At 71.2% G+C, this 111891-nt stretch carries 104 protein-coding genes and 8 pseudogenes; 56 read left to right on the plus strand and 56 right to left on the minus strand.

The window, feature by feature from the left end:
• Positions 1-132: 132 nt before the first annotated feature.
• From ACZ60Q_RS23755 to ACZ60Q_RS23770, 4 genes are all read right to left on the minus strand, one after another.
• Entirely contained in the window at positions 133-1056 is a 924-nt protein-coding gene (locus ACZ60Q_RS23755) for a sirohydrochlorin chelatase (protein WP_469638041.1), read from the minus strand.
• A 164-nt stretch (positions 1057-1220) separates the two neighbouring features.
• Positions 1221-2324 (minus strand): N-acetylglucosamine kinase, encoded by a 1104-nt coding sequence (locus ACZ60Q_RS23760; RefSeq protein ID WP_469638044.1) that lies wholly within the window; start codon positions 2322-2324, stop codon positions 1221-1223.
• Complete coding sequence (locus tag ACZ60Q_RS23765; protein WP_032792802.1) at positions 2321-2998, minus strand: uracil-DNA glycosylase; 678 nt, start codon at positions 2996-2998, stop codon at positions 2321-2323. Before ACZ60Q_RS23765 ends, ACZ60Q_RS23760 begins: the two co-directional genes overlap by 4 nt.
• 44 nt (positions 2999-3042) lie before the next feature.
• The gene (locus tag ACZ60Q_RS23770) at positions 3043-4128 is read right to left on the minus strand and encodes a WD40/YVTN/BNR-like repeat-containing protein (protein WP_469638048.1); all 1086 of its coding nucleotides are present in this window, start codon (positions 4126-4128) and stop codon (positions 3043-3045) included.
• Between the two features lie 217 nt (positions 4129-4345).
• Between ACZ60Q_RS23770 and ACZ60Q_RS23775 the strand changes: the two genes are divergently transcribed.
• The 3 genes from ACZ60Q_RS23775 (at position 4346) to ACZ60Q_RS23785 (ending at position 6433) form a co-directional block, all read left to right on the plus strand.
• Complete coding sequence (locus ACZ60Q_RS23775) at positions 4346-5062, plus strand: cupin domain-containing protein (RefSeq protein WP_469638051.1); 717 nt, start codon at positions 4346-4348, stop codon at positions 5060-5062.
• A gap of 161 nt (positions 5063-5223) precedes the next feature.
• Positions 5224-5622, plus strand: a complete 399-nt coding sequence (locus tag ACZ60Q_RS23780; RefSeq protein WP_469638053.1) for a hypothetical protein — start codon at positions 5224-5226, stop codon at positions 5620-5622.
• Between the two features lie 79 nt (positions 5623-5701).
• On the plus strand, positions 5702-6433 hold the full coding sequence (locus ACZ60Q_RS23785; protein ID WP_469638056.1) for a class I SAM-dependent methyltransferase: 732 nt from the start codon (positions 5702-5704) through the stop codon (positions 6431-6433).
• Positions 6434-6444: 11 nt separating this feature from the next.
• Here the strand turns inward: ACZ60Q_RS23785 and ACZ60Q_RS23790 are convergent, their stop codons facing one another.
• Together ACZ60Q_RS23790 and ACZ60Q_RS23795 are read right to left on the minus strand one after the other, a co-directional pair.
• On the minus strand, positions 6445-7821 hold the full coding sequence (locus tag ACZ60Q_RS23790) for an FAD-dependent oxidoreductase (RefSeq protein WP_469638059.1): 1377 nt from the start codon (positions 7819-7821) through the stop codon (positions 6445-6447).
• Positions 7822-7909: 88 nt separating this feature from the next.
• Positions 7910-8593 (minus strand): DUF305 domain-containing protein, encoded by a 684-nt coding sequence (locus ACZ60Q_RS23795; protein WP_469638062.1) that lies wholly within the window; start codon positions 8591-8593, stop codon positions 7910-7912.
• Positions 8594-8751: 158 nt separating this feature from the next.
• On the opposite strand from ACZ60Q_RS23795, the gene ACZ60Q_RS23800 reads away from it, so the two are divergent.
• Complete coding sequence (locus ACZ60Q_RS23800; RefSeq protein ID WP_469638065.1) at positions 8752-10245, plus strand: LVIVD repeat-containing protein; 1494 nt, start codon at positions 8752-8754, stop codon at positions 10243-10245.
• Between the two features lie 301 nt (positions 10246-10546).
• Here the strand turns inward: ACZ60Q_RS23800 and ACZ60Q_RS23805 are convergent, their stop codons facing one another.
• The 5 genes from ACZ60Q_RS23805 to ACZ60Q_RS23825 all read right to left on the minus strand — a co-directional run bounded on the left by ACZ60Q_RS23805 (position 10547) and on the right by ACZ60Q_RS23825 (position 13984).
• A complete protein-coding gene (locus ACZ60Q_RS23805) occupies positions 10547-10723 on the minus strand; it encodes a hypothetical protein (RefSeq protein WP_469638068.1) in 177 nt (58 codons plus the stop codon).
• Between the two features lie 96 nt (positions 10724-10819).
• Positions 10820-11515 carry an HAD family hydrolase gene (locus tag ACZ60Q_RS23810; protein ID WP_469638069.1) on the minus strand — a complete coding sequence of 232 codons (696 nt, stop codon included), beginning with the start codon at positions 11513-11515 and terminating at the stop codon, positions 10820-10822.
• Positions 11512-12240: a phosphatase PAP2 family protein gene (locus tag ACZ60Q_RS23815; protein ID WP_469638072.1), complete on the minus strand. Its 729-nt coding sequence runs from the start codon at positions 12238-12240 to the stop codon at positions 11512-11514. The genes ACZ60Q_RS23810 and ACZ60Q_RS23815 overlap by 4 nt, the downstream gene beginning before the upstream one ends.
• Before the next feature lie 101 nt (positions 12241-12341).
• Entirely contained in the window at positions 12342-13277 is a 936-nt protein-coding gene (locus ACZ60Q_RS23820; protein WP_215110772.1) for a M56 family metallopeptidase, read from the minus strand.
• 98 nt (positions 13278-13375) lie between these two features.
• Entirely contained in the window at positions 13376-13984 is a 609-nt protein-coding gene (locus ACZ60Q_RS23825) for a DUF5134 domain-containing protein (protein WP_469638076.1), read from the minus strand.
• A gap of 301 nt (positions 13985-14285) precedes the next feature.
• Here ACZ60Q_RS23825 and ACZ60Q_RS23830 point away from each other — a divergent pair, with 301 nt between their 5' ends.
• Complete coding sequence (locus tag ACZ60Q_RS23830; protein ID WP_469638079.1) at positions 14286-14861, plus strand: GNAT family N-acetyltransferase; 576 nt, start codon at positions 14286-14288, stop codon at positions 14859-14861.
• A gap of 12 nt (positions 14862-14873) precedes the next feature.
• Here ACZ60Q_RS23830 and ACZ60Q_RS23835 read toward each other — a convergent pair whose 3' ends face one another.
• Positions 14874-15524, minus strand: coding sequence for a glycerophosphodiester phosphodiesterase (locus tag ACZ60Q_RS23835; protein WP_469638325.1), 651 nt, complete (start codon positions 15522-15524; stop codon positions 14874-14876).
• 327 nt (positions 15525-15851) lie between these two features.
• On the opposite strand from ACZ60Q_RS23835, the gene ACZ60Q_RS23840 reads away from it, so the two are divergent.
• The 5 genes from ACZ60Q_RS23840 to ACZ60Q_RS23860 all read left to right on the plus strand — a co-directional run bounded on the left by ACZ60Q_RS23840 (position 15852) and on the right by ACZ60Q_RS23860 (position 20585).
• On the plus strand, positions 15852-17249 hold the full coding sequence (locus ACZ60Q_RS23840; RefSeq protein WP_469638082.1) for a DUF6421 family protein: 1398 nt from the start codon (positions 15852-15854) through the stop codon (positions 17247-17249).
• 26 nt (positions 17250-17275) lie between these two features.
• Complete coding sequence (locus ACZ60Q_RS23845) at positions 17276-18043, plus strand: SDR family NAD(P)-dependent oxidoreductase (protein ID WP_469638085.1); 768 nt, start codon at positions 17276-17278, stop codon at positions 18041-18043.
• Positions 18040-19101: a threonine aldolase family protein gene (locus ACZ60Q_RS23850; RefSeq protein ID WP_469638328.1), complete on the plus strand. Its 1062-nt coding sequence runs from the start codon at positions 18040-18042 to the stop codon at positions 19099-19101. The genes ACZ60Q_RS23845 and ACZ60Q_RS23850 overlap by 4 nt, the downstream gene beginning before the upstream one ends.
• Before the next feature lie 76 nt (positions 19102-19177).
• A complete protein-coding gene (locus ACZ60Q_RS23855) occupies positions 19178-19777 on the plus strand; it encodes a transglutaminase-like domain-containing protein (protein ID WP_469638088.1) in 600 nt (199 codons plus the stop codon).
• 115 nt (positions 19778-19892) lie between these two features.
• Positions 19893-20585 (plus strand): B3/B4 domain-containing protein, encoded by a 693-nt coding sequence (locus ACZ60Q_RS23860; RefSeq protein WP_469638091.1) that lies wholly within the window; start codon positions 19893-19895, stop codon positions 20583-20585.
• Between the two features lie 33 nt (positions 20586-20618).
• Here ACZ60Q_RS23860 and ACZ60Q_RS23865 read toward each other — a convergent pair whose 3' ends face one another.
• Complete coding sequence (locus ACZ60Q_RS23865; RefSeq protein WP_469638094.1) at positions 20619-21341, minus strand: lysophospholipid acyltransferase family protein; 723 nt, start codon at positions 21339-21341, stop codon at positions 20619-20621.
• Between the two features lie 231 nt (positions 21342-21572).
• Between ACZ60Q_RS23865 and ACZ60Q_RS23870 the strand changes: the two genes are divergently transcribed.
• From ACZ60Q_RS23870 to ACZ60Q_RS23890, 5 genes are all read left to right on the plus strand, one after another.
• A complete protein-coding gene (locus ACZ60Q_RS23870; RefSeq protein WP_469638096.1) occupies positions 21573-21899 on the plus strand; it encodes a TlpA family protein disulfide reductase in 327 nt (108 codons plus the stop codon).
• A gap of 196 nt (positions 21900-22095) precedes the next feature.
• Positions 22096-22605 carry a flavin reductase family protein gene (locus tag ACZ60Q_RS23875; RefSeq protein ID WP_469638098.1) on the plus strand — a complete coding sequence of 170 codons (510 nt, stop codon included), beginning with the start codon at positions 22096-22098 and terminating at the stop codon, positions 22603-22605.
• A 197-nt stretch (positions 22606-22802) separates the two neighbouring features.
• A complete protein-coding gene (locus ACZ60Q_RS23880) occupies positions 22803-23588 on the plus strand; it encodes an electron transfer flavoprotein subunit beta/FixA family protein (RefSeq protein WP_469638100.1) in 786 nt (261 codons plus the stop codon).
• A gap of 85 nt (positions 23589-23673) precedes the next feature.
• Positions 23674-24636: an electron transfer flavoprotein subunit alpha/FixB family protein gene (locus ACZ60Q_RS23885; RefSeq protein WP_469638102.1), complete on the plus strand. Its 963-nt coding sequence runs from the start codon at positions 23674-23676 to the stop codon at positions 24634-24636.
• Between the two features lie 163 nt (positions 24637-24799).
• Positions 24800-26098, plus strand: coding sequence for a DUF6986 family protein (locus ACZ60Q_RS23890; RefSeq protein ID WP_469638105.1), 1299 nt, complete (start codon positions 24800-24802; stop codon positions 26096-26098).
• Positions 26099-26240: 142 nt separating this feature from the next.
• Here the strand turns inward: ACZ60Q_RS23890 and ACZ60Q_RS23895 are convergent, their stop codons facing one another.
• Positions 26241-26789 (minus strand): CGNR zinc finger domain-containing protein, encoded by a 549-nt coding sequence (locus ACZ60Q_RS23895; protein WP_469638108.1) that lies wholly within the window; start codon positions 26787-26789, stop codon positions 26241-26243.
• 102 nt (positions 26790-26891) lie between these two features.
• Between ACZ60Q_RS23895 and ACZ60Q_RS23900 the strand changes: the two genes are divergently transcribed.
• On the plus strand, positions 26892-27719 hold the full coding sequence (locus tag ACZ60Q_RS23900; RefSeq protein ID WP_469638111.1) for an alpha/beta fold hydrolase: 828 nt from the start codon (positions 26892-26894) through the stop codon (positions 27717-27719).
• A gap of 103 nt (positions 27720-27822) precedes the next feature.
• Here ACZ60Q_RS23900 and ACZ60Q_RS23905 read toward each other — a convergent pair whose 3' ends face one another.
• Positions 27823-28851, minus strand: coding sequence for a LacI family DNA-binding transcriptional regulator (locus tag ACZ60Q_RS23905; RefSeq protein ID WP_469638113.1), 1029 nt, complete (start codon positions 28849-28851; stop codon positions 27823-27825).
• Positions 28852-29058: 207 nt separating this feature from the next.
• Here ACZ60Q_RS23905 and ACZ60Q_RS23910 point away from each other — a divergent pair, with 207 nt between their 5' ends.
• Complete coding sequence (locus ACZ60Q_RS23910) at positions 29059-29988, plus strand: ROK family protein (protein WP_469638116.1); 930 nt, start codon at positions 29059-29061, stop codon at positions 29986-29988.
• Between the two features lie 400 nt (positions 29989-30388).
• Here the strand turns inward: ACZ60Q_RS23910 and ACZ60Q_RS23915 are convergent, their stop codons facing one another.
• Entirely contained in the window at positions 30389-30775 is a 387-nt protein-coding gene (locus ACZ60Q_RS23915) for a transposase (RefSeq protein ID WP_469638118.1), read from the minus strand.
• 64 nt (positions 30776-30839) lie between these two features.
• Positions 30840-31047 (minus strand): annotated as a pseudogene (locus tag ACZ60Q_RS23920) (NF041680 family putative transposase); the annotation flags it as partial.
• Positions 31048-31446: 399 nt separating this feature from the next.
• On the opposite strand from ACZ60Q_RS23920, the gene ACZ60Q_RS23925 reads away from it, so the two are divergent.
• From ACZ60Q_RS23925 to ACZ60Q_RS23955, 7 genes and pseudogenes are all read left to right on the plus strand, one after another.
• Positions 31447-32946: an eCIS core domain-containing protein gene (locus tag ACZ60Q_RS23925; protein ID WP_469638121.1), complete on the plus strand. Its 1500-nt coding sequence runs from the start codon at positions 31447-31449 to the stop codon at positions 32944-32946.
• A gap of 350 nt (positions 32947-33296) precedes the next feature.
• Positions 33297-33590 (plus strand): annotated as a pseudogene (locus ACZ60Q_RS23930) (transposase); the annotation flags it as partial.
• A gap of 503 nt (positions 33591-34093) precedes the next feature.
• A complete protein-coding gene (locus tag ACZ60Q_RS23935) occupies positions 34094-34705 on the plus strand; it encodes a hypothetical protein (protein ID WP_469638124.1) in 612 nt (203 codons plus the stop codon).
• A 238-nt stretch (positions 34706-34943) separates the two neighbouring features.
• On the plus strand, positions 34944-35105 hold the full coding sequence (locus ACZ60Q_RS23940) for a hypothetical protein (protein ID WP_469638127.1): 162 nt from the start codon (positions 34944-34946) through the stop codon (positions 35103-35105).
• Positions 35106-35403: 298 nt separating this feature from the next.
• Positions 35404-35735, plus strand: a pseudogene (locus ACZ60Q_RS23945) (helix-turn-helix domain-containing protein); the annotation flags it as partial.
• A 38-nt stretch (positions 35736-35773) separates the two neighbouring features.
• Complete coding sequence (locus ACZ60Q_RS23950) at positions 35774-36031, plus strand: hypothetical protein (protein ID WP_469638339.1); 258 nt, start codon at positions 35774-35776, stop codon at positions 36029-36031.
• Positions 36031-37068 (plus strand): NUDIX hydrolase, encoded by a 1038-nt coding sequence (locus ACZ60Q_RS23955; protein ID WP_469638331.1) that lies wholly within the window; start codon positions 36031-36033, stop codon positions 37066-37068. The genes ACZ60Q_RS23950 and ACZ60Q_RS23955 overlap by 1 nt, the downstream gene beginning before the upstream one ends.
• A gap of 44 nt (positions 37069-37112) precedes the next feature.
• Here the strand turns inward: ACZ60Q_RS23955 and ACZ60Q_RS23960 are convergent, their stop codons facing one another.
• Both ACZ60Q_RS23960 and ACZ60Q_RS23965 read right to left on the minus strand, forming a co-directional pair.
• On the minus strand, positions 37113-37799 hold the full coding sequence (locus tag ACZ60Q_RS23960; RefSeq protein ID WP_469638130.1) for an MBL fold metallo-hydrolase: 687 nt from the start codon (positions 37797-37799) through the stop codon (positions 37113-37115).
• A 110-nt stretch (positions 37800-37909) separates the two neighbouring features.
• On the minus strand, positions 37910-39274 hold the full coding sequence (locus ACZ60Q_RS23965; RefSeq protein ID WP_469638133.1) for a M20/M25/M40 family metallo-hydrolase: 1365 nt from the start codon (positions 39272-39274) through the stop codon (positions 37910-37912).
• 195 nt (positions 39275-39469) lie between these two features.
• On the opposite strand from ACZ60Q_RS23965, the gene ACZ60Q_RS23970 reads away from it, so the two are divergent.
• The gene (locus tag ACZ60Q_RS23970) at positions 39470-40684 is read left to right on the plus strand and encodes a geranylgeranyl reductase family protein (protein ID WP_469638136.1); all 1215 of its coding nucleotides are present in this window, start codon (positions 39470-39472) and stop codon (positions 40682-40684) included.
• A gap of 25 nt (positions 40685-40709) precedes the next feature.
• On the opposite strand, the gene ACZ60Q_RS23975 is transcribed toward ACZ60Q_RS23970, so the two are convergent.
• The gene (locus ACZ60Q_RS23975; protein ID WP_469638342.1) at positions 40710-40919 is read right to left on the minus strand and encodes a hypothetical protein; all 210 of its coding nucleotides are present in this window, start codon (positions 40917-40919) and stop codon (positions 40710-40712) included.
• On the opposite strand from ACZ60Q_RS23975, the pseudogene ACZ60Q_RS23980 reads away from it, so the two are divergent.
• Positions 40873-41340, plus strand: a pseudogene (locus ACZ60Q_RS23980) (LuxR C-terminal-related transcriptional regulator); the annotation flags it as partial. The gene ACZ60Q_RS23975 and the pseudogene ACZ60Q_RS23980 overlap by 47 nt on opposite strands.
• Here ACZ60Q_RS23980 and ACZ60Q_RS23985 read toward each other — a convergent pair.
• The 4 genes from ACZ60Q_RS23985 to ACZ60Q_RS24000 form a co-directional block, all read right to left on the minus strand.
• Entirely contained in the window at positions 41301-41600 is a 300-nt protein-coding gene (locus ACZ60Q_RS23985; RefSeq protein WP_469638139.1) for a DUF6332 family protein, read from the minus strand. The pseudogene ACZ60Q_RS23980 and the gene ACZ60Q_RS23985 overlap by 40 nt on opposite strands.
• A gap of 181 nt (positions 41601-41781) precedes the next feature.
• Complete coding sequence (locus tag ACZ60Q_RS23990; RefSeq protein ID WP_469638142.1) at positions 41782-41958, minus strand: hypothetical protein; 177 nt, start codon at positions 41956-41958, stop codon at positions 41782-41784.
• Positions 41959-41987: 29 nt separating this feature from the next.
• Positions 41988-42353: an SCO4225 family membrane protein gene (locus ACZ60Q_RS23995; RefSeq protein WP_469638145.1), complete on the minus strand. Its 366-nt coding sequence runs from the start codon at positions 42351-42353 to the stop codon at positions 41988-41990.
• A gap of 95 nt (positions 42354-42448) precedes the next feature.
• A complete protein-coding gene (locus tag ACZ60Q_RS24000; protein WP_469638148.1) occupies positions 42449-43579 on the minus strand; it encodes an MFS transporter in 1131 nt (376 codons plus the stop codon).
• A gap of 239 nt (positions 43580-43818) precedes the next feature.
• On the opposite strand from ACZ60Q_RS24000, the gene ACZ60Q_RS24005 reads away from it, so the two are divergent.
• The gene (locus ACZ60Q_RS24005; RefSeq protein WP_469638151.1) at positions 43819-45033 is read left to right on the plus strand and encodes an ROK family protein; all 1215 of its coding nucleotides are present in this window, start codon (positions 43819-43821) and stop codon (positions 45031-45033) included.
• Positions 45034-45143: 110 nt separating this feature from the next.
• Here the strand turns inward: ACZ60Q_RS24005 and ACZ60Q_RS24010 are convergent, their stop codons facing one another.
• Together ACZ60Q_RS24010 and ACZ60Q_RS24015 are read right to left on the minus strand one after the other, a co-directional pair.
• Entirely contained in the window at positions 45144-45662 is a 519-nt protein-coding gene (locus tag ACZ60Q_RS24010; protein WP_469638152.1) for an ATP-binding protein, read from the minus strand.
• Positions 45663-45919: 257 nt separating this feature from the next.
• Positions 45920-46237 carry a hypothetical protein gene (locus ACZ60Q_RS24015; protein WP_469638155.1) on the minus strand — a complete coding sequence of 106 codons (318 nt, stop codon included), beginning with the start codon at positions 46235-46237 and terminating at the stop codon, positions 45920-45922.
• Between the two features lie 231 nt (positions 46238-46468).
• Here ACZ60Q_RS24015 and cds1 point away from each other — a divergent pair, with 231 nt between their 5' ends.
• Positions 46469-47602, plus strand: a complete 1134-nt coding sequence (gene cds1, locus ACZ60Q_RS24020) for an L-cysteine desulfhydrase Cds1 (RefSeq protein ID WP_469638158.1) — start codon at positions 46469-46471, stop codon at positions 47600-47602.
• A 22-nt stretch (positions 47603-47624) separates the two neighbouring features.
• Here the strand turns inward: cds1 and ACZ60Q_RS24025 are convergent, their stop codons facing one another.
• The 5 genes from ACZ60Q_RS24025 to ACZ60Q_RS24045 all read right to left on the minus strand — a co-directional run bounded on the left by ACZ60Q_RS24025 (position 47625) and on the right by ACZ60Q_RS24045 (position 53351).
• Positions 47625-48098: an SRPBCC family protein gene (locus tag ACZ60Q_RS24025; RefSeq protein WP_469638161.1), complete on the minus strand. Its 474-nt coding sequence runs from the start codon at positions 48096-48098 to the stop codon at positions 47625-47627.
• 61 nt (positions 48099-48159) lie between these two features.
• Positions 48160-49752, minus strand: a complete 1593-nt coding sequence (locus ACZ60Q_RS24030; RefSeq protein ID WP_469638163.1) for an SDR family oxidoreductase — start codon at positions 49750-49752, stop codon at positions 48160-48162.
• 104 nt (positions 49753-49856) lie between these two features.
• Complete coding sequence (locus tag ACZ60Q_RS24035) at positions 49857-51881, minus strand: hypothetical protein (RefSeq protein ID WP_469638166.1); 2025 nt, start codon at positions 51879-51881, stop codon at positions 49857-49859.
• Positions 51882-51978: 97 nt separating this feature from the next.
• Entirely contained in the window at positions 51979-52431 is a 453-nt protein-coding gene (locus ACZ60Q_RS24040) for an SRPBCC family protein (protein WP_469638169.1), read from the minus strand.
• A 62-nt stretch (positions 52432-52493) separates the two neighbouring features.
• Positions 52494-53351: a DeoR/GlpR family DNA-binding transcription regulator gene (locus ACZ60Q_RS24045; protein WP_469638172.1), complete on the minus strand. Its 858-nt coding sequence runs from the start codon at positions 53349-53351 to the stop codon at positions 52494-52496.
• Between the two features lie 263 nt (positions 53352-53614).
• Here ACZ60Q_RS24045 and ACZ60Q_RS24050 point away from each other — a divergent pair, with 263 nt between their 5' ends.
• A complete protein-coding gene (locus ACZ60Q_RS24050; RefSeq protein ID WP_469638334.1) occupies positions 53615-56080 on the plus strand; it encodes a hypothetical protein in 2466 nt (821 codons plus the stop codon).
• Here the strand turns inward: ACZ60Q_RS24050 and ACZ60Q_RS24055 are convergent.
• The 8 genes from ACZ60Q_RS24055 to ACZ60Q_RS24090 all read right to left on the minus strand — a co-directional run bounded on the left by ACZ60Q_RS24055 (position 56047) and on the right by ACZ60Q_RS24090 (position 64486).
• Positions 56047-58476: a right-handed parallel beta-helix repeat-containing protein gene (locus ACZ60Q_RS24055; protein WP_469638175.1), complete on the minus strand. Its 2430-nt coding sequence runs from the start codon at positions 58474-58476 to the stop codon at positions 56047-56049. The two genes, ACZ60Q_RS24050 and ACZ60Q_RS24055, sit on opposite strands and share 34 nt — an antisense overlap.
• A gap of 167 nt (positions 58477-58643) precedes the next feature.
• Positions 58644-59249: an Rv1733c family protein gene (locus tag ACZ60Q_RS24060; RefSeq protein WP_469638178.1), complete on the minus strand. Its 606-nt coding sequence runs from the start codon at positions 59247-59249 to the stop codon at positions 58644-58646.
• A 27-nt stretch (positions 59250-59276) separates the two neighbouring features.
• Positions 59277-60104 carry an MOSC domain-containing protein gene (locus ACZ60Q_RS24065; protein WP_469638181.1) on the minus strand — a complete coding sequence of 276 codons (828 nt, stop codon included), beginning with the start codon at positions 60102-60104 and terminating at the stop codon, positions 59277-59279.
• Positions 60105-60232: 128 nt separating this feature from the next.
• On the minus strand, positions 60233-60718 hold the full coding sequence (locus tag ACZ60Q_RS24070; protein WP_469638184.1) for a DUF6643 family protein: 486 nt from the start codon (positions 60716-60718) through the stop codon (positions 60233-60235).
• Positions 60719-61034: 316 nt separating this feature from the next.
• The gene (locus ACZ60Q_RS24075; protein WP_469638187.1) at positions 61035-62291 is read right to left on the minus strand and encodes an MFS transporter; all 1257 of its coding nucleotides are present in this window, start codon (positions 62289-62291) and stop codon (positions 61035-61037) included.
• A 107-nt stretch (positions 62292-62398) separates the two neighbouring features.
• On the minus strand, positions 62399-62914 hold the full coding sequence (locus tag ACZ60Q_RS24080; protein ID WP_469638190.1) for a glycine-rich domain-containing protein: 516 nt from the start codon (positions 62912-62914) through the stop codon (positions 62399-62401).
• A gap of 35 nt (positions 62915-62949) precedes the next feature.
• Positions 62950-64191 (minus strand): hypothetical protein, encoded by a 1242-nt coding sequence (locus ACZ60Q_RS24085; protein WP_469638193.1) that lies wholly within the window; start codon positions 64189-64191, stop codon positions 62950-62952.
• 139 nt (positions 64192-64330) lie between these two features.
• The gene (locus ACZ60Q_RS24090; protein ID WP_188115030.1) at positions 64331-64486 is read right to left on the minus strand and encodes a hypothetical protein; all 156 of its coding nucleotides are present in this window, start codon (positions 64484-64486) and stop codon (positions 64331-64333) included.
• 758 nt (positions 64487-65244) lie between these two features.
• On the opposite strand from ACZ60Q_RS24090, the gene ACZ60Q_RS24095 reads away from it, so the two are divergent.
• The 6 genes from ACZ60Q_RS24095 (at position 65245) to ACZ60Q_RS24120 (ending at position 71511) form a co-directional block, all read left to right on the plus strand.
• Positions 65245-65397 carry a hypothetical protein gene (locus ACZ60Q_RS24095; protein WP_469638196.1) on the plus strand — a complete coding sequence of 51 codons (153 nt, stop codon included), beginning with the start codon at positions 65245-65247 and terminating at the stop codon, positions 65395-65397.
• On the plus strand, positions 65397-66896 hold the full coding sequence (locus ACZ60Q_RS24100; protein ID WP_469638199.1) for a sensor histidine kinase: 1500 nt from the start codon (positions 65397-65399) through the stop codon (positions 66894-66896). The genes ACZ60Q_RS24095 and ACZ60Q_RS24100 overlap by 1 nt, the downstream gene beginning before the upstream one ends.
• Positions 66826-67485, plus strand: a complete 660-nt coding sequence (locus tag ACZ60Q_RS24105) for a response regulator transcription factor (protein ID WP_032791079.1) — start codon at positions 66826-66828, stop codon at positions 67483-67485. The genes ACZ60Q_RS24100 and ACZ60Q_RS24105 overlap by 71 nt, the downstream gene beginning before the upstream one ends.
• A 382-nt stretch (positions 67486-67867) precedes the next feature.
• Complete coding sequence (locus ACZ60Q_RS24110) at positions 67868-68467, plus strand: carbonic anhydrase (RefSeq protein ID WP_469638203.1); 600 nt, start codon at positions 67868-67870, stop codon at positions 68465-68467.
• A gap of 79 nt (positions 68468-68546) precedes the next feature.
• Positions 68547-70073, plus strand: a complete 1527-nt coding sequence (locus ACZ60Q_RS24115) for a SulP family inorganic anion transporter (protein WP_469638206.1) — start codon at positions 68547-68549, stop codon at positions 70071-70073.
• Between the two features lie 100 nt (positions 70074-70173).
• On the plus strand, positions 70174-71511 hold the full coding sequence (locus ACZ60Q_RS24120) for a TerD family protein (protein WP_469638209.1): 1338 nt from the start codon (positions 70174-70176) through the stop codon (positions 71509-71511).
• A gap of 43 nt (positions 71512-71554) precedes the next feature.
• On the opposite strand, the gene ACZ60Q_RS24125 is transcribed toward ACZ60Q_RS24120, so the two are convergent.
• Complete coding sequence (locus tag ACZ60Q_RS24125) at positions 71555-72736, minus strand: glycosyltransferase (RefSeq protein WP_469638212.1); 1182 nt, start codon at positions 72734-72736, stop codon at positions 71555-71557.
• A 58-nt stretch (positions 72737-72794) separates the two neighbouring features.
• On the opposite strand from ACZ60Q_RS24125, the gene ACZ60Q_RS24130 reads away from it, so the two are divergent.
• Both ACZ60Q_RS24130 and ACZ60Q_RS24135 read left to right on the plus strand, forming a co-directional pair.
• Positions 72795-73580, plus strand: coding sequence for a glutamate racemase (locus tag ACZ60Q_RS24130; protein WP_469638214.1), 786 nt, complete (start codon positions 72795-72797; stop codon positions 73578-73580).
• Positions 73581-73678: 98 nt separating this feature from the next.
• Positions 73679-74242 carry a hypothetical protein gene (locus tag ACZ60Q_RS24135; protein ID WP_469638216.1) on the plus strand — a complete coding sequence of 188 codons (564 nt, stop codon included), beginning with the start codon at positions 73679-73681 and terminating at the stop codon, positions 74240-74242.
• On the opposite strand, the gene ACZ60Q_RS24140 is transcribed toward ACZ60Q_RS24135, so the two are convergent.
• Positions 74239-74796, minus strand: coding sequence for an SMI1/KNR4 family protein (locus tag ACZ60Q_RS24140; protein WP_469638219.1), 558 nt, complete (start codon positions 74794-74796; stop codon positions 74239-74241). The two genes, ACZ60Q_RS24135 and ACZ60Q_RS24140, sit on opposite strands and share 4 nt — an antisense overlap.
• 401 nt (positions 74797-75197) lie before the next feature.
• Here ACZ60Q_RS24140 and lnt point away from each other — a divergent pair, with 401 nt between their 5' ends.
• The gene (gene lnt, locus ACZ60Q_RS24145; protein WP_469638337.1) at positions 75198-76790 is read left to right on the plus strand and encodes an apolipoprotein N-acyltransferase; all 1593 of its coding nucleotides are present in this window, start codon (positions 75198-75200) and stop codon (positions 76788-76790) included.
• Positions 76791-76820: 30 nt separating this feature from the next.
• The gene (locus ACZ60Q_RS24150) at positions 76821-77303 is read left to right on the plus strand and encodes an NUDIX hydrolase (RefSeq protein WP_469638222.1); all 483 of its coding nucleotides are present in this window, start codon (positions 76821-76823) and stop codon (positions 77301-77303) included.
• A gap of 4 nt (positions 77304-77307) precedes the next feature.
• Here the strand turns inward: ACZ60Q_RS24150 and ACZ60Q_RS24155 are convergent, their stop codons facing one another.
• Positions 77308-79368: a neutral/alkaline ceramidase gene (locus ACZ60Q_RS24155; RefSeq protein WP_469638225.1), complete on the minus strand. Its 2061-nt coding sequence runs from the start codon at positions 79366-79368 to the stop codon at positions 77308-77310.
• A 284-nt stretch (positions 79369-79652) separates the two neighbouring features.
• Between ACZ60Q_RS24155 and ACZ60Q_RS24160 the strand changes: the two genes are divergently transcribed.
• Positions 79653-80606, plus strand: coding sequence for a 5'-nucleotidase (locus ACZ60Q_RS24160; protein ID WP_469638228.1), 954 nt, complete (start codon positions 79653-79655; stop codon positions 80604-80606).
• Between the two features lie 40 nt (positions 80607-80646).
• Here the strand turns inward: ACZ60Q_RS24160 and ACZ60Q_RS24165 are convergent, their stop codons facing one another.
• Positions 80647-82092, minus strand: a complete 1446-nt coding sequence (locus ACZ60Q_RS24165; RefSeq protein ID WP_469638231.1) for an alpha/beta hydrolase family protein — start codon at positions 82090-82092, stop codon at positions 80647-80649.
• Positions 82093-82433: 341 nt separating this feature from the next.
• Between ACZ60Q_RS24165 and ACZ60Q_RS24170 the strand changes: the two genes are divergently transcribed.
• Complete coding sequence (locus tag ACZ60Q_RS24170) at positions 82434-83219, plus strand: SAM-dependent methyltransferase (protein WP_469638233.1); 786 nt, start codon at positions 82434-82436, stop codon at positions 83217-83219.
• A gap of 417 nt (positions 83220-83636) precedes the next feature.
• Here ACZ60Q_RS24170 and ACZ60Q_RS24175 read toward each other — a convergent pair whose 3' ends face one another.
• The 3 genes from ACZ60Q_RS24175 to ACZ60Q_RS24185 all read right to left on the minus strand — a co-directional run bounded on the left by ACZ60Q_RS24175 (position 83637) and on the right by ACZ60Q_RS24185 (position 86790).
• Positions 83637-85106, minus strand: coding sequence for a SulP family inorganic anion transporter (locus tag ACZ60Q_RS24175; RefSeq protein WP_469638236.1), 1470 nt, complete (start codon positions 85104-85106; stop codon positions 83637-83639).
• 75 nt (positions 85107-85181) lie between these two features.
• Positions 85182-85778 (minus strand): carbonic anhydrase, encoded by a 597-nt coding sequence (locus ACZ60Q_RS24180; protein WP_469638239.1) that lies wholly within the window; start codon positions 85776-85778, stop codon positions 85182-85184.
• Positions 85779-86094: 316 nt separating this feature from the next.
• Positions 86095-86790, minus strand: a complete 696-nt coding sequence (locus ACZ60Q_RS24185; protein ID WP_469638242.1) for a class I SAM-dependent methyltransferase — start codon at positions 86788-86790, stop codon at positions 86095-86097.
• A gap of 153 nt (positions 86791-86943) precedes the next feature.
• Here ACZ60Q_RS24185 and ACZ60Q_RS24190 point away from each other — a divergent pair, with 153 nt between their 5' ends.
• The gene (locus ACZ60Q_RS24190) at positions 86944-87213 is read left to right on the plus strand and encodes a hypothetical protein (RefSeq protein WP_469638245.1); all 270 of its coding nucleotides are present in this window, start codon (positions 86944-86946) and stop codon (positions 87211-87213) included.
• A 50-nt stretch (positions 87214-87263) separates the two neighbouring features.
• Here ACZ60Q_RS24190 and ACZ60Q_RS24195 read toward each other — a convergent pair whose 3' ends face one another.
• Positions 87264-89162 carry an ABC transporter ATP-binding protein gene (locus ACZ60Q_RS24195; RefSeq protein WP_469638248.1) on the minus strand — a complete coding sequence of 633 codons (1899 nt, stop codon included), beginning with the start codon at positions 89160-89162 and terminating at the stop codon, positions 87264-87266.
• Between the two features lie 204 nt (positions 89163-89366).
• Here ACZ60Q_RS24195 and ACZ60Q_RS24200 point away from each other — a divergent pair, with 204 nt between their 5' ends.
• On the plus strand, positions 89367-90080 hold the full coding sequence (locus ACZ60Q_RS24200; RefSeq protein WP_469638251.1) for a ribonuclease H family protein: 714 nt from the start codon (positions 89367-89369) through the stop codon (positions 90078-90080).
• Between the two features lie 80 nt (positions 90081-90160).
• Here ACZ60Q_RS24200 and ACZ60Q_RS24205 read toward each other — a convergent pair whose 3' ends face one another.
• A complete protein-coding gene (locus tag ACZ60Q_RS24205) occupies positions 90161-90571 on the minus strand; it encodes an ATP-binding protein (RefSeq protein WP_469638254.1) in 411 nt (136 codons plus the stop codon).
• 205 nt (positions 90572-90776) lie between these two features.
• On the opposite strand from ACZ60Q_RS24205, the gene ACZ60Q_RS24210 reads away from it, so the two are divergent.
• The 6 genes and pseudogenes from ACZ60Q_RS24210 to ACZ60Q_RS24235 all read left to right on the plus strand — a co-directional run bounded on the left by ACZ60Q_RS24210 (position 90777) and on the right by ACZ60Q_RS24235 (position 94993).
• Positions 90777-91610, plus strand: coding sequence for a Scr1 family TA system antitoxin-like transcriptional regulator (locus tag ACZ60Q_RS24210; protein ID WP_469638257.1), 834 nt, complete (start codon positions 90777-90779; stop codon positions 91608-91610).
• Positions 91611-91685: 75 nt separating this feature from the next.
• A complete protein-coding gene (locus ACZ60Q_RS24215) occupies positions 91686-92777 on the plus strand; it encodes a PP2C family protein-serine/threonine phosphatase (RefSeq protein ID WP_469638260.1) in 1092 nt (363 codons plus the stop codon).
• Between the two features lie 237 nt (positions 92778-93014).
• Positions 93015-93248: pseudogene (locus tag ACZ60Q_RS24220) on the plus strand (SRPBCC domain-containing protein); the annotation flags it as partial.
• 155 nt (positions 93249-93403) lie between these two features.
• Positions 93404-93922: a pyridoxamine 5'-phosphate oxidase family protein gene (locus ACZ60Q_RS24225; RefSeq protein ID WP_469638263.1), complete on the plus strand. Its 519-nt coding sequence runs from the start codon at positions 93404-93406 to the stop codon at positions 93920-93922.
• A gap of 352 nt (positions 93923-94274) precedes the next feature.
• Positions 94275-94391: pseudogene (locus tag ACZ60Q_RS24230) on the plus strand (WhiB family transcriptional regulator); the annotation flags it as partial.
• A 128-nt stretch (positions 94392-94519) separates the two neighbouring features.
• On the plus strand, positions 94520-94993 hold the full coding sequence (locus ACZ60Q_RS24235; RefSeq protein WP_469638266.1) for an HIT family protein: 474 nt from the start codon (positions 94520-94522) through the stop codon (positions 94991-94993).
• A gap of 133 nt (positions 94994-95126) precedes the next feature.
• On the opposite strand, the gene ACZ60Q_RS24240 is transcribed toward ACZ60Q_RS24235, so the two are convergent.
• From ACZ60Q_RS24240 to ACZ60Q_RS24255, 4 genes are all read right to left on the minus strand, one after another.
• Positions 95127-95900, minus strand: coding sequence for a DUF6193 family natural product biosynthesis protein (locus ACZ60Q_RS24240; RefSeq protein ID WP_469638269.1), 774 nt, complete (start codon positions 95898-95900; stop codon positions 95127-95129).
• Between the two features lie 104 nt (positions 95901-96004).
• Positions 96005-96529 (minus strand): DUF6262 family protein, encoded by a 525-nt coding sequence (locus ACZ60Q_RS24245; protein WP_469638272.1) that lies wholly within the window; start codon positions 96527-96529, stop codon positions 96005-96007.
• A gap of 768 nt (positions 96530-97297) precedes the next feature.
• On the minus strand, positions 97298-99019 hold the full coding sequence (locus tag ACZ60Q_RS24250) for a hypothetical protein (protein WP_469638275.1): 1722 nt from the start codon (positions 99017-99019) through the stop codon (positions 97298-97300).
• Entirely contained in the window at positions 99016-100149 is a 1134-nt protein-coding gene (locus tag ACZ60Q_RS24255; RefSeq protein WP_469638278.1) for a tyrosine-type recombinase/integrase, read from the minus strand. Before ACZ60Q_RS24255 ends, ACZ60Q_RS24250 begins: the two co-directional genes overlap by 4 nt.
• Positions 100150-100313: 164 nt before the next feature.
• Here ACZ60Q_RS24255 and ACZ60Q_RS24260 point away from each other — a divergent pair.
• Positions 100314-100466: pseudogene (locus tag ACZ60Q_RS24260) on the plus strand (WhiB family transcriptional regulator); the annotation flags it as partial.
• An 84-nt stretch (positions 100467-100550) separates the two neighbouring features.
• Positions 100551-100934 (plus strand): YkvA family protein, encoded by a 384-nt coding sequence (locus tag ACZ60Q_RS24265; protein ID WP_469638281.1) that lies wholly within the window; start codon positions 100551-100553, stop codon positions 100932-100934.
• A gap of 326 nt (positions 100935-101260) precedes the next feature.
• On the opposite strand, the gene ACZ60Q_RS24270 is transcribed toward ACZ60Q_RS24265, so the two are convergent.
• The 3 genes from ACZ60Q_RS24270 to ACZ60Q_RS24280 all read right to left on the minus strand — a co-directional run bounded on the left by ACZ60Q_RS24270 (position 101261) and on the right by ACZ60Q_RS24280 (position 102613).
• Complete coding sequence (locus tag ACZ60Q_RS24270) at positions 101261-101701, minus strand: GNAT family N-acetyltransferase (RefSeq protein WP_469638284.1); 441 nt, start codon at positions 101699-101701, stop codon at positions 101261-101263.
• A gap of 93 nt (positions 101702-101794) precedes the next feature.
• The gene (locus ACZ60Q_RS24275) at positions 101795-101884 is read right to left on the minus strand and encodes a hypothetical protein (RefSeq protein ID WP_469638287.1); all 90 of its coding nucleotides are present in this window, start codon (positions 101882-101884) and stop codon (positions 101795-101797) included.
• Between the two features lie 312 nt (positions 101885-102196).
• On the minus strand, positions 102197-102613 hold the full coding sequence (locus tag ACZ60Q_RS24280; RefSeq protein ID WP_469638290.1) for an ATP-binding protein: 417 nt from the start codon (positions 102611-102613) through the stop codon (positions 102197-102199).
• A gap of 281 nt (positions 102614-102894) precedes the next feature.
• On the opposite strand from ACZ60Q_RS24280, the gene ACZ60Q_RS24285 reads away from it, so the two are divergent.
• Complete coding sequence (locus ACZ60Q_RS24285) at positions 102895-106293, plus strand: LamG-like jellyroll fold domain-containing protein (RefSeq protein WP_469638293.1); 3399 nt, start codon at positions 102895-102897, stop codon at positions 106291-106293.
• Positions 106294-106457: 164 nt separating this feature from the next.
• Positions 106458-108113, plus strand: coding sequence for an alpha/beta hydrolase (locus tag ACZ60Q_RS24290; protein WP_469638295.1), 1656 nt, complete (start codon positions 106458-106460; stop codon positions 108111-108113).
• Positions 108114-108353: 240 nt separating this feature from the next.
• On the opposite strand, the gene ACZ60Q_RS24295 is transcribed toward ACZ60Q_RS24290, so the two are convergent.
• Entirely contained in the window at positions 108354-108623 is a 270-nt protein-coding gene (locus ACZ60Q_RS24295) for an AbfB domain-containing protein (RefSeq protein ID WP_469638298.1), read from the minus strand.
• 914 nt (positions 108624-109537) lie between these two features.
• On the opposite strand from ACZ60Q_RS24295, the gene ACZ60Q_RS24300 reads away from it, so the two are divergent.
• The 3 genes and pseudogenes from ACZ60Q_RS24300 to ACZ60Q_RS24310 all read left to right on the plus strand — a co-directional run.
• On the plus strand, positions 109538-110119 hold the full coding sequence (locus tag ACZ60Q_RS24300) for a YdeI/OmpD-associated family protein (protein WP_469638301.1): 582 nt from the start codon (positions 109538-109540) through the stop codon (positions 110117-110119).
• Positions 110120-110371: 252 nt separating this feature from the next.
• Complete coding sequence (locus tag ACZ60Q_RS24305; RefSeq protein WP_469638304.1) at positions 110372-111463, plus strand: transposase; 1092 nt, start codon at positions 110372-110374, stop codon at positions 111461-111463.
• Between the two features lie 19 nt (positions 111464-111482).
• Positions 111483-111635: pseudogene (locus ACZ60Q_RS24310) on the plus strand (NF041680 family putative transposase); the annotation flags it as partial.
• Positions 111636-111891 lie beyond the last annotated feature (256 nt).

The following is a 111891-nucleotide window of genomic DNA, read 5'->3' on the forward strand; positions in this document are numbered from 1 at the left end:
GGTCCGGGGGGCGGCCGAACCGTGGCAGACCCGGACAGCGCGGCGGGCCCGGACCGGAGGAGATCTCCTCCGGTCCGGGCCCGCCGCGCTGTCCGGCTTCCCGAGCCGCCGCCCCACGGCGACGGCGTCCGGTCAGTGAGTCTGAGCCCCCTGAGGCGTCGCCGGGGTGATGCCCAGCGTCGTGGCGTACAGGGACAGCACGAGCTTGCCGATCGCCGGGTAGGCACCCAGTGGCTCGGCCGTCGCGCAGCCCGCCTCCTTCGCGGCGGCGTCCAGCAGGCCGGGGTCGACCTCCGGGCCCACCAGGTACGGCGCCAGAGCCAGCTGCGCGGATCCGGAGCCCTGCAACTGCCCCGCGATCGAGGCGACCGAGCCCTCCACGTCCAGCGCGGCGGCCATCACCGGCACAGCGAGCCGGGCGGCCAGCAGCATGCCGGTGATCCCGGCGGCTCGCACGGCCTCCTCGCCGCCCACCGTGACCAGCACGATGCCGTCGGCGGCGGTGGCCACGGTGAACAGCCGGGCGCGGTCGGCGCGCGCCAGCCCGGCCTCCGACAGTCGTACGTGCAGGGCCTCGGCGAGCAGCGGGTGCGGGCCGAGCACATCGGTCAGCTCGGCCTGCGTACCGCTGTCCATCACGGCCTGCCGTATCCGCCGGATCAGCGCGCTGTCGGGACCCGCGAGCAGCGGGACCACGACGGCGGGCGGCCCCGCGGGCTCGGCGACCTCACGGCCGACGGCGACGGCCTGCTCGAAGCGTGCGACGCGCTCGGCGGCGGTGAGGGTGAGAGCGGTGGTAAGGGTCAGGTACTCGGCATCGTCGCCGTCGAGGTAGCCGATGCGGGCGTTGAGGCCGGGCAGCTCGGAGCGGGCGATGCTGATCACCTCTTCGGCCAGGCTGCGCGTGGCCGAAGAGGGGGTACCGGGAACGGCGAGAACGAGCGCGGCAGCGCCCTCGGGTGCGACCACGGGCTCCGGGCGGCGGTGCCGTCCGGACTGGCGAGGTCGCGGCATTCGTACAGGCAGGCCGGAAGCGGGCCCAGTGGGGGTGCTCATGGCGCCGCATGCTACTGGTTTTGCCTGCCTCCCTGTTCGGGGAGGGCCCGGTCGAGCGTTAACTATCCGCTTATGTCCGATGAGTGATGTAGTGCCGGAGTGTCCCTGTCTGTCGGGTCGTTGTTCCGCCGTCTCCGTCCGCCTCCCCTTCGTCCCGCCGGCCGTCACCCCTTCCGGGTCTCATCGCGCACCGCCGTTCCGTCACGCTGTCCGCTTCCGTGCTCCTGGGGCACGAACAGCATCGTCGGGTGGAGTGGCAGGCGCAGGTCCCCGGCTGCCGAGGCGCGCGCGATCAGGAGTGCGCCGGTCAGCGGATCGCCCGCCGCCGAGGTCACCCGGGCCCCCGGCAACAGCCGTGCCAGCTCCTCGCGCAGGGGTGCGATCAGCGGCTCGCCCATCTTGAACAGCCCACCGGTCAGAGCCACTTCGCCGTACTCGCCGCTCTCGCCTTTCGGCCCGGCGGACGGCGGGCACACGGCCGCCGCGGCCTCGGCGATATGACCCGCGGCCTGCCGCAGAATGCCGGCGGCCACCGGATCCGCTCCGGCGCACGCCGCCACCTCCGGGGCGAACGAGGCCAGCACGGCCGGCCGGTCGGAGCGTGGATAGAGCAGCCCGGGCAGCCCCCCGGCCGGTCCGAACACGGCCCGCAACCGGTCCAGCAGGGCGGGGGAACCACCACGCCGCCCGTCATGGGCGCGCATCGCCGCGTCCAGCCCGGCCCGGCCGATCCACGCACCGCCACCACTGTCACCCAGAAGATGACCCCACCCGTCGGCCCTGTGCCACTCCAACAGGTCCGTACCGAGGGCGATCATGCCCGTGCCGCCCGCGACGACCGCCCCCGGGCGCTGTCCCACCGCGCCCGCGTACGCCGTCACCGCGTCGGCGGCCAGCGCCAGCCGCCGCACCCCCAGCGCGTCCGCGAGGGCGCCGGGCAGCTCCGACCGCAACCGATCGCCGAGCGTGGCCATGCCGGCGGCCCCGATCGCCAGCGCCGCGACCTCACCCGTCGGGGCGCCGAAGGTCGCGGAGGCGGACGCCCGGTCCAGCAACTCCCCGGCGGCGGGCAGCAGCTGCTCCAGCAGATGCCCGGCGTCGATGCCGCCGGGCCCCGTGCGCACCGGCTCCGCGCAGAGCGTCGTCCAGAGAGGCCCGGCCGGCTCCACCCGACCGAGCGCCACCCGCAGCCCGGAGCCTCCGGAGTCCACCCCGAGGACGTACGCGCCGGGTCCGGCCGCGCCGGACGCCGCCGGAGGAAGGGTCACGGAAGCCGCCAGTCCACAGGCTGCGCCCCCTGGCGTTCCAGCAGTTCGTTGACGCGGCTGAACGGCCGCGAGCCGAAGAAGCCCCGGTCCGCGGACATGGGGGAGGGGTGCGAGGACTCGATCGCGGGGAAGTCGCCCAACTGCGGGCGTAGATTGCGGGCGTCGCGCCCCCACAGCACCGACACCAGCGGCGTGCCCCGGGCGACCAGTGCCTTGATCGCCTGCTCGGTCACCTCTTCCCATCCCTTGCCCCGGTGGGCGGCGGGCCGCCGCGGCGCGGTGGTCAGCGCCCTGTTGAGCAGCAGCACCCCCTGCCGGGTCCACGGCGTGAGATCGCCGTTGGACGGCCTGGGCAGCCCCAGGTCCGCGTGCAGCTCCCGGAAGATGTTCTCCAGACTGCCCGGCAGCGGCCGGACGTCGGGCGCCACCGCGAAGCTCAGCCCGATCGCGTGCCCCGGCGTGGGATACGGATCCTGGCCGACGACCAGCACTCTCACCTCCTCGAACGGTTGCTGGAACGCCCGCAGTACATGAGCCCCGGAGGGTAGGTACGTGCGCCCCGCGGCGATCTCCGCGCGGAGGAAGTCGCCCATAGCGGCGACGCGTTCGGCGACGGGTTCGAGGGCGTCCGCCCACCCCGGCTCGATGATCTCTTTCAACGGTCGTGCTGCCACGGCCCGCACTCTACTGCTGATACGACCACTCCGATCAACTGCCGTCAGCCGAGCGCCACCGCTCGGACACACAGGACGTCCGGCAGATGCGACGCGAGCTGCCGCCAGCTGTCCCCGTCGTCCGCGCTGGCGTACAACTCGCCGTTGCGGTTTCCGAAGTAGACCCCGGCGGGATCCGCGTCGTCGGTGCGCAGCGCGTCCCGCAGTACCGTGCCGTAGTGCGCCCCGTCCGGCAGGCCCTCCGTGAGCGGCTCCCAGGTGCGTCCCGCGTCGGTCGTACGGAACACCCGGCAGCGGTGCTCCGCCGGGACCCGGTCGGCGTCGGCGTTGATCGGGAAGACGTACGCCGTGTCACCGCGGTGCGGGTGCGCGGCGGCGGCGAACCCGAAGTCGGAGGGCAGGCCCGCGCCGATGTCGCTCCAGTGGTCGCCGGAGTCGTCGCTGCGGAACACGCCCCAGTGGTTCTGCAGGTAGAGCCGGTCCGGGTCGGCCGCGTCCCGGGTGACCTTGTGGACGCACTGGCCGAACTCCGGGTCCGGATTCGGGAGGAAGACCGCGGACACGCCCTTGTTCGACGGGGCCCAGCTCGCACCGCCGTCCTTGGTCCGGAACACGCCGGCCGTCGACACGGCGACGGTCACGGCCTTGGCGTCCCGGGGGTCGGTCAGGACGGTGTGCAGCCCCTCGCCGCCGCCGCCCGGCTCCCACCGCGAGCGGGTCGGGTGCTCCCAGAGCGGGCGGACCAGCTCGAACGATTCGCCCCGGTCCTCGGAACGGAACAGCGCGGCCGGCTCCGTGCCCGCGTAGACCACGTCCGGCGCCTCGGGGCCTGCCGGGTGCAGCTGCCAGACGCGCTCCAGAGACGCCCCGGTGGAGCTGGGGAACTTCACCGCGGGCTGTCGCGGCTCGGTCCAGGTCCCGCCCAGATCGTCGGAGTGGAAGACGGACGGGCCCCAGTGCGCGCTGTCCCCGCCCACCAGGATTCTCGGGGTGTCCCCCCGGGTGTCCACAGCGACCGAGTAGATCGCCTGCGCGTTGAAGTGCGGGCCCGTGATCTCCCAGGTCCCGCCGTGTCCGCGGCCGATGAAGAGGCCCTTGCGGGTACCTGCGGTGAGCAATACGTCGGTCATGGTCCTGGACCTCCCGGAAACGCCGTTGTGCCGGAACAGTGCCAGTCTGCACCCGGCCACTGACAACGGCCCGCGCACGTGCCCGCGGCCCCGGTCGCCGCGGAACCATTCACACACCCCCTAGCGTTCAGCTGCTGTGGAAAGCGCTTGCGGACAGTCGGCGCGGTGCGCCTGCGAGCGGCCGTGCGACCCATGCCGCCGATACCCAGGAGCCATCGTGGTGACCTTCGAAGGACTGCCCGGCGCCGTCGCCGTCTCGCACCTGAGCGTCTACGACTGGCCCGCCGCCGACGGGCTGCGCGGGGGCACCCCGCATCTGCACCTGACCTGCTCGGAGGGGTACGTCGTGGTCGGCGGCAGCGGTTCCGTACAGACCCTCACGGCCTCCGGCTTCCAGGAGACCCCGCTGACGCCCGGCGCGCTCGTGTGGTTCACCCCGGGCGCCGTGCACCGTCTCGTCAACGAGGACGGGCTGCGCGTCATCGTGCTCATGCAGAACAGCGGGCTGCCCGAGGCCGGCGACGCCGTGCTCACCCTGCCGCCCCGCTGCCTCGCGGACCCGGACGTCTACCGCGCGGCGGCGGCGCTGCCCGTGGCGGCGGAGGAGGCCGTGCAGGAGCGGGCGGCGCGGGCCCGGCGCGACCTCGCCGTGGAGGGGTTCCTCGTCCTGCGCGAAGCCGTGGAGGACGGTGATCCGGAGCCGCTGGCCGCGTTCCACCGTGCCGCCGCCGCGCTCGTCCGTCCCCGGGCGCCCGAGTGGCGCAGCCGCTGGGAGCAGGGAGCCGCCACGGCCGCCGCCGCCACCGCCGGCCAGCTCGACGCGCTGGACCGGGGCGAGGCCGGCCATCTCGCCGACGCCCGCGTCCACGCCGAACTGCCTCTCGCGCACGGCAGATTCGGCATGTGCGGCCGCCTGGACGTCTACCGGACGTGAGCGCCGTCCCGCAAGCCTTCCCGGTCGGCACACGGCACGCCCCCGCCCCGCTCGCGCGCCCCGCCGCCGGGTGCTGACATGCTGGCGGAGGCCGGACGACGGCCGGACGACGGCCCGGACCCAGTGCACCGGCCGGGGACAGGGACACCGAGGAGACGACGATGGCCAGCGGGATCACGGACGCCGAAGGCCACCCGGTGCCGGTCACGGTCACCGCGGGCGAGCCCGGCCTCCTCGTCGGCGTCCGGCTCTCGCCCCCGGCCGGCGACCTCCTCTGGTCCTGCACCCCCGAAGCGGCCCGCGAACTGGCCGCCGCACTCCTCCGCGCGGCCGAGGAGACCGAGAACGCGCCGGGGGAGCGTCCCGTCACGGTCGAGGCGGGCGAACTGCGCCGTGGCGACGTGCGCGAGGGCGATCGGGCCATGACCGTGGAGAGCGCCCGGACCGACGGCTCGACGGTCCACGTCACCTGGAAGTCCGGGGCCGGCCGCAGCTGGACCCAGGCGTACGCCGCCGATACCGCCATCACCCTCAAGCGGCGACTTTTCGGAGGACGTTGACACTCCCTCCCCGCCGGGCCTCCGCATGGCCGCCCTGGCCGGCCGCAACGGGTGCGCCGGGTCGGTAGGGTGGCCCGTGATGTTCACCAAACAGGGTCCCACCGTGCGCGAACTGGCCGTTCAGGCGTTGTCCTCGACCGAGCGCGGATACGACCTCCTCGCCCCGAAGTTCGACCGGACGCCCTACCGCACCCCTGACCGCGTGCTCGACGCCGTCACCCGGGCGGTGCGCGAGCTCGGGCCCTTCGACACCGGACTCGATGTCTGCTGCGGCACCGGCGCGGGGGTCGGCGTGCTCCGGCAGCTGTGCGGGGAGCGTGCGGTCGGCGTCGACTTCAGCGCGGGCATGCTCGCCGAGGCCCGTGCCGCCTTCCCGGCCGGGGGCGAGGGACCGGCGGTGCACTGGGTCCGGGCCGACGCCCGCTCGCTGCCCTTCGCGCCCGCCTTCGATCTCGCCCTGAGTCTCGGCGCGTTCGGTCACTTCCTGCCCGCCGAACGCTTCGGTCTCTTCGCCGAGGTGTACGGATCGCTTCGGCCGGGAGGGCGGTTCGTCTTCCCGATCGGCGCACCGCCCCCGGTGGGATCGCGCGCCTACTGGTCACTGTTCGCCTTCGACGCGGCGATGCGGGTGCGCAACGCCCTGTGGCGCCCGCGGTTCGTCATGTACTACCGCACGTTCCGGCTCGGTGACGTGCTGGAGGACCTGACACAGGCCGGATTCGTCGTGCGGCTGCTGCCGCTGACTGAACTGGGCCCGCGCCCCGACGGCAGCCCCCGCGCCCGGCTGGTGGTGGCGACCCGGGAGGGATAGCGGAGTGCTGTTCAGCGGTCCCCGTCCCGGGCCGCCGCCAGCAGCCCCGGCCAGTCGGGGATCTTCACCGGGCCGCGCCCCAGCGAACGGCCCAGCTCCGCCTCCGCACGCTCGATCGACAGCCAGCCGGACCATTCCACCGGCCGCAGCCCCCATGCCCGCAGCGCGGCCAGCGGATCGTCCGCCGCCGGGCGGCGCCTCAGCGTGGCCGCGTCCTCCAGGAGCGAGGTCACCGTCTCCTTGGCGCAGGAGCGGTTCGAACCGATCACACCGGTCGGCCCCCGCTTGATCCACCCCGCCACGTACTCGCCCGGCGCCGGCGCCCCGTCCCGCAGCACCCGGCCCGCCGCGTGCGGCACGGTGCCGCGCACCGGGTCGAAGGGCAGCCCCGGCAGCTCCACCCCGCGGTAGCCGACTGCCCGCAGGACCAGTTGCGCCTCGACGTCCTCGTACGCGCCGGTGTCCCGGACCCCGCCCCCGCTGTCCGGGGCCGTCCGGGCGAACCGCACGCCGGCGACCCGCCCTTCGTGCTCCAGCAGCTCCACCGGCCGCAGGAAGAACCGCAGCCGGATGCGGCGCCCGGCATCGGCCGCCGGCTCCCCGGCAGCCGACCAGCCGCGCAGGACCTCCAGGTTCCGCCGTACCACGGCGGGCAGCGGCAGCGCTCCGGGCATGCCGTCCGGAGCGGCGTACGCGGGATCGAGCGCGAGTTCCGCCGGGTCGACGACGACCCGTGCCCCGGGCAGTGCCCCCAGCTCCCGCAGCTCCTTGGTGGTGAACCGGGCCCGGGAGGGGCCCCGACGGCCCACGATGTGCACGTCGCGTACCCGGCTGTCCTCCAGCGCGCTGAGCGCCGCGCGGGGCACGTCGGTGGCCCGCAGTTCGTCGGCGCCGCGCGCCAGGATCCGGGCCACGTCGACCGCCACGTTGCCCACGCCGATCACGACGGCCGAGCGGGCGTCCAGGACGAACGGGTCGGCGCCGACGTCCGGATGGGCGCTGTACCAGGAGACGAAGCGGGTGGCGGAGTAGCTGCCGGGCAGACTCTCGCCCGGCACCGCGAGTGCCCGGTCGGCCGATGCGCCCACGCAGTAGACGACGGCGTGGTACAGCTCCGCGAGCCGGGCGGGGGAGACCCCTTCCGCCCCGCCGACGTCGACGTTGCCCACGAAGGTGACCCGGTCGTCCTCCAGCACCGCCCGCAGACCGTTCTGCAGTGACTTGATCTTCTCGTGGTCGGGAGCCACTCCGTACCGCACGAGCCCGTACGGGGTCGGCAGCCGGTCCAGGACGTGTACGCGCACATCGGGTGCGAGCGACTGCTGGAGCAGGGCCTGAGCGGTGTAGACCCCGCTGGGACCGGAACCGACTACGGCCACGGAGAGCACGGCGTACCTCTTCCCGGAGGTTCCCTCCAGGATGGCACCGCCGGGCCGATCCGCACTGTCGGGCGCACGGGGCGGTCGGCCGAGTGGCTCAGTCCATCAGCCCGCGCATCCGGTTGATCTCCACGGTCTGCTGGGCGACCACGTCGCTCGCCATCTCCTCGACGATGACGTCGTTCCCCTCGGTGAGCGCCTCCGTGGCCATGGTGATGGCCCCTTGGTGGTGGGTGATCATCAGCTCCAGGAAGAGCTTGTCGAAGGCCTTGCCCTCGGCGGCGCGCAACTTCTCGAGCTGGGCGTCGGTCGCCATGCCGGGCATCGTGGTGTGGTCGTGGTGTTCCTTGCGCCGGTCGTCGCCGTTCTTCTGGAGCCACCCTTCCATCGCGCCGATCTCCGGCTTCTGGCCTGCCGATATGCGATCCGCGAGGCGTTCGACGGTGTCGGCGGAGGCCCGTTCCGGGACGAGTGCGGTCATCACGAGCGCTTGGCCGTGATGTTCGATCATCATCTGCGCGTAGCGGAAGTCGGCGGAGTTGGCGGTGTCCTGACCCGCCTCCTTGACGGCCTCCTCGGCGGAGAGCGTCCGGGCGGGCTCGCCCGGCCTGCCGGGCGCTACCACTCCCGGACCCGCGTCATCCGCCTTGTCCGACGTTCCGTCACCGCCGCCCGCGTCACAGGCTCCCAGGACGAGCACGGCGGCAACCGCCGCCGCGAGAGCGATGGAGCGCGGAGTCGCGGACCGGTGATGGATCAACACGGTGACCTCCTGTGCCACATGGTTTGTTGCAGACCGTCCTAACACGCTTTCACCTGGCGAAGATCAAAATTTTTTATTACGTCTGTGTTGCCATCTATTGATGTGTACATGGAAGGGACGATACTGCCGGGGATTCATGAACCGTTCGACCCCGAACGGAGACAAGGGAGGACGCAGTGACCTCGTTGCACACCACCCGCGTGCGGCGCAGACGTCTGGGTGCGGTGGCAGCCGCAGCCGGGCTCCTAGCCACGCTGCTGACGGCCACCACAGCGGCCGCGACCCCCGATCCGGGCGATGTCCCGGCCGAGCGTGGTTCGCTCACCAGGAGCGAGCAGGCAGAGGCCAGGGCCGCGATAACCGGTGGTGACATACCCGGCGTGGACGAGATCGTCCACAGCTCCAACATCAAGCACCTGACGAACGTGCCGAAGGGTGCCCTCAAGGGCATGAACACCGACCTCGCGTTCCAGGGGAAGTACGCGTACGTCGGCAACTACGACGGCTTCGTCATCTACGACATCAGCAAGCCGAAGAAGCCCAGGACGGTCGCGCAGGTCCTCTGCCCCGGTTCGCAGAACGACATCTCGGTCTCCGGGAACCTGCTGTTCCTGTCGACGGACTCCTCGCGCAGCGACGACTCCTGCTCCAGCACCTCCCAGCCCGCCACGGAGAAGTCCTCCTGGGAGGGCATGAAGATCTTCGACATCAGCAACAAGCGGCAGCCGAAGTACATCGCCGCCGTGGAGACCGCCTGCGGTTCCCACACGCACACCCTGGTGCCGGACGGCAAGAAGAACGTGTACGTGTACGTCTCCTCGTACGCTCCCGACGAGACGTTCCCGGACTGCAAGCCGCCGCACGACGGGATCTCCATCATCAAGGTGCCGGTCAAGGCGCCACAGAAGGCCCGGATCGTCAACTTCCCGGTGCTCTTCCCGGACGGCGGCAACCCCGGATCGCCGCAGAACCCCGGTGTCTCCAGGACGACCGGCTGCCACGACGTCACGGTGCTGCCGTCCAAGGACCTCGCCGCCGGCGCCTGCATGGGTGACGGTCTGCTGTTCTCCATCGAGGACCCGGAGCACCCGAAGATCATCGACCGCGTCCAGGACAACGTGAACTTCGCGTTCTGGCACTCGGCGACCTTCAACCAGGGTGCGGACAAGGTCGTCTTCACCGACGAGCTCGGTGGCGGCGGCGCGGCCACCTGCAACGAGAAGATCGGGCCCGAGCGGGGCGCCGACGGCATCTACGACATCGTCGGCAAGGGCGACCAGCGCAAGCTGGTCTTCCGCAGCTACTTCAAGATCGACCGCCACCAGGCCGCCACCGAGGTCTGCGTCGCCCACAACGGCTCGATCATCCCGGTGAAGGGCCGCGACCTGATGGTCCAGGCCTGGTACCAGGGCGGCATCTCCGTATGGGACTTCACCAACTCGGCGAAGCCCGAGGAGATCGCCTTCTTCGAGCGCGGCCCGGTCACGCTCGACCGGGTCTCCACGGCCGGCCCCTGGTCCGCGTACTACTACAACGGTCACATCTACTCCAGCGACATCGCCAAGGGCTTCGATGTGCTGAAGCTGGACGACCGGCGCACCGACCCGGCGGAGCGGATCGAGCTGGACGAGCTCAACGCGCAGACGCAACCGGACTACTTCGACCGCTGATCCGTCAGGGGCCCGCAGTCCACTTGCTCCTGCGTCCGGTGCCGGTGTCTCGCGGGCGGCCACCCGCGAGACACCGGCACCGGTGCGTGTGCCGCCAGAAATTCATTGACCGATGAGCCGGGTGGGGACATGCTGGATCCCTGCGACGGCGGACTCCGCAACTCCGGTCCCCGGCGCGGTCCGCGGCCGTGTCCCACGAGGCACGCCGAGGGTGCGCCTGGATCCGGCGACGCGGGGGATCGCCGGATCGGGCGCGATCTCCGCACAGACTTTCGGTACCGACGAACCGCGGGTGCGGCGGTCAGGCGGCGGTGCGGGCGCCTTCACCGGTGGCGGCGGCCCACTCCACCAGCAGCCGCTGGTATTCCGCCTCGTCCTGCGGCGTCAGGCACCCGCCCGAACGCTGCCACAGGTCGCGGATCTCCGCGTTGACCTCGGCTGCGGAACGCGCGGATACGGACGACGACATCGGGGACATGCCCACCAGGCTACGGCCACGAGCGGACGCCGCTACCCCACCCGCGGCAGGATATGCCTCACACCCCGGTCCGATCTCCTCTGTTCGCTGTGGGCCTCATTCCGGCACCAGACCCAGCGAACGCAGGCCATCGGGCCGCTCCGCCACCGGCAGGTGGTCCACGAACCGGACCCCGCAGCCCAGGGCGGCCGCGCCGCCGTCCGCGACCCGGTCATCACCGACCATGACCACATCCGCCGGATCCAGGCCGATCAGCGAACAGGCGACGCGGAACATTCCCGCGTCGGGCTTCTGGAGTCCGTGCTCGAAGGACAGGGCATAGGCGTCGACCAGGGCATCGAGCCCGTGCGCGCGGAAGACCGGGCGCAGGTCCCACCCGATGTTGCTGACCACACACACCGCGATCCCCGCTCTGCGCAGCCCCGCCAGCACCTCCGCGGCGTCCGGATAGGGCCGCCAGGCCTCCGGCCGCATATGGCGGTCGTACAGCGCGTCGTACAGCCCCGGATCGGGCAGGGCGACGCTCCGGGCCAGACCGGTGTACGCCTCGCGGTGCAGAGCGGCGCTCAGGTCCCGGCGGGACATCGCCCCGGCCTGCCGAGCCGGGACCCGGACCGGGGGCGGGCCGCCCGGGAGAGCGCCCGCCTCCGTGAGCCCGCTCACGTACCGCTCGAAATCCTCCGGGGTGACGACGACGCCCTCCTCGCGCAGTGCGGCGGCGAGCCAGTCGCGGACCGGCTCGATACGGAACAGGGTTCCGGAGAAGTCGAACAGCACGCCATTGATCATCATGGACACGATCCCCTCCGGTCCGTCCCCGCGCCGACAAGAGCGCCCTCCCGGGCCGCCGTGTACCGGGCGTACGCCGCGGCGCTCAACGCCACCACGGCCACCCCCAACAGCGCACCGCCCACGACATCGGTAAGCCAGTGAACTCCCAGATACACCCGGGTCGCCGCCACACCGACCCCCGAGACCACCGCCACGGCAAGCCCCGCGGCCCGGGCGCCGGGGCCCGCGCCGTACAGCCGCAGCAGCCAGACGAGCAGCCCGCAGGTCACGACGGCCGTCATGGCGTGCCCGGAGGGGAAGGCGGAGTAATGCGCCGAGTCCACCGGGTCGGGCCATTGCGGGCGCTCCCGGTCCACCGCCGCCTTCAGCCCCTGTTGGAGGAGAGAGGAGATCAGGCTCGTCGCGGCCAACCAGAGGGCGAGCGGGCGCGCGCCCCGCCACCACAGGGCGACCACCGTCACCGCGATCAGGGCGCGCATGGTCCAGGGATCCCACACCCAGTCGGTCAGCACCCGGCTCACCTGGACCAGACCGGGGTCGGCCACCGCGTGCCGGTGCAGGGTGTCGGCGACCGTCCGGTCCAGGGATATCAGCGGCGGCCAGCCCACCGCGACCAGCACGAGCAGTACGAGAGCGGCCGTGCCGACGACGGCCCCGGTCCACAGGGCGGGTGCCTTGTGGGGAGAGCGGTCTGGCGAGCGGAAGCGGAAGAGGGGGGAGGCCATGGGGTGATCCTCGCGGAGGACACCGTCCGAAGGCCAACCCGGGGTACGACCCAGGGGGTGCCGGGCGTCGTGGCCCCGGCTCCTGATCCGAACGAAGGGCCCTAACCCAGAGCACGGAGCCCCGGGACGAAGGCCACGAACACCGGGACGACCGGGACCAGCGCGGCGGCGGCCGTCAGCCGGAGCCTGCGGCCCGCCGTCAGCCGTTCGACCGGGGCCAGCAACCGATTCACCCGGAGCGGCACTTGGGCCTGCGGGGTGGGGCAGGGGCCGAACACCCCGCGGTCCTCGTTGAGTCCGACCAGGGCGAGCGCGGTCGTCAGCCGGCCGAAGCGGCGTGACGCCACGTCGTCGGCGGCCAGTTCGACCAGCCGGTGCATCTCGTCGCGGAACGCGGCGAACACCGGGATCTGCGGGAAGCCGATCGCCAGCGCCGACGAGCAGTGCAGCAGCCAGTCGTGCCGGGCCTGCGCGTGCCCCTGCTCATGGGCGAGCACGGCATCGAGCTGACGGCCCTTCAGGCGGCCCAGCGCGGCGGTGGTGATGACGAGCTGCGGAGCCGTGCCGGGCAGCCACCAGGCGTCGGGGCGTTCGCCCTCCAGCACCACGAGACGGTCGGCGCCCGGCTCCTCGCCCGGCATCAGCGGGGAACGCACCAGCAGTTCCGCCCGACGCTGCTTGCGGCGACGCCGTGCCCGCCGGATCTCCCTCAGGAGCATCGCCCCGGTCCACAGTCCGCCCATCGCCAGCAGCACCGCGATGACCGCGGACCACGGCCCGTACGCCGCCAGGGCATATGCCTCGACGACGGCGTGCGGGGCGGGGGCGAAGACATGGCCGCGCACCGCCTGCCAGGCGGCGGCCGCGCTCAATGTCATGGACAGCGCGAAGGACAGGAGGACCCCGGCCACCACGCACTGCCAGACCCACAGGGCCACGACCGGCTCGCGCTCCGGCCACCGGGCGCGCGCCATCACGCGGGGAGTCACCAGGGCGGTCAATGCACCGAGCAGCAGCAGCGCGAGGGAGACCAGCATGACCTCAGTTTATGAGGGGCGGGCGGGCCGGGGGTACGGCCTCGACCGGCAAGTGACGTAGGCCACGGTTTGCCGGGGGTTCTGTCCCACTTCATGTCTCACAGGGTGAGCAGCATGGCGAACATGCCGAGGCCCATCGTCAGCCTGCAGGCCGTCGTGAGCTCGGGCCGGCCGTCCGTTCCGCCCCCGAATCCTCCCGGGTCCCCGGGGGCGAGGCCCGTGCCGCCGGCCGGGGCCATGACGGTCCCGGGCAGCAGACGGCCGGCGGAACCCAGCACGTAGAACGCGAAGTAGACGAGCAGCGCCCCGGTCAGCAGAGGTATGCCGCCGGCGCCTGCGGCCGCCCGGTGCCCGGCATGCCCGCCCCCGCCGCTCCCCGTGACCGAGGGAGCCATCGCCAGGGCCATGTAGACCATGGCCAGCGAGCCGACGAGATGGTGCAGATGGTGGCCGCCGCGCAGGGCGGGCCGCAGCGCTCGCAGCGCGGCCGCGCCGAACAGCACCGCGTACACCACCCAGGCCCGGTCCGGGGGCGACAGCACGGCCGCCGGAACGGCCATCACCGCCATGCCGAAACCCATGAGCGCCTCCGCGCGTGCGGTCCGGCGCTCCTGCGGTGTCCCCGTGCGGGTGCGCAGCAGGCAGTAGCCGCCGCTCACCGCGCACAACGCCACCAGCAGCCAGCCGGTCAGGGCCCCTCCGTGCACGGCGCGTCTCCCCCCGGTCGTACGTACGGCACTGTTGCGGGTCGTCCCATCGATGCCCGGGCGGCCGCCGCCGAATCCAGCGCACGGGGGTGTGAAGGAGGTGCGCCGGGGGCGCGCCGGGTCGCGTTACTCTCGACCGCACGTGCGGCGGCGGAGACCGTGACCGTACGTACGGCCGCAGGGAAACGTGTACCGCAGCACAGGAACGCGTTCGGCAGCACAAGAATGCGTTCGGCAGCAGGGAAACGCCTACCGCGGCACAAGAACGCGTACGGCAAGCAGAGAAACGGAGCACCCCACCATGGACACCGCCACGCCCCCCGACGCGGCCCGGCTGACCTTCCGCGACGCGACCGAGGACGACGTACCGGCGCTGGTGGCCCTCATCGAGTCCGCCTACCGCGGTGACTCCAGCCGCGCCGGCTGGACCACGGAGGCCGACCTCCTCCAGGGCCGACGGACCGATGAACAGGGGGTGCGCGAGGTTCTCGACGCTCCGGCAGGCCGGCTCCTCGCGGTCGAGCGCGGCGGCGAACTCGTCGCCTGCTGCCAACTCGAACACCGGGGCGAAGCCGCCTACTTCGGCATGTTCGCGGTGCGGCCGGGACTTCAGGGCGGCGGACTCGGCAAGCTGGTCATCGCCGAGGCGGAGCGCGCGGCCAGGGAGAGTTGGGGCGTCGGCGAAATGCACATGACGGTGATCTCGGTGCGCGAGGACCTGATCGCCTGGTACGAGCGCCGGGGCTACCGCCGTACGGGAGAGCTCACCCCGTTCCCGTACGGCGAGGAGCGCTTCGGGATCCCGCTCCGCGACGACCTGGTCTTTGAACTGCTCGTCAAGACCCTTGAGGAGAACGACGCGGGGGCGGGCGCCTGAGCATGCCCGCCCTCAGGCGGTGAAGCGTCCGGAGCGGCGGATCTCGGGGAAGTCGGTCGTCGCGCCGTCCAGGCCCAGCGCCCGCGCGAGACGCAGGTGGTCCTGGGTGTTCACCACCCAGCCGATCACCTTGACACCCTCCAAGTGCGCCTGCTCCACGACTTCCAGGGTGAGGCGGCGGATGTTCAGCGCGAGTGTCGCCGCGCCCGCCGCCTTCGCCCGGTCCACCACGTCCGCGCCCCAGCGGCTGGCGATCAGGACCGTGCGCACGCCAGGTACCAGCCGCGCGATCTCGGTGACGGCCTCGTCGTGGAACGAGGACACCTCCACCCGGCCGGCGAGATCACGCTCCCGCATCACGTCCGCGAGCGCGCGGGCCGCCGCCACGTCCTTGATCTCCGCCTGGAGCGGGGAGGAGACGGCCTCCAGCACCTCCTCGAAGACGGGGATCCGCTCGCCCTGACCGGCGTCGAGCTCGCGCAGCTCCGCCAGGGTCCTGGCCGCGATCGGTCCGGTCGCGTCCGTGGTGCGGTCCAGGTCCACGTCGTGCATCACGACGAGTGCGCCGTCCTTGCTGAGATGGAGATCCAGCTCGATGGCGTCCATTCCGGAGGCCTCGGCGCGGACGAAGGAGCGCAGGGTGTTCTCGGGCTCGACGCCCATCACTCCGCGATGACCCAGGGTGATAAATGACAAGGCGACCTCGTTTCCGTCGGCGGCGGTCCGTCGACTGCTCCTGCCCGCGCGGAGGTACGGCAATACGGCACTGGGGAGGGTAGCGGCCGCGGCCCGCGATGTCCCCCGCCGTGCGGGCCCGGTCGCCCGCGCCGGGGAGTCGACGGGTGAACTATGCGTCTACCCGCGATGCGACAGGAAAAACAGCGGTGACCATGGGGGGTGTGCAGGATGATTTACAGGCCCCCACTTGTCGGGAGGAACGTCGCACGGATACGCTGACTACACGCGAGGTTCTCCCGTGAAGGAAGTGTTATGACGGAAATTCTTGTGCACGACGCCACCGAAGGCGCGATACTTACGGCCCAGCGAGTGGTCGAGCACCCGGCCTGGCCCGTGCTCAAGGATGCCGTCGAGGAGATCCGCCCCTGGCAGTCCAAGGACGGATCCATCGATTTCGAGGTCGAGGGCGCACCGTCCCCGGCCGTCGTCGAGCGGGTCCTCGACCGGGTGACAGGAGCGGTCGAGGAGCTCTCCCCGCTCCTCCCGCACGACGCCGCCTATCACCGTGCGCTCGTCACCGACCTGCGCCGCTGGGCCGCCGACGGCTTCCGCGTCCCCGACTTCCTGGACTCGCTGCTGGCCTTCCAGCCCGCGAAGGACCGGACCGACGGTCTCCAGCACCTCGTCGTCTTCGCGATGTACACGCAGAACGGCAACCCCGACCGCAACCTCGAAGCGGTCGTGCTGAAGATGGTCTGGCCCGACTGGCTCGCCGACCTGGAGGCGAACCGCTACGACAACCCGCTCTTCTGCGGCATCACCTTCGAGGACTTCACCGCCGGCTACGACACCCACTCCGCGGTGCTCTTCCCGGAGACCATCGCCGTGCGCGAGGCCCCCGAGCGCTTCAGCTGGGGCGGCATCTTCTGCGACCGGGAGGCCGCCCGCTTCCGCCGCGTCACCGAGGCCTCCGTCGACCTGCTCGGCCTGGAGCTGCCCGACGACATTCGCGAGATGATCGGCGACCAGCAGCGCTGCGAGCAGGCGTTCGTCCTGTGGGACATGGTCCACGACCGCACCCACAGCCACGGTGACCTGCCGTTCGACCCGTTCATGATCAAGCAGCGCCAGCCGTTCTGGATGTACGGCCTGGAGGAGCTGCGCTGCGACCTCACCGCCTTCAAGGAGGCCGTGAAACTGGAGTCGGAGGGCAACGCCCACGGCCGTGACGTGCAGTACGCGGTGCTCTTCGACCGGCTGTTCCGCTTCCCGGTCTCCGGCGAGCGCGTCCGCAACTACGACGGCCTCGGCGGCCAGCTGCTCTTCGCGTACCTCCACAAGCACGACGTCGTCCGCTGGACCGACAACACTCTGAAAATCGACTGGGACCGCGCCCCGGAGGTCACCAACCAGCTCTGCGGCGAGATCGAGCAGCTCTACCGCGACGGCATCGACCGCCCCAAGCTGGTCCACTGGTTCGCCGCGTACGACCTCGTGTCCAGCTACCTCGCCCCGCACCCGGGATCCCGCTGGGCCAAGGGCCCCGACGCCTTGGACCTCACACTTCCTCCTCGCAGGCTCGTTGACGACGTGCTTCCGGACGAGTTTCCCCTGAGCATGTTCTATGAGGCGCTCGCCAAGAAGCTGAAGCACGTGATTGCCTCTGCCAAGGGAATCACCGCGGCGAACGACGAGCGGGCAGCCGCGTGAACCATTTTCCCGAGGAGGCGGTGGCCATGAACGCAAACGGCACGGGCGAGGGGACCGGTGTGCTCGAAGGGGCTGTGGTCGCGGTCGCCGGAGCGGCCGGCCCCGCCGGGCGGGCGACGCTGCTGCGGCTCGCCGAAGCCGGCGCGACGGTCGTCGGGTGCGACGCCCACCCCGAACGGCTCGCCGAGGCGGTGGACGCCGCCCGGTACGCCCACGGGGGCGCGACGGTCACCGGCGAGACCGTCGATCTGCTCGACCTCGACGCCACCCGGGACTGGGCCAACCGCACCGAGGCGGAGTTCGGCCGCATCGACGGCCTGGTCCACCTGGTCGGCGGCTGGCGCGGCAGCCCGTCGTTCCAGGAGACCGTGCTGTCCGACTGGGATGCCCTGGAGAAGCTGCTCATCCGCACCGTCCAGTCGACCTCGCTGGCCTTCCAGGAGGCCCTTGAGCGCAGCGACCGGGGCCGTTATCTCCTGATCAGCGCCGCGGGAGCCGGCAAGCCCACCGCGGGCAACGCCGCCTACTCCTCCGCCAAGGCCGCCGCCGAGGCGTGGACCCTCGCGCTCGGCGATGCCTTCCGCAAGGCGGGGGGCGAGGACGGGCCCGCGGCGGCTGCTGCGATCCTGGTGGTCAAGGCACTGGTGAACGACGCCATGCGCGCCGAGCGCCCGAATGCGAAGTTCGCGGGCTTCACCGACGTCACGGAGCTGGCCGAGGCCATCGCCGGCGTCTGGGACAGGCCCACCCCCGATGTGAACGGAAAGCGCCTGTGGCTGACCCCGCAAACGTGAGGACCGACGCGCGACGTCACCACGACCCGCAGGTACGCGGCTTCGCCAGTGACAACTACGCCGGCGCGCACCCGGAGGTCCTCGCGGCCATCGCCCTCGCCAACGGCGGCCACCAGGTCGCCTACGGCGAGGACGACTACACCGGCCACCTCCAGCGTGTGATGCACAGCCACTTCGGCTCCTCCGCCGAGGCCTTCCCGGTCTTCAACGGCACGGGCGCCAACGTGGTCGCCCTCCAGGCGCTCACCGACCGCTGGGGCGCCGTCATCTGCGCGGAGTCCGCGCACATCAACGTGGACGAGGGCGGCGCGCCCGAGCGGATGGGCGGGCTGAAGCTCCTCACCGTGCCCACCCCGGACGGCAAGCTCACCCCGGAGCTCATCGACCGGCAGGCGTACGGCTGGGACGACGAGCACCGGGCCATGCCGCAGGTCGTCTCGATCACCCAGAACACCGAGCTGGGCACCGTCTACACCCCCGACGAGATCCGCGCCATCTGCGACCACGCCCACGAGCGCGGCATGAAGGTGCACCTCGACGGGGCCCGGATAGCCAACGCCGCCGCCTCGCTGGACGTGCCGATGCGGACGTTCACCAACACGGTCGGCGTCGATGTGCTGTCCTTCGGCGGCACGAAGAACGGCGCGCTCTTCGGCGAGGCCGTCGTCGTGCTGAATCCGGACGCGGTCCGGGCGATGAAGCACCTGCGCAAGCTCTCCATGCAGCTCGCCTCCAAGATGCGCTTCGTCTCCGTCCAGCTGGAGGCGCTGCTCACCAGGGATCTGTGGCTGCGCAACGCCCGGCACGCCAACGCCATGGCCCAGCGGCTCGCCGAGGGCGTCCGGGCGATCGACGGGGTGGAGATCCTCTACCCGGTCCAGGCCAACGCCGTGTTCGCCCGGCTGCCGCACGCGGTCGGCGAGCGGCTCCAGCAGCGTTTCCGGTTCTATTTCTGGGACGAGGCGGCCGGGGACGTCCGCTGGATGTGCGCGTTCGACACGAGCGAGGACGACGTCGACGCCTTCCTCCAGGCGCTCAAGGAAGAAATGGTGCGATAGCGCGTATCCTGCATGATTATGCGGTCGACCGGAAAGTGATGGACTTCCGGTCGGCCGCTTCGTACGCTCTCCGGTCATGGAGCTGACGCAGCAGTCCCCTGATATCGGCGCGTACCTGGCCGCCGACGAGGTCATCGACCACGAGCATCCCCGGGTGAGAGAGGTGGCGACCCGCCTCGCGCTCGACGCCGACACCGCATACGCATACGCGCGGGCCGCCTTCGAGTTCGTCCGCGACGACATTCCGCACTCCGTCGACTCGGGGGATCTGCGCGTCACGTGGCGCGCCTCCGACGTGCTCGCCACCCGTACCGGCATCTGCTACGCCAAGTCGATCGCGCTCGCGGCGCTGCTGCGGGCCGGCGGCATTCCGGCCGGCCTCTGCTATCAACGCCTGGCGGGCCAGGACGGCGCGGCCCCTGTGATCCACGGCCTGGTCGCGTTGCGGCTCCCCGAGGCCGGGGGCTGGGTGCGGGTGGATCCGCGGGGCAACAAGCCGGGCGTCGACGCGCAGTTCTCGCTGGAGGAGGAGCGGCTTGCCTGGGCTGCGCGCGAAGAGTTCAATGAGATCGACTATCCAGTAGTCTATGTTGCACCATCCGGGGTGATCCTCCGGGCGCTGGAAGGTGCGCGGGACCTCTCGGAACTGCTGCGGAACCTTCCCACGGGCCTCTGAACGCGGCCCGGACCACCGCGCCCCGAGCCACCGAACCGGGCAAGGCGGCCCCGAGCCACCGAACCGGGCAAGGCGGCCCCGAGCCACCGAACCGGGCAAGGCAGTAAGGCAGACGATGACTCTCACACTCACCGTGTCCGACGAGGTGCGCGCCGTCGCACCGGGTTTCACCCATCTCGCCGTCGAGGCGCACGGCCTGGTCAACGGCCCCAGCGACGCCCGTAGCGCCGCCCTGCTGGACGACGCCACCCGCAGGCTCGCCGAGCGCCTGGAGGGTCGCGCCCCGCACGAGGACCCGCGCATCGCCGCCTGGCGCGAGGTCTACACGGCGTTCGGGGCCAAGCCCTCCCGCACCCGCAACTCGGCCGAGGCGCTCGCCCGGCGCGCCCTCGCCGACGGCGGCCTGCCCCGCATCAACCTGCTGGTCGACGCCTACAACGCGATCAGCGTCGCCCACCTCGTCCCGGTCGGCGGCGAGGACACCGACCACATCAAGGGCGGGATGCGGCTGATCCGGGCGACGGGCGACGAGCCGTTCCCCACTGTCGCCGGCGGCGAGGAGGTGGTGGAGCACCCCGAGCCCGGCGAAGTCGTCTGGTGCGACGACGCGGGCGTCACCTGCCGCCGCTGGAACTGGCGCCAGGGTGTGCGCACCCGGCTCACCGAGGAGTCGGTCAACGCCGTCTTCCTGCTGGAGGGCCTCGCACCCCTGGCGAACGGCGGACTGGACGCCGCGGGCGCCGAACTCGCCGCGATCCTGGAGCGGCTGAGCCCCGGGGTGCGGATCACCGTCCACGGACCGCGGTGAAATGACGACGCCGCGGTCGTCGTGGGGCGATCGTCAGCCGAGCTCGCGCACCTCGGCGGGCGTCGGGGCCGTACCGCCGAGATGGGCCGGTACCCACCAGGTGTCGCTCGCGTCCTTCGGGCGCACCGGGTAGGCCCGCTGCGCCGCCTCCAGCAGCTCCTGAACCCGCTCCCGCAGCCGCCGGGTGATGGCACCGGCGTACTGGTCGGAGGGCGCCTCCATGGGCTCGCCGACGCGGATGGTGATCGGGATGTGGCTGCGCTGGAAGTTGCGCGGCCGCCCCTTCGTCCAGATCCGCTGCGTGCCCCAGAGCGCCATCGGGATCAGCGGGACCCCGGCCTCCTGGGCGAGGCGCGCGGCACCCGACTTGAAGCTCTTCAGGGTGAAGGACTGCGAGATCGTGGCCTCGGGGAACACTCCGACGATCTCACCGGAACGCAGCGACCGGAGCGCGTGGGCGTACGCGTCCTCGCCCTGGTCGCGGTCGACCGGGATGTGCTTCATTCCCCGCATCAGCGGACCGGAGATCTTGTGCCGGAAGACCGATTCCTTCGCCATGAACCGCACCAGCCGTTTCTGCGGCAGGGCGCCCAGCCCGGTGAAGATGAAGTCGAGATAACTGATGTGGTTGCTGACCAGCACCGCACCACCGGTCTTCGGGATGTGCTCCGAACCCTGAGTGTCGATCTTCAGGTCGAGCGCCTTGAACAGGGTGCGAGCGGCGCCGACGACCGGTCGATAGACGAGTTCTGCCATCTGGGGAAGACCCTTCTTCAGCGCCTGGGGAGGATTCTCCCGGCGGAAGTTACGCAGCCGTAGGTTTTCGGCATTGTGGCGATGGTGCCCCATGCGGGAGCCGCTGGCCAGTCCCGGCGGATGCGGGGCGCGAGATTCTCGTCACGTGCGTGTGCCCCGGGAGCTGCGGGAATGTCCGGGCGGCGGCCGGTGCTGACCCTTGACGAAGAGCTCTGACACAGGAGGAACCAGGTGGATCGCCGGACACACGGACAGCGGCTCGACGCATCCCAACTCGGCGCGGAACTAGGGAAACGCGCGACGCTCGTCCAGTTCTCCAGCGCCTTCTGCCAGCCCTGCCGGGCGACCCGCCGCACCCTCGGCGAGGTAGCCGGGATGGTCGACGGGATCGCCCACATCGAGGTCGACGCGGAGGCCCATCTCGCGCTGGTGCGGCAGCTGGGCATCACGAAGACGCCTACCGTCCTGGTGCTCGACGCCGAGGGCGAGGTGGTCCGCCGGGCAACCGGCCGGCCCCGTACCGTCGACGTCGTCGCGGCGCTGGGGCAGGCCATATGACGGACCGTGACGCATCTCCCACATCCCGGAACGCCCTTGACTGCGCCCGCTCCGCATCGTCAGTCTGACGTTATGCTGCCAGAACTCCTTCTTTACGGCCGGGTCCATGTGGACCTCGCACGCAATGCGAGTGCGCGCTGTCCGGGTGTCTGAGCACCCACGGACCCGTACGCCACTTCCGCAGAAGGACACGTCCATGACGGCAACGCCCGATCTCGCCCCTGCCCTGACGGTCGCCACCCCCGAACTTTTCCGCTCGGTCTTCCGCCGCCATGCCGCGGGTGTGGCCGTGATCACCGCCGCGGGGGAGCACCCGGTCGGCTTCACCGCCACCTCGCTGACCTCCGTCGCCGCCGAACCCCCGCTGATCTCCTTCGGTATCGGTACGTCTTCCTCCAGTTGGCCCGTGGTTTCCGAGGCCGATCACATCGGCGTTCACATACTCGGCGAGCACCAGCGGGAACTGGCCGCGACCTTCGCCCGCAGCGGAGCCGACCGGTTCGGCCCGTCGACCGAGTGGAGCAGCGGCCTCGAGGGGGTTCCGCTGCTCGCCGACGTGTCCGCCTGGCTCGTCTGCCGCGTCGTGACCCGCGTCCCGGCCGGGGATCACCGCATCGTCATCGCCGAGGCCGTGGCGGGCGCGCCCTCAGGGGCGGGCCGCCCGCTGGTCTACCACCAGGGACGGTTCACGTCTCTGCGAGACTGAGGGCGCGCACGCACAGGCCCGCCGCGTTGGCAAGGTCACAGTGCGCAGCGCTTGCCCGGGGGTAAGAGGCTGGGTGTACTGGTGAGTAATATCGGGCTCGGGGCCTCGGCCGTCCTGACCGGGTTCGGCCCGGCAAGGCGCCTATGCTGCGTGCAACAAGGCAGCCCGGAAATAGACGATGCAGTAGGAGAGCCGGCGTGAGCTTGAGGATCGTTGTCTGTGTGAAGTACGTGCCCGACGCGACCGGTGACCGGCGTTTCGCCGATGACCTGACGTTGGATCGTGAGGATGTCGACGGTCTGCTGTCGGAGCTGGACGAGTACGCGGTCGAGCAGGCGTTGCGGATCGCTGACGGGGCGGACGATGCGGAGATCACCGTGGTGACGGTGGGTCCGGAGGATGCCAGGGACGCGTTGCGCAAGGCGTTGTCGATGGGTGCGGACAGGGCGGTTCACGTCGAGGACGACGGTCTGCACGGCAGTGATGTGATGGGGACGTCGCTGGTGCTGGCGAAGGCTGTGGAGAAGACCGGGTATGACCTGGTGATCTGTGGGATGGCTTCCACGGACGGTGTGATGGGTGTGCTGCCGGCGTTGCTGGCCGAGCGTCTCGGTGTTCCCCAGGTGACGCTGCTGTCCGAGGTCGCGGTGGCCGGTGGTGTGGTGACGGGGCGTCGTGACGGTGACACGGCCTCGGAGTTGCTGGAGGCGTCGCTGCCGGCGGTGGTGTCGGTGACCGATCAGTCGGGTGAGGCCCGTTACCCCTCCTTCAAGGGGATCATGGCGGCGAAGAAGAAGCCGGTTCGGTCGCTGGATCTGGATGATCTGGGGCTGGAGGCGGACGAGGTGGGTCTGGCGGGTGCGTGGACGGCGGTCGATTCGGCCACGGAGCGTCCGGCGCGGACGGCGGGCACGATCGTGAAGGACGAGGGTGAGGGCGGCAAGCGGCTCGCCGAGTTCCTCGTGGGCCAGAAGTTCATCTAGGCCCGCACGCCCGGCCTCCCTCCCGCCTTCCTCCCCTTCCTCCCGTTCCTTCCCCTTCTCTCTTCTCTTTCTGGAGTGCGTTGTCATGGCTGAAGTTCTTGTTCTGGTCGATCATGTGGACGGTGCGGTCCGTAAGCCGACGCTGGAGCTGCTGACGCTGGCGCGTCGGATCGGTGACCCGGTCGCGGTGGCGTTGGGTGCGGGTGCGGAGGCGACCGCGTCGGTGCTGGGTGAGCATGGTGCGGTGAGGGTGCTGGCCTCGGAGGCCCCGGAGTTCGGTGAGTATCTTGTGGTGCCGAAGGTCGACGCGCTGCGGGCGGCGTTCGAGGCGGTGTCGCCGGTGGCGGTGCTGGTGGTGTCCTCGGCGGAGGGCAAGGAGGTCGCGGCCCGTCTGGCGCTGCGGGTCGGCTCCGGGGTCATCACGGATGCCACTGATGTGGAGGCGGGTGAGCGGGGTGTGGTGGCGACGCAGGCCGCGTTCGCCGCTTCGTTCACGACGAGGTCCCGGGTTTCCAGGGGTGTTCCGGTGATCACGGTGAAGCCGAACTCGGCGCCGGTCGAGCCGGCCGCGGCCCCGGGTGCGGTCGAGGTCCTCGCGGTGTCGTTCAGCGATGCGGCGAGGGGCACGCGGGTGACCTCGCGGACGGCGCGTGAGTCGACGGGCCGTCCGGAGCTGACCGAGGCCGCGATCGTGGTCTCCGGTGGGCGTGGGGTCAACGGTGCGGAGAACTTCCCGCTGATCGAGGCGCTCGCGGACAGTCTGGGTGCCGCGGTGGGTGCCTCGCGTGCCGCGGTCGACGCGGGCTGGTATCCGCACACCTCCCAGGTCGGGCAGACCGGCAAGTCGGTCTCCCCGCAGCTGTACATCGCTTCGGGTATCTCCGGGGCGATCCAGCACCGGGCGGGGATGCAGACCTCGAAGACGATCGTCGCGATCAACAAGGACGCCGAGGCCCCGATCTTCGAACTCGTCGACTACGGCGTCGTCGGCGACCTCTTCGCCGTCGTGCCCCAGCTCACCGAGGAGATCAACACCCGCAAGGCCTGACCCCCCGCGAACAGACCCGCCCCCGGGCCGCACGGTGAACACCACCGCGCGGCCCGGAGCCGTTCCGGGCGACCATTGACGCAGGTCGAGCGGCCTTATAACTTCACTATACGGATTGTTGATTCCGGGAAGCGGAAACGGTGAGAGCGTGGAGGGTGCGGTCATGGGTCAGCAGGAGAAGGTGGAGACGAGCCTCGCCGGTGCGGTCAGCGAGGAGATCAGCGCCTCCCTCACGGCGGTCGACGCGGAACTCGCCCGCCGCTATCCAGGTGATCCCGGCACCCGCCAGCCCGTGCACACCGTCTATGTACCCGGTGACCTCTTCGAGCCCGGCACCCTGCGCTCCTGGGGCGACCAGGCGCTGGCCGCCCTCGACGAACACGCCCCCGACGCCTCTTCGTTCGCCGCCGTCCTCGGCATCCCCGAGGAACTCGCGGGGCCGGTCTACGAGCGCGTACGGGCCAAGCTGGAGCGCGAGCCCGTCGAGGACCTGCGCATCGACTTCGAGGACGGCTACGGCCCCCGCCCGGACGGCGAGGAGGACGAGGCCGCGGCCCGCGCCGCCCGGCTGGTCTCGAAGGCGTACGCGAACGGCACCGCGGCCCCGTACATGGGCATCCGGATGAAGTGCATGGAGGCAGGCGTCCGTGACCGGTCCATCCGCACCACGGACGTCTTCCTGAGCGGGCTGATGGCGGCCGGTGGCCTGCCCGAAGGGCTCGTGCTGACGCTCCCGAAGGTCACGTACCCCGAGCAGGTCACCGCCTTCGTGCGCCTTCTCGAAGCCTTCGAGAAGGCGCACGGCCTCGACGCCGGACGCATCGGCTTCGAGATCCAGATCGAGACCAGCCAGTCGATCCTCGCCGCCGACGGAACCGCCGCCGTGGCCCGCATGATCGACGCCGCGCGGGGCCGGGCCACCGGACTGCACTACGGCACCTTCGACTACAGCGCCTGCGTCGGGGTAAGCGCCGCCTACCAGGCCGGCGACCACCCGGCCGCGGACCACGCCAAGGCCGTCATGCAGGTCGCCGCCGCGGGCACCGGCGTACGTGTCTCCGACGGCTCGACCAATGTCCTGCCCGTGGGGCGGACCGCCCAGGTGCACGAGGCGTGGCGACTCCACTACGGCCTCACCCGCCGCGCTCTCGCCCGTGCGTACTACCAGGGCTGGGACATGCACCCCGGCCACCTGCCGACGCGCTACGCGGCCGTCTACGCCTTCTACCGGGAGGGCCTGGAACCGGCCGCCGCCCGGCTCGCCGCCTATGTGGCCAAGGCGGGCGGCGATGTCATGGACGAGCCCGCCACCGCCAAGGCCCTCGGTGGCTACCTGCTGCGCGGCATCGACTGCGGCGCACTGGACACCTCCGAGGTGGCCCGGCTGACCGGCCTGAACCGCGCGGACCTGGAGGCCTTCGCCTCTCCGCGCCGGGGCGATCCGACGGTCACGGCTCCGTAGGGGCGTCGGCGGATTCCGCGCCCCGGCGGGACGGTCGGTCCCGCCGGGGCGCTGTGGTGTGCCCGGCCGCCGTAGACGACCCGCCGCGGTTTGCCGCTCCGGCGGCGCATGCCTTCGAGGGGGGCCGGGCCCCGGCCGGTGCTCAGGTGTCCCGGCGTGCGGCCGCCCCGCCACGGGCGCGGTAGGCGCGCATCTTGTGCCGTGCGCCGCACACGTCCATATCGCACCAGAGGCCGTTCGACGACGGCGCCCGGTCGTAGAAGACCCAGCGGCACTCCGGGGCCGCGCAGGCCTTGAGGCGGGTGGCGTGACGCCCGGTCAGGCCGTGGACCAAGAGGGCTTCGAGTACCTGGCGTACCACCTCCGCCACCGCCCCGCCGGAGGCCGGCCGCAGGGTGAGCGTCCCGTCCGGGCGCACGGCCGGAGCGCCCGCGACCTCGGTGATGAGCCGGTTGAGAGCGCCGACCGCCTCCGGCGAGGCCCGCTCGACCAGGAAGGCTCGCACGATCTCCCGCGCCTCCGCGAGCGCCGCGAGCTCCCCGGGATCGGCCGGCGAGGGGAAACCGCGCGTGCCGAGCCACCGGGCCGCCGTCTCGGGCCGGGCGAGGTCGTCCTCGCCGTGGAGATGGGTGGCCGTGTTGCAGAAGTCCTCGACCAGTTCGAGCTCCGCGGGCGCAGGGTTCCGTCGCATGATCGCCACTCTATCAAGGTTACCGACAAATGGCCTTAGCTGGTAACGTCGATGGTCCGGCGGGATTCCGCCCCTCCCAACCGCACATTCAGGAGGCATGACATGAACGGGAAGCTGACCAGAACGTTCGAGACTCCGGACGGGGAAGTTCGCTGGGACGCGCTGGGGGAGGGGGAGCCGGTGGTCCTGCTGCACGGCACCCCGTTCTCCTCGCTCATCTGGCGCGACATCGCCCCGGCGCTCGCCCGCGACCGCCGTGTCTACCTCTGGGACCTGCTCGGGTTCGGACAGTCGGAGCAGCGCGACGGGCAGGACGTCGGCCCGGCGGCGCAGGCGAAGGTCTTCACCCGGCTCCTGGAGCACTGGGGGCTGGAGCGCCCGCGCGTGATCGCCCACGACATCGGCGGGGCCGTGGCCCTGCGGACCCTGCTCCTGGACGGGGCACAGTACGCGGACCTCACCCTGGTGGACGCGGTGGCCTGCGGGGAGTGGGGCACCGGGCTCTTCCGGCTCATCAGGGAGAACGCGCACCTCTTCGAGCAACTCCCCGGCTACGCCCACGAGGCGCTGGTCGAGAGTCATCTGCGCCACGCGACGCACACCGGCTACCGGCCGGACGTCCTGTCCGCCCATGTCGATCCGTGGCGCGGCGAGCGCGGCCGGGCCGCGTACTACCGCCAGTACCGGCACGCCGAACAGGCCGCGACCGACGAGTTCCAGCACCTGCTGGGGGACGTCCCGGTACCGACCCGGATCATCTGGGGGCGTGAGGACCGGTTCCTGCCGGCGCCCTTCGCCGATCAGTTGCACGCGCTGATCCCGCACTCCGAACTGCACTGGATCGAGGGCGCGGGCCACACGGTGCAGGAGGACGCCCCCGCGCAACTGCTGGCCCTGCTCACCCGGGACTTCCGGCAGGCCGGGGCCTGACCGCACCCGACGGGGCGCCCCCGAGGGGGAGTTGCCCGGCGTACGGTCCACACACCCTCGTGACGTGGCCCGGCACCCGCGTACGGGCCGCGCCCGACAGGCCTCAGGCGGGGGGCAGTTCGCCCGAACCGCGGGGGATCAGGGTCGTCGGCAGCTCCACCCGCGCCGTGGCGTGGTCCGCCCCGTCCAGGCGGCGGAAGAGGTGCTCGGCGGCGGTCCTGCCGACCGCCGCCGCGTCCTGCGAGATCACGGTGATGCCGAGCAGGTCGGCCAACTCGATGTCGTCGAACCCGACCAGCGCCACCGGCCGCTCCCGTTCCGCGATCACCCGGACCGCCGTCACCGTCACCCGGTTGTTGCCCGCGAACAGGGCGGTGACCGGCTCGGGCTCCGCGAGCATCTCCTCGGCGGCCGCCCGCACCCGCTCCGGCTCGGTGGAGCCGAGGGAGACCCAGCCGTCCTCGATGGTGATGCCCGCGTCCCGCATGGCGACGTGATAGCCGCGCAGTCGCTCGGTGGCCGTGTGGATGCGCGGCTGGTCGCCGATGAACCCGATCCTGCGGTGGCCGTGCGCGATGAGGTGCGCCACACCCTCCCTGGCCCCGCCGAAGCTGTCCGAGAGCACCATGTCGACGTCCACGTGGCCTGCCGGGCGGTCCACGAAGACCGTGGCGATGCCCGCCTTGATCTCCGGCTCCAGATAGCGGTGGTCGTCGCCCGCCGGGATCACGATCAGACCGTCCACGCGGCGGGCGCACAGCGCCAGCACCAACTCCTGCTCCCGCTCCGGGTCCTCGGCGCTGGAACCGTTGATCAGCAGCGCGCCGTGCGCGCGGGCGACCTCCTCCACCGCACGGCTCAGCGGACCGTAGAACGGGTCCGCCAGATCCTCCAGGACCAGTCCGATGGATGACGTACGGCCCTTGCGCAGCACACGGGCGCTGTCGTTGCGGCGGAAGCCGAGCGCTTCGATCGCCTCCTGCACGCGGCGCTCCGTGTCCGGTGTGACGCCGGGCTCGCTGTTCACCACCCGGGAGACCGTCTTCAGGCCGACTCCGGCGCGGGCCGCCACGTCCTTCATGGTCGGCCGGTTGCCGTAGCGGGTCTCGGAATGACGGGCGGTCCGGTCCACGTGCGCTGTCCTGTCGTCGGATTACGGGCGGGGCTGCGGTGCTCCGGCCGACGCCGAACAGGGCCGGGTGAGGCACTGCGGGGGTGATCGGAGGCTGTGGCGTCGAGCATAGGCCCTGGACAACGTTGTCAACAGTATGGAGACTGTGCAAACTATGGACGGAACCCGCAGGTCCCGCCCCTTCACTGATCCGGAGAGCCCACACCGATGCATACCGACCTCGTCGCCGCGCTCGACATCGGCGGCACCAAGATCGCCGGCGCGCTGGTGGACGGCGACGGATCCCTGTCCGTACGGGCGCAGCGGCCGACGCCCGCCCGGGAGGGCGCCGAGGCGGTCATGGACGCCGTGGATGAGGTGCTGGGTGAGCTGATGGCCTCGCGGCTGTGGGGTCGCGTCGGTTCCGTCGGCATCGGCAGCGCCGGTCCGGTCGATGCCGCCGTCGGCACCGTCAGTCCGGTCAACGTCCCCGGCTGGCGGGACTTCCCGCTGGTGGAGCGGGTGCACAAGAAGGCGGGTGGACTGTCGGTCGCGCTGGTCGGCGACGGGGTCGCGATGACGGCCGCCGAGCACTGGCTCGGTGCGGCCCGGGGTTACGACAACGCGCTGTGCCTCGTCGTGTCGACGGGCGTCGGTGGGGGCCTCGTCCTCGGCGGCACCCTGCGGACCGGCCCCTCGGGCAACGCCGGGCACATCGGCCACATCAGCGTCGACCTGGACGGCGCCCCGTGCCCCTGCGGTGCGCGCGGCTGCGTCGAAGGTCTCGCCAGCGGTCCCAACATCGCCCGCCGCGCCGTGGAGAACGGCTGGCGGCCCGGCCCGGACGGCGACGCGACGGCCGCCGCGGTGGCCGTCGCCGCCCGCGCCGGAGACCCGGTCGCCATCGCCTCCTACGAGCGTGCCGCCCAGGCACTGGCGGCCGGCATCGCCGCCACCGCCACTCTGGCGGACCTCGACATCGCGGTGGTCGGCGGGGGAGTGGCCGGGGCCGGTGACGTGCTCTTCGTGCCGCTGCGCCGCAGCCTGCGCGACTACGCCACGCTCTCCTACCTTCGCCGGCTGACCGTGGCGCCCGCCGTGATGGGCACCGACGCGGGTCTGGTCGGGGCCGCGGCCGCGGCCATCGCGCTGCGCTAGGCCGTGCCGCGGCGTGCCGGGCGCCGTGGCGGCGGCCGGCACGCCACGCTGGAGCCTGTCGTCAACAGCTGCCAGGGAGCGCCCGGTTCGTCAGGCCGGACGCCACCTGGGCCTTGCTCCGCGCGCTCGATGTCCCTATCCGGTCAACGCCGACCCCGCCGCGGGGTTTCCGCGGCAGGGTGTTGCGGGCAAGCCGCAGGGGGCTACGGAAGAGGGGGAACCGTGATCGTCTGGATCAACGGTCGGGTCGACAAAGAGCCTGCTCGGCGGCCTACCTGCTGAGATCCGCTCCGAAATCTGGCCCTACTCAAAGGACGTCTCACGTGGTTCGGTTGACGAGATTCTGGTAGCAGGTGAGGGCTGCGGCGAGGCCGAGTAAGGCGAGGAGGTGGTTGCCTTCTTACCGCGATCGGCCGGATTCGGCCCGGTCGGCGAGCCCCCTTTTCGCCCGCACCGACGCGGCATCGACGATCGCCGACGGCCGGTCCAGCTCACCCCTGGCGCCAAGTTCGTCCAGCACCGCCCGATGCGGCCTGCGCCACAACCCCGCCTCGGCCCACACGCTGAACCGATGGTGCGCGGTGGCCGGCGAGACACCGAACGACTCCGGCGGATACCGCCACGCACACCCGCTCGTCAGCACGTACACCACAGCCGTGAACACCGCCCGCTCGTCCACCGGAGCCGTACCACCTCCCTGCGGGCGGGACGCGAACCTCGGCAACGACAGAGCGGTCAGCTCCCACCGTTCGTCCGGCACCAGCCGACGCGACAGATCAGCACCCACGATCCGGCATCATGCCGCGTCAGCGGAGCAACCACGTGAGACATCCTCTTAGCTTGTTTTCTATCTACCAAGATCTTCCGGGCTTGCCGATGACTTTGAGGGTCTTGGGGCGTTTGGCGGTTTCGCCGACGTCGTAGTGGGGTGCCCGGTGTTTGTTCTTGGCCCCGGGTAGCCGTCCGGGGCCGGCGCCGCGGGGTTGGGGAACATGGGCCGGGCAGAGCAGGTGGGCTCGGACGTTTCCTGAACCCTCGGCGGACCCGGGCCGGCGAGCAGCAGGCCGGTGGTGGAGCCCGAGCCGGTGTCCGTCAAGGAACCCTCAGGGGCGGAGGCGGAGGCGGAGGTCGGTGGAGCGGGCGCTGTGGAGGTACCGCCGACGACTGCGGAGAGGGACGAGGACGGATTCGTGCTTCCGGACGGGGCGCTGATGGACGAAGAGCTGCCGGGTGTCGGCCACCGGTGGTCGTCGTGGTGGGCCTGCTGGTCCGCTTCCGGCCCGGTTGCGTGGTCGGCTTCTGGGTGAGAGGCGCAATCGCGGTGCTGACGAGGGAGGCGCTGACGTTCGCGCGAAGGGTCACCGGCCCCGCGTGAATCGCTCCTTCAGCGCACTGTCGCAGCCGTGATAATCCAGGGGCCCAGACCTGCCTTCCGCTCCCAGAGAGGTCCCCCTCCGTATGCGTAGCCACGATCCCGGCAAGGCCCCCGACCGCAAAGAGCCCGACCGGCTGGGACGACCGACCACCACAACCGCCGGGCCCGCCACGGCGGGCCCGCTCTCCCCCACGGCGCCTCTCGCCCTGCAGCGCGGCCCCGGCAACGCCGCAGTCGTCCAGATGCTCCGCCAGGCCGGACACCTCCCCGCGCAGGCCCCGCAGCGCCGCCAGCACAGTGCCGGCTGCGGCCATGAGCAACCCAGGTCGGCCCCGGTACAGCGCTCCGCCGTCAACGACGTCCTCACCGGCTCGGGCAAGCCCCTGGACGCACCGGTCCGTCAGGAGATGGAGGCGCGGCTGGGCGCGGACTTCTCCGGCGTCCGCCTGCACACCGGCACCGCCGCTCAACGCTCCGCCGCCGAGATCGGCGCCCGCGCCTACACCTCCGGCAACAACGTCGTCATCGGCCAGGACGGAAGCGGCAAACACACCCTCGCCCACGAACTCACCCACGTCATCCAACAACGCCAAGGCCCTGTCGCGGGCATCGACAACGGCACCGGACTAAAAGTCAGCGACCCGACGGACCGCTACGAACGCGCCGCGGAAGCGAACGCCAGGCAGGCGATGACCAGTGCTTATGACCCGTCGGTAGGTTCCCGTGCCGCTCAGCCGTCCGTTGGCCATGCCCCCATTGCGAGGCCGTCCGTACAACGCACTCACCGCACCGAGGGCAAGCCGGTCTACCCCGAGGTGAAAACGACCAGCGACCCCCGAACCATGACGGCGAATGTCCAGGCCCATGAGGAGTACCCCACCTACTGGAGCCTCATGAGCAAAGCGGGTTTCAAGAAAGATGTCATCAATGATTCCTGGCAGATACTTCTCGGCGGCCTCAGCGCACAACCGGCGCTCAACGGCCAGGCTGAAAAAATCGATGGAACGCTATCGGAGAAGAGAGCGGTACGGAATGAGAACTCGTGGTATATCGACTTCGCCAAGTATATGGAACCGCACCTCAAGATTGAAGCAGCGAACCTCGCCCTCTGGTCGGGCGGAATCGGCGCAAGCCTCTACGCGCGCACGCAGAACTGCACGCCGCTCGAGGACACAAAGATAGGAAGGATTGTCCATCAGCTGGTTCTCCATGAAGTATGGGCCAACAAAGGACCGTTCTGGAATAATATCTCCAAGATGTTCGTGGATCAGCTGAGAAAGAATACCTCTGCGGTCCATGTCTACATGAGGACGGATGACTCGCAAAGCGTGCTGCAATCACAGGAGCTCCCGCACATCGAGGCGATCAACACAGCCAGGGCGCTGAATAAGCAGACTCAGATAACGGTCGTCTGGCATGCTCTCTACACCGTCGGCCCGCAGGGAGACCCGAACTACGGAATCAGGGAGATCGCGCCGGACGGCAGCCTCGTGGACAGTCACGTTTACACCAGCCACACCGATTGCGCCAAAGCGCTCGAAAAAGGCCACGCACGAAACGGTGTGCCCCCCCGGCAGGGCTGATTCATTGTCAATGCCGACAAAAATGGGGCCGTGAGCTGGCTGTCAAGCTGCTGGGGGAAGTTGATGGAGGGCGGAGGATCTCGGCGCAGGACGGGAGTTGCCCAAGATGCCGTACCTGCGAGAGCTGTGTTACCCACTCAATCTGGCGTGCCCACCCGCTCTGGTTCCGGTCGAGGCGCGTTCGCGGCCGGGCGCCTCGGCGAGCTGAATCAGCTTGGTCTTTCTCTTCCGGCCTCGAACTGCGCCTCGAACTGGGTCGCTCACCTGGGGGTTCGCCGGACGTTGGGGGCGGCCTTCGTCTGATCATGCGCTCCGACCAAGGTGCACATGACCGAGACGAAGGCCGTGAGGTGAGTCAGCTGCCCCGAACTGTCCGGACGGAAGCGTTCGCGGAAGCGTCACGCTTCCGGGGCGAGTTCTACGAGTGTCTGACCGCCCGGCGCGATGAGTTGTTCGAGTTGGCGGACGCGGCGCTGTGTGCGGACGGTGCGGTGAAGTCCCTGGTGGGCCTGGCGCTGCTGCCCGAGCGCCGACGTGGACACGGAGCGATGTACGGCGGCTCGAACCACGGCCGGATCGACGTCGGCCGGCTGCGGACGGTGCTGGCCGGGCTTCCGCTGCCGCGCTTCGAGGGCGGGCGTCTGGCCTGGGTCCTGCGGGAGCTGCCGGTCGAGCTGGTCGGCAGGGTCCGCACTCCCGTCGGATCGCCGCACCAGAACACCGCAGCGGCACCCACCTCCGAGCGCACCCGAACCGTCGCGCGCCCGTCGGTGGCGACGGAGTGTGCCGCCGTGTCACATGTTCGGATTGCGTGCGGAACCACCTACGCTCAACTCCTGTCTGGCAGAAGGGTTTTCCGGCGTCGGCGGGGATGCTGCCGTACTGTTGGACCATGCGAATCGGACGGCAACTGTCGATGGTGACGGTCCTGGGTGGCTTGCTGGTAAGCGGGTGCACCTCGTCGGGCGGACCGGCGAGCCCTGCTCCCCCGGGTGCCTCCGGTGACGAATTCGCACCCTCCTCGGTGCAGCAGATCATGGACTCCCGGCTGAGCCAGGGGGCCTCCGGGCTGCGCGAGGGCGTCGTCCACCGCCCCAAACCGGATCGGCTCCTGCGGATCTCCCCCTGCCGTCTGGTGGAGCTGTCCATGGACACGCGCATCACCGACAAAGGGGCGAAAAAGCGCAAGGCGGTGCCCATACCGGCCCTGTACGAGCTGCGGTCGGAGCGCCTCAACCCCGGATTCAGCGTCAGCGTTTACCATCTGCCCCGGCAGACCGACACATCCGAACTGCTCTTCAAGGTGCTTACCGCGGCACGTGACTGCGGCACGCGCACCGCCAGCGCCCCGACATCCACCGTCTCCCTTTCCACGGCACCAGTCACTACCGCCGCGCAGATCACCACAGGCAAGGACGGCCCGGGGGTGGCTGTCCTCAGCGACGCCCGGCACAAGGCGGCGTCATCATCACCCGGGCCCGACTGGACCATCGGGCCGGACGGAAGGTTCGCCCCCGTCGGCGAGCCGCCCGCTATGTCGAGCCCGCCGCTCACACCGACCGACACGTCCGTGGAGTACGGCCAGGCGTTGGTCTACGGCACAAACGGCCGCTTCCTCGTCGAGGTGCTGCAGGTCGCCGAGAGCAGGCTGTCGGACCCGACCCCGGCGCCCGGCGCGCAGCCGAGCGGCCCGGCGTACACCAGGGCGCAGGAAATCCTCGGCACCTTTCTGGCTGGCTTCCAGGGCGTTCCCGAGTAGGCGCCGAGCCCGGCGAAGCTCATCGCGGCAAGTTCCGCTGCCACCGACCATGCAGCGGTCCAGGTTCAGTGTCGGAGGACAACCCGAAGCCATGCGAACTCGGTGTCCGCTGTGAGGCTGTGAGGCTGTGAGGTGGGAGCTCGAGCACCGAGCTCCCGTGTCCTCCGACAGGTGATCTTGACCGATTGCCAGGTGATATTGACCGGCGAGGTCGAACGTCCATCGGTACGGTCAGCCCATGAAGAACGTGCTGGAGAGCATGGATCTCGAGATCCTGAACGGCCGGATCATCCATACGATCAAGGCGTACCGGGACGCCTCAGGCTGCACCATCCACGAAGCGATCGACTTCGTCGAGGAACGTCGAGCGGAGCTCTGCCGCGACCGGCCGAGCACCTGAAAGAGCGTTCTGTCCTGGCAGGAGTGTTTGGTAACTCAGTGCTTCCGCTTCCGTGGATGATTGCGGGGTGCTGGTCCAAGTGGAAGCGGTGGGGCAGGCCGCCGTCGACCATCCCGCCGTCCGGCGCCATGCGGTCGCGGTCCTCCGGATCCAGACCGCCCGTCGCCCTCTCGGTCGCGGCGGGCAGCTCCCCGGCGAGCCAGCCACCGACCGGGACAGGAACCGGCGTGGCGGGCAGCGAGCGAACCCACGCCGCCGCGCGGCGGCCGGCCCGTGCTCTGTGCGGTATCACCGGGGCATGCGGTATCCACAAGGGGGCGGTCCGACCGCCGAACGGCAGCATTTTCGCGAGGAGTTACGGTTCAGGGCGGCCGAGCCGTTCGCCCAGGGCGAGGCGAGCTCGGTGATCGCCAGGGACCTACGGGTCAGCGTCCGCTCGGTCCAGCGATGGCGGCAGCTGTGGAACGAGGGCGGTCCGCGGGCTCCGCGGTCACCGGGCCGGCGTCGCTGCCGAGGCTGAGTCAGAAACAGTTCGCCCAGCTGGAGGCGGAGCTGGCCAAGGGGCCGGCCGCGCACGGCTGGGAAGACCAGCGCTGGACCCTGAACCGTGTGAAGACGGTGATCGGCCGGCCCACTGGGAGACTCCAAGATCCTCGACAGAGTCGCGCTTGGGCGAGCCCGGCGACATCCCGTGCGTGGCGGTGGAGGACCGCATGGGTCACGAGCTGCCCGGTGTGGAGGGAACGTACAGCGAGGTGACGATCGCGATGGAGGAGCGGATAGTTGGGTATCTCCAGGAGGTGTGGGAGATGGAGGTGGTGGGAGCCGGGCTGTGGACACCGCCGTTTCCCATCCGTCTCCCAGACAATCCCGCGAAATCCACTCCGCCGCTGTCCAGCGGCCTTCCCACCCCGGAGTACCAGTGATTGTCGTCTGGATCAACGGTGCGTTCAGTGCGGGCAAGACCAGCGCCGCGGGCGAACTGATCGATCTGATCCCGAACAGCACGCTGTACGACCCGGAGGTCACCGGCGCGGGGCTGCGCAGTCTGCTGCCGCAGAAGAGGCTTGCCGAGGTCACCGACTTCCAGGACCTGCCGATCTGGCGGCGGCTCGTGGTGGACACGGCGGCGGCGCTGCTCGCCGAGGTGCCCGGGGTGCTGGTGGTGCCGATGACCCTGCTGCGGCAGGAGTACCGCGACGAGATCTTCGGAGGCCTAGCCTCCCGGCGCATTCCCGTCCTGCATGTGGCGCTCTCACCTGAGGAAACGATCCTGCGAAGCCGGATCGCGGGCCGCGAGGAGTTTCCCGGAGACGACGAGCAGAGCGAGCGGGTGCGCCGGTGGGCATACGAGCACATCGGCCCGTACCGCGACGCCCTCGGCTGGATCACCGAGGACGCGCATGTGGTCGACAACAGCGCCCTCACACCCCGTGAGACCGCCGAGCGGATCGCGGACGCCGTGCGCACCGGTAACGCCGCCCCGTGCCCGATCGTCCAGAGCCCGGAGCCGACCGCCGAGACGGTGGCCGCCGGGGTGCTGCTCTTCGACGAGCAGGACCGGGTGCTGCTCGTCGACCCCACGTACAAACCGGGGTGGGAGTTTCCCGGCGGGGTGGTGGAAGCGGGCGAGGCTCCCGCGCAGGCCGGGATCCGTGAGGTCGCGGAGGAGATAGGACTCCGCCTCGGCCGGGTTCCCACGCTGCTGCTCGTCGACTGGGAATCCCCCTGCCCGCCCGGCTACGGCGGACTGCGTTTCCTCTTCGACGGCGGCCTGTTGCGCTCCGAGGACGCCGGCCGGCTGCTGCTGCCCGGCTCCGAGCTGCGCGGCTGGCGCTTCGTCACCGAGGAGGAGGCCGCGGGGCTGCTGCCGCCCACCCGGTACGAGCGGCTGCGCTGGGCCCTGCGGGCGCGCGAGCGGTCGACCGTGCTGAACCTGGAGGCGGGGGTGCCGGTGGACTGAGCGGCGCGTCCGGGCTGCACGGCGGACGTCCACGCGGGCGACGCTCAAGCGCCGTTCGCCGCCGCCTCCATCACCGCGGCGGCGTTCTCGGTGAGCGGGTCGCCGTGACCGAAGCAGACGGTACGGGGCGCGAGCGCGGCCAGTCGCCGGAACGTGGCCGCCGCCTCGGCGCGGTCCACGTTGAGCACGCCGAGCATCACCCGCTCCACGGAGGCGACGGTGTCCCCGGTGAAGAGCACGCCGTGGAGCGGCAGATGGAGGGCGATGGAGCCCGCTGTGTGACCGGGGGCGTGGACCACCCGCGCGCCGTCCCCGAACGGCAGCACCTCGCCGCCGGTCACCTCGCGGTCGACCCGGGTGGGCGGGGCGTCGGGGCACGTCAGCCCGTTCTCCCACAGGGGCAGTTCCCAGTCCAGCATGTCCGGCTCCGGTACGGGGCGCTCGCCCCGTACCGCCGGGGCGTCCAGCGCGTGGGCGAGGATCTCGGCGCCGTGCCGGTCCGCCAGCTCCTCCGCCGCCCCGTAGTGGTCGCGGTGGCCGTGGGTGATGACGATGCGCCGGATCCCGGCCGGATCGAGGCCGAGTGTGCGGATCGCGTCCTCGATCGCGGCGGCCGACTCGACGTCACCCGCGTCGATCAGGGTCAGATCCGTCCCGTCGCGCCAGAGGTAGGCCTGACCGATCCGGAAGCGGAACATGTGCAACTGGGGGAGTACCTCGACGAGATCCATGCGGCGAACGTAAGCGGCGGCGGACGTCCGCCGCACGGATCTACACTTCGGGCGACTTCGCCGAGCGCGTAGCGGCGCCCCGGGCCTCGCCGCGCGGCGGTCCCAGGAGGTCAGACCTTCTTCGACTCCGCGTAGTTCCGCAGGAACAGCGCCTCGGCGACCGACATCCGCTCCAGCTCCTCGGGCGACACGCTCTCGTTCACCGCGTGGATCTGCGCCTCGGGCTCGCTCAGCCCGATCAGCAGGATCTCCGCCTCCGGGTAGAGGCCCGCCAGCGTGTTGCAGAGCGGGATGGAGCCGCCCATCCCGGAGGACTGCATCTCCTGGCCCGGGTAGGCGTCCCGCATCGCGTCCGCCATCGCCGTGTACGCCGGGCTGGTCATGTCCGCGCGGAACGGCTGGCCCTGGCCCACCTGTTCCACCCGGACCCGCGCACCCCAGGGGGCGCGGGACTCCAGGTGGGCGGTGAGCAGCTTCGTCGCCTCGGCGGCGTCCTGGCCCGGCGGCACCCGCAGACTGATCTGCGCCCGCGCGCTCGCCTGCACGGACGGCGTCGCGCCGACGACCGGCGGGCAGTCGATGCCGATGACGGTGACGGCGGGACGGGCCCAGATCCGGTCCGCGACCGTGCCCGTGCCGATCAGTTCCACCCCGTCCAGTACCTTGGCGTCCTGCCGGAACTCCGCCTCCGGGTACTGGAGCCCGTCCCAGTCGGCGTCGCCCGTCAGCCCGTCGACCGTGGTCGTCCCGTCCTCGGCGCGCAGCGAGGCCAGCAGCTGGATCATCGCGGCCAGCGCGTCCGGGGCCGCACCACCGAACTGCCCCGAGTGCAGGTTCCCTTCGAGGGTGTCCAGCCGTACCCGGAGCATCGTCATCCCGCGCAGCGTCGCTGTGACCGTCGGCAGCCCGACCCGGAAGTTCCCGGTATCTCCGATGACGATCGTGTCGGCCGCCAGCAGCTCCGGGTGCGCCTCCGCGTACCGCTCCAGACCACCGGTGCCCTGCTCCTCGGAGCCCTCGGCGATCACCTTCACCGAGACCGGGACGCCGCCGTTCGCCTTGAGGGCGCGCAGCGCGAGCAGGTGCATGATGAACCCGCCCTTGCAGTCGGCCGCGCCCCGTCCGAACCAGCGGCCGTCGCGCTCGGTCAGCTCGAACGGCGGGGAGATCCACGCCGACTCCTCCAGCGGGGGCTGTACGTCGTAGTGCGCGTAGAGCAGCACGGTCGGCGCCCCGGCCGGACCGGGCAGGAACCCGTAGACGGACTGCGTGCCGTCGGGGGTGTCCAGCAGGGCGACGTCCGTGAACTCCTCGGCGCGCAGCGCGTCGGCGACCCAGTTCGCCGCGCCCTCGCACTCGCTCCTCGGGAACACCGCCGGGTCCGCCACCGACTGGAACGCCACCAGCTCGGCCAGTTCCTGCCGGGCGCGGGGCATCAGCGAAGCGACGGTCTCGGGAATCGGACGGGCGGTCATGGGCACGCTCCTCGTGGGTGCGACGTTATGGGTAGGGCGCGGTGTGTACGCGACCGTGTGCGACGCCGTCGGTGCGGCGACGCATGTACGACGAAATCATGGCCGATCCTCCCACAGGAGGGCTAGGCCGGAACGCGCCGTAGGATGCCGTGAACAGCTTGGGGCCACTGGTCGGATCAGGAGCAGAAGCACATCGTGAGCAGCGAGAACGCAGACGCCGGACGTGAGCCGGAAGAGTCGTCCGTGTGGGATGTCGTCGTGGTCGGCGCCGGACCGGCCGGCGCATCGGCGGCGTACGCGGCAGCCGTGGCGGGCCGGAGAGTCCTGCTGCTGGAGAAAGCGGAACTGCCGCGCTACAAGACCTGTGGCGGGGGAATCATCGGCTTCTCGCGGGACTCGCTGCCGCCGGGGTTCGAACTGCCCCTGAAGGACCGTATCCACGCGGTCACTTTCTCGCTCAACGGCAAGCTGTCGCGCACCCGCCGCTCCCGGCGCATGCTCTTCGGGCTCATCAACCGCCCGGAGTTCGACGCCGGTCTGGTCGAGGAGGCGCAGAAGGCCGGGGCCGAACTGCGTACCGGGGCATCGGTGGTGCGGGTCGAGCAGCACGGTCCCGCCGTGCCCGACCGGCGGACGGTCGCCGTGGTGCTGGCCGGCGGCGAGACGGTGCTCGCGCGGGCGGTCGTCGGCGCGGACGGCAGCGCGGGCCGGATAGGAGCCCATGTCGGGGTGAAGCTCGACCAGGTCGACCTCGGTCTGGAGGCGGAGATCCCGGTCCCGGCCACCGTCGCGGAGGACTGGGCGGGCCGGGCGCTCATCGACTGGGGCCCGATGCCGGGCAGCTACGGCTGGGTGTTCCCCAAGGGGGACACCCTCACCGTGGGCGTCATCTCGGCGCGTGGCGACGGCGCGGGCACCAAGCGGTATCTGGAGGACTTCATCGCCCGCCTCGGCCTCGCCGGGTTCGAGCCGGCCGTCTCCTCGGGTCATCTCACCCGTTGCCGCAGTGACGACTCACCGCTCTCCCGCGGTCGGGTCGTGGTCTGCGGGGACGCGGCCGGACTGCTGGAGCCGTGGACCCGCGAGGGCATCTCCTTCGCGCTGCGCTCGGGCCGGCTCGCGGGGGAGTGGGCGGTCAGGATCGCCGAGTCCCACGACGCGGTGGACGCCCGTCGGCAGGCCCTCAACTACGCCTTCGCCATCAAGGCCGGTCTCGGCGTGGAGATGGGCGTCGGCCGCCGTATGCTCAAGCTGTTCGAGCGCCACCCGGGGATGCTGCACGCGGCGCTGACCGGCTTCCGCCCGGCGTGGAAGGCGTTCGCCGGGATCACCCGGGGAACGACGTCGCTGGCCGAGCTGGTCCGTACGCACCCGCTGGCGCAGCGCGCGCTGTCCGCGATGGACCGCTAAGGGCTGTCACGTAGTCCCTGCTGGATCAGCGCCCGGCGTCAGGTGCGGTGCGTCGCGAGGCGGAGGGGCGTCCGCACACTGGACGCAGGAGGGCTTCATCACCACGTGGGTCGTGGCTGTCGTGGCCGCAGCCGAACTGCTGCGGGTGCGCCGCGAGCAGCGGGCCGCCGCCCGTGCCGAGCGGGAGGCGGCGGATCACCGGCGACCCGGAGCTGAACGAGGTGAAGGTGGTCATGCTCACCACCTTCGAACTCGACGAGTACGTCTTCGAGGCGCTGCGCAACGGAGCCTCGGGCTTCCTGGTCAAGGACACCGAGCCGGAGGAACCGCTGCGCGCGGTGCGGGCGGTGGTCGGCGGGGACGCGCTGCTCTCCCCGGGTGTGACGCGGCGGCTGATCGCGGAGTTCGCGGCCCGCTCCAAGGAGCCCACGGCCGCGGCCTCGCTCACCCGGCTCACCGAACGGGAGCGGGAGGTGATGGCGTTGGTCGGCATCGGCCTGTCGAACGAGGAGATCGCACGCAGACTGGTCGTCAGTCCGCTCACCGCGAAGACCCACGTCAGCCGCACGATGGTCAAGCCCGGGGCCCGCGACCGGGCGCAACTCGTCGTCCTCGCCTATGAATCGGGGCTGGTGCGCCCCGGCTGGCTCGGCTGACCCGGACCGGACAGCGCGGCGCCATCGCGCTGCGGAAAGCGCCGGAGCACATGGACGACCCGCGTGCCGAAGGCCAGCACGGCGGCCGCGACGGCGATCCAGAGGACCGCTCGGCGTACGGCCGGGCCGAGGTCGAAGAAGATCAGTGCGGGCATGAAGAGGCCCCCGAAGGTCAGGGCGGCCAGGAAGGCGGCGCTGACCAGGGCGTAGCCGATCTCGATCGTCATCGCGTCCCGCTCCGCCTGCGTCCGCCGCTTCATGTGCGCAGTGTCACAGGAGGCGAGTGCACCGGGCAAGCGCGACCGTGTCCGCCGGCCGGCTCACCAGGTGGCGGCGGAGTTGTCCGTCCCGGTGCCGGGCCACCGAGCGGCCGCTGGGCAGGGTGAGGGCGGTGAGTGGCAGCCGGTTCCGGAGGGCGGGGCAGAGCCCCTCGGGCCGTGCTCAGCTCGCGGTCGGCGTCGTCACCCGGGTCGGCCCCGGCCGTACGGCCCGCGGCTGATCCTGGCGGTCTGCCGAGCGCGCCGACTCCGCGTCCACGCGGTGCACGGTCGTCTCGTTCGGCCGAGGACGGGACCGGACGCCAGGGGCGAACGACGCGATGTGCTCGGCGATCTGCATGGCGGTGATCGTGCCAGGGCCCTCGGTCTTCAGACGCCCCGCGGGTGCGCGGATCCGGCCGGGCCGGGCCGGCGCACCAGACGGACGAACCAGCCCAGGGCCAGCGACTGGACGAGGACCGAGACCACCAGACCGAGTACCAGGAACCACGCGGGCCCGCCGGCCTCGGCACCCGCCAGGGAGCCGCCGAAGAAGAACAGGAAGATGGTCGGGGCCGCGAGGAGGAACAGCCAGACGCCGGAGAACGAGGCGTCCTCGTGGGCGACGAACAGGGTGTCCACGGTGACGAACAGCGTCGCCGCGAACACCAGCCCGAGATAGATCACGGAAGCGGGGTTGCGGAAGGTCAGGCGGACCAGGGTGTTCAGGTGCGGGTGGTCGGTCAGCCGCTTCATGAGGTGCTCCCTTGCTCGGTCGGGGCTTCCATCGTGCGCCGGGGGAACGGGTCCTGCCTGAGTACGGCTACTCAATCGACCGTGTGTGCGGGTGATCAGGTGTGTGCGTCCGTCGTCGCGTTGCGGGCCCCGAAGCCCAGGGCGGCCGCGGCGGCCGCCAGCAGGGCGACCGTCGTCAGGGCCAGCGGCAGGGAGAACCAGTCGGCGAGGAAGCCGATCGCGGGCGGGCCGAGCAGCATCCCGCCGTAGCCGAGCGTCGAGGCCGCGGCGACTCCGCTCGGTCCCGCGAGTTCGCCCGCGCGCCCCACGGCGACGGGGAAGATGTTGGCGAGTCCCAGGCCGGTGACCGCGAACCCTGCCAGCGCCAGCCAGGTGGTCGGCGCCAGCGAGCCCAGCAGCATGCCGGCCGAGGCCGTCGCGCCGCCGAGGACGAGGGTGCGGGTCTGGCCGAGCCGTTCCAGCAGCAAGGTCCCGCTCAGCCGGCCCGCCGTCATCGTCAGGGCGAACAGCGCGTATCCGGCGGCGGCGAGCCCGGGGTGCGCGCCCAGGTCCTGTTCGAGGTGCAGTGCGCCCCAGTCGGCGAGGGCCCCTTCCCCGTAGGCCGTACACAGGGCGATCACGCCGAAGAGCACGACGACACGGCGTGCCCGGGGTGACAGTCGCTGCTTCGGCGCCCGTCGGCCGACATCCTCCGGAGCGGCGGGGGCCGGGCGGTGGCGCAGCAGAGCGGGACCGGCGAAGGCGGTGACGAGCAGGCCGGCCCCGGCCAGCAGGAAGAGGTGCGTGGACGCGGAGAGACCCCCCGCGACCAGCCCGCCGAGCCCGGCGCCGACCATGCCGCCGAGGCTGAACGCCGCGTGGAAGCTCGGCATCACGGGCCGGCGCAGTTCGGCGACCAGATCGACGGCGGCGCTGTTCATCGCCACGTTCATTCCGCCGTAGGCCGCTCCGAACACCAGCAGCACGAGGCCGAGGGAGAGCGCCGAGTGGGTCTGGGCGGGCAGGGCGATGCTCAAGGGGAGCAGGACGCCGCAGACGACGGTGACGGCGTGGCTGCCGTAACGGCGGCACAGCCGGCCGGTGAGCATCATGGTGACGACCGCCCCGGCGGAGACGCCGAGCAGGGCGAGGCCGAGGGTGGAGGCGGAGGCTCCGGTCTGCTGCTTGATGGCCGGGATACGGACCACCCAGCCGGCGAAGAGGAACCCGTCGAGGGCGAAGAACACGGTCAGCGCGGTACGGAGGCGGGCCGACGAGGGTGGGGCGGTGTCTCCGCCAGGTCCCCCGGGTAGGGCCGTCCGCAGTTTGTTTAGTTGCGGCACAAACTCAGCATAGGGGCGCTCCGGCGACGGGCGCAACACCGCTGCACCCCGTGCGTTCCGGGGGCTCGGCCGTGGCCGGAACGGGATCCCCGGGCAGGCCCTGGGCGTCCGGGACGCCTCCGGATCATGGGAGACTCGCCCCCATGAACGGCAAGGCGACCACCACCCGGACGAAGTTGGAGAGGGGCCGCAGTGCGCTCGGGCCCGCACTGGAACTGGTCCACACCGGACGCGCCCCCACCCGGGCCGTGCTCACCTCCGAACTCGGCGTCACCCGCGCCACCGCCGGGGCGGTCGCCGCGGAACTGGAGGCACTCGGGCTGATCCGGGTCGACTCCAGCCCCGGGCCGGCGGCCGGATCCCAGGGCCGCCCCTCGCACCGGCTGTCCGTCCTGGAGACCGGCCCCGTCGTCCTCGCCGCCCAGGTGCACGCCGACGGCTTCCGGGCCGCGCTCGTCGGGCTCGGCGGCCGGATCGTCGCCACATCGCCGGGGTGCGTCGCGGTGATGGCCGATCCCGCGCAGGTGCTCGGCGAGGTCGTGGAAGCGGGGGCGGGGCTGCTGCGCGAGGGCGGGCTGCGCTGCGTCGGGGCCGGGCTCGCGGTGCCCTCCGCGGTCGCCGAACCGGAGGGCACCGCCCTCAATCCGCTCCACATCGCCTGGCCCGCGGGCTCCCCGGTCCGGGACATCTTCGCCGCCTGCGTACGCGAAGCGGGCATCACCGGACCCGCGTTCACCGGCAACGACGTCAACCTCACCGCGCTGGCCGAGCACCGGCACGGCGCGGGCCGCGGCGCCCAGCACCTCCTGTGCGTGGCCACCGGCCACCGGGGCGTCGGCGGGGCCCTCGTCCTGGACGGCCGCCTGCACAGCGGGAGTTCGGGTCTCGCGCTGGAGGTGGGGCATCTCACCGTGAACCCCGAGGGACGGCCCTGCCACTGCGGCGGGCGCGGCTGCCTCGACGTGGAGACCGACCCGCTGGCCTTCCTCACCACCGCCCGCCGTGAACCGGGTCCCGAGGAGTCCCTCCTCAAGCAGGCCGGGAACCTGCTCCGCGCGGAGTACGACGACCCCGCCGTACGTCACGCCGCCGAGGCGCTGATCGACCGCCTGGGCCTGGGGCTCGCCGGCCTGGTCAACATCCTCAACCCGGACCGGATCATCCTCGGTGGGCTCCACCGCGACTTGCTGGAGGCCGACCCGGAGCGGCTGCGCGCCGTCGTCGCCGACCGGAGCCTGTGGGGGCGCAGCGGCAGTGTGCCGATCCTGCCGTGCACCCTGGCCCACAACAGCCTGGTGGGCGCCGCCGAACTGGCCTGGCAGCCGGTCCTCGACGACCCGCTCGTGGCGCTGTCCTGACTCCCGGCCGGCAAGGCGTGACCCCGGGGCCGGCACGGTGTGGGTGCGGCGGGGCGGTACGAAGCCTCGCCGCCGCACACCATTGCCCCGGCCCGGCCCCGCCCGGCCCGTCAGCCGACGACGGCCGACCGGGCGGGCACGGCCACGAGGTCCTCGGGGGTGATGGTCACGGCCCCGAACGGCCCGTCGGTCATCGACCCGTAGACCGCGAGCGGTGGCAGGGTCGAGGCGCCGGTGGCCGCCGGCAGGGTGAACCAGACGGCCTTTCCGGCCGAGCCGATCGGCCGCACGCCCCAGCTCTCGCTGACGGCCGCGATCAGGGCCAGGCCCCGGCCGGACGTGGCGAACGAGTCCGCCTCGTTCACCGTGGGCAGGCGCGGGTCGTGGTCGTGGACGGAGACCGTCAGACGGTCGAGCAGCAGCTCGATGTCGACGGTGCACGACTTGTCCGGCTGTGCGTGCCGGTGAACGTTGGTGAGAAGCTCGGTGACGCCCAGGGCCGCCTGGTCGATCAGAGGATCGAGATGCCAGTAGCGCAGTTGCGCCGAAATGATTCTGCGGACCTGACCGATCCGCGACGGCAGGGCCTGGAGCTCCACCGTGCAGTGCCTGCTTGGCTCGCTGATCACGGCTGCGACTCCCCGAAATAGGTCCGGAAGAAGAGAAGAGAGACGAACGGAGCCCGGCGGACGACTGACTGCCGAATCCGCTGTGCTCTTGTCGTGTCTGCTCGTGTCGCGCGATCCGGTCCATGGAGCGAATCGCCCTGTCACCGAGGGTGCACCTTCAGTGACATGGATCCAGCGTGGCCCAGGGGATACGGCTCCGCAACTCGCGGCGGGGCCCGGTGGCCCGGGAATCGGCCCGCCGGGCCCGTACCGGCCGGTCAGTGCCGGCGGCCGCGCGCACTGCGCAGCGTCTCCAGGAAACGCCGCAACGGGGCCGCCCCGTCGCGTCTGTGGCTACGCTGCCCCATCGTCAACCGGTAGCGCACCCCGTTCACCCGGGCGATGACGGAATCCGCCGCGATGAACCACCACTTGCGTGCGCTGACCGTGCCCACCGGGGCGCTGTCGATCTCCCGCCCGTTGCTCGTGAGCAGCGACAGCCGTCCGTCCTTCACCACCACCTGACCAGCCCTGGTCAGCGATCTGGTGAACCGCTCGATCCTGACCCCCGACGCACTGAACTCGACGTCCACCATGCGGATTCGCCCCCCTTCGACACCACTGTCTGCTGTGCAGTGTGCCCCGCCGGGGGCCGGATCGCCAGAGGGCCCGGAAGCACGACGGGCGCCCGCCCGCGCCGCCCGCCGCCGCCTCCGCGGCCGGTGGTCAAAGGCAGTGCTATGGACCATCAAAGTGACCGTTTGTGCAGGTGGGGTGCCTATCGTGGAGGCGCGACCATCGGATCGACGACCCATAGGAGCAGGCCCATGGACACCAGTGAGCACGCAGCCGGGCGCGGGGCCAGGGCGACCGTGGACGTCGACCGCAGCGATCCGGAGTACCGGGCCTGGCTGAAGGAGGCCGTCCGCAAGGTCCAGGCCGACGCGAACCGTTCCGCCGACACCCACCTGCTGCGCTTCCCGCTGCCCGAGGCGTGGGGGATCGACCTCTACCTCAAGGACGAGTCGACGCACCCCACCGGCAGCCTCAAGCACCGCCTCGCCCGCTCGCTCTTCCTGTACGGGCTCTGCAACGGCTGGATCCGGCCCGGCAAGCCGGTCATCGATGCGTCCAGCGGCTCGACCGCCGTGTCGGAGGCGTACTTCGCCAAACTGATCGGCGTCCCGTTCATCGCCGTGATGCCGCGCACCACCAGCCCGGAGAAGTGCCGTCTCATCGAATTCCACGGCGGGCGGTGCCACTTCGTGGACGACTCGCGCACCATGTACGAACAGTCCGCCGACCTCGCCGCCGAGACCGGCGGGCACTACATGGACCAGTTCACCTATGCGGAGCGCGCCACCGACTGGCGCGGCAACAACAACATCGCGGAGTCCATCTACCAGCAGCTGCGCCTGGAGCGTTACCCGGAGCCCACCTGGATCGTCGCCACCGCCGGGACCGGCGGCACCTCGGCGACCATCGCCCGCTATGTGCACTACCTCCAGCACGACACCCGTATCTGCGTGCCCGACCCGGAGAACTCCTGTTTCTTCGACGGCTGGACCCACAACGACCCGCAGGCCACCAGTGACCGCGGCTCGCGCATCGAGGGCATCGGCCGCCCGCGCATGGAGCCCAGCTTCGTGCCCGGCGCCATCGACCGCATGATGAAGGTGCCCGACGCCGCCAGCGTCGCCGCTGTCCGCGCCCTGGAACGCTCCATCGGCCGCAAGGCGGGCGGGTCCACGGGCACCGGACTGTGGAGCGCGTTCAAGCTGATCGCCGAGATGGTGGAGCGGGGCGAGCAGGGCAGCGTCGTCACACTGCTGTGCGACCCGGGCGACCGTTACCTGGACAAGTACTACTCCGACTCGTGGCTGGAGGAACAAGGCCTGGACATCGCCCCGTACACCGTCGCCATCGATGACTTCCTCACCACCGGAGCCTGGCCCTGCTGAGGCAGGGCCCCGGCGTGTCGCCTCAGGGCGTCGCCGTCGCCAGCCGTGCGTCCAGGCGGCGCGCGGCGTCCCGGAAGGACCGGCCCACCCCCGCCCGCGCGAGGCTCAACACCAGGCGGAACAGCCCCGTCCCGTCGGCGGCGAAGGTCCACTGCACCCGGGTGCCGGACCCCTCAGGAGTGAGCCGCCACTCCTCCAACAGGGCCCGGAGGCCCGGGGCGTTGGACTCGTCGGCCCGGTAGGCGTAGTACGTGTCCGGTTCTGCGGCCACGATCGTCTCGCGGAACCGGATACCGCCCCGCAGCCGCACGTCTCGGCCCGCGTCGGTGGACGTGGCCCGGGTGACGGCGGTGAACCAGGACGGCCAGGACGCGACATCCTCGGCGAGCGCGCGGTACACCACGTCCACCGGTGCGGACACCTCGGCGGCGAACACCAGGCGTATCGGCGCGGAATCGGCGAACTCCCGTCCCACGGTGCGGAGTCGGCGTGCCATGGCGTGCCCCTCCCGGTAGTCTGCGGCGTGTGGAGCCGGGCACACGATAGCGGCAGGACCGTCAGCTGTCTGTACCACTGCCGGCCATCGGCGCACGGCGCTTCTCCTCGGCAGCGGCGGCCTCGGCGATATTGCGCGCCATCCCGCCGAACACCACCGAGTGGAAGGGCCACACGCTCCACCAGTACGTGTGACCGGGCAGCCCGCGCGGATGGAAGAGGGCGCGCTGCCCGTATACCGTCCGGCCCCTCCCGTCGCGGCGCACCGACAGCTCCAGCCAGGCCAGTCCCGGCAGCCGCATCTCGGCCCGCAGCCGCAGCAGTTCGCCCGGCAGGATCTCCTCCACCCGCCAGAAGTCCAGCGAGTCGCCCACCCGCAGCCGTTGGGCGTCCCGCCGGCCGCGCCGCAGCCCCACCCCGCCGACGAGCCGGTCGAGCCAGCCGCGTACCGCCCAGGCCAGCGGGAACGAGTACCAGCCGTGTTCCCCTCCGATGCCCTCGACCACCCGCCACAGCGCGTCCGGCCCGACCGGCACGGTCAGCTCCCGCTCGTCCCGGTAGAGGCTGCCGCCCGCCCAGTCCGGGTCGGTCGGCAGCGGGTCGCTCGGCGCGCCGGGCACCGAGGCATTGGACCAACGGGTGTCGACCCGCGCCTCCTGGATCCGCTCCAGGGCCAGGCGCAACGCCCGGTCGAAGCCGATGGGCCCGTCCGGCGGATCGGGTACGTACTCCTTGACGTCGTGCTCCCGGCACACCACCTCGTGGCGCAGCGATTCCGTGAGTGGCCGGGCGATGGAGCTGGGCACCGGTGTGACCAGACCGACCCAGCGGCTGGAGAGGGTCGGGGTGAGCACCGGCACCGGCAGGATCAGCCGTGGCCGCAGCCCCGCCACCCGGGCGTAGCGCTGCATCATGTCCCGGTACGTCATGACGTCCGGGCCCCCGATGTCGAAGGCCCGGTTCACGTCCTCGGGCAGTTTCGCGCTCCCCACCAGATACCGGACGACGTCCCGCACGGCCACCGGCTGGATCCGGGTCCGCACCCAGCTCGGGGTGATCATCAGCGGCAGCCGCTCCGTGAGGTACCGCAGCATCTCGAACGAGGCGGACCCCGAGCCGATCACGATCGCCGCGCGCAGCACCACCGTCGGCACCCCGGAGTCCAGCAGGATGTGCCCCACCTCGGCCCGCGAACGCAGATGCGGCGACAGGTTCCTCTCCGGCACCCCGGCCGGGGTCAGCCCGCCCAGGTACACGATCCGGCGCACCCCGGCCGCCCGCGCCTGTTCGCCGAAGGTCCGGGCCGCCCTGCGGTCGGTCTCCTCGAAGTCCGATCCGGAACCGAGCGCGTGCACCAGGTAGTACGCCACATCGACGTCCCGCATCGCCTCCGCCAGGGACGCGGCGTCGGTGACGTCGCCGCGCACCACCTCGACCCGGTCCGCCCAGGGATAGTCGCGCAGCTTCTGCGGCGTTCTGGCCAGGGCGCGCACCCGGTGCCCCGAACCGAGCAGGGCGGGCACCAGCCGGCCGCCGATGTAGCCGGTCGCCCCGGTCACCAGACAGCGCGGACGCCTGCTGTCGGGGCTGTCCGGGCCGTCGGGGGGATTCAGGTCGTCGGAGCCGCCATCGGAGGCGTCGTCAAGATCCGTCATCTGCCCGAGTCTGGCACCGGACGGCCGGTACGACCGGTCGGGGGCACCGTACGGCGGCATCGACGCCATCGGTACGGTGACGTCTCCCGGAGCCCGGCACCGGCTCAGCGCACCGCCGCGAGCGTTTCGCCCCCGCGCAGCGACGCCGTCAGCTCCACTTCGGCGTCACGGGACGCCCGCACCGCGAGCGTCGGCCCGCCCGCCGCTCCCCGCACCGCCCCGGCCGCCTCGATCCGGGTCACCGCCCGGCTTCCCGCCGCCAGGACGTACCACCGGCCGGAGGCCGCCTTCCAGCGGGTGCCCGCCAGGACGTGCTGTCCGAACCTGCCGCACAGGGCCGTGTCGTCGCGGTCGGCGACCACCGCGGCCGGGTCCGTGGGCGAGGCGGCGGGCCCGAGGAACTGCACCAGCACCCGACCGGGACCCCGCCACGTTTCGGCCCGGGTGCACAGCCAGCCGGCCGACGCACCGTCCTCGGGCAGCTTCTGCTCGGCGAAGGCCCAGTTGTTGACCGCCCGCACCCCGGAGCCCGACAGGACCCGCAGGGAACACGCCGTACGCGCCCAGGCGAGCAGCGCCTCGGCGCCCGTCGCCTCGCGCGGCTGCCGGGCCGGTGCGCCCCGGCCGGGCTTCGGGGTGTACGTCAGATGCGCGGGGGCCAGGTCGCCCAGATCCGTCACCAGGAAGGCGTGCTTCTCCACGATCCGCCCGGAGGACCGCAGTTGGAGCACCGGCCAGGAGTCGCACGCGCCGCCCGCGGCGGGCCGGGGCGCCGGAGCGGTGACCCCGTCCGGGCCCACCGCCAGCGGACGGGCCGGGGTGTCGGGCGCCAGCAGGTCCCGGGTGGTGGACTCGGCGATCCAGGGGGCGAGCAGGAACCGCGCGCCGCCGTCCGTACGGCTGACGACGACGGCCGCGCCCGTCGTCACGTCCGAGCCGTCGGTCCGGGCGAAGTCCAGCGCAGCCCCGCCGGACCCCGACAACGGCTCCGCGTAGCGCACCACCCGGACGCCGCCGTCGTGGAACAGCACCACGGCCGCCCCGTCCACCTCACCCGCGAACAGCAGCCGGGGCGGCTGCGCGGGCGGTGCTGTGACCGTGCCCGGGGTGATGGACACCCGGACCGTGCCCGGCGGATCTGACCAGGCCCGCAACGCCCGGCCCAGCAACTCGCCGTCGCCCGTGCGCCCGCCCCGGGCGGGCCAGGCGGTGAAGTCGACGCGCGAGGTGTCCGCCCACCGCTCCGCCGCTGTCCGCAGCAGCCCTGCCGGATCGAGCGCCGGGGCTGCGACGCCTGCCGGATTCCGGTCGTCGCCCGTGGGCCGCGTCCCCTCGTCGCCGGCGACCGCCAGGCCTCCCGCCACCACGCACAGCGCCGCGGCCACCGCCACCGCCCGGTGCCTGCGCCGCAGCAGGTCGCTCGGGCGGGTCTGGACCACGCACGGGTCGAACTCGCCGGACCTGAGCATCGCCTGCGACCCGGCTCGGTCCGGGCTCCCCAGCCGGGCCGCCCGGCGGACCGCGTCCGCCGGATCCGCCACCGCCGCCCGGGCCAGCAGCTCCCGCGCCGCGGACTCGTCGAGCCCCTCCAGCAACTGCAGGGCGAACGCCGCCCGGACCGCTCCGGGCACCGTGGACAGGGCCCGGTCCAGGGTCAGCTCGTCGACACCGCCCGCCCGGGGGAAGAGCCGCAGCCCCCATACCACCGGCAGGGCCGGACGCAGCGCGGCCGGAGCCGGGAGCCTTCCGGGCCACCAGCGAGGCCGCCGCTCGTAGGCCAGCGCCGCTCCCAGCACCCGCAGCCGCAGCCACCCGTACGCCGTGCCCGAGGGGCCCCGGTCCGGTCCGGCCCCCTTCGGCACGGGCTCCGCGGCCGCTGGAGCGCCGGACCGGCGGGGCCGGTCGGGAACGCGCGGGCTCCGCGCGCGGCTCCCGGCAGCGGGCAGGGACCGCTGGACGACGCCGTGCGCGGCCAGGACCCGGCGGTGCCGCCCGAGCGCCGGCGGCAGGACGACGTAGGCGAGCCGCACCAGGCGGGCGTAGTGCTCCACGAGGGCGGCCTCAGCCTGCCGCACACCCGTGTGGCCGGGGCGTACGTCGGTCCGCTGCTGCGGTTGATGGATCGGCATGAAATGGGTGCCTTCCGGGGCCGTGGCGGGGATGTCATACCGACAAACGAGCCAATCGTGTGACGGTCACATCACCCGTGCGGGCCGTCCGGGCGCCTCACCCGCGGGCGTCGCCGGGGGAGGCGAGCAGGGCGTCCAGGACCTTGCCGAACATCCGCCGCCCGGTGGAGGCGAGCAGCGGATCACCCCACCGGGGCACCAGCCGCACCCGCAGTTCCTCGACCCAGACCACATGGGAACCGGAATCCGTGGGAAGCACGTCGATCGAGGCCCGGCCCAGCACCACGGCCCCCCGCTTCTCCAGCCGGCAGACCCCGGCCCGGCCTCCGGCGGGCGGCGTCCACCGCACCACTTCCATCGGATCGTCGAACGCCAGCGGGCCCAGCCCCGTACGCGCCACGAAGACCGTCCCGAGCTGTGAGGGAAGTCCGGTCGGGACCGAGATCGCGGTCAACGGCACCTGCGCGGCGTGCCGTTCCCAGTCGGTCACCCGGCGCCAGGCCTCGGCTGCGGGGAGAGGGGAGAAGCGCTCGATCCGGAAGACGGCCACACCACGATCCTATGGGGTGCCCGGCGGACCCGCCGAGCCGAACGGAACCCGAAGGGCCCGGTTCAGTCCTCGGCGGGCGAAGCCGCGTCGGCCTCGGCAGGGGCGTCGCCCGCCACCAGCAGTCCCGGCAGATGCTCCCCGATCTCCGCGCGCGTCCGCGGAGCCAGGCCCGCGTCCGTGACGAACGTGTCGACCTCATCCAGCGCGGCGAAGGAACTCAGGCCCACCGTGCCCCACTTGGTGTGATCGGCCACGACCACGATCCGGCGCGCCGCCCGGACGAAACGGCGGTTGGTCTCCGCCTCCGCGAGGTTGGGCGTCGAGAGCCCGGCCTCGGCCGAGATCCCGTGCACGCCGAGGAACAGCACATCGAAGTGGAGTGAGTCGATGGCCCGGTCCGCCACCGGCCCGACCAGCGAGTCCGAGGGGGTGCGCACCCCGCCGGTCAGCACCACCGTCGCCGCCCCGGGCCGCGCGCCGCGCCCCCCGGCCGGACGCTGCGCGTCGTGGAACACGTCGGCCACCCGGACCGAGTTGGTCACCACCGTCAGATCCGGTACGTCCAGCAGATGCCGGGCCAACGCGAAGGTCGTCGTTCCGCCCGAGAGAGCGATCGCGCTGCCGGGCACCGCGAACGCAGCCGCCGCCCGGGCGATGTCCTCCTTGGCGCTCAGCTCCAACGCCGACTTCGCCTCGAACCCGGGCTCGTGCGTACTCGCCTCGACGACCGGGACCGCGCCGCCGTGGACCTTCTCGATCACTCCCTGACGGTCCAGCGCGTCCAGGTCCCGGCGGATCGTCATGTCGGAGACGTTCAGCTTCCGGGTCAGCTCGTTGACCCGGACCCCACCACGCCTGCGCACCTCGTCGAGGATCAGCGCGCGCCGCTGTTCCGCGAGCAGATTCTGATTCTCGCTCACGCCGGGTCCGGTCCTTCCCTCTGCCGTACGGTCCGCAGCCGTCTGCGCGACACGCTCATCCTGCCACGCAGGCATGTCCGGCGTATCAGCTGGGGAGATTCCGTGAGACCGCTTCACGCACCCGCCCCGCGCCCGGAATCCTGGGGACTTCGTGACCGGCTGGTCACCACGCCCGGAGCCCGCGGCGTCCCGGCCCCGCACCACCCGCTCCTGTGCACGTCTTCGTCGGCCGCGAGGCCGACGCGCCCGAGAGAGAGTCCCCCTTGGCCCCTGCCGCCCCGCTCCCGTCCCTGCCCTCCTCCCCGTCTCCGCAGTACACCGGGACCGCATTGGAACTGCTCGTCCACGGCGTCGGCGGCGCCACCCCGCAGGAGATGCTGGGCGACCCCCGTACCGTCCGGGTCACCGGGGACGAGACCGCGGCCGTGTACCGGCGCACCGAGGACGCCCACGGCGAGAAGCACCCCGAGCGCTACCGGGACGAGCCCGTCGCCGAGGCGTACTGCTGGTCCGGCCTCACCTCCGGCAACAGCTCCCGCGCCCTGTGGCTGCTGCTCCTGCCGTTCATGGTGGTCAACCTCGCCCACTGGATGCGCCCCACCGCCACCGGCCGCACCCGCGCGGTGCGGCTGTACGGCGTGCTGGTGCGACTCGTCGCGCTCAGCCTCACCGTGCTGCTCACGGCGGCCGCCTGCGAAGTCGCCCTGGACCTGCTGGCCTGGCAGTGCGCCGGCGCCGAGGCCTGCGCCGAACGCCGCTCCTGGCTAGGCTTCCTGTCGGCCCATCAGGGCGGCTGGTGGTCGCAGCCGGGCCGCCGCCTCGCCCTGGCCGCCGTCGTGCCGGCGGCCCTGGTGGGGCTCCTGTGGTACCTGTCCAACCGGACCTGGAGCGCGTACGAGTCCCAACGCCCCCTGGACGAAGGAGACATCGACGTGTCCGGCCCGGACACCGGCGGATCGCGGGATGTCCACGGCCCCGACGCGCCCGGCCCGGACACCGGCGGAGCCCCGCGCCCGCCCGCCCCGGTCCGCCCCGCGCTCGGCAGACCCGGCTTCTGGTACGGCCGCCGGATCGTCGCCCGGCTCCGCGCCGCCCACACGGCGGCCGGGTTCCTGACTGTCGCCGTCGCCGTCGCCGGCGCCGCCGCCCGACACGACCGGAGCGCTGAGGGCCCGGTGCCCCAGTTCCTCGGGGCGGCCGTCGAGGGCGGCATCGCCCTGTGCGCGCTCGTCGTCGTCAAGGTCGTCTGCGGCCGGGGCCGCAGCGAACGGACCCGCGACACCAGGCTGGACGCCGCCCTCACCACCTATCTGCCCGGCTCCGCGATCGCCCTGCTCGCCCTCGCCGTCGTGTACGCCTCCTGGTCGCGCCCCCACTGGCAGTCCTCGGGCAGCCTGCCCGGCGAGACCGCCTTCCGGCTCCTCGCCCTCGGCCAGGGCGTCCTCGTCGTCGCCCTGGCCCTGGTCGCCCGGAGTCTCTACCGGCGCACCTGCGAACCGCGCACCGTCCTGCACGGACTCGGCGGCCCCGCGGTGGCGATGCTCGCCTGCGCCCTGGGCGGTGTGATGACCGGCGGGGTGGCCCAGCGTGTCGCCGACTGGCTCGACGGGCCCGGCAGCCCGGGCATGGGCCACGGCACCGACATCGCCGGGCCGCCGGTCCTGCTGAGCTGGCAGGCCTCCGTCATCCCGGTGCTCCTGCTGCTCCTGCTCGTCCCGGTCCTGGTGCTGATCGTCCGCACCACGCGCACCGCCCGTCGCCTGGGCCCGCTCATCGAGGCGGAGTACGCCCCCGAACCGCCGGACGAGGGCCGTACCCGCCGCATCGCCCGGATCCGCGCGACCGCCGCCCTCACCGACTCGGCGCCCTGGATCGTCGGCGTGGTCTCCGGGGCCACCCTGCTGCTCGGGGCGGGCGCGATCGTCGGCTCCTGGCGCAGTGACGAGGTGCCGGGCCGGGCCGCCGACGGGAGCTGGCCGCTCCTCGAATCGTTCGCCGAGGCCGCGCAGTCGACCGGCTCCTGGCTGATCGGCTTCGGCTTCGTACTGTTCGTCGCCGGCGGCCGACGCGCCTACAAGGACGCCTCGGCCCGCCGCACCATCGGCATCCTCTGGGACGTGGGCACCTTCTGGCCGCGCGCCGCCCACCCCTTCGCACCCCCGTGCTACGCGGAGCGCGCCGTCCCCGACCTCGCCTCCCGGATGTCCGCCTGGACGGCGACCACACCCCGGGGCCGACTCGTCATCTCGGGCCACTCGCAGGGCAGCGTGCTCGCCGCGTCCGCCGTCTGGCAACTGCCCGACGCGACCCGTCGCCGGGTCGCGCTGCTCACCTACGGCTCCCCCCTGGAGCGGCTGTACGGGCGGTGGTTCCCGGCATACTTCGGCCCCGGGCCGCTGCTCGGGCTGCACCGCTCGGTGCACTGCTGGCGCAATCTGTGGCGGGACACCGACCCGATCGGCGGCCCCGTCCGCATCTGCGCCGATCCCGACCCGGGCGTCGACCGGGGCCCCTTGAAGGACCCGCTGGCCTACGGGCGCACCACGAAGCTCCCGCTGCCCGAACCGATCCTCGGACACTCCGACTACCGGGCCGACCCGGTCTTCGCCGAGGAGCGGGCCGCCCTCCTGGCCGAACTGGGACCGCAGGTGCCCCGGCAGTCCGGGGGCGGCCGGCCGGGGCCCGGGGGAGACGTTCAGAAGGGCAGTTCGGGGAGATCCTCCGGGTAGAGCAGGGTCAGGTCGTCCGTGCTCGTCTCGGCGAGCTGGGCGACCCGGCCCGCGTGCCGCTCCACCATCGACTCGAAGGTCTGGCGGGCGGTGCGGCCGTTGCCGAAGGCCGGGCCCTTGGGGAGCTCCGTGAAGTACTTCAGGAGCGCCTCCCCGGTGCCCTCCGCCAGGCTGTACTCGTGCTCCTCGGCCTGCTGCTCGACGATCCGCAGCAGCTCCTCGGGGAGGTAGTCGTGGAAGGTGATGGTCCGGGAGAACCGCGAGGCCACTCCTGGGTTGACGGTGAGGAACCGTTCCATCTCGTGGGTGTAGCCCGCCACGATCACGACCACCGCGTCCCGGTGGTCCTCCATCAGCTTCACCAGTGTGTCGATGGCCTCCCGCCCGAAGTCCCGCCCGGAGTCCTCGGGGGAGAGGGCGTACGCCTCGTCGACGAACAGCACCCCGCCGCGCGCCCGGTCGAACGCCTCCTGGGTCCGGATCGCCGTGGACCCGATGTGCTCCCCGACCAGGTCCACCCGGGACACCTCGACCAGATGACCGCGCTCCAGCACTCCGAGCGAGGCCAGGATCTCCCCGTACAGCCGGGCGACCGTGGTCTTGCCCGTACCGGGGGAGCCGGTGAAGACGAGGTGCCGGCGGACGGACGCGGCCTTGAGCCCGGCCTCCTGCCGGCGGCGGCCCACCTCGATCATGTCGGTGAGCGCCCGCACCTCGCGCTTGACGCTGTCCAGGCCCACCAGCGCGTCCAGCTCGCCGAGGACCGCCGAGGAGTCCCGGGCCGGCTCCGCCGGGGTGACCGGCTCCGGAGCGGGCCCGACCGCGCGCTGCCCGGGCAGCGCGCCCAGCAGGCCGGGCGTCGACCGGGTCTCCGTCAGCACCGCGGGCGGCGGGGCCGGAGACGTCCGCAGACCGCTCTCGTCGCTCGTGCAGTCCTTGGCCACCGGACCGGTCGCCGCACCGTTGTCGCCCTCGGGGAACTCGTAACCGCCCCGGGCGCACCGCTCGGTACGGCAGCGGGTCAGCGTGGTGCGGCAGCCGTCCATGACGTGAAAGCCGTAGCCCTCGCTGCCCGTCACCCGGCAGCTGTCGAAGGTGCCCCGGCCCTCGGCCGAGACGTAGAACCCCGCCTCGGCCGGAGAGGTGACCGTGCAGCGCTCGATGGTGGGGTCCGCGCCCTTGGTGACGATGACCCCGGTCTGCGCCGCGTCGATGGTGCAGTTGTTCAGCGTGCCGCCGCTGCCGTGGTCGCGGAACCAGGCGCCCGTGGACGCCTCCCGGATCCGGCAGTCGTCCAGCTGGGCGGTCGCCCCGTCGCTCACGGAGACGGCGGTGTTGCGGATCTGGGAGAGGTCGCTGTCCACGACGTCGGCGCGCGACCCGCGGTCGAGGACGAACAGCGCGTCGGGCACGTCGTGCACCCGGCAGGCGTCCAGTATCACCGTCGCGCCGTCGCTGACCCAGACCGCCGGGTAGTCGCCCGTACTGTCGTGGATCTCGCACTGGTTGGCGTCGACCCGGGTCCCCGGGTCCCAGACCGAGAGCCCGTTGCGGCCGAAGCGGCGGACCGTGGAGCGGGTCAGCGTCAGCACCGAACGCGACCGCAGGTCGACGGCGTTCTCCGGGATGTCGTGGATGTCGCAGTCGGCGAGGGTGAGCACCGCGTCGGTGTCCAGCGTGACGCCGTCCGCCGAGGTGCGGTGCACGGTGCAGTCGGTCAGGTGGGCCGAGCCGCGGGCGGTCACCTGAACGCCGCTGCCCTTGATCTCGTACACCTCGCAGCCGAACGCCTCCAGACCACTGCCCTCGCCGGTGACGCCGATGCCCGCCCCGGACGCGTGGTGGATCCGGCAGCGGTCCAGGCGCGGATGCCCGCCGTCGCGGACCGAGACCCCGGACTGGCCCGCGGAGACGATCTCGCACTCCTCGAACACGCCGCCCGCACCGTCCAGCACGGCGATGCCGACCCCGGCCGGATTGTCGACCGTGCAGCGCCGCACGGTGGGCCGGGCCGCGCCGCGTACCTCGATGCCCGCGGCGGACCGCGTCACGATCCGCAGGTCCGTCAGCTCCGCCGTGCCGTCCTCGACCAGCAGCGCCGGGGCCGCCGAGTCCTGGCCCTCGATGTGGAGGTCCTGGATGACCGCCGAGGCGCGCACGGTCAGCGGTACGCCGTCGACCGGCGCGATCCGCACGGAACCGACCGAACCCTCGGGGCCGCGCAGTGTCACCGCGCGATGGAGGACGAGGTTCTCCCGATAGGTCCCGGGCGCGACGGTGAGAACGTCGCCGTCGGCTGCCGCCTCCAGGGCCGCGGAGAGGGAGGCGTACTCGCCCGTGCGGCGGCGCCATCGCGATGTGCCGGTGTGCGTCACCTGGACCGTGCCCTGTGCCATGGCGTTGCTCTGCCCCCACCTCGTGCTGTGCGATGCCTCGGGTCCGTCCGCCGCCGGGGAGGCGGACGGGGTCGGACCACCGTAGCGCGCGTGACGGCCGGGAGTTGACGAGTCCGCCCCGCCGAGCGATGTCTCCCCCCTCCGCTCCCGGCCGGGGGAGAGAGCGGTCAGCCGCCCTTTTCGGCCCTGCCCCAGTCCGGGCCCGCCGCGGCCCACTCCCGGTCCAGCCGTGCGTACCGCAGCCGCACCATGCGTCCCACGGTCAGCCGGCGGCCCGCCTCGACGCAGGCGGCGGCGAGCAGGAACGTGCCGATGCCGCCCAGCACCGCGTGGGTCCGGGCGGCGCGCCCGTCCATCGGCGGAGGCACCGGGTGGCCCGCCGCGTCCGTCCAGATCCGCACCGGGGACCCCGGGCCGCCCGGCCGTGACACCGTAGCCACCTTTCCGGTGCGCGGACTGCCGTCCGGGGCCTGCCAGGACGCCACCACCCAGGTGTGCGCGGCCCGTTCGAGGCCGCCCTCGGGATCACCGGCGAACCGTTCCCGTCCCGCCGGACCCACCACGACCGCGTCGACGGGGTGACGCTCCTGGTGCTGGGCCCGCACCGACCGCTGGAGGGCGGCGTCGGCGACCGTCCCGCCCGCCCAGCCCGCGGCCGGGGCGCCGACCACGAGGAGCAGCAGCGCCGCGAGCGCCACCCCGGCCTCGCGGCGGTCTGTGGCACGGCGCAGCGCACTGCCCCGCCCACGCAGCAGCGCCCACAGCACCCACACCTCCGTGCCCCCACCCCTTGTGCGAATCTATCTGTCGAGGATCCGTACGGGGTCCCCGACCCTGATCACTCCCGTCCCCTCGGGAATCAGATTCTGGCCGAAGACCAACTGCTTGCCGAACCGGCGGTGGCGGGCCAGTGTGAGCAGCGGTTCCCTGCCCCGCTCGGCGGTGCGCTGGTCGGTCGTCGTGATCACGCAGCGGCCGCAGGGCTTGGCCACCGTGAAGACGACCTCGCCGATGGCGATGCGCGGCCAGTCGTCCTCCGCCCACGCCTCGGTCTCCCCGATCACCACGTTGGGCCGGAAACGATCCATCGGCAGCGGGCCCTCCCCGGGCCGGTCGCCCGCGGCGATCAGGGTGTTGAGCGCGTCGAGCGACGAAGTGGTGGTCGCCAGCAGCGGGTAGCCGTCGGCGAGGGAGACCACGTCCCCGGGCCGGGCGAAGAGTGGGTCGACGGGCCTGCGGTGCGACGGCTCGTCGAGATGCACGAGCCGGACCTCCGTACCGAGCACCGCGCTCAGCCAGTCATGGGCGTCGCCCGGCGCCTCCTGCACCACCACGGTATCCCGGTGCAGCTCCACGGCGAGCATGCGCCCGGGGGTCGGCGCCTCGACGCGCTGGGGCGGAACGCCCGGCGCGGACAGGAGCACACCGCCGCCCGGCAGCGTCTCGGCCGCGATCCGCGCCATGGACGGCTGCTGACGTTGTGTGACGGCCTTGGACGCCTTGTCGACCAGCATCCAGCGACGGTCGCCGTCGAGTCCCCATGGCTCGACGGTCACCACGTCGCAGCCGCGGGCGGCAAGCGACTTGACCGGGTAGACATGGGCGGAACGGAGCACGGGAAAGCTCATGCGCCCATCCTGCCAGCAGCCCCGGACCCCGTACGCGCGGTTTTCGGGCGCCACCAGGCACCCCTGATGTCCTGGACGCGGCTGATATCCGGTGCGTCCCCCGGCGCACCTCGTCGCACGGAGTCGGTTCAGTACCCCCGGCTCTGGTACGGACGGTTGTACGGGTCCTCGTACGGCGGCTGCGCCGGCGCGGGCCGCGGCGAGGCCGGGCGCATCGACTCGTACCCGGTGGTGGACGCGGGCCGCAGCTGCTGCGGCTGCTGCGGCTGCTGCGGATAACTGCGGACCGCCGAGGGCTGCTGCGGGATGTACGGCGCGGGCGCGTGCTGCAACTGGGCGGGCTGCATCGGCGCGTGCTGCACCGGAGCCTGCTGGTACTGCGGCGTCGGCTGCTGGTAGCCGTAACCGGTCTGCTGTGACGGGGCAGCGGGCAGCGCGGGCAGCGCCGACGGCAGGGCCGGCAGATAGCTGTTGCCGGTGTCATAGGCGGCCGGAACCCGGATGGGGGCGATCTGAGGGGTTCCCCGCTCCGCGACCAAGGAGTCGTAGATCGGAGTTTCGGGGAACGACGCGGCGTAGTAGCCGCCGCCGAAGGTGGAGCGGGGGGACGTCATGCCACCTAAGTTAAGCCCACGATGTGCTGGATGGGGAGCCCCCATCTTTGGGTTATCCGTTTTACGCGGGTTCTGTGCGCCCGGCCCGCCAAAGTGTTGTTAAAGCTTTCGTTAACGGCAGGGACCTTTCCGCTGGTGGGCGATGGCTTCGACCCGCGCTCCCGACCGTGAACAGGAAGGGCGTCGACGCGGCCGGGAGGCAAGCGAATAGCGTTTGGCCAAAGCGTGATGCGTGCGGTTCGATCTGGCGGAGATCGTCCGGCGGCCCGAAAGGCCCTGCCTTCCCCCGGCCCTCGTAGTGCTTTTGGCACCGCCCTCACCCGCCCGGCCCGGTGGGACCGACCGTGTGCGGTGCGCGGCGCGGGAACCGGCCGGCCACCGGCAGGACCAACAGGGCGGCTACCCCGCCCATCAGGGCCAGTGCGGGGTAGCCGTCCCGCGCGACGATCAGGCCCGACGCCAGGCTTCCGACCGCTCCGGCGGCCGCGAGCCCCACGTCCACCAGCCCCTGGGTCGTGGCGCGCCGGTCCGGGGGCAGGGCGTCGGTGACGATCGCGGTGCCGCTGATCAGCCCGAAGTTCCAGCCCAGGCCGAGGAGTACGAGAGCGGCGCCGAGTGCGGGCGTCGAGCCCGCGGGTGACAGGGCGGCCAGAGCCCCTGCCGCCAGCAGCAGCGGTCCGGACGCGCAGGCGACCCATCGTCTGCCGATCCGGTCGACGAGGAGCCCGGTGAGAGGGGAGGGCAGGAACATCGCTCCGACGTGCAGCGAGATCACGAGCCCCGCGGCCTGGGCGGTATGACCGTGCGCCAGCATGTGCACCGGCGTCATCGTCATGATTCCGATCATCACGACCTGGGTCAGGATCATCACGGTGGTGCCGACGGCGACGTCGTGACGCCCGGCGGGCACCGCGGTCCCGGTGCGGGATCCGTCCGTACGCGCGTCACCCGCCTCGCCGGTGTCCGCCTCCTCGTCCGGGGTGCCCGCCGCCCGGGCGGCCAGCGCCTGGGCGAGCCGGAGCGGATCGGGCCGCAGCAGGCAGGCGAGGACGACCGCGGTGGCGGCGAACGCCGCAGCCGCCAGGAGGAAGGGACCGGCGAGGCGCGGCACACCCCAGGCGTGCGCGACCTCGCCGGCCGGCGTCACCAGCATGGGCCCGGTCACCGCGCCCAGGGTGGTGGCGAAGAGCACCGCGCTCACGGCCCGTCCGCGCCGGGCGGGGGAGGCCAGGTCCGCCCCGGCGTAGCGCGCCATGAGGCCGGTCGCCGTACCCATCCCGTACACCACGAGGGACGGGAAGAGCAGCGCCACGCTTTCGGTGGCGGCGGCCACCACGACACCGACGCTGCCGAGCGCCCCGGTCGCGTAGCCCAGGGCCAGTCCGGGGCGACGGCCCCAGCGTGTGCAGAGCCGGCCGACGCCGAGCGCGCCGAGTGCGGCCCCGGCGGTGAAGAGCGCGCTCGGCACTCCCGCGAGGCCGGTGGAGCCGAGCATCTCCTCGGCGATCAGGGCCCCGACGGTTATCCCCGCCGTGAGACCGGCGCCGCTCATTACCTGGGCCAGTACCAGCACGGCCAGAATGCGCCGCTGTTCCGGAACCTCACCCGTGGCAACCGGATGTCTGCTGCGAGTCGACAAGGGGGAGCTTCCGATCGTCATACGGGCGCGAAGAGTTCCACTCAGGCAACGGCCATCGGTTTCAGATCCGCGATGCCCGTGAGGGATATTCCCATCTGCTCATGGAGGAACCGGACCATGGTCCAGTGCGGTAGTGCGCCTTCGTCGAACGGCCCGAATTCCTGGCAGTACAGGGGGATCCAGCGCAATGCCTCTTCCAACGCCTGTTCGCGTCCCGGCTCTTCCTGGTAGTCCTCGTAGGCGATGCTGCGGTGGTTGATGAAGAACTGCCCGGGAAGTCGCTCTTCGCACAGTGTGCGGTATTCGCGGGTCTGCAGGATGAGGTAGTGCCATATCTCGTCGATGTCTTGTTCGACGGGCAGGAAAAGCCCGCTGAGCCGGTCCCGGTACCGGGAGACGAGATAGAGGTACCGCAGGCATTCGGTGACCTGACGCTCCACGAAGTCCTGGGGGGTGTCCGGCGCCTTGTCGCAGAAATACCGTACGACCTCGGTGTGCAGCGCGTCCCCGAGGAGACGCTTCAGGTCGTCGGCGGAGCGTGTCTGTCCGCTGGTCATGGCACTCCGTTCGCTGAGGGGGAGATGGCGGTGCGTCAGGTCCCGTCGGTGGCGAGCCAGGCGTACTTGCCGGAGCGCCCGATGGGGATATGGGTACGGTGTTCGATCCGGCAGTGCCGTCCGGTCAGTTCGGCGACGCCCTGCCGCAACGCGGCGGCCTCCGTGGCCCCGAGGGGCTCGTCGGTGAACGTCGTGTACAGCAGGGTGGCGTCGGCGTCGCCTTGGAGGTGGAGCTGGTGCAGGAAGATCCGGGGGGAAGCGTCCGCGATATGCCGGTCGAGGTCGCCCTGGGCGACCGGGCCGTTCGGTGTGCTCAGCAATTCCTTCTGACGTCCGCAGAATTGGGTGATCGCCGCGGGGTCAGGCGAGCCGTCCAGGGTGCGCACACAATCGCCCGACCGGTAGCGGACGAGCGGCATGTAGGGATTGCGCACACTGGTGACGATGAGCTGGTGGATCGTGCTTCCGGGGGCCACCGGCAGGAGCTCGACGCTCATCCCGGCCAGGTGCGGCCAGTACCGGCCCTCCCGGTCGCTGTAGTAGAGGTAGCCCAACTCCGTACTGCCGAAGAGGTCGATGACCGGGCAGGCGAAGCGCTGGTGCAGGAACCGCCGTACGTTCATGGGGGTGTACTCGTAGGCGTGGATGATGCTGGCCGGCGCGGGGAACGCGTCCAGCAGGTCCCAGGCCTCCGCCTTCCGCACCAGGTGCGCCAAGTGGTAGCCGGAGCAGTCGAGGTGGTACCGGCCCTGCGGATGCGTGCTCCGGGCCCGGTCGATCTCGCGCAGCATCCGCACGACGTCCTCGCGGTCCCACTGCGCCGGGTCCAGCCGCAGGTTGAGGTAGCAGGTGCGCTCGTCGAGCCAGCGGTCGGCCAGGGCGGGTGTCTGCTCGGGTTCCACGCCGCGTCGGGCGGCGTTGACCCGCGCCACGTGTTCCGTCGCGAGCACCGTGGTGAGCGAGACCCGGCGGCAGCCCGACTCCCATGTCTCGCCGATGTCGGGGTGGTTCCGCCACAACTCGTAGTAGGAACGGAGCAGGAAGTACGGGGGCCGGATGATCTGCATCCGGGCGTGGTTGGTGCCGGTGGACAGGACGAACTCCGCCTCACCGGTCTCCAGTGCCGCCGCCAGCCGGGGCGTCATCCAGTTGTCGGGGAACCCACGGGCGATCTCCGGCTTGTCGAGCAGGGGGAAGTGCCCCTGCGCCAGGGACTCCTGGTAGATCGGTATGTCGCGAATATGCTCTATGACATCGCCGGTCGGCTGGCCCTTCATTAATTCCTTCTCATGTTTCGCATAGCTGAAGAAATATGGGCTATGGGCTGTGGGGGAGTCGGGGTCGGGGCGCCCGGGAACATACCGCGGTGGGGGAGAGGGATTTCACAGAGCTGGTCCCGGGTGCCCCTGTGGCCGATCAGGAGATACAGCCGGCCTTCGGCGCGGCGCTGATGCACCCGTTCTTGGGGGCGGCGCTGATGCAGCCGTTCTTCGCGGCCTGCTGAGCCGAGTTGGCGGCGAGCCAATTCTGCCAGACGTTGTCCTGGGCCATCTTCTTGATGAGGTGTTCCATGAGGTCCTCCGATGATAGTGCGGAAGGTACTCCCTGAGGCGGGCCGACGGTGAATGGATTTCTCCTCGGCCTGCCGCTGAATGTAAAAGCGTGGTCGAGCAGCTGTCAATGAACGGCAATGCCAAACCATGGAAAAGCAGCCCAGGCCGGGACCGGTTTGGCGTGATTTTGCTCCGTGGGCGGCTCGTCCGCGCCGGCTCGGGGGGCGGCTCGCGCCCACGGCCGCATCATCCGCAGAACCCCTGATGGAAGCGGGTGGCCCGGTGTGCTCGGGGAGCGTCGAGGCGGTGACGGACGTGGCAACGGCCTCCGAAGATGAGAATGCTCTCCTCATGTCCGTTCCCGTGATCGGACGAAGGCAGACTGGTCCAATGCTGTGGCGAGGGGCGGGGTCGGTACTGGCAGGATGTGGGGCGGGGACACTGGTGCTATTGGCCGTGTGGCTGTGGCCCGGACAGGGTGTGCCGCCTTCCATGGGGCCCGTGGTCGTCGTGCCCGCCCTGTACGGCCCGACGCCTTCGGTGGCCGCACAGGGCAGTCCCTCGCCCTGCCCCGGTAGTCCCCCCGTGACACCGCACTCCGTTCGGCCCGGCCCGTCCCGGACCGCCTCGGGTGGCCGGGCCGTGCTGCCCCTGCCGCCTCCCAGGTCCGAAGGCGCGATGAGCGACTCCCGTAGCGGCCCGGGGCGCACAGCGGCCGGGGGGACGTCGCGGGTGGCGGGTGACGACGAGAAGGCGTCACGGGTTCCCAGGGGCGACGTGGACGATGAAGAGGACGAGGCCGACGAGGACGACCAGGCCGCCGAGGCCGCCGAGGACGACCGGGCCGCCGAGGACGACCTGGAAGGCGAGGAAGACGAAGAAGCGGCAGGCGGCTATCGGGGGGATGCGGACGACGAGTGGAACGATTGATGCTCGGCCGCTCGACCACCGCACGGTCCCGGATCGTCGGCTGGATGCTTCTGCTGCTCAGCGCTGCGCTGGCCGTTCCCACCTTCGGGATCACGATCGTCTGGCAGACGGAGCTGGACAGGCAGATCGATGCGCAGCTCGTGTCCGAGGCCGACGAGCTACGCGCGTTCGCGCGCACCTCACGCGACCCTCACACCGGTGAGCGCTTCACCACGGGCGCCTCGCTGCTGACGGCGTTCATGAGGGTTCACCGTGCCGGGCACAACGCCGCCTTCTTCAGCATCGTCGACGGGCGTGCGGACGTGCGCAGCCCGGGCGCGGCCCCGGTCTATCTGGACGAGGACCCGGAGGTGGTGGCCCTGATGGCGCGTACGGCCGACACCCATGTCCGGTCGCTGGACTCCTCCGCCGGCCAGGTTCGTTACGGTGTCGTCCCGGTGCAGATGGCGGGCGACCACACCGACACCCGGCTCGTCCTGGTGGTCTTCCGGGACCAGGAACTGCGGCAGGAGCACCACATGGCGCGGCTGCTGCTGGCATCGGGAAGCTTCGCCCTGGTGGTCGCGGGCCTGGCCAGCTGGCTGGTCGCGGGCCGGGTGCTGGCTCCGATCCGGCTGGTCCGTCAGACGGCCGAGCGGATCAGCGAGACGGACCTGACCCAGCGGCTGCCGGTGCGGGGCAGCGACGACGTGGCTGAGCTGGCCGAGACGTTCAACCATATGCTCGACCGTCTGTCGGGCGCCTTCATCGCGCAACGCCAGTTCCTGGACGAGGTGGCGCACGAGCTGCGGACCCCCATCACGGTCCTGCGCGGACATCTGGAGCTGATGGACGAGGACCCCGACAGTCAGCGAGGCCAGACCCGCGCCCTGCTCTTCGACGAACTCGACCGGATGCGGCGGATCGTGGAGGACCTGCTGCTCCTGGCCCGGGCCGAACGCCCCGACTTCCTCACCCTCGGCCAGACCAGTATGACCGACCTGGTGGTCGATACGGCGGCCAAGGCCCAGGCGTTGGGGCGCAGGCGCTGGACGGTGGCCGAGGTCGCCGACGTCAGCGTGCACCTGGACGAGCAGCGGGTCACCCAGGCCCTGATGCAGCTCGCTGTCAACGCGGTCAGCCACACCGGGGAAGGGGACGCCATCGAGATCGGGTCACGCCTGTGGCGCGGCCGGGTCATGCTGTGGGTGGCGGACACCGGGCCCGGCGTGGCCCCGGAGGACCGCGAACGGATCTTCCAGTGCTTCTATCAGGGGGGCACCGCGGTTCCCGGCCGGGCCGCTCCCGGCATCGGGCTCGGTCTTGCGCTGGTCCGCGAGATCGCCCAGGCGCACGACGGTGTCGCTCACGTCGAGGAGGCACCCGGGGGCGGCGCGAGATTCGTCATCGACCTTCCCGCACTGCACCCCACGACGGAAGGAACCTATGGTGAGCAGGATCTTGATAGCCGAGGACGAGGCAAGAATCGCAGCCTTCGTCGAAAAAGGCTTGCGCCGTAGCGGGTACGTCACCCGGGTCGTCGCCGACGGCGTCTCCGCCTACGAGCACGCCCGCGGCCGGGACTTCGACCTCCTGATCCTCGACCTCGGCCTGCCCGGCGACGACGGTCTGACCGTGCTGCGCAAGCTGCGGAAGGCCCGCATCGCCCTGCCCGTCGTCATCCTCACCGCGCGCGACAGCGTGAGCGACATCGTGGCCGGACTGGAGAGCGGCGCCGACGACTACATGGTCAAACCGTTCGCCTTCGACGAGCTACTGGCCCGTGTACGGCTGCGCCTGCGTCGTGAGGAGCCGCCGGAGAACTTTCTGCTCCGGGTGGGCGATCTGATCCTCGACCTCCGCACCCGCCGGGCCCAGGTGGGCGAGCGCGTCTCCGATCTGTCCGCCCGTGAGTTCGCCCTCGCCGAGATCCTCATGCGCAACCCCGACCGGGTCCTGTCCCGGGAGCAACTGCTGAGCCAGGTATGGGGGTTCGACTACGACCCCGGTTCGAACATCGTCGACGTCTACATCCGCTATCTGCGGCGCAAGATCGGCGCCGACCGGGTCCAGACCGTGCGGGGCGTCGGCTACCGGCTCCGGGCCTGACCACCGGGCCCGGCTACCGGGGCCGGCGGCCTTCGCCCGGCGGCGGACGCACACCGCCGGGCCCGATGAGAACAGTCTCACCGCTGTCTCACCGCCACCTCATAGCTCGCCCCGAGACTCCTCGTTACGGGTCATCGGTGACGCGAGGCCCGTGAGCGACGCAGACGGTCGCAGCGGCCCCGCCCGGAAACAGGGCGCCGTCGCCACACCGGCAGCAGGCACGGAGGTACCCCTCCCCCGCCCGCCCTGCGGCACGAACACCCGCACCTGATCCCCCGTGGTACCCGGGCCACCCGTGTGCCGCGAAGGCCCGGTTGTGGGCGGGGTGAGAGCCCGCCCAGCGTGACGAGCCACACGCCACTTCCGTATGGAGGACACTCCTGTGCGACGACTCATCGACCATGCCCGCACCTTCTCTTCCCGCTGTGGCGGAGCAGGCCGTGACCTCAAGGAATTCGAGGCCGGCCAGCGCCCCTCCACCATGTTCATCACCTGCTCCGACTCCCGGGTGGTCCCCACCCTGCTGACCGACTCCGGACCCGGCGAACTGTTCGAGATGCGCACGGCGGGAAACTTCGTCCCGCCCTACGATCCGGACGCGCCCACGAGCGAGATGGCGACGATCGAGTACGCCGTCAGCGTGCTGGAGGTGTCCGACATCATCCTCTGCGGGCACTCCCACTGCGGTGCCGTCGGAGCCCTGGCCCGGGGCGACGATCTGCGGAGCCTGCCGGCGGTACGCGGCTGGCTCGGCAGATGCGCCCCCACGGCCGGTCTTCGGCAATCCGACGAGTTCGGCCCCGACTGCGAACAGCCCGTACAGCGCCATGCGGTGGCGCAGCTGGACTCGTTGCGCGAATACCCGTGCGTGAGCCGGGCCGTGCACGAGGGCCGACTCGGTCTGCACGCCTGGTACTACGAGGTCCACACCGGCACCGTGCAGGCCCACCGACCCACCACCGGCACCTTCTCCACCCTGTGACAACGCATTACCGGTGAGCACGCGAGCCGCTCCCGCCGCCACCAGCTGTCTCCCCCCACTCTCCTAGGAGCAAGCTCTCATGTCGTCTCCACAATTCCGGTTACGCCCGGACATCCTGTCCCGCGACTTCCTCGCCTCGATCGTGGTGTTCCTCGTCGCGGTGCCCCTGTGCGTCGGTATCGCGGTCGCCTCCGGTGTCCCCGCCGAACTGGGCCTGGTCACGGGCATCGTCGGCGGGCTCATCGCCGGCGCGATGCCGGGCAGCTCGCTCCAGGTCAGCGGCCCGGCCGCCGGGCTCACCGTCCTGGTGTACGAGGCCGTCACCCATCACGGCATCGCCGCGCTCGGCGTCCTCGTCCTGTCCACGGGACTCCTCCAGGTCGGGCTCGGCCTGATCGGCTTCGGCCGGTGGTTCCGTGCCATATCGACCGCCGTCGTCCACGGCATGCTCGCCGGGATCGGTCTCGTCCTGATCGGCAGCCAGCTCTACGCCATGGCCGGGGCCAGTGCCCCGGGCAGCGGTCTCGACAATCTGGCCGGGCTGCCGGAGCTGTTCACGCAGATCACAGGAGCCGCGACGATCTCCTCCACCGCGATCGGCGTCGGCACCATCGTCGTACTGATCCTGTGGAAGCGGCTTCCCGGACGCGTGCCCCAGATGCTCCCCGGGCCGCTGGTGGCCGTGGGGCTGGCCACCGCGGCGGTGGCGGTGTTCAACCTGCCCGTCGCTCCCATCAAGGTCCAGGGGCTGATCGACTCGCTGCGGCTGACGGGCCTGGACGACTTCGGTCTCCTGGCGGACGTCAGTCTCCTGGGCGTCATCCTCGCCTTCACGCTCATCGCCTCGGCCGAATCCCTCTTCAGCGCCGCCGCCGTGGACCGGATGCACGATGGCCCGCGCACGCAGTACAACAAGGAACTCATCGCCCAGGGGACGGGCAACACCATCTGCGGCCTCGTCGGCGCGCTGCCCATGACCGCCGTCATCGTGCGCAGTGCCGCCAACGTGCAGGCAGGTGCGCGCACCAAGGCCTCCCGGATCCTGCACGGAGCGTGGCTGCTGCTGTTCGCGGCCCTGTTCCCCGCCCTGCTCGGACTGATCCCCGTGGCCGCCCTCGCCGGGATCCTCGTCCACGCCGGCGCGAAGCTCATCCCCGTCACGACCATCCGCCCGCTCTGGCGTGAACACCGGGGCGAAGCCGTGGTCCTGATGGTGACCGCTCTGGCGATCGTCTTCACGGACATGTTCATGGGCGTGCTGCTCGGCATCGGGCTGGCCGTGATCAAGACGGCCTGGGAGACCTCCGCCGTCCGCCTCGACATCGACGAGCAGGACGACCGCACCACGGTCTCCCTCAGTGGCAGTGCCACCTTCCTGCGCCTGCCACTGATCCTCGACACCCTGGAGGCCCTGCCGAAGGACCGGCCGGTGGAGCTCGACCTCTCGCGGCTCCGCCACCTGGACCACGCCTGCCGCACCGCCCTGGAGGCGTGGAGCACACACAGCGGCGCCGTCCAGGGCCCCGTACCGGCGACGGACGACACACCGCGCGAGGCCGCCCTCGCGGGGGCCGCTCCGGACGGTGAAGGCCCACCACGCTCCTAGCGCGACCGCCGGACCTCGTCCGCCACGGTCCCGGCGCCCGGAGGCTTTCCCCCACAGGCCGTTAGGTTGTGGGGGAAAGCCTGCGGGCGCCGGATGTGTGATGGGGGCGAGCATGACCATGCAAAAAGGAAGCAACGTTGCGGTGCGGGCCGGCACCGTGCGCGTCGAACTGGGCCGGCATGCCGCGGCCGGCGCCCCGGACGTCGACGCCTCCGCGCTCCTGCTGGTGGCGGGCAAGGTCCGTAGCGACGCGGACTTCGTCTTCTACAACCAGCCGTCCCACGCGTCCGGTGCGGTCCGGCACGAGGGCAAGCGGACCGCTCCCGACCACGTGACCGACACCCTCGTCGTCGACTTCGGCAAGGTCGAGCCCGCGATCGAACGCATCGTCGTCGCCGCCTCGGCGGACGGCGGGACCTTCGGCCGGGTGAGCGGACTGTACGTGCGGGTCATCGACGCGGCGAGCGGCGCGGAACTGGCCCGCTTCGACAGTACGGACGCCACGGTCGAGACCGCCTTCGTCCTCGGCGAGCTGTACCTGCGACAGGGCGCCTGGAAGTTCCGCGCGGTCGGCCAGGGCTACAGCACCGGCCTCGAAGGCCTGGCGACGGACTTCGGTATCTCCGTGGACGGACCGCAGCAGGCTCCGCCCGTCCCGCAGGCCCCGGCGGCCCCTGCCACCCCGTCGCACCCCCGCACCGACGCACCGGCCCCCGCTCCGGTCGCCCCGCCCGCCCCTCCCGGCCCGTCGGCGGCCCCCGCGCCCGCCGCCTCTGTCGTCCCGCCCGCCGCGACGCCCGTACGGCTGACCAAGGTCACGCTGACGAAGAGCGCGCCATCCGTCTCGCTCGCCAAACAGGGCGGCACCTCCGGCGCGCTGCGTGTCAACCTCAACTGGGAAGTGCGCAAGCAGTCCAAGGGGTGGGGAGCGAAGCTCGGCCGGGCCGTCGCCATGCACGCCGGCCTCGATCTCGACCTCTGCGCACTGTACGAACTCGCCGACGGCCGGAAGGGAGTCGTGCAGTCGCTCGGGAACGCGTTCGGCTCACTGAACAGGCCGCCCTTCATCCATCTCGACGGCGACGACCGCACCGGCGCGCTCTCCAGCGGCGAGAACATGACCATCAACCTCGACCACAAGGACCTGCTGCGGCGCGTACTGATCTTCGTCACCATCTACGAAGGCGCCCGGAGCTTCGCCGATCTGCACGCCACGGTCACCCTCCAGCCGCAGAACGGCGCGGCCATCGACTTCTCCCTCGACGAATGCACCGTGCCCTCCACCGTCTGCGCCCTGGCCCTGATCACCAGCGACGGCGGCGACCTCACCGTGCGGCGCGAGGCCCGCTACCTCGTCCCGGACCGGGGTGTGAGCCCGCAGCGCACCATCGACGCCGCCTACGGCTGGGGCATGAACTGGACGCCCGGCCGCAAGTGACCCGCCGCGCCCGCCCGGACCGGCCGCCCGCCTCCCGGCGGCGTCACCGGTCGGGCGCGGCCTCCGGGCGCGCGTAGGTACGACCCTTCCAGGCGGCGCCCCGCCCCCGGTAGTGCCGCACCGCCGAGTCCACCGTCATCAGCAGGTACAGCACAGCCGTCAGCGGCAGCAGCGGCCCCAGCCACAGCGACTGGCGGTAGTACGCCAGCATCGGCAGATACGTCGCCGTCATCACCGCCCACGCCGCGCCGCCCGCCCAGGCAGCCGCCCCGTCACCCGTCAGCAGCCCCACCGCCAGCGTCGCGGGCGGCGCCACGTAGACGAGCAGCAGCCCCGGGACCGTCCCCGCCAGCAGCAGCGGACTGTGCCGCAACTGCGCGTACGCGCTCCGCGCGACCATCCGCCACAGATCCGTCAGCCGCGGATACGGCCGCACACTGTCCACCCGCTCCGCGAGCCCCAGCCAGATCCGGCCGCCGCTGCGCCGGACCTCCCGCGCCAGCGACACGTCGTCGATCACCGCCTGCCGGATCGAGTCCGGGATCCGCGCCCGCTCGGCGGCCTCGGTGCGCAGCAGGACGCAGCCCCCCGCGGCGGCCGCCGTCCGCGACCGGGCCCGGTTCACCCGGCGGAACGGGTAGAGCTGCCCGAAGAAGTAGACGAACGCCGGCACCACCAGACGCTCCCAGACGCTCTCCACCCGCAGCCGCGCCATCTGCGACACCAGGTCGAAGCCGCCCTCGCCTTCGGTGCCGGCCGCGGCTACCAGATCGCGGAGGCTGTCCGGCTCGTGTGCGATGTCCGCGTCGGTCAGCAGCAGGAAGTCCGGCTTGTCCCGCCGGGCCACCGCGATCCCGTGCCGCAGGGCCCAGAGCTTGCCGGTCCAGCCCCGCTCCGGCTCCCCGGGCGTCACCACGGTCAGCGGGAACCCGCCGTACCGGGCGGCCAGGTCCCGGGCCAGCTGCCCGGTGCCGTCGCTGCTGCAGTCGTCGACGAGGATGACCCGGGCATCCCCCGGATAGTCCTGGACCAGCAGCGACGGCAGGCTCACCGGCAGCATCTCCGCCTCGTCGCGGGCCGGCACCACCACCGCCACCGACGGCCAGCGCGCCGGGTCGGTGCGCCGGGGGAGCCGCTGGTCCGTCCGCCAGTAGAAGCCCTGCCCCAGCAGCAGCCATACCCACGCGATCAGTGAACCCACGGCGATCCAGGCAACGGCGCTCATCCGCCGAAGTCTGCCCCACCGAGCCGGGTCCGCAAGGGCTGTCGGCTAGGGTGACCGGGTGAAGATCGCGCTCATGGACTCCGGAATCGGCCTGCTGGCGGCAGCGGCCGCAGTGCGCCGCCTGCGGCCCGACGCCGAACTCGTACTCTCCTCGGACCCCGGCTCCATGCCCTGGGGGCCCCGCACCCCCGAGGACATCACCGCGCTCGCCCTGGACGTCGCCCGCGCCGCCGCCGCCCACCGGCCGGACGCGCTGATCGTCGCCTGCAACACCGCCTCCGTCCACGCCCTGCCGACGCTCCGCGCCGAACTGGAGCCCGCGCTGCCGGTCATCGGCACGGTCCCGGCGATCAAGCCGGCCGCTGCGGGCGGCGGCTCCGTCGCCATCTGGGCCACCCCGGCCACCACCGGCAGCCCCTATCAGCGCGGGCTGATCGGTGACTTCGGCGGGTCCGCCGAAGTCACCGAGGTCCCGTGCCCCGGGCTCGCCGACGCCCTGGAGCACGGCGACGAGGCCGGAATCGACCGGGCCGTCGCGGCGGCCGCCGCCCTCACCCCGCCCGATGTGCGGGCCGTCGTCCTCGGCTGCACCCACTACGAGCTGGTCGCGGCCCGGATCCGCGACGCCGTGCAGCGGCCCGGCCGGCCGCCGCTCGCCCTGCACGGGTCCGCCGGGGCGGTCGCCGCCCAGGCGCTGCGCCGGATCGGAGCGGCCCCCGCTCCGAGCGCCGAGCCCTCCGGCATGCTCACCGTGCTCCAGGCAGGCCGCCCCGCCGCCCTCCCGGAGGCCGCCCTGACCTACGCCGAGGGCCGGATGCTGGCCGCTGCGCTACCCGTCCGCTGACCCGGCAGGCGGGGAGCGCCCGGCGGATCAGGACCGGGTAGCCCGATCGGCCCCCGCAGCCCCGGCCGGGAGCCCGGAACACGGTTACGCTGCTGAATATGACGGACCACCCCGAGAGTGCGAGGCACGGGTCGAGCCAGGCGCCGCCCACGGAGTGGAACGGCCGCGCCACCAACCGGATCCAGTGGCTGCTGGCCCTCGCGGGCGCGGGTTGTGTGGCCCTGGGCATCGAACTGGCCGTCGACGGCGCCTGGACCTCGGGCATCGCCCCGCTGCTCATGTCGGTGATCGGCTGCCTCGCCGCCGGACTGCTGATCCTCTTCGGAACGCTCGCCTTCGTCCATGTGGCCGTCAGGGTCGACGGGGACAGCCTGGAGGTGCGCTGCGGCCACGCCGGCCTGCCTCGCCGCCGGATCCTGCTGAGCCATGTGACCGGCGCGGAATTCGTCCCCCGGATCAATCCGCGCCAGTGGGGCGGCTGGGGCTACCGCTGGCGTCCCGAGCAGGGCACCGCCGTCGTGGTCCGCAAGGGCGAGGGCATGGCCCTGAGCCTCGGTGATGGCCGCACCTTCACCGTCACGGTGGACGACGCGGAGACGGCCGTACGGTTCATCCGGCAACGCCTGCACCTGCCGGCCACCGGTACACGGCCCCGCGACTAGGAGTGCACTGCTCCCCGCACCATGGTGGCGAAGTCCTGGTGAGGCTCGGGGTCGTCACCGTCACCGGGCCACCACACATACGCGGTCCACTCGCCGTTCTCCGCGGTGCTGTCGGCGTGCAGCAGCCAGTAGCAGCCGCTGCCGCCGTCGTCGTCGCCGATCAGCAGGCACCGCTTGAGCATGGCGAGCTGGTCCACGAAGGAGTCGCTGTCCGACCACGCTTCGATGAGGTCCGCTTCCAGGTCGGCGAACCAGCCGATGTCCCCGACCCGGAACAGGTCGACGGACCCGATGTCCTCCCAACCGTCACTGACGTGGAGGAAGTTTCGGTAGGAGAGGGGAAGCCTTATCCCGAGCCGCTCCTCGGCGGCCACGATCGCTTCCTCGCCCGCCGGTTCGGCGCCGGCCCACCCAGCCTCCAGCCGCTCCCTGCTGATGACCTGGCGTTGGTCCTCGATGGCCTCACGGACCTCGTCCGAGTTGATGTGCCTGGCGTTGAAGTCGCCGAGGAACGCGCGCCATTCCGCGACCGTCAAGAGTGAAGGGGTCGTCATTCCAGACTCCGATGATGAGGGCAGTGGGTCTCGGACAGCCTGACACGGTCCACTGACAATCGAAGCGCGTGCTGACTCTACGGCGACCGGGCCCTTGAAACAGCTGCTCGGGACGCGGCCTCGGCGGATCCTGCGGCAGGTGGGCCGGCTCGCGGCGATCCCTCTTCGCGCAACGGCGCGGCCTGTAGGCAGACGATTCACGGGTGAGCCAGGGAAACCGCGAGGAACCAGCTCCACCGCTCGGCACGGTCCGACCACGGTCCGACCAATCCGTCGGACAGACTCCCGACCGGACCGCGCCGTCCGGGAGGCGTCCCGGAGCCGCCCGCGTGCCTGTCCCACGCAGGTCAACGCCGCCGCTCGCAGCCGCCCACCGTAGACTCCGCCGGGTGAGCGCCACCATGACTCCCGTCGATGACCTGCCGCCCGCCCCGGGGTTCCCGGCCGCCGGACTGCTGCCGCGGCTCCTGCGGCCGGCCGCAGCCGTACTGTCCGGACTGCTGCTCTACGCGAGCTTCCCGCCCCGGCCCCTGTGGTGGCTCGTGCTGCCCGGATTCGCGCTGCTGGGATGGGTGCTGCACGGGCGCGGGCTCCGGGCCGCCTTCGGCCTCGGCCTCCTGTCGGGCCTCGGTTTCATGCTTCCGCTGCTGCACTGGACCGGTGAGGACGTCGGCCCGGTGCCGTGGCTGGCCCTGGCCGCCGCGGAGGCGCTCTTCATCGCGGTCGGGTGCCTCGGCATCGCCGCGGTGACCCGGCTCGCCTACTGGCCCGTGTGGGCCGCCGCGGTCTGGACGCTGGACGAGGCGGTCCGCGCCCGGATCCCGTTCGGCGGCTTCCCCTGGGGCAAGATCGCCTTCGGCCAGTCCGAGAGCGTCTTCCTGCCGCTCGCCGCGCTCGGCGGCACCCCGTTGCTCTCCTTCGCCGTCGTCCTGTGCGGCTTCGGGCTCTACGAGGCCGTGCGCCGGTTCGTCGGGTACCGCAGGACCGGAACGGCCCCGCGCGCGGCCGTCGCCGTCGCCGCCGTGAGCGTCCTCGTGCCGGTCGCCGGGGCCCTCGCCGCGCTGCCCCTGGTCGACGACTCGGCGGAGAACGGCACGGCCACCGTCGCCGCGATCCAGGGCAACGTGCCGCGCCTGGGCCTCGACTTCAACGCCCAGCGCCGCGCCGTCCTCGACAACCACGCACGGCGCACCGCGCAGCTGGCCGAGGATGTGAAGGCGGGCAAGGAGAAGCAGCCCGACTTCGTGCTGTGGCCGGAGAACTCCTCCGACCTCGACCCCTACCTCAACGCGGACGCCCGCCAGGTCATCGACGACGCCGTCAAGGCGATCGGCGCCCCCACGGTCGTCGGTTCGGTGGTCGAGAAGGGCTCCGAAAGCCTCCGCAACACCCTGATCGAATGGGATCCCGACCAGGGCCCCGTCGACACCTACGACAAGCGGCACATCCAGCCGTTCGGCGAGTACATGCCGATGCGCACCGTCGCCCGCTTCTTCAGCGAGGATGTCGACCGGGTGCAGCGCGAGTTCGTCCCCGGCACCGAGGTCGGCGTCTTCGACCTCGCGGGGACGAAGGTGGGGCTCGTGACCTGTTACGAGGCCGCCTTCGACGACGCCGTACGCGACACCGTCACCCACGGCGGTCAGATGATCGCCGTGCCGAGCAACAACGCGACGTTCGGCCGCAGCGAGATGACCTACCAGCAACTGGCCATGTCCCAGGTGCGCGCCGTCGAGCACGGGCGGGCCGTCGTCGTCCCCGTCACCAGCGGGGTCAGCGCGGTGATCCGCCCGGACGGCACGATCGTCGAGAAGAGCGGGATGTTCACCCCCGACGCCCTCGTCGACGAGGTCCCGCTGCGCTCCTCGCTCACCCCCGCGACCCGGATGGGCCCCCTGCCCGAGGGCGTCATCGCGCTGCTGGCCCTGGCGGGTCTGGGCTGGGCCGGCGTCTCGGCGTTCCGGGCACGCCGGGGCGGGGGGACCGCGCTGTAGCGCCCGATCGGGACACGTAGGCTCGGATCCATGACTACTCCCGACTTCGTCCGTGAGATCCGCGCCACCGCCGGGCACCAACTGCTCCTGCTGCCCGGGGTGACGGCCATCGTCCTCGACGACGAGGGCCGCGTGTTGCTCGGGCGGCGTGCGGACACCGGGAAGTGGTCGGTCATCGGCGGGATCTCCGAACCGGGGGAGGAGCCGGCGGCGACAGCGGAGCGCGAGGTGCTGGAGGAGACCGGCGTCCACTGCGTGGCCGAGCGGGTGGTGCTCACGCAGGCGCTGGATCCCGTGCGGTACGACAACGGCGACATCTGCCAGTACCTCGACGTCACCTTCCGCTGCCGGGCGACCGGTGGCGAGGCGCGGGTCAACGACGACGAGTCGCTGGAGGTGGGCTGGTACCCGCTGGACGGGCTCCCGCCGCTCGGCGAGTTCGCCCTGTTCCGGATCAAGCAGGCACTCACCGAGGGTCCTGCCTGGTTCCAGCCCACCCCGCGTACTCCGTGACCCTCTAGCCCACCGTGAAGGACCCCGTCGCCCCGGTGAACGGCGTGATCTTCCCGAGCAGGCTCCTGGCGTCCCCGCGGTGCACGATCCGGTACGTGCCGGGTGCGGTGTCCGCCGCGATGTCCCAGGTGATCGTGGCCTTCGAGGTGCCGGTCAGACCGTTCAGCCGCGTCCAGCGGTAGGTGGTCTCCCAGTCGCCGTCGTCCAGCACCCGCCGCCACGTGCCGTTCTCCAGCCGCTGCACCTCCAGGAAGGTGGAGCCCCGGCGGACGTTGTTCTTCGGGTGCCCGGTGGCGAACTCGACGGTCGCGGTGGAGCCGCGCGCGTACGAGGTCTCCGGGGCCTTCAGGACCCCGCCGAAGGCCTTGCCGGCGGGCGGGTTGTCGTACACGACCCCTGTCTGGAAGGTGAACTGCCGACCCGACTCGTCCGGCGGCGTCGTGCCTCGCTCCAGGGTGGTGCCCTCGCGCAGGGAATCCGCGATCCGGGCGTACTCCTGCTGGTAGGCGGGCAAGGTGTAGCGGCCGTACAGGGTGGAGCCGCCCTCGTAGTTCTGGGTGTCGTACTCCTCCGGTGTCGTCGCGTACTGGCTGTAGGCGTTGGCGTACCCCTGGAGCAGGACGCGGTCCAGCGGGACGCCCAGCCGCTCGGCCACCGTACGGCGTACGCGGAGGCCGGAGGTGATCGTGAACTCGCCCGGGGCGGCCACCAGGTGCAGCTCGCCGATCTTCATGATCTGGAGCGGGAGGTGTTTCGGGGTGACCGGGTGGACGTTGCTCAACAGCCCCGTGGGGATCAGGCTCGCCTTGGGGTACTGGCAGGCCGCGAGCCAGGACGGGGTGTCGATGCGCAGCGCGTCGATGATGCCCGCGACCGGGGTGCGCGTGCCCTCCTCGAAGCCGGGGATCGCCGGACCGTCCTCGACGCTGCCCGCGAGCGTGGACGCGCCCACGACGGCGGGGCAGGTGCGGTGCTCCTTGCCGTCCGGGGTGTACTCCGGGCGTACGGTCACGTTCTCCATGTCGACGTAGGCGAGCCGGGAGTCGACGTCCCCCGAGACGGGCCGCGTCTTGTCGTAGATCTCGCGGGCCTTGTCGAGCTGGCGCTCGCCGATGATGCGCGCGTTCTCGAACTCGTCCTCGGTGGGCCCGGATCCCGGCTTCAGGTCGAGGTTCGGCGACATGTCGCCGGCGTTGGTGTTGGGGAAGGCCGCGACGAACCCGCGGGCGTCGTCGAGGTAGCGCACGCCTTCGTGGTCGTGCTCCCAGGCGTAGGCCGCGTAGCCCTTGTTGTCGGGGCTGATGAGCGTGTTCTTGTTGGTGATCGAGGTGTTGTGGGTGGCGAACCAACTGATCGCGCCCGCGTCCCGGTCGCCCTGCTTGAAGCGCAGCACGGTCATCGCCGGGTCGATCGCGTCGGGGAAGGCCGCCCGGTCGGAGGCCGGATTACGGTCGAAAGCCTCCCGGGAGCGGTTGACGCTGGCGTTGTCGAGCGTTCCTGTGCCCAGACTCATCGTGCCGGGTTCCAGGTCCTCGTGGGCCTTCGCGACGGAGTCCGTCAGGCCGTCGACGACGGCCCGGTAGGTCTCCTTCTGGAAGCCGAGTACGGAGAGGTTGTAGGCGACGTGGTGGGAGTATCCGCCGGGCCCCGAGTGGGTGTGGGTGGCCGACAGCAGGACGTTCTCCTCGTCGTACAGGTCCCCGTAACGCTCCTTCAGCCGGGCGATGACCCCCTGCTGGACGGATTGGAAGATCATCGCGAGGTCGGCGTTGACGTACACGACGCGCTTGCCGCTCGACCGGTCGACGACGACGAAGGCGCGCGACCTCTGCCGCTGATGGATGCCCGACGTCTTCTGGTCGAAGCTGGAGTAGCCCATCATCCCGGTCTCGGCCGCCTCGCCCGTGACATCGGAGATGCCCCGCCCGATGAGGTAGTCCCCTTCGCCGGCGGTGTTCGACGCCGACGCGGGGGAGGGGGCGCCGAGGGTGACCGCGCCGAGGGCGGCGACGAGCACCGCGGCGGGGAACCTGCGCCGGGAGCGGCGGGCGGTGGGGGGCGGCATGGAACCTCCTGGGGCGGGGAGACGGGGATGCCCGGGCCCGCCACGTCGGCGACTCGCAGACGTGGAGGGCCCGGGGCAGTGCCCCGACCGTAGAGGAGTGTGACCTGCGTCGCATAGATGCCTACCGGCCAGTAAATGATGCGTCCGCGTCCCGTTCGTGGGCATGGGCGTGGGCATGCCGCGTTGTTCGGCCGAGTGGCGGATCGATTGGCCAGGACGGGAGGAGGATTTCGACGATGCGATAGTGGGGGCGCGTCGGCAAGGGGCCGACCGGAGGGGGCGCCGTGTACTACGAACTCGCCGACCGGCTGGTCATAGGGATCGCGTCCAGCGCGCTCTTCGACCTGACCGAGTCGGACGCCGTCTTCCGGGAACAGGGCGAGGAGAGCTACCGCGCCTACCAGGAGCAGCACGTGGGTGACCGGCTCCGCCCGGGGAGCGCGTTCCCCTTCATTCGACGCCTGCTGTCGCTGAACGACCTGGGCGAGGTGAACGACCCGTTGGTGGAGGTCATCGTCCTGTCCCGGAACGACCCCGACACCGGGCTTCGGGTCATGCGTTCCATAGAGAGCCACGGCCTGCCCATCAGCCGGGCCATCTTCACGCAGGGCCGCTCGCCCCACCGGTTCATGCCCGCCCTCAACATGTCCCTGTTCCTGTCGGCGAACGAGAGGGACGTCCGGGAGGCGGTCGCCGCCGGGCTGCCCGCCGGGCACGTCCTGGGAGCCCCCTACGAGGACGACGTCGACGACCACGACCTGCGGATCTCCTTCGACTTCGACGGGGTCCTGGCCACGGACGCGTCGGAGCAGGTGTTCCAGGAGGGTGGGATAGAGAAGTTCCGCGCCCACGAGGTCACCAACGCCGGGATCCCGCACGACGCCGGGCCGCTGAGGGACTTCCTGGCGAACGTGAACCGGATCCAGCAGCGGGAGGAGCAGGAGCGCCGGAAGGACCCCGACTACCGGATCCGCCTGCACGTCTCCATCGTCACGGCGCGCGACGCACCCGCGCACGAGCGCGCGGTGCAGAGCCTCAAGGGGTGGGGCGTGACCGTCAACGACGCGTTCTTCCTCGGCGGCATCGACAAGGGCCGGATCATGAAGATCCTGAAGCCGCACATCTTCTTCGACGACCAGCAGGGTCACCTGGAGAGCACCTCGCGGACCACCCCGAGCGCGCACGTGCCGTTCGGGAAGCTCAACGAGCCGGTCGCGCCCGCGGTGCCGGACGCCTGAACACCCCGACCCCCGTCGGCTCCACCCGCGTGGACCCGGCTCAGCCGACGCCCGCCGGCCGGTGGACCGTCACCTCCCCGTGGGCCGCGAGGGCTGCCGGCAGGTCGACAGGGGAACGGCGCAGGGTGGCGTCGAGGAAGGACAGTGTGGCCGCGGCGGTGATGCGGGGACCCTCCGTACGTCCCAGGGAACCGATGATCCCGGGTACCGGCGGCAGGTAGAGCGGGGCGTCCGTGAAGGTGAGGTGCGCGGCCCCGGGAACGGTCAGCCGGTAGCTCGTCGCGTCGCTGAGCTCCAGCACCCGGGTGAGCCGGGGCAGGTAGTCCGGGTCGGTACCCGGCCCGATCTCCTGGGTCAGGGCCAGGACGGGCTGCTCGAAGCGATCACCGACGGGCCCGTGGGGGAAGCCGTCCAGATCGATGACCGCGTCGAACCGGGGATCCTGCCGGGCCGCTCGCAAAGCGGCCGAGCCCCCGAGGGAGTGCCCGGCCGCCGCGGCCCGCCCGGTGTCGATGCGACCGGACAGCAGTCCCTCCGCCTCGCCACGATCCACCCGGTCCAGCCGACTGAGTACCGCCCGCAGATCCGAGGCGCGCGTCCGGGTCCACCCCTCCGCCAGCGCTTCGTCCTTCGCCCGGTCGCCGGTGGCGGCGACCCTGGTGCGCAGGGTCCGGCCGTCCGACAGGACCACGGCGGCGGAGTCGTACGGGTGGTCGACGGCCGCCACCACGTAGCCGTGGGAGGCCAGTTCCTCCGCCCAGAGGGTGTTCTGGGTACGCACGCCGCCCAGCCCGGGCGAGAACAGCACCACGGGGAAGCGCCCGCCGCCGTCCGCGACCGGTGCGCCGGGCACCGCGTGACCGCGGGAGCGGGGCAGACCGTCCAGCAGGAACCCGGGGACCCCCGCGTAGTCGGCCAGCGCCGCCGAGACCGTACGCGCCTCCGCCTCCGTACGCCCGAGGTACGGCGCCCGCCGGGCGCCGGTCGCGCTCCGCCCGGCGGGATACCAGAGCTGTGTCACGAGCGTGCGCGGCTCCGCGTCCCGGCCGGGCCCGTCGGGGCGCACCGGCCACTCCAGGACCTCCGTCCCGACCGGGAAGCGCCCCGACGGTGCGGGGAACTCCGGTACCGGAAAAGCCCACGCGGACACCGGTCCCGTCGCGATGAGGACGACGCACACCGCCGAACCGGGCAACGCCGACCACCACCGGGCCCGCCACGGGGTCCGGCCGGAGCGCCGCGCCATCGACGGGGCGAGCGCGAGCGCCGCCACGACGGCCGCCGTCACGACCACCGGGACCATGTGCCAGCGCAGCCCCATGACGACGAGGACGGTCACCGATCCCACGAGCAGGGCTCCCGCGGCGAGGGCGACCGGGCCGCGCAGACGTCGGGGAAGCCAGCGGGCCATGACGAGGACGATGGCGCCGAGCACGGTGAGGGCTTCGGGGGCGGACAACGGCAGCCCCGCGGTCGGTTCGGTCATGCGGCCATCGTCCGGTCCGGCGGGGGCCCGCCGCATCGCGCTCACGTCGCGACCGTGTGCGACCTGAGGCGCATACGACGGCGCCACGCGTCATCCTGTGCGGCTACGGAGCCGCACGGGCGACACCGCGCTCATGCCCTCACGGTCGCGAAGGTGGTACGTACGGTGACGCGTGAGGGGTGGCTGGAGCCCGCGGAATGCGCCGCGCCGCGGCCGGTGAGCCGGGCGGGGTACCCGCCTCCGACGTGTGCCGCCAGGTGGTGAGGTACGGTCACCATCAGGGCCCTGACCAGTGGGAATTCGGTCAACGGCCTTGTACGGACAGTGAGTAGAGGAGAGATGTGAGCGTCGTCGACGACGATTTCCGCCGCCGGATCCGGTCCGGCGTTCCCCACTCCGCGCGCGTCTGGAACGCATGGCTGGGCGGCAAGGACCACTACCCGGTGGACCGGGAGCTGGCCGACGTGGTGAGCGCGGCCTACCCGCAGATGGCCGACATCGCCCGAGCCTCGCGTGCCTTCCAGATCCGCGCGATCCACTACCTGGCCTCGGTGGGGGTCCGCCAGTTCCTGGACGTCGGTACCGGACTTCCGGTGGCGAACAGCACGCACGAGGTGGCGCAGAGCATCGCGCCCGAGTCGCGGATCGTCTACGTGGACAACGACCCGATCGTCCTGGCCCACGCCGAGGCGCTCCTGACCAGCGCCCCGCAGGGCCGCACGGCCTACGTGGACGCCGATCTGTCCGATGTGGACGCGGTCGTGCACGAGGCGGCCAAGACGCTCGACCTGTCCGAACCTGTCGCCGTTCTCCTGCTCTCGACCCTGGGGCACCTCGCTCCCGCCGAGGGCGTCGAGGTCGTCCAGCGGTACCTCGCCCGGATGCCGTCGGGAAGCTGCCTGGTGCTCTGCGACACGGTGACGACGCCGCAGACGCTGGCCGCCCAGGAGGCGTACGCCTCGGGCGACAACCCGCCCTACCTCGTGCGGAAGCCGCAGGAGATCACCGGCTGCGCCGAGGGGCTGGAGCTGGTCGAGCCGGGATTCGTCTCGATCGACCGGTGGCGGCCGGAGGAGGACGACGCGGTGCCCGTCGACCAGTGGGGGCTCGTCGCCCGCAAACCGTAGTCGTGCGGTGGAGCGGGCGGGGAGGCGGTGGCCGGCCGCTCCGAAGGACGCGAGACCAGGGCGGTGCTGTCTGCGCGTGGCGCCGGGCCGGTCTGCGGGATCGGTTCGACGCGCGGAGCGACGTCGGGGTCCGGGTCTGCTCGGTGAGCACCCGGAGTTCGGAAGGCGGCGCGGCGATCCGGACTGTCCACGCGTACGCCTCGCCCGGCAGCCACGCTATGGACCGCACCACTCGCTCCAGCAGATCCATGGAGCCCACCGGATGCCCGCCGCCGGACACCTGGTGTGCACGGTCGCAGCCCGGGTGGGGTTCGTCTCCACCAACGGCTGCGTCCTGGCTGTTCTGCGTTGCTTCGGCGAGACGCCGGGCGCTTGCGTGAAGCGTCCGGCGTCCCGTACCGCTGCCTGATCCACCACCTACCGGCGGATCGTCACCGGCTCGATCTCCGCGTTGTTGTGCCGGCGCGCCCAGTTCTCCAGGGCGATCCGACAGGCGTGGTCGAGGTGGCGCAGGCCGGTCAGGTCCAGCTCTATGGGCTGGTCCTGCGGGAGCTTCTCCAACTGCTCCAGGATGCGGGGCAGGCGCAGGAAGGTGGCGTTCCCGGTGAGGGTCACCACCACCCGGCCGCCGGTGAGCTCATGGGTGGTGAGCTGGACGTGCGAGGTCTCCCAGGCAGACTTGACCACCGCCAGCAGCAGGCCGAGCACGACCCCCTCGAAGAGGTTGGTCACCACGATGGCGATCGCGGTGACCGCCAGCAGCACGGCCTCCCCGCGGTGTTCGCGCCACAGCGGCCCGAACTCCTTGGCGGGCACCAGCTTGCATCCGGCGTGCACGAGGATCCCGGCCAGCGCGGCCAGCGGGATGATGCCGATGGCCGCGGGCAGCAGCGCGGCGAAGAGCAGCAGCCACAGACCGTGGGCGATCCGGGAGAGCGCGGTGGTCGCCCCGGCCTGGACATTCGTGGCGCTGCGGACGATGACCGCGGTCATCGGCAGCGCTCCGAGCGCCCCGCAGATGGTGTTGCCGACGCCCTGGGCCACCAGCTCCTTGTCGTAGTCGGTGCGGGGCCCGTCGTGCATCCGGTCGACGGCCGCCGCGCTGAACAGGCTCTCGGCCGAGGCGATGAGGGCGAAGGCCAGGACGGTGCCGATGACCGCCACATCGGCGAGCCGGGCGAACTCCGCCCCGCCGGGCAGCTCGATGGCCTGCAGCAGCCCGTTCACATCGGCCACCGCCGGCCGCAGACCGGCCAGGTGGGCGACGGCGGTGGCCAGGGCGACCGCGGCGAGGGGCGCCGGAACGAGGCGTACGGCGGCCGGGAGCTTGGGCCACAGCAGCAGCACGGCGATCGTTCCGGCGCCGAGGCCGAAGGCGCTGAGGGCCTCCTGGTTCGTGATGATCTCGAGAGCGAGGCCGGGGAGTCCGGCCAGCTTGGCGAGACCGCTGCCCGGCTGTTCGGTATCGGCCATGGCGTACACCTGGCCCAGCACGATGATCAGGCCGATGCCGCCGAGCATGCCCTGCACCACGGAGACGGAGATGGCGCGGAACCAGCGGCCGAAGCGCGCCAGGCCCAACACCACCTGGAGCAGTCCGGCGGCCAGCACGATCGGGCCGAGCGTGCTGAGGCCGAATTCCTTGACCGCCTCGTAGACGAGCACGGTGAGGCCCGCGGCCGGTCCGCTGACCTGGAGCTTGCTGCCCGGCAGGAAGCCGACGACGAGCCCGCCGACGATGCCGGTGACCAGGCCCAGTTCGGCCGGCACTCCGGAGGCGACGGCGACGCCGACGCACAGTGGCAGCGCGACGAGGAAGACGACGAGTGACGCCAGCAGGTCACGCCGTACGACGTGGGGGTTCTTGAGTTCCTTCGCGGAAATCACGGTGGGTTTCCCTTGTGGGTACGGTCGCGCCCGGCCGGGGGACCGGGCGCGCGGGCGTGGGGGGAGGGAAAACCGTCAAAGGCGGGCGAACTCGCTCCCGCGCTCCGGTCGGTGAACGCTGACGGAGCCGGTGTCTACTTCGTAGTACCAGGCGTGCAGGCCGAGGGTGCCCTCGGCGAGCCGCTCGCGCACCGCGGGGTAGCCCCGCAGGGTGTTGAGCTGGGCGAGGGCGTGGGCCTGGATCGCCACGGGGAGGTCGTCGGGGTCCGCTGCCGGATCCCTGCCGTCCGTGGACTGCTCCAGCCAGTGGCGGACGGCGGGCATGGCGGAGAGGTCCTCGCCGCGGAACACGGCGCCCACGGCGCCGCAGTGGGAGTGCCCGCACACGATGATGTCGCGCACCTGGAGCGCGCGCAGGGCGTACTCGATGGTCGCGGCCTCGCCCGTGGGCCGGTCCTGTGCCGGGTAGGAGGGAACGATGTTGCCCGCGGTGCGGAGTTCGAAGAGCTGACCCGGGCGGGCGCCGGTGATCAGCGAGGGAACGACACGCGAGTCCGAGCACGTGACGAAGAGTGCTTCGGGGGTCTGGCCGTCCGCGAGACGTTCGAAGTGCTTTGCGTTCGCGGCGACGTGCTCGGTGAATGTCCGGGCGTGTTCTACGAGGGACTGCATGGTGGCCTGCCTCCTGCATCCGGCGGTGCCGGGGAGCGGTGTGGTCGGGTCATATTGACGAATGCGTTGTTTACAACCGGATGAATGTTCGGAATGGTGAGGGTGCCTCACCTTGCGGTTTGCCGGATGGCGGCCGCTGAGAGGCCCACCCCGATCGCTCCTTGCGGATACGACTACAGCTGAGCATAACGACCATAACTTTGCTATCGCATTACCTTCTCGTGAACGAACGCAAATGCGCCACCCATGTCATTCATTCGGCTTGTTCTTTGTGATAGCCAATGGGTGGGGCGTGTCGCGAGGGAAGGCGGCGCCGTCAGGTACGGCGGCCGTGCAGGAAGAGGTGCGGCTCGGGTACGCCGGCCGGATGGTCCGGGGTGAACAGCGCCCGGTGCTCCCACTCCACGGCGGCCCCCGCCCGCGTGATCAGGACGGTGAACTCCTCGGCGCCGAAGCTGGAGACCCGGACCGGCTGCCCCATGAACACCGCGTCGACGCCCGCGGCGTCCACCGGCACCGTCGCGGCGATCAGCAGTCCGCCGGGCCGCAGCGACCGCACGAGCCGCTCCAGCAGCCCGCGCTGCTCTCCCCGCTCCATCTGCAGCAGCGAGAAGTACACGCAGACCGCGTCGAACTCGCCCTCGGACAGCAGGAGATCACGGACGTCCGCACACCGGAACTCCGCCCCCGGCACCTGCCGGGCCGCGAGCGCGGTCATCACCGGCGACACATCGACGCCCAGCACCCGGTGCCCCGCGTCCGCCAGGGTCTGCGCCGTGGGACGGCCCGTCCCGCTGCCCACGTCCAGCACCCGGCTCCCCGGGGCCAGGTCCGCCAGCAGCCTCCGCAACGACTCGCGGTGGGCCGCCGAAGCGGCGAAGGCCCGCTCGTACTCCGCTCCCAGCGCGTCGAACACCGCCGCGGCCGGACTTCCGCCGCCGACGTCCGCGTCCGGAAGCCCTTGGTCGGCACGGTGTTCCCCGCTGTCCCCGAGTCCCTGGCTGTCACCCATCGAGGCGATCCCTTCCGTGGTCGGCGGCGGTCCGGGGATCCGCGTACCCGGCCGCTGTGACCGTCCCCCCCGCGAGCGCCTGAGTATGCCGGTCCCGTACTCCTGAGTACGTTCCCCGATGTTCCGCTTCCCTGGCCGCTGTTCGATGACCGTATGACCTCCGAAGCGCCGCGCAGCCCCCGTATCCAGCACGTCACCACCGCCGGCTCCGCCCTGGCCGTCACGCTGCTTCCGCTCGTGGTCGGCGTACTCCTGGCCAAGACCATGGCGGCGGATCCGATGACGTCGGTGAACGCGCTCGTCACCAACGGCGGGCATCGTCCGCGGGTGTCGCCGAAGGAGTGGCGCCGGTGCGGCGGCCACGCGCTGCGGCGGCTGCGGAGCGCCGAACGGGCTTCGCTCGCCCGCATCGGCATGCGCTGACGCCGCCCGGCCGGTGGGTCCGGCCGGACGGCGCATGGACGGGCGTCGGGTCAGCGGACCGGCTGGACCGGGCTCTTCCTGTCCGACGACGGCCGTTCGAACTGGGTGCGGTACAGCTCCTCGTACCTCCCGCCGGCCGCCAGCAGCTCGGTGTGCGTGCCGTTCTCGACGATCCGGCCCGCCTCCACGACCAGGATCCGGTCGGCGGCCCGTACGGTCGAGAGCCGGTGGGCGATCACCAGGGCGGTCCGGCCGGCCAGCGCTTCGGCCAGCGCCTCCTGGACGGCGGCCTCCGAGGTGGAGTCGAGGTGCGCGGTCGCCTCGTCGAGGATCACGACCCGCTGACGGGCCAGCAGCAGCCGGGCGATGGTGAGGCGCTGGCGCTCCCCGCCGGAGAGCCGGTAGCCGCGCTCGCCCACCACCGTGTCGAGTCCGTCCGGCAGCGAGGCGATCAGACCGTCGAGCCGGGAGCGGCGCAGGGCGTCCCAGACGTCGTCCTCGGAGGCGTCGGGCCGGGCGAGCAGCAGGTTGGCCCGCACCGACTCGTGGAACAGATGCCCGTCCTGGGTGACCATGCCGAGCGTGTCCCGGATCGAGTCCGTGCTCAGGTCGCGTACGTCGACACCGTTCAGCCGCACGGAACCGGCGTCCGTGTCGTACAACCGGGGCAGCAGTTGCGCGATCGTCGACTTGCCCGCTCCGGAGGAGCCCACCAGGGCGATCATCTGGCCGGGTTCGGCACGGAAGGAGACGTCGTGCAGGACCGGTGTGCCGCCCCGGTCGTCGAGTGTGGCGACCTCCTCCAGCGAGGCAAGGGAGACCTTCTCGGCGGAGGGGTAGCCGAAGGACACCTGGTCGAACTCCACGGAGACCGGGCCCTCCGGCACCCGGCGGGCGTCCGCCTTCTCCTCGATCAGCGGCTTCAGGTCCAGGATCTCGAAGACCCGCTCGAAACTGACGAGCGCGCTCATCACCTCGACCCGGGCCCCGGCCAGTGCGGTGAGCGGCGCGTACAGCCGGGTCAGCAGCAGCGCCAGCGCCACGACGGCCCCCGGATCCAGGCTGCCGCGCAGGGCGTAGTAGCCGCCGAGCCCGTAGACCAGGGCCAGCGCCAGGGCGGAGACCAGGGTGAGGGCGGTGATGAACGCCGACTGGGCCATCGCCGTACGGATACCGATGTCACGCACCCGGTCGGCGCGGGCGGCGAACTCGGCGGACTCGTCGGAGGGACGCCCGAAAAGCTTGACCAGCGTCGCGCCGGGGGCGGAGAACCGCTCGGTCATCTGGGTGCCCATCGCGGCGTTGTGGTCGGCGGCCTCCCGCTGGAGTCCCGCCATCCGGACCCCCATCCGGCGCGCCGGCACGACGAACACCGGGAGCAGCACCAGCGAGAGCAGCGTGATCTGCCAGGAGATCGTGAGCATCACGACGAGCGTCAGCAGCAGGGTGACGACGTTGGAGACGACGCCGGAGAGCGTATTGCTGAACGCCCGCTGTGCGCCGATCACATCGTTGTTGAGCCTGCTGACCAGGGCGCCGGTCCGGGTCCGGGTGAAGAAGGCCACCGGCATCTTCTGCACATGGTTGAAGACGGCGGTGCGCAGGTCCAGGATCAGGCTCTCGCCCAGCGTCGCCGACAGTTGGCGGGTGAGCAGGCCGAGACCGGCCTCGACGACGGCGATGAGCGCGATGAGCAGGGCGAACCAGGTGACGGTCCCGGTTCGGGCACCGTTCACGATCGCGTCGACGACCTTCCCGGCCAGCAGCGGGGTGGCCACCGCGAGCAGCGCCGTCAGGACACTCAACAGCAGGAAACGGTAGATCCGCCGCTGGTGGGGCCGGGCGAAGACCATGATGCGGCGCAACACCGTCCGGGAGAAGGGGCGTCGATCCTGCTGGGCGTTCATCGCGCTGTGCAGCGAATGCCACGCGGTGACTTCCATGTCCATGGGGCGCTCCGGAGTCTGATGGCCCCCGGTTCCCCCGACGGCCTGCGGATCCCGTGGGCCGTCCGGCCCCGGGTTCGCTCGGAACGCTAGGACCTCAGGTTTGGTTGAGGTCAAGCGTGGTGGGGCGGGGGTGTCGGGGCGCACCCCGGTCGCGGTGATCGCGGGCCGGCCGGAACGGTCATGCGGGGCTGGCATGATCAGGGGATGAACGAGTGCGTGATCGCCGCGTGTGACGGGGCGTCGAAGGGAAATCCGGGTCCGGCCGCCTGGGCGTGGGTCGTCGCCGACACGCAGGGGAACCCCGTGCGCTGGGAGGCCGGCCCGCTCGGCACCGCGACGAACAACGTCGCCGAGCTCACGGCGCTGGCGGAGCTGCTGGAGTCCACCGGTCCGGCGGTGCGCCTCGAGGTGCGGATGGACTCGCAGTACGCCATGAACGCCGTGACCAAATGGCTTCCGGGGTGGAAGCGCAACGGCTGGAAGACCTCCGGCGGCAAGCCCGTCGCCAACCGCGAGCTGGTCACCCGCATCGACGCCCTGCTCGCCGACCGCTCGGTGACGTTCCGCTATGTGCCCGCACACCAGGTGAACGGCGACCCGCTCAACGCGATCGCGGACCAGGCCGCCAGCGAGGCGGCGGTGGTCCAACGCCCGGCCGGTACGGCGCACGGCGCCACGGCTCTGCCGGTGCCCGCGCCCGCGCGGTCCACGAAGGGGCGATCGGAGGCGTCCGGGGCGTCGGGCGGCGCGAAGGGACGGAGCGCCGCGAGTGCTTCCCGGGGCGGGCGGTCCACCGGCACGATCGCGGCGCGCTTCGCGGGCCGGTGCCACTGCGGAAAGCCGTACGCGGTCAAGGAGCCGATCGCGAAGAACCCGAACGGCTGGGGTCACCCGGAGTGCCGCACCGCTCCCGCCTGATCACGCGAGGGCGTCGGGAGGAGACGCCCGGGGGCGCTCCGATCGGTCATGGGGGCGCCGTGGGGGCGTCGTGGAGAGGCTCAGAGGTCGGCCCAGACGAGGCGGCCCGCCAGCGCGGCGCGGGTGCCCCAGCGGGCCGCCAGCGCGTCGACGAGCAGCAGGCCCCTGCCGTGCTCCGCCAGGCGGTCGGGCATCTCGTCGTCCTCGTGGCCGCGCGCCGCCGGGACCCCGGCCGCGGGAAGGCCCGCCGAGCCGCCCGAGGCCGTCGGTGCCGGGATTCGGGACCGGCCGCGATTCCACACGCAGATGCGCACGCCGTCGGCGGAGCGCAGGAGCCGGCAGCGGATCCGCCGGGTGCTGGTGTGCTGCACGGCGTTGGTGACCAGCTCGGTCACTATCAGCGCCGCCGCCTCGATCCGTTCGGCCGGTTCGCCCCAGGCCCGCATGGCCTCCTGGACCCGGTGCCGGGCCTCCGGGACGCCCCCGGGCAATCGGGGAACCCACCAGCTGTGTGCACCTCGGACGCCTTCGGCACCTCGGACATCTCTGGCGCCTCGGACACCTCCGTCATCGGGGGCGCGCTCCGCGCAACTGACTATTTCCGACATGTATGTACTCTCGACGCAAAACGCATACTTTGCAAGCGACAGAGTGTGTAGTGCTTCGCCCCGAAGCTCGACGAGGAAGGTTCCGCGCATGCGAGCCCGCTCAGGTCCCACCGTGGAGCACCGTGTCCTCGCGGTCCGCCTCCGTATGCTGCGGGAACGTGCGGGAATCAGCCTTCGGGCCGCGGCCGACGCGCTGGACGCCCACCCCGCCACCGTCCGGCGCATCGAACGTGCCGAGACCGGACTCGACGCCCGGCAGGTCGGCGAACTGCTGCGCTGCTACGGCGTTCCGCCCGGCGTGGCCGAGCCCATCATGGCCGGGCTCGGAGCCGCGAACCTGCCCGGCTGGTGGCATCGGTGGCGGGACGCGATGGAGGGCTGGCAGCAGGACGTCATCGGGGTGGAATCCTCGGCGAGCCTCGTACGGACCTGGCACCCGGCGCTGGTGCCCGAACTGCTGCGCACTCCCGCTTACGCCGCCGCGCTCCACCGCACGCAGTACCCCGAGGACACCCCCGCCCGCCGGGAACGCCGCGTCGAGCTGCTGCGGGAGCGCCGCCGCCGCATGCGCGAGCGTGGGGCCGCCCTGTGGGCCCTGTTCCCGGCGGCGGCCCTCCACACGCGGGTCGGTGACCGGGAGACCATGGACGGGCAGCGGGCCGCGCTGGCCGAGGCGATGAAGGAGCAGCACGTCACCGTCCAGGTGGTGCCCATGGAGTACCCGCCGCATCCCCTGACCGGCGTGCCGCCCCTGCACATCCTCCGGGTGCCCGCGCCCGAGATCGGGGACCAGGCGGTGCTGGAGACCCCGGGCGTCCGGGTCGACGTCATCGACGATCCCGAGGCCGTGATGGCCCACCGCATCCGGCTGGACGCCGCGTGCGCCGCCGCACCCGGCCCCGGGACCCCGCTGCCGGAATGACCCGGGCCCCGGTAGCGGCCTGCCCGACCGTCGGCCCGGGATGCGGCGGGCCCCGACGCCGTACAGCGTGGGGGAGTGGTGCAGCCGCGCAGGGCCAAGTGGATCCCGTTGGGGGTCGTCGTGCTGGCCGTCGTGCTGGACCTGGCGACCCCGACGGATGTCACCTCCGCACCGCTGCTGCTGGCCGCCCCGGTCGCCGCGGCACCGCTCCTGGGTCTGCGCGGCATCATCGCGACCGGCGTCCTCGCGATGGCCGTCCACGCGGTCCTCGTCTGGCACGACGGGACCTTCGCCTGGCAGCGGGCCGTCGCCAACCAGCTCACCCTTCTGGCCGTAACCGTGCTGGCCGTCTTCATCAACCGCGCCCTTGAGGGCCAGGACGCCCGGACCCGCCGCGCGCGCCACATCGCCGCCGTGGTCCAGAGCGCGGTGCTGCCCAGGCCCCCCTCGCGCCTCGGCGACCTCAGTATCGCCGCCCGGTACGTGCCCGCCGAGGACGAGGCCATGATCGGCGGCGACCTCTACGTCGTCCAGGACACCCCGCACGGGGTGCGCGTGATGGTCGGGGACGTCCGAGGGAAGGGCCTGGGCGCGGTCAGTGCGGTCTGCGCGGATCTGGGGGCCTTCCGGTACGCGGCGGACGAGGCGGAGGACCTGCCCGGCCTCGTGACCGCGCTGGAGCGGGCTCTTCTGCGCGAGGGTGGCAGGCGCGGCGGCCAGGAACAGGCGGAGGGGTTCACCACCGCGCTGATCGCCGAGTTCGCCGAAGACCTGGGCGCCGTACGCCTCGTGAACCGGGGGCATCCGCCGCCGGTGCTGCTGGACGCCGATGGAAGGGCCACCGTGCTCGAACCCTCCGAGGAGGCGCCCCCGCTCGGCATGAGTGCCCTGGGGGCCTGGTCGTGCCCGGTCGACACCTTCCCGTTCCCGCCCGGCGCCACCCTGATCTGCTACACGGACGGGGTCACCGAGGCCCGCGACGAGTCCGGGGTCTTCTACGACGCGTCCGTCCGGCTGCCCTTCCTCGTCCATCACCGCGCACTGATCGGCGACCCGGTCACCCCGGCGCAGATCCTCCACCTGCTGATCGAGGACGTGGGGCATCACACCGGCGGCCGGATCCAGGACGATCAGGCGCTCCTCGCCCTGCACCGCCCGTACGCGTAACGGGCGCCACACGCCGCGGCGCCCCCACACGGCCCGCCCGGGTCGGCCGCCGCGAGGAGGTCGGACGTTCCGCCGTGAGAACTGCCGGGGGAATGTGGCGCCGGCTCTCCGGTGAGCGGACTTCCGGCCACGGGGGTCCGGGTGTTCGCCGCATGGGCCGACCCGAAGGCGACGGCCCGCTGGTTCTCGACGCCCGACGCCCGACGCCGACCATGAACTGGACACTTCCGGGTCGGGGGCCGGGAGGCCAACCGCAGCCGCCCGGACAGCGGCCCGTCGTTGACTTTCGAGTCGTTGTACCGCGACACCGTCCCGAACGAGCGCATCGTCCACACCTCCGTGCCGCACGTGGGAGAAGATCTCGCGGCGGTGTCGCTGACGACCGTGGCGTTCTGCCCGTCCGATGAGGGCACCCGGCTGGTCCTCACCGAGCAGGGCACCTTCCACGCCCGCCGGGAGGAGCCGTCCTGACGGAAGCACGACACCGGCGACCGGTTCGACGCGTCGGGTGTCGAGCCGGGTGCGGGCGGGCAGGGGTGAGCCCGCGGCAGTCCTCCCCGCAGTGGCGGTCCTCTGGACGAGACCGTGGCCGACCGCATTCCCACCTGACCCGTTGAGGAGCTTTCATGTCCGACCGTGACCCGATGACCGAGCTCGGCCCTTACAGCGATTCCGGCGCCGATGCGACCCCTTGGCCGACCGCACTGCGCGAGCTCCAGCAGGCGCGACTGTTCTGGCTGTCCACCGTCCGCCCCGACGGCCGGCCCCATGTGACACCGTTGCTGGCCGTCTGGACCGGCGGCGCCCTGTACTTCGCCACCGGCGACCAGGAGCGCAAGGCACGCAACCTCCATGGCAACCACCACTGCGTCATGACAACCGGTACGAACGTCCTGGACGGTCTCGACATCACCCTTGAGGGACGTGCCGAGTTGGTGCGCGACCCGACAGAACGCAGCACCACCGCGGACGCCTACGAGGACAAGTACGGCGGTCTGCTGACGAGCCCGGACGGCACCTGGTACGGCCTCGGTGACACCATCCGCTCCGGTGGGGTCCTGCTGTACCGCATCGACCCGGAGGCCGGATTCGCCTTCGGGAAGGGCAAGGCGTACAGCCAGACCCGCTACCGCTTTCAGCGCTGATCTTCTGAACAGCGGTGACGTTCTGAACAGCGGTGACGCGCTGATCACTGGAGCCCGCCAACGTGTACGGAGTTTCGGCTGACGATCACCGAGGGGTTCCAGAGCCTTCAACAACCCCCTCAAAAGCGCGAAGGTCCTGCCACAGCGCGAAGGTCCTGCCACCACTGACACTTTGTTCCACGGGGAGGGGGTCGGCCAGGAAGCGCCGGACGGGTTCGCTGCGCGTCACGGCGCCCCACACGGCTCGCCCGGTTCGGGTTTGAAGGGCCGATCGCCGGTCACCCGCACGGAAGACACGTACGGCAAGCGACGTACGACGTATCGACATCAGGAGTGAGCGGAGTTGAGCAGCATCGAGAACTGGCGCCTGCACGCCGCCTGCCGCGAGGAGGACCCGGACCTGTTCTTCCCCATAGGGAGCACGGGCCCCGCCGTCGTCCAGACCGAGGAGGCCAAGGCCGTCTGCCGCCTTCTCTGGGGGTAACCGTGTGGCGCGAGGCGAGTGGAGACCACTATGTGCAGCTCAGCGCAGGTGTGAGCGACAGTATCGTGTGCAACACCTGTGGCGCTACTTGATGTTGGGTAGGGTCGCCGATCATGAGTGATGACTGGCGGATGGACCGGATCGGCAGTGCCCTTCGGGGTGAGAACCCTGCGGTGCTCCGGAAGTTGGAAGCGGGATTCGCCGTGATCGGGGACTTTCAGTTCCTGCCGGGATACTCGGTGCTCTTGGTCGACGATCCCTCGGTGGGGCGGCTGTCGGAGCTTCGGAAGGGCAAGCGCCTGGCGTTTCTTTCCGACATGGACAAGCTGGGTGAGGCCGTCGAGCGCGCTTGCAGGCGGCTGGACCCGGCTTTCCGGCGGGTCAATCTGGAAATCCTCGGGAACACCGACCCATTTCTGCATGCTCATGTGTGGCCGCGGTTCGACTGGGAGCCGGCCGATCTCGTGGGCCGCCCGGTGTGGTTGTATCCGCGTGAGCGATGGAGTGATCAGCAACATGCCCTTGGCCCGCAACATGATGCGGTGCGTGAGGCGATCAACGAGGAACTGGGCAGCCTCCTCGCCTGACGTGTCGGGGTCGGCGACCAGCTGGGACCCTGATGAGGCTCGTTGAATATCCCCACCCGGTGCTCATGGGATGGGGACAGACCCGCTCGCATTAGTGCCCCAGTCTTCAGTGCCTACTGGGGCCCTCGCGACGTCACTGGCCCTCGCGGTCACGCAGGTCGTGTTGGGTCCCTGCGACCGCCGGCCCCCAGGTCTCCGGCATGTGGGCGACCACCACGGCTGCGGCTTCCTGGGCCGTGTAGTCGGGTTCGCGCGAGAATGGCTCGCCGCGGTGATGGACCGCATAGCGATGGTCACCGAGCGGATAGATCGCCGAGACGTCCTGGGAGAACGGGAAACCGGTGCATCTACTGAACATCAGGGCGCCGTGGCTGGTGAAGGGGAAGAGCGCTCGCAATCTGTGCTCGGCGTGCGCTGCGCGGAGCATTTCCAGATCCTCGTAGGTGTCCGGTGTCAGGTAGCGACTCCACTTCTCTGCCACGGCGTACTCAGGACCGCGTTCGTGGGCCAGAGCGAGGGGGCTGACTTCCAGGAACGGTGCCGCGGTTTGTAGTTCGGCCAGGGTGACGCCTGCGTGCCAGGCCGCGGCCGCTTCGGCGAGCTCAGCCAGGTCGCTGGTGGAGCCGTTGGTGAGATTCACACCTTGACCCCACGCGGCGATGAGGAACACCCGCGCCGCGGATCCGAGGTCCACGCTGAATCGGTCCAGTCGTGGGTTGCGGCTGGTGATCCCTGCGTGGATGAGCGACGAACCGTCGGACGAGGACCGAACCTCACCGACGTCCAGGTCGTTTTCGGCGGCGCACTGGGCGAGGGCTGCACGGAGACTCCCCGCAGCAGCAACGTCGGAGTACAGCTCAGGATCGGGTTGGAGCGGCTGCCGAGACTGGCCAGGTTGCTGAGTCACCCCAACATGATCACTTTTATTAAGTCCGCAACCAAGTGGGGAGTGAGAGCGGGCCTGAGGAAATCCGAAGATCCTCATCAACCCCCGACACATCAGTGGCTGCCTCAGCCGCGTTGGTTCAGAGCTCTGGTCAGGTCCCGGTTGGCCTCCCTCGCGGCATCGAGATCTGCTCGGGTCTCCTCCAACACGGAGGTCAGTTCAACGTTGCGCTGCTCCAGCCTCGTGATCTTCCGCTGGAGCTCGTCGATGTCCGCTGGGGCTCCGAGCCCTGACTCCTGCCAGGCCTGAGCTCCCATCGCCTGCGACAGTCGTTTCTCCAGCTGCTGGACGCGGGCGGTCAGGCGGGTGTTGCGGGCCTGGGCGTTGGCGAGGTCTGCCTGGAGCGAGGCCCGGCTCACCGGCGATCCGCCGACCGGGTCCTGAGCTGCCGGTTCGAGTTCGGCGGCGTGGACGATTTCGAGCAGGTCCCGGTGACGGTAGAGGAAGCTGCGGTCTACTCCGGCTTGCCGGGCGATGGCCGAGACGCTGATCGGGGTGCCGTTCGTCGCAGCGTTCTTGACCGCGGTTGCCACTCGCTGGCGCCGCCGCTCGGTGTCGGCCTGGCGGCCGTCGCGCATGGCAGGGATCACGGAAGCCTCCAAGGCCTGACGTCGGGGACTGGCTGGCCAACGCGGGGCATGCCCAGCATCACTGAGCGGCCGCGGCGGACCACGGCGACGGCTTCTTCGATCTGGGCACGTTCTTCGTCCGAGAGATCGTCCAGGTCCGCCTTGACCCGGTTGATCAGACGGCGGACCCGGCTGATCTCCTCCTCGGAGGGCATCGCCTCGCTGCGGGCCCAGTCGTCGGCCTCGAAGACCGACATCAGCCGTTCTCGACTGCGGAGGAGATCCGAGAGGTATCGCTCCAAGTCAGGAAGGTAGGAAACGTCGGTGCGGAAGTGGTCGCAGCCGATGCATCGGAAGCGCAGTGGGCAGCTCTGGCCGCCGGCCGCGACGTTGTGGGGTTCCAGACAGATGCCGTAGGCCGTGGCGACTTCGCCGATGGCCCGCCGCACGTGCTCGGAGTCCAGAAGTCCTTGTGCTTTGCGCCAGACGCGGGTGCCGCGACGGTCGAACTGCAACGCGGTGACCCGGTCGACGGCCTCACGTCGTCGTTCCTGGCTGACCCGGTAATAGCCCTGAGTTGTGGAGAGTTCACGATGGTCCATCAAATCCATGAGCACGTCGGGGTCGACGTTGGCGTCCGCGTGCCGCTGGGCGAAGGAGTGCCGGTAGGCATAGGGAAAGATCTTGGACTTGTCGAACGGCAGCAGCTTCGTCACCAGCTGCCCATCGACCTCGACGACGACCGGAATCATGATGTCGGGCAGCGCGTTGACCCACGCCCGGTGGGCATCACCGATCGAGCCGATCGGCTTCGTTCCTGCGGGATTGGCCACCGGGCTCGGCAGCAGCTTGAGCTTGTCGGCCGGAGTGTCGGGGAAGCGTTCGCGTACCCGTTCCTGCTGTTCGGTGATCACGGCAGCGGTCGCTTTCGCGATCGGCAGACGACGGCCCAGCCGGTAGTTCTTGGAGTTGTCGTAGATCAGGACCAGGGTTCCGTCCGGGTCCTTGGCCAGGCACTCCAGCGCCCAGCGTGCTGATCTCGTCCGGCCGCCGGCCGGTGTCGACAAGCAGCTCGGCCGCGACGCGGTACTCGCGGTTGCTCATCTTCTCCAGCAGATCGAAGTTGTCGCAGAGCTCCCGCATCACTTCGTCCGGCAGGTCCCGTCCGGCCTCGGTGTCCTCGGGCTCGTCGGGGATGTCCTCGATGGACAGGGAGAAGCCCGCCGACAGCCCTTCGAGCATCTGGCCGGGGCCGGTGAGGCCCAGGACACGGATCCGGTTGATGATTCTGCGGACGTAGCGGATCACGTTGACCCGGTGGTGAGCCCCGAAGACGCCGGTCTCGGCGAGGAACGCGATGCGGTTGCAGAAGCTGACCATGTCCGTGCGGCTCAGAAGCCGCAGCTCATGTCCCTCGTCGTCTCGCTGCAGCCGCAGGCTGTCCGAGAGCTGTTCCATGCCGCGGATCATGTTCTGCATGGAACTGGCGACGTTCCGGCCGCGCCGCCGCGGGAGTTCGTCGTAGGCCCAGACCTTGACCGCCTCCCGCAGAGGCCGCTGGTGGATCCGGCTGAAGGTGAGGGTGCCCTGGTGGCCGAAGACGAACAGGTCCCAGACGTCCTTGAGTCGCTCGGTCTCCGCAGTCGCCCCCAGCCTGCGCAGCGCAGTCTGCCCACCTCGGATGATCATCCGCAGGTCATCGACCATCCCCGCGCGGATCAGGTCGTCCTCTCCCAGCATCTCCAGGCTCGGGACCTGGAGCAGGCGCAGCTGATCGCTGATGTGCCGCATCCGGTGGTCCTTGGTCTTCGCCTCCCGGGCGGTGCGGATCTGAAGACAGTAGAGGAGCTCGGCGACCAGCCGGTCGGGCAGTCCGCGCAGGCTGACTTCGCGGTTGGCCGGCACCGACGACGACGTCAGGCGCCACCGTTCCTCGTCTCCGTCGAAGGTCCCCAACCGACGTTCGCGGTTGAGGCGGCCTCGGTGGACCTCGCAGTAGTGGGTCCGGTCCGAGCCGCGCAGCCGGTAACAGGCGGCGACTTGGCAGGATCCGAACCCGGGCAGCCCCTGCTGCGGGGAGTTCCGCAGGAAGTCCTCCACGGTCAGCTCGGACGAGCTGTGCCAGCGTGCCTGGTGAGTGGTGCAAAGACCATGCGTCACCAGCCGGGGCGGCCGCTGGCAGCCCGGGACACGGCAGAGGACCTGCCCGTCGGAGCGGTGATAGGCACTGTTCCTCGGGACCGCCGCGAAGTCCTCGAAGGGCAGGCCGGAGCGCCGCCAGCGGCCGATGCAGCCGACACAGACCGGTTCGCCGAGCGGGGTGCCCTTCGTGCAGCCGGGGATCTCGCAGTCCGGCATGCCCAGCACCGGGTGGACCTTGGGGTAACGCACGACACGCGACTCCCAGTCCCAGCTCACCAGGCTCAGGAACTCGCCGTCCAAGGCGTCGATGATGACCTGGGCCCGCAGGTCCTGCAGCTCATGGGCCAGCGACAGAGGTGCCCCGATCACTTCTCCACCGTCCCGTGCAGAGACCGAGGGGAAGGAACGCGCTCGATCGCCTCGCGCAATCGGGCCCGGTCGGGAATCAGGTAGGGCCTGGGTGACTCCGGGTGCGTCTGACCGAGCAGGGCCTGCACCTCGTCCGCCGACCCGCCGGCGTCCGCGACGTTGCTGCCGAAAGCCCGGCGGGCCATGTGGGGGCCGACCTTCCGCGACAGCCCGGCCCGTTGGCTCAGCCGCTCGAACAGCTCGCCCAGCGCGTCCGGCGGCATCGGCGCCCCCAGCGGCTCGCGGAACAGGTTCACCAGCAGGAAGTCGCTGCCGTCCGCCCCGAGTACTTCGTGGCGTTCATCGACGTACTGGTCGAAAGCCTGGACCACCAGGAAGTCCAACGGCTGTGTCCACGCCTGCTTCGACTTCGACCAGGCCCGGTTGCTGTTCTCCCGGCGGCGGACGTGGAGGTGGGCGCCGCTGTAGTCGCAGCCCAGGGCCCGCGAGTCGGGAAGCAGGTGGCAGTCACTGCGGTGCAGGCCGGCCGCCTGGCCGCGGCGCAGCCCGACTCGGCCGAGCAGCAGCACGATCAGCCGGTCACGGGCGTTGCGGCACTCCAGGAACATCGCCACCAGCTCTTCGTCGGTGGCCCGGTCCACCTCGGCTTCCGGCTCCTGGCTCCGGTGGACAGCCCGCAGCCGGTAGGTCAGGCCGGAGTCTTCGCCCTGGGCCTCCACCGGCAGGTCCCGGCTGTCCGCCAACTCGTAGATCTGCCCGAGCACCGACCTCGGTGCCTCACCGACCGACACCGCGTACGACAGCAGCCCCCGCACCGCCGTCAGCACGCCGTTGACCCTCCGCTCCTTGCGAGCCGGGTCGGCGCCCGGCCCCAGCACGACCGGCGCCGGGTCCTCGTCCAGCGAGGACGGCGTGTACTTCAGCCAGACCATGAACAAGCCCAGGTCCCGCGCAGCGACGGACCAGTCGCGCCCGGTCGACCGGCACCACCGCAGGTACAGCGCTATGCCGCCGGCGTACGCCTTCGTCGTCAACTCGGACCGGCTTCGACCGAACCGCAAGAACCTCAGCCACTGATCAGCGATGAACACGACCTCGTAGCCGTCATCGACGACCGTCCAATACCGCACGCCAGAGGGCAATCCGACAGGAAAGGCACGCAATGCAACTCCATGATCCGACGGTTGATGCAACAACCCGCCACAGAGCCGCACACCCAGAGAACGATCTTCAGAAGATCAACGTAGCCCCCCGGCGCAACGTCCCACCACACAGGATCAGCCCCCAGAGAAGCCGGACCTGTCCGGTACAGGCCGCGTGCCTGGAGTGGGCCCTGGAGAACAAGCAGGACTCCGGCATCTGGGGCGGCCTGTCCGAGGACGAGCGGCGTGCCCTGAAGCGCCGCAGCCGCAGGCGGGCGGAGGCCCGGGGACGCGGTACGGCCTGACCAGCACGCGCGAGCCCGGCCTCGAGGCCCCGACACCGTCGCCGCAGGTTCGTCATTCGGGGGTGGGTGGGTACACGATGAGCCATGGACACTACCGTTTGGCTCGTTCTCGGCGCCGTGGCCGCACTGATCATGCTGGCCCTGGCCGTCGTGCTCCTGGTGCGCGTCTTCAAGGCCAGGAAGCTGCTGGTCGACGCCGGGATCCCGCTGCGCGGCAAGGCGCTCGTCTGGGGGGCCGTCATCTACACCGTGTCACCGATCGACCTGCTGCCCGACCCCGTCTACCTCGACGACATCGGCTTCCTGCTGGTCGCCCTGCGTTCCCTCCATTCGGCGGCGTCGGCCGCCGGAGTGCGCACGGGTACGCGCGCGAAGAACCCAGTGCCGGGGAGCCGCCCCGATGCCGTGCGCCGGGACCGGGCCGGCGAAGCTGCCCCGCGCCCCGCGGACCCCGGCCTCCTCAGCTGAACCCTGGAGTCCCCTGCGGGCAGCCCCAGCCCCAGCCCCAGCCCCAGCCCCGGGTCCTGCGGGTCCGGGGAGTCCGGCCCGGGCGGCTGCGGTGTCGACTGCGAGCCCGGCGGGTTCTCCGGTGTGGGCACGGTCACCGGATCGTCGGGCGGAGGCTGTCCGGTGGCCCGTGCTCCGGACCCGCGCCGGCCGGGGCACAGTCGAGCCCGGCCGTTGGATCCTCAACCAAACCAAGAAGCAGCAGAGCAGCCGAGGCGCCGGTTGACCCGCGCTCCAGGCACCGGTCCTGCCCTCACCCCGGCAAGCATCGTTCAGCGACGGGACTCCTATGGGATGTAGCGGCGGAAGCCCTCCGCCAGGGCGTGGAAACCGCACGCCTCGTAGAAGGTGTGAACATACGCGTCATCCGCCGCCAGCAGTTGGACCTTGTAGCAGCCGGCCGACTCACCCAGTCGAACGGCAGCCTCCATCAGCTGACGGCCGACACCACACCGCTGGAAGGAGCCGGCCACCACGACGTTCTCCACGAACAGGATGGCCCGGCCACCGCGCGTGAGGTTGGGCATGACGATGCAGTCCGCCGTCCCCGCCACGGCGCCGCCGGCTTCAGCCACCAGGATCGTTCGTCCCTGCTGCCTTGATATGGCTGCCCAGATGGCATCTGCGGACGCCTCGGGCAACAGAGGATCGTCGGGGTTCAACTCGCTGTAGAGAGCCAGCAACTCCGACAGGTCCATCTCGACCGCTGACCGCACAGTGATCTTCATGCACTGAGCCTAGAACGAGCACAGACACGCACGCCGCGACAGATGCTCGTTGGGCAAGGCAAGCGCATGGGGGTGATCCCCCCAGACAGCCGGTCACGGCCGACGGGGTTGGATGTACTGGACCGAGGTGAGCGCCCGGTTCTTGTCCGGAGCGGCCTTCAGCACCTTGATCTGTTGCTCCACATCGCAGTCGGCGACCTTGCGCGTACCCCGTACAGACCGAGGCCGCGCCGTCCACGCCACGCGTCACCCGCGCGCCGGTCCTCGACGTTTTCGCCGCGGCGGAAGGGCTGTCGCACGGTGCCCGGATCGGTTTTCAGAACGAGTTCGGGCGCAGCCGACGGCGCAGGCCGCTCTCCCCTACCTGAACTCTGCCGATGCCTGACGACCGGCGCCCGCCGTCCCGTGCTGCCCCCGGGGCAGTGGGAAGGGCGGGACGGGCGGCCGACGGGGCGTCGGTGCGTCGTACCACCAGGCTGTCGGAGGCCCGGGAGCTCAGCGCGGCACGGTGGCGAGGATGACCTTCCCGCCGTCCGGGGCCTCGCGGATCCGTACCTCCTGGGCCAGCCGCTGCACCATCGGCCAGCCGAATCCGCCGGTCAGGCCGGTCAGATCGGGCGTCCGGTCCTGCGGATGCGCGGGGTTCGGGTCGGTGACCCGGACGTGGACGCCCCTGCGGTCCGCGGTCAGCCACAGTGCGGTGACGGCCCCCGCGTGCCGGACAGCGTTGGTGACCAGCTCCGATACAAGGATCAGAAGGTTCTGGATCGTGTGCGAGGCCGGCGCTGGGTGCAGCCGTGCGACGAAGGCGCTGACCGCGTCCCGCGCGTCAGCGGCCTTCTCCGGCCGGCAGACGAAGTCGGTACGGGTCTCGCCGTCCGGTGAAAACGTCATCAGAATGCGGTCGTTCATGGTTTCCACCCCGTCGCGTGAGCTTTCCGGCTGGAGATTCGGGTACCCCCGAAACGGCATTTCATGGAAGACGGCCGGGCCGATATGACGCGCGGTGCGCACGGGGCGCCGAACGGCTCCCTCCACCGTCGCGCGGTCGGGCCCCTGTCGGGGTGCGCTCCGTGGATCGGGCGCCCCGGCCGGCCTATGGGGCTGCGATGGGCGTCCCGGCGGCGACCTGGTTTCTATCGTTGAAAATTCTGCGTGCACGACCGTTGTGCAGTGTTTGGTGTTGTGGCTCAATGTTCGACCATGTGCAGTGTCTCGCTGGTTCGGGGCACCCCCGGCTCTTCGACGAGGACGACGCCTTGAGACGACAACACCCGCGCCTCCGTGCCCTGTTCATGTCCCTGGCCTGCGCTGCGGCGCTGCTCGTACCGGTCGGTGCCACCCTGGTCCCGACGGCGGCCGCCACCTCCGCCGTGCCGGTCGAAGCCACCGCGAAGGCCCTCGCGGCCGACGACCCGGTCACCGATGTCCACGGGCTGAAGGGCGAGTACTTCAGCATGTCCGCCCCGGGAGCCCGTGACTTCGCCGAACTCGGTGCCACCTCCCTGGACCCCGAGATCAACTTCCCCGGTCTCACCGGGGCGTTCGAGTCGGCGACCGGTAAGTCCGAGCACACGACGGCCCGTTGGACGGGGCAGTTGGAGGCACCGGAGACCGGGGAGTACACCTTCTCCGCCATCGGCGACAACGGCTTCCGGCTCTACCTCGACGGAAACGTTGTCATCGACCACTGGGAGCCGGACTGGGACAAGGAGCAGCACAGCGCTCCGATCGCCCTGAAGGCCGGTGAGAAGTACGACGTCAAGCTGGAGATGTTCCAGGACACCGGCGGCGCCAGCATGTTTCTGCGCTGGGGGAGCGACACCCTCAAGAAGCAGATCGTGCCCGAGTCGGCGTTCACCCCGCCCGCCGACTTCGAGGTCTACCCGGTCGCCCTGAGCGTCGCCGAGAACGGCAAGCGCCTCCAGGCCACCTTCAAGGACCGCGTCACGGACTACCGGAAGGTGAGGGAGCACCTCAAGATCGAGGTCGACACCTCCCCGATGCCGGTGAAGTCGGTGAACCGGGCGTCGGACGACCCGAGGGCGCTGATCATCGATCTCGCCGCACCGGTCCAGAAGGACCAGCGCGTCAAGGTCGTCTACGACGGCCAGGGCGGTCTGAAGTCGGGGACCGAGACCGTCCCGGAGATCGGCCGCACCGCCAAGAACCTCTCGACGCACCGCCTCACCACCACCTGGGGCGACAAGCTGGACAGGAACCATCCTCTGCCCGAGTACCCCCGGCCGCAGCAGGTCCGGGACCAGTGGAAGAACCTCAACGGCCCCTGGGAGTTCGCCGGGGCCACCGAGGGTGAGCAGCCGGTCTTCGGCAAGAAGCTCGACGAGAAGATCATCGTGCCGTTCCCGGTCGAGTCCCAGCTCTCCGGCCTGGAGCGCGACGAGGACCACATGTTCTACCGCAAACTCGTCACCGTGCCGAAGAAGTGGTCGATCGGCAAGGGAGGCGAGGGCGGCGAAGGTGGCGAGGACGGCAAGGGAGGCGAGGGCGCGTCCGGTGAGGACAAGCGGCTGAAGCTCAACTTCGACGCCGTCGACTATCAGTCCACCGTCTGGGTCAACGGCACGAAGGTCGCCGAACACACCGGCGGCTATACCGGGTTCACCGCCGACATCACCGACGCGCTGCGGGGCAGCGGCCCCCAGGAGATCATCGTCGCGGTCACCGACAAGACCGGCCCGAACCAGCCCAAGGGCAAGCAGTCCACCAACCCCGGCGGCATCGTCTACACCCCGACCTCCGGCATCTGGCAGACCGTGTGGATGGAACCGGTCGCCCCCGCCGCCATCGACTCCCTGACCACCACACCGGACATCGACACCGGCCGCCTCGCGGTCACCGCCAACTCCGCCGAGGCCTCCGCCGACGCCCGGATCACCGCCATCGCCCGCGACCGCGAGGGCAAGGTCGTCGGCACGGTCACCGGACCGGCCAACCGGGAGCTCAGCCTCCAGCTCAAGAACCAGCACCTCTGGTCGCCGGACGACCCCTACCTGTACGAACTCGACGTCTTCCTTGCCGACGGCCGCTCCAGGGACAGCGTCGAGAGCTATTTCGGGATGCGCCAGCTGAAGATCGACAAGGTGGGCGGCTACCGGAAGCTCGTCCTCAACGGGAAGCCCTTCTTCTCCCTCGCCATGCTCGACCAGGGCTTCTGGCCCGATGGGCTGTATACCCAGCCCAGCGACGCCGCCCTCACCTTCGATCTGAAGGCCCAGAAGGACCTCGGCTTCAACGCCGTACGCAAGCACATCAAAGTGGAGTCGCCGCGCTGGTACTACCACGCCGACCGGCTCGGGCTGCTGGTGTGGCAGGACTTCGTCAACGCCGACATCGACAACGACACCGGCAAGAACGCCTTCCTCGCCCAGGGGAAGGAGCTGATGAAGCAGTTCCACAACTACCCCTCGATCAGCGGCTGGATCGTCTTCAACGAGGGCTGGGGGGAGTGGGACCGCTCCGAGACCGGCAAGATCGCCGAGGACGTCAAGGCACTGGACCCGTCCCGTGTGGTCAACGCGCACAGCGGCGTCAACTGCTGTGCCTCCAAGGGCGATTCCGGCAGGGGTGAGATCATCGACCACCACGACTACGTGAACAACGACCCGGCCTTCCCGGACGACCGGCGCGCCGCGATGGACGGCGAGCACGGCGGCTTCACGCTCCGGACTCCGGGTCACATGTGGCCCGGAGCGCCCGCCAACATCTACAGCGGGGTCGCGGACAAGGCCGCTCTCACCGCGAAGTACGTCGACAACACCCGTACGTACTACCTCGCCGCCGCCGGCGCCGAGCTGTCCGGCTCCGTCTACACCCAGGTCAGCGATGTGGAGAACGAGCTGAACGGTCTGTGGACGTACGACCGGCGCGAGATCAAGGTCGACCCGAAGAAGGTCCGGGAGATCAACCGCCAGGTGATCGCCGCCGGGGCCGCCGCCGGTGAGCGCGACGACTTGGAGGGCGGCGGTTCCTGGTCGCTCGACGAGAACAAGGGCGCCACCGCCCGCGACAGCGGCCCCAACAACGCCCACCTCGCCCTGGAGGGCGGTACGTCCTGGGCCCCGGGCGTCGCGGGCTCGGCGCTGAAGTTCGACGGGGAGGAACAGTACGCGCAGAGCACCGGCCCGGTCGTGGACACCACGAGGGACTACACGGTCTCCGCGTGGGCCTCGCTGGACGCCGTGCCGGGCAACTACGCCACCGTCGTCAGCCAGGACGGCCGCCGCACCGAGAACGCCTTCTACCTCCAGTACGGGCAGGGCGCGTTCGCCTTCTCCACCCCGGGCGCGAGGCGCGCCCGCCTGGAGATCACCCCGGAGACGGCCAGGTGGTACCACCTGGTCGGGGTCCGTAAGGGTGACACGATCACGCTGTACGTCGACGGGAAGCCCGCCGCCACCACCGAGGCCGGGCCGGCCGATGTGAGCACCGGCCCGCTCTCCGTCGGTCGGGCCCAGTACGACGGCGCCAGGGGCGACTTCTGGAAGGGCTCCGTCGATGAGGTCGGGGTGTACGACAGGGCACTGACCGGCGAGGAGGTGTCCGCGCTCCACGGCCGTCAACAGCCATAGCGGGCCCCGACCCCGTCCCTCGCTTGTACAACTCGCGGACCATGGATGCCGGTTGTGTCATTCCCAGGGTGGAGACGAGGTGCAGCCCGGCGGGGGATCCGCGCAGGGGGCCGGTTCCTGAATGATCTTTCCTGTCCGAACATGTGACCGGAAGGATCGATATCGTGCGCAACAGCCGACGCCTTGCCCCCCTGTTGGCGGTAGGCATCACCGCAACGCTCGCCCCCGCGCTGGTCACCTCCACGGCCGCCGCCGCTCCGGCCGCCTCCCCGTCGGCGTCCTCCCCGTCGAGCGCGGCCCCGTCCGCCAGCAAGGACGCGCTGGACCGGTACGCGAAGCAGAAGCCGCGGTGGAAGCGGTGCGAGGCCGACGCCCCGGCAACGTTCCAGTGCGCCACGATCAAGGTCCCGCTGGACTACCGGAGGCCCGGTGGCGAGCGGATCGACCTGGCCATATCCCGGATCGAGGCCACCACACCCGGCAAGCGGCACGGCGTTCTGCTCTCCAACCCCGGCGGTCCGGGTGGCGAGGGCCTGTACATGCCGCTGATGATGGCCGAGGAACTCCCCGTGTCCGCGCGGCAGAAGTACGACCTCATCGGCTTCGACCCGCGCGGGGTGGGAGCGAGCAGCCCGGTCTCCTGCGGCCTGGAGCCGGAGGAGGAGAACTGGCTGCGGCCGTACAAGGAGGAGACGTTCGACGACGACGTCGCCTGGGCGAGGACGTTCGCGGACAAGTGCGAGGAGAAGGCGGGCGACGTGCTCCCGCACATCACCACGCGCAACACCGCACGCGACATGGACCTGCTCCGGGCGGTCCTCGGCGAGAAGAAGATCAGTTACGTGGGTTACTCCTACGGCACCTACCTGGGGGCCGTCTACACCCAGCTCTTCCCGCGACGTGCCGACCGGTTCGTACTGGACAGCGCGGTCGACCCGGAACGCGCCTGGCGAGGGATGATCCAGTGGTGGGCGGAGGGCGCCGAGCCCGCGTTCGACCGGTGGACCGAGTGGGCCGCCGAGCGTTCGGAGCAGTACGGCCTCGGCGACACCTCGAAGAAGGTCGAGGGGACCTTCTGGGACCTGGTCGCGCAGGCCGGCGAAGAGCCCATCGACCTGGGCGGGCAGCTGGTCACCGGCGACGACATCCGCAGCGGCATGCGGGGGGCGGTCTTCAGCCCGCAGTCCGCCACCGAGGCGTTCGTGGAGCTGAAGAAGGCGGCCGACGGCAAGCCCGTCGCGCCGGAGAGGCTCAAGGCGTTCACCGGAGCCGAGCAGCGGGGAACGGCGGGCGTGGCAGTCGAGGCGCCTGCCGACAACAGCTCGGCGAGCTTCTGGGCCGTGGTGTGCGGTGACAACTCGGCCGCGTGGTCCCGCGACCCCGAGAGCTACCGGCGCGACGCCATCGCGGACAAGGGCCGCTATCCGCTCTTCGGTGACTTCGCCTCCAGCATCAAGCCCTGTGCTTTCTGGGACAGGGCCGAGGAGCGGGCGACCGAGGTGAACAACAGCGTCAAGTCCCTGGTGGTCCAGAACGAGTGGGACTCGCAGACGCCGCTGCCCAGCGGTCAGGCCCTGCACGACCAGCTGAGGGGATCGAAGATGGTCACCGTCCTCGGCGGCCAGGGCCACGGCGTCTACCCCAGTGGCAACGCGTGCACGGATGGCGCGGTCAACCGCTATCTGCTGACCGGCAAGCTCCCGGCGAAGGACGTGGCCTGCCGGGCGACGGCCGAGTCGAACGCGAAGGCGCGGCAGAACCAGCAGGAGCAGGTGCTCCCGGGATCTCCGCTCCCGGACCGGGCCCCGGACCGCTTCTGATACCGGATCGTCTCTGATAGCAGATCGTTTCTGATATCGGATCGTCTCTGGCGCCGGACTGTCTGACGCCGGACCGCTTCTGATGCCGGAGCGCGCCCCGGCCCGTATCCAGGACCGGTTCTGAGCCAGAGCCGAGCCCGATCGCCTTCGATCACGGTCCCGCGGCAAGCACCGCCCTGACCGCACGGAGTCGGCCCGGCAGTGACGGAGAACTCCCTCCGTCGCTGCCGGGCCGGCCGGTCACCCGATCACCGTCCCCCAGGGATCACGGGGATCACAGGGCCGGGGCGCGTCGACCAGCCAGGTGGTGTCCTCGGCGAAGAGGGACGGGCTGTCGAACGCCCGCCCGCCGCCGGGCGTCGCGGGGCGCATCTCGGAATCGATGTGGCGCAGCTGGCTGCCGGGCAGATGGGTACGGGTGAGCCGCCCCCCCCCGCCGTTCCCCACGACTGCGCACCACATCGCATCGGCCTTGAACAGCTCGGAGTTGTCGTGGGCGTCGCGGCGCACCCGGTTGGCGAACCCGGAGACGATCTTCCGGGTGGCGTCCGCCCTCAGTACGGCCGGACTCCCCCCTGTTCACCACCTCGGTGAGGCCGCCGCGTGGTAGTGGCTCAGGTGCTTGGTGGTGTGCCCGGCGTGGTGACCCGCGGCGACTTGTACGGCCCGGTCGGGAGGTTCGCAGGGGCTCAGGGCCGCCTCGATGAGGGCCTGGTTGGCGGCCTTACACCCGGGCGGTATCGACCTTCACGAACTGGCGGTCCTACGCCGGCAGCCCGTCCGCCCCGTCTCGACGTCCGTGATCTCCGTGCGGACCGACGCGGAGAGGGGCAGAGGCTGGTGGGTCACCACAGACGGATTGGCTTGTCCGATTGCGCACCGAATCGCGGCCTCAACGGGATCCCGGCCAAATGGGTCGAACCGGACATCGGCAAGTGGTCTCCGAAGTTACGGGACAGCCTTTTGGCTTGCTCTTCAACCCCTGGTGCTTCTCATGGTCTGCGACATGTGCGGTGCCGTGGTGACAGGTGGGCTGTACCCATGACTCGCGGATGCGTTCCCAGCACTTGCTACCGAGATCGTGAACTGCCGCGTGCTGAGGGGATGAACCGCTGGCCGAGGTGTCGCTGACCTGCGCTACTACGGCCCGTGCGCCTGCCGTGACCTGCTGGCCGCGCCGCCCGGTTCGTCGGGTTCCTTCGGGCGGCCACAGTGGGGAGATCGGGCGCATCCGAGTACGTGACCTCGGCGTCGGCCGTCAGCTCAAGCGGTTCATCGACTCGACGGGTGGCCTGTGGCGGCAGGACGAAGCTCGCCAGGTAGTGAGCCGGTCAGGTCGCCTAGGTAGGCCGCTTGAGCAGGTCACCTGAGCGGTGCGCTTTATAGGTCGGCATCTGTCCTATAGGGCCTCTAGTCTGCGGTTTATGCAGACATACGAGGACGGCGTCGAGATCCTTGTCCCCGCGAGCCCGGCCGACCTTGAGGCCTGGCTCGACACGCATCACGGGGAACGGACCGCGCTCTGGGTGAAGATCGCCAAGAAGCATACCGGCATCCCATCGCTCACCTGGGAAGAGATGGTCGACACGGTGCTCTGCTTCGGCTGGATCGACGGTCAGCGGCGGGGCTTTGACGACTCGTACTTTCTGCAGCGCACGACACCCCGCAGCCCCCGCTCCGCCTGGTCGCAGGTGAACGTCGACAAGGCCGAGGCGCTGATCGCGGCGGGCAGGATGCGCCCCCGTGGCCTTGCCGAGGTCGAGGCGGCGCGGGCGGACGGCCGCTCGGCGAGGGCGTATGCCTCGCAGAAGAATGCCACCGCACCGCCGGATCTTGTCGAGGCGCTCGACGCGAACCCGGCCGCGCGGGCGTTCTACGAGACGGTCAGCAAGTCCGACCGGTTCGCCCTGTACCTCCGCCTGGTCACCGCTCGCACCGAGAAGACCCGGCTGGCCCGCCTGGAGAGGATGGTGGCGTCGTTGGCAAGGTCTGAGCGGCCGTCATGATCGACCGCTCGGTCGACGCGCAGATCAAGGGCATCAAGGCCCGCGGAGGCTTTTAGGGAGCCTCAAGGAGGCGATGTCGCGAAGCGTGACCGTTTCGTGTCGCGTCTCAGCGATCTCAGAGGCTGTCGCAGGGCTCCCGCTCGGCGAACGTCAAGAACGATTCGCTGTTCGGTTCCGGAGATCACACGTGCGTCGGAATCTTGGCTGGTGGGTCGGAACTTCTTGTCGTGCGACCGTGACCGTGATCTTGAGATGCCGCGGGATGTGCGGGAGTGGCTGGCACCCGAGCACCTGTGCTGGAAGGTCCTCGGCATCATCGAACAGCTTGACCTTTCGGCGTTCGAGAACAGTCACCGTCCTGACGGGCAGGGAGGGGCCGCCTACCCGCCCCCGAACCTGGTCGCGCTGCTCCTGTACTGCTACAGCAAGGGAATACGCTCCTCCCGTCGCATCGAGCAGGCGTGCTGGGACGACGTGGGCTGCCGGATCATCACCGCGAACCGCCGAGTGGACCACTCCACCGTCGCACGCTTCGTACTTCCTCAGCTTCTCCTGGTGCGCCTGGCCGCCGAGACCGAGGCGCACCAGGAGAAGCTGAGGAAGTACGAGCTCCGCGTCCGGGATGACCGGGCGGCAGGACTCCGCGGAGCGAACGGGCGGCCTCCGGTCTCGATGGAGCACAAGACCGTCCTCGTCCGCCAGCGAACGCGCTTGGTGAAGATGCGGGCCTGGCTGGAGCGGGCCCGCACACCCCGGCCGGCCCCCTCGCCTGAGTCCCGTGCCTGCCTGAGTGACCCCGACTCCCGGCTGATTCCCGGGAAACACGGCGGCTACCTGCAGGGATACAACATCCAGATTGCGTGCGCCCGCCGTCAGTTCCTGCTGGCCATCGAAGCGCACGACAACCCCTCGGACAGGACTGCTCTCATTCCGATGGTGAAGAAGACGCAGCACAACCACCAGGCCGCCGAGCTTCCCGGCGAGATCCAGTTCTGGCTCGCCGACAGTGGCTACGCTTCCGCCGCCACCTTCGAGACCCTCGCCGACCTCCCGCTACTGGTCTCGGTCACCAGCGATGCCGACCAGGCGGGCTTCCCCGCCAAACGTCAACAGGCCCCCGCCGGCCAGCAGGGCATGGGGGCTCGCCTGGCCACCCCAACAGGACGCGCCCAGTACCGTCAACGCAGTGCATTGGTCGAGCCGGGATTCGCCCAGCTCTTCCAACGCTTCGGACGACACCTCAACTACCGCGGCCATCAGGCGGTGGAAGCCGAGATCAAGCTCCTTGGCACGGTGCACAACCTCAACAAGCTGATCAACCACACACCCGAGAGCAGTCCTTGACGAGCGCCGAGCGGGAGCCCTGCGACAGCCTCTCACCTGCCCGACCCGTGCATCGAAACCATCAACACCCGTACGAGGCAGGCCGCTTGGCGAGAAGAACCAACGGCCCGCCACCCGCTACGACGTGGGCAGAACCGTGAAACGACCCGAGAGCATCACCGAACGAAACCGACATCAGACCATGAAGAGCAAGTTCAGTAGTGTTTCGTTAGGTCTGCTGTCTTCGAGGACCCGGCTGGTCTTTATGATGAGGTCAAGGCCCGTCCATCTCGGCACCGCAATCGTGGACGCACTGGCCATCTGGCTCAGGACATGAACCATTGCAAGATCACACTAGACGAGTCATTCCGAATGATCAGTGGTCGTAGGCGATCAGCGATCGTGTGACCGGTTGGCGGGTCTTGTGGTTGTGCCAGATCGCGGCGGCT

The sequence above is a fragment of the Streptomyces sp. NPDC104313 genome (assembly GCF_055583985.1).

Coding starts and splice junctions, on each gene's coding strand:
- ACZ60Q_RS23755 (WP_469638041.1), bottom strand. CDS start 1,056: ATGAGCACCCCCACTGGGCCCGCTTCCGGCCTGCCTGTACGAATGCCG.
- ACZ60Q_RS24265 (WP_469638281.1), top strand. CDS start 100,551: ATGGACACTACCGTTTGGCTCGTTCTCGGCGCCGTGGCCGCACTGATC.
- ACZ60Q_RS24180 (WP_469638239.1), bottom strand. CDS start 85,778: ATGCAGTCCCTCGTAGAACACGCCCGGACATTCACCGAGCACGTCGCC.
- ACZ60Q_RS24090 (WP_188115030.1), bottom strand. CDS start 64,486: ATGGAACACCTCATCAAGAAGATGGCCCAGGACAACGTCTGGCAGAAT.
- ACZ60Q_RS23875 (WP_469638098.1), top strand. CDS start 22,096: ATGACGGCAACGCCCGATCTCGCCCCTGCCCTGACGGTCGCCACCCCC.
- ACZ60Q_RS23925 (WP_469638121.1), top strand. CDS start 31,447: ATGCGTAGCCACGATCCCGGCAAGGCCCCCGACCGCAAAGAGCCCGAC.
- ACZ60Q_RS24005 (WP_469638151.1), top strand. CDS start 43,819: ATGAACGGCAAGGCGACCACCACCCGGACGAAGTTGGAGAGGGGCCGC.
- ACZ60Q_RS23965 (WP_469638133.1), bottom strand. CDS start 39,274: ATGACCGCCCGTCCGATTCCCGAGACCGTCGCTTCGCTGATGCCCCGC.
- ACZ60Q_RS24115 (WP_469638206.1), top strand. CDS start 68,547: ATGTCGTCTCCACAATTCCGGTTACGCCCGGACATCCTGTCCCGCGAC.
- ACZ60Q_RS24270 (WP_469638284.1), bottom strand. CDS start 101,701: ATGAAGATCACTGTGCGGTCAGCGGTCGAGATGGACCTGTCGGAGTTG.
- ACZ60Q_RS24080 (WP_469638190.1), bottom strand. CDS start 62,914: ATGACCAGCGGACAGACACGCTCCGCCGACGACCTGAAGCGTCTCCTC.
- ACZ60Q_RS23935 (WP_469638124.1), top strand. CDS start 34,094: ATGGACACGCGCATCACCGACAAAGGGGCGAAAAAGCGCAAGGCGGTG.
- ACZ60Q_RS23910 (WP_469638116.1), top strand. CDS start 29,059: ATGCATACCGACCTCGTCGCCGCGCTCGACATCGGCGGCACCAAGATC.
- ACZ60Q_RS23865 (WP_469638094.1), bottom strand. CDS start 21,341: ATGGCAGAACTCGTCTATCGACCGGTCGTCGGCGCCGCTCGCACCCTG.
- ACZ60Q_RS24100 (WP_469638199.1), top strand. CDS start 65,397: ATGCTCGGCCGCTCGACCACCGCACGGTCCCGGATCGTCGGCTGGATG.
- ACZ60Q_RS23895 (WP_469638108.1), bottom strand. CDS start 26,789: ATGCGACGGAACCCTGCGCCCGCGGAGCTCGAACTGGTCGAGGACTTC.
- ACZ60Q_RS24300 (WP_469638301.1), top strand. CDS start 109,538: ATGCAGACATACGAGGACGGCGTCGAGATCCTTGTCCCCGCGAGCCCG.
- ACZ60Q_RS23815 (WP_469638072.1), bottom strand. CDS start 12,240: ATGGCCTCCCCCCTCTTCCGCTTCCGCTCGCCAGACCGCTCTCCCCAC.
- ACZ60Q_RS24200 (WP_469638251.1), top strand. CDS start 89,367: ATGAACGAGTGCGTGATCGCCGCGTGTGACGGGGCGTCGAAGGGAAAT.
- ACZ60Q_RS23830 (WP_469638079.1), top strand. CDS start 14,286: ATGGACACCGCCACGCCCCCCGACGCGGCCCGGCTGACCTTCCGCGAC.
- ACZ60Q_RS23995 (WP_469638145.1), bottom strand. CDS start 42,353: ATGAAGCGGCTGACCGACCACCCGCACCTGAACACCCTGGTCCGCCTG.
- ACZ60Q_RS24285 (WP_469638293.1), top strand. CDS start 102,895: ATGTTCGACCATGTGCAGTGTCTCGCTGGTTCGGGGCACCCCCGGCTC.
- ACZ60Q_RS24135 (WP_469638216.1), top strand. CDS start 73,679: ATGACGGACCACCCCGAGAGTGCGAGGCACGGGTCGAGCCAGGCGCCG.
- ACZ60Q_RS24070 (WP_469638184.1), bottom strand. CDS start 60,718: ATGACGTCCCCCCGCTCCACCTTCGGCGGCGGCTACTACGCCGCGTCG.
- ACZ60Q_RS23990 (WP_469638142.1), bottom strand. CDS start 41,958: ATGCAGATCGCCGAGCACATCGCGTCGTTCGCCCCTGGCGTCCGGTCC.
- ACZ60Q_RS23840 (WP_469638082.1), top strand. CDS start 15,852: ATGACGGAAATTCTTGTGCACGACGCCACCGAAGGCGCGATACTTACG.
- ACZ60Q_RS23975 (WP_469638342.1), bottom strand. CDS start 40,919: ATGACCACCTTCACCTCGTTCAGCTCCGGGTCGCCGGTGATCCGCCGC.
- ACZ60Q_RS23810 (WP_469638069.1), bottom strand. CDS start 11,515: ATGATGATCAATGGCGTGCTGTTCGACTTCTCCGGAACCCTGTTCCGT.
- ACZ60Q_RS23785 (WP_469638056.1), top strand. CDS start 5,702: ATGTTCACCAAACAGGGTCCCACCGTGCGCGAACTGGCCGTTCAGGCG.
- ACZ60Q_RS24165 (WP_469638231.1), bottom strand. CDS start 82,092: ATGACCGAACCGACCGCGGGGCTGCCGTTGTCCGCCCCCGAAGCCCTC.
- ACZ60Q_RS24195 (WP_469638248.1), bottom strand. CDS start 89,162: ATGGACATGGAAGTCACCGCGTGGCATTCGCTGCACAGCGCGATGAAC.
- ACZ60Q_RS23820 (WP_215110772.1), bottom strand. CDS start 13,277: ATGCTGGTCTCCCTCGCGCTGCTGCTGCTCGGTGCATTGACCGCCCTG.
- ACZ60Q_RS24150 (WP_469638222.1), top strand. CDS start 76,821: ATGACTACTCCCGACTTCGTCCGTGAGATCCGCGCCACCGCCGGGCAC.
- ACZ60Q_RS24225 (WP_469638263.1), top strand. CDS start 93,404: ATGTCCGACCGTGACCCGATGACCGAGCTCGGCCCTTACAGCGATTCC.
- ACZ60Q_RS23845 (WP_469638085.1), top strand. CDS start 17,276: ATGAACGCAAACGGCACGGGCGAGGGGACCGGTGTGCTCGAAGGGGCT.
- ACZ60Q_RS23805 (WP_469638068.1), bottom strand. CDS start 10,723: ATGTCCCCGATGTCGTCGTCCGTATCCGCGCGTTCCGCAGCCGAGGTC.
- ACZ60Q_RS24065 (WP_469638181.1), bottom strand. CDS start 60,104: ATGAGCTTTCCCGTGCTCCGTTCCGCCCATGTCTACCCGGTCAAGTCG.
- ACZ60Q_RS23855 (WP_469638088.1), top strand. CDS start 19,178: ATGGAGCTGACGCAGCAGTCCCCTGATATCGGCGCGTACCTGGCCGCC.
- ACZ60Q_RS24015 (WP_469638155.1), bottom strand. CDS start 46,237: ATGGTGGACGTCGAGTTCAGTGCGTCGGGGGTCAGGATCGAGCGGTTC.
- ACZ60Q_RS24155 (WP_469638225.1), bottom strand. CDS start 79,368: ATGCCGCCCCCCACCGCCCGCCGCTCCCGGCGCAGGTTCCCCGCCGCG.
- ACZ60Q_RS24185 (WP_469638242.1), bottom strand. CDS start 86,790: ATGGGTGACAGCCAGGGACTCGGGGACAGCGGGGAACACCGTGCCGAC.
- ACZ60Q_RS24030 (WP_469638163.1), bottom strand. CDS start 49,752: ATGACGGATCTTGACGACGCCTCCGATGGCGGCTCCGACGACCTGAAT.
- ACZ60Q_RS23770 (WP_469638048.1), bottom strand. CDS start 4,128: ATGACCGACGTATTGCTCACCGCAGGTACCCGCAAGGGCCTCTTCATC.
- ACZ60Q_RS23985 (WP_469638139.1), bottom strand. CDS start 41,600: ATGAAGCGGCGGACGCAGGCGGAGCGGGACGCGATGACGATCGAGATC.
- ACZ60Q_RS23780 (WP_469638053.1), top strand. CDS start 5,224: ATGGCCAGCGGGATCACGGACGCCGAAGGCCACCCGGTGCCGGTCACG.
- ACZ60Q_RS23860 (WP_469638091.1), top strand. CDS start 19,893: ATGACTCTCACACTCACCGTGTCCGACGAGGTGCGCGCCGTCGCACCG.
- ACZ60Q_RS24025 (WP_469638161.1), bottom strand. CDS start 48,098: ATGGCACGCCGACTCCGCACCGTGGGACGGGAGTTCGCCGATTCCGCG.
- ACZ60Q_RS24035 (WP_469638166.1), bottom strand. CDS start 51,881: ATGCCGATCCATCAACCGCAGCAGCGGACCGACGTACGCCCCGGCCAC.
- lnt (WP_469638337.1), top strand. CDS start 75,198: ATGACTCCCGTCGATGACCTGCCGCCCGCCCCGGGGTTCCCGGCCGCC.
- ACZ60Q_RS23960 (WP_469638130.1), bottom strand. CDS start 37,799: ATGGATCTCGTCGAGGTACTCCCCCAGTTGCACATGTTCCGCTTCCGG.
- ACZ60Q_RS23890 (WP_469638105.1), top strand. CDS start 24,800: ATGGGTCAGCAGGAGAAGGTGGAGACGAGCCTCGCCGGTGCGGTCAGC.
- ACZ60Q_RS24235 (WP_469638266.1), top strand. CDS start 94,520: ATGAGTGATGACTGGCGGATGGACCGGATCGGCAGTGCCCTTCGGGGT.
- cds1 (WP_469638158.1), top strand. CDS start 46,469: ATGGACACCAGTGAGCACGCAGCCGGGCGCGGGGCCAGGGCGACCGTG.
- ACZ60Q_RS24125 (WP_469638212.1), bottom strand. CDS start 72,736: ATGAGCGCCGTTGCCTGGATCGCCGTGGGTTCACTGATCGCGTGGGTA.
- ACZ60Q_RS24190 (WP_469638245.1), top strand. CDS start 86,944: ATGACCTCCGAAGCGCCGCGCAGCCCCCGTATCCAGCACGTCACCACC.
- ACZ60Q_RS24280 (WP_469638290.1), bottom strand. CDS start 102,613: ATGAACGACCGCATTCTGATGACGTTTTCACCGGACGGCGAGACCCGT.
- ACZ60Q_RS23835 (WP_469638325.1), bottom strand. CDS start 15,524: ATGGGCGTCGAGCCCGAGAACACCCTGCGCTCCTTCGTCCGCGCCGAG.
- ACZ60Q_RS24055 (WP_469638175.1), bottom strand. CDS start 58,476: ATGGCACAGGGCACGGTCCAGGTGACGCACACCGGCACATCGCGATGG.
- ACZ60Q_RS23900 (WP_469638111.1), top strand. CDS start 26,892: ATGAACGGGAAGCTGACCAGAACGTTCGAGACTCCGGACGGGGAAGTT.
- ACZ60Q_RS24140 (WP_469638219.1), bottom strand. CDS start 74,796: ATGACGACCCCTTCACTCTTGACGGTCGCGGAATGGCGCGCGTTCCTC.
- ACZ60Q_RS23885 (WP_469638102.1), top strand. CDS start 23,674: ATGGCTGAAGTTCTTGTTCTGGTCGATCATGTGGACGGTGCGGTCCGT.
- ACZ60Q_RS24120 (WP_469638209.1), top strand. CDS start 70,174: ATGGGGGCGAGCATGACCATGCAAAAAGGAAGCAACGTTGCGGTGCGG.
- ACZ60Q_RS24210 (WP_469638257.1), top strand. CDS start 90,777: ATGCGAGCCCGCTCAGGTCCCACCGTGGAGCACCGTGTCCTCGCGGTC.
- ACZ60Q_RS24305 (WP_469638304.1), top strand. CDS start 110,372: ATGCCGCGGGATGTGCGGGAGTGGCTGGCACCCGAGCACCTGTGCTGG.
- ACZ60Q_RS24085 (WP_469638193.1), bottom strand. CDS start 64,191: ATGAAGGGCCAGCCGACCGGCGATGTCATAGAGCATATTCGCGACATA.
- ACZ60Q_RS23940 (WP_469638127.1), top strand. CDS start 34,944: ATGAAGAACGTGCTGGAGAGCATGGATCTCGAGATCCTGAACGGCCGG.